Here is a 110,601-nt window from a genome sequence, read left to right as displayed (position 1 = left end):
GTCCTCGCTGTTCGGCCTTTCCGGCTCGCTGGTGCTCGGCTTCCTCGACCTGCAGGCCGGCCGCGCCCAGACCCGCTTCTACACCGAGCTTGAGAACTGGCTGTCTTCGGTCACCGATCTGTCGTCGGACATAGTTGTGTCCGAGACGTCGAAAGCAGCCGAATCCTCCGAGGACATCCGGCTCTTGTCGGAGCGGCTGCGCAGCCTGCAGGAGAATGGCGGCGGCTCCAATCCGCGCGTCGCCACCGCCATGGCCAATCTTGCCGACGGCATCTCGGGGCTGGTGAAGAACATGCGCTCCGAGCAGCAGATCATGCGCGACTGGGTCGAAGCCCAGTCCGACGAGCAGAAGGCCATGCGCAACACGCTGGAAAAGATCGCCGACGCGCTGAAGAAGCAAGGGGTCCACTGACGTGGCGCTGGCAAGACGGCGCGCCGACCGCCGCATCGACTATTGGCCGGGTTTCGTCGACGCTTTGTCGACGCTGCTGCTGGCGATCATGTTCCTGCTTACCGTCTTCGTGCTGGCGCAGTTCCTGCTCAGCCGCGAGATCTCCGGCAAGGACGCGGTGCTGAACCGCCTCAACTCGCAGATCAACGAGCTGACCCAGCTGCTCGCCCTGGAACGCACGAACAGCCAGGACAAGGAGGATTCGCTCGCCAACCTGCAGGCGTCGCTGTCAGCGGCGCAAGCCGAAAAGAGCCGCCTCGAACAACTGCTGGCGCAGGGCGCCGGCGCCGGCGACGCGGCCAACAAACGAGCGGACCAGCTTTCGGGCGAGCTCAGCAACCAGCGCCAGATCAGCCAGCAGGCGTTGAGCCAGGTCGAAATCCTCAACCAGCAGATCGCGGCGCTGCGCAAGCAGATCGGCGCGCTGGAAGACGCGCTCAACGTCTCCGAGCAGCGCGACCGCGACTCCAACACCAAGATCGCCGATCTCGGCCGCCGCCTGAACGTCGCGCTGGCGCAGCGCGTGCAGGAGCTCAACCGCTACCGTTCCGACTTCTTCGGCCGGCTGCGCGAGATCCTCGCCGACCGCGAGAACATCCGTATCGTCGGCGACCGCTTCGTCTTCCAGTCGGAGGTGCTGTTCCCGACCGGCTCCGACGTGATCAACGACGCCGGCAAGGTCGAGATGAAGAAGCTCGCCGACGCCATCATCGAATTGCAGAAGGAAATCCCGCCCGAGATCAGCTGGGTGCTGCGCGTCGACGGCCATACCGACAACAAGCCGCTGTCCGGCACCGGCCGTTATCGCGACAATTGGGAGCTGTCGACCGCCCGCGCTACCTCGGTGGTGAAGTTCCTGATCGAGAACGGCGTGCCGGCCAACCGGCTGGTGGCCGCCGGCTTCGGCGAGTTCCAGCCGCTTGATCCCGCCGACACTGATGAGGCGCGCAGCAAGAATCGCCGCATTGAACTGAAGCTCACCGAACGGTGAGCTATTATCACGCCAAGTCACGGGAAGTTGTTCGTCGGCTGAATACTTAGAGCACCAAGTCGCCGCGACAAGCGCCGAAAACATTATCTTTTTTTAATTACACATCGCAAATCGACGCACCTAACTTGCCGCGCAGGGCCGGGGTCCGCCGGCGATGCCCCGCATCGCGACGCGACGGAACCGGACGGCCCGTAAGGTCGGAAGACGAAGCGGCGCGGCCGCTCTCTTCCTGGTAGGAGGATGCGCCGCCATGCGCGTTTCAACATCTCTCAAGACTGCAACCCTCGCTGCGGTTCTGATCGCGGCTCCGCTCGCCGGCGCCTATGCGGCCGGACATCACAGGGGCGGCGCCCTGGACACGCCCGATCCGACCGTTATGACCGGACCACGCGTGACGAGCCTGATCGAGCAGATCCAGGGCGTGAACCAGGGCATCACCGACGCCCGCGAAGCGAACAGCATCTCGGCCTCGGAAGCGCAGCACCTGCATATGCGCGCCGCGCATATCAGCAAGGTCGCGGAACATGTCGCGGCTTCGGATCACGGCAGGATACCGTCCCCGCAATACCATGAGCTGCTGCGCAGGCTCGACAATGTCGACCAGAGACTGATGAACGACACCGGCAGCAGCTTCATGATGGGCGACGGTTCCGACGGCGGGAATTACCCGAACGGCTAGAGCATTTGCTCCGATCGCAGAGGAAGGGACGACCTGGCGCCCGCGGGACCTGGCCCCGAGGGCGCCCTTTTTCGATCGCGCCCTGCTTCGATTACAGACCGAGCCAAAGCGCGACGATGGCGAGCACCGCCGGCGCCGTCTGGATGAACAGGATCTTGCGGCTGACGGTCGCGGCGCCGTAGAGGCCGGCGATGGCGACGCAGAGCAGGAAGAACATCTTGATCTGGAACCCGCCAGCGCCGAGATAGAGGCCCCAGATCAGGCCCGCGGCGAGAAAGCCGTTATAGAGGCCTTGGTTGGCGGCAAGCACCTTCGAGGCGCTGGCGAATTCCGGCGTCAGGCTGAACGCCTTGCGGCCGCGCGGCGTATCCCACAGCACCATCTCCAGATAGACGATATAGCAGTGGATCAGCGCCACCAGCCCGACCAGGATATCGCCGACCATTGTCCCCTCCGCCCTTCGGACAAGCATTGACCACACGTCGACGCCGCCGCGCAAGATAGGCTGACCCTGCCTCGCCAACCAGGGTTGCCAAGCTTCGCGCCTTGGTATCTTTTCGCGCCAGCCCCTTTGCAGCCGGAACCAGCCATGTCCTTCCAGAAACTCGACCAACTCGGCCACAAGCTCGAAGCGCTGGAGCACGCCTTAGCCATTCTCGGCGCTGACGAAGCGACGCACATGGCGGTCGGCGGCGGCGAGAAGCGCGCCGAGGCGATGTCCTCGCTTGCCGGCATGCTGCACCGCCAAGCCACCGCGCCCGAGATCGGCGACTGGATTTCAGCGGCCGAAGCCGAGCCGCTCGGCGAAGAGCAGCAGGCGGCGGTGCGGGAACTGCGCCGCCAATACACCAATCTCACCTGTCTGCCGGTCGAATTCATCGAGCGCCAGACGGTGGCGCGCATGCGCTCCGAGCAGCTTTGGCGCGACCTGCGCGCCAAGAACGACTGGGCCGGCTTCCTGCCGGCGCTGGAAGGCGTCGTGACCTTGGTGCGCGAGGAAGCGGCGCTGCGCGCCGACGCGCTCGGCCTAGCCCCCTATGACGCGCTGATGGAGCAGTACGATCCCGGCAACCGCGCCGCCGACATCACGCCGGTGTTTGCGGAGCTGAAGGCCTTCCTGCGCGACTTCCTGCCGCATGCGTTGGCCGTGCAGGATGCCCGGCTGGCGAAGCACCCGCTGAAGCCGCTCTCCGGCAGCTACGCCATTGACCGGCAGCGCGAGCTTGGCCTTGCCATGATGGCGGCCGTCGGCTTCGACCTCACCCACGGCTCGCTCTCGGTATCGCATCATCCCTTCTGCGGCGGCGTGCCGACCGATGTGCGCATCACCACCCGATACAAGACCTCCGACTTCCTGTCGGCGCTGATGGGCGTGCTGCACGAGACCGGCCACGCCCTCTACGAGCAGAACCTGCCGAAGGCTTGGTCGCACTGGCCGCTCGGTAAGGCGCGCGGCATGGCAGTGCATGAGAGCCAAAGCCTGTTTGTCGAAAAGCAGATCGGCCGTAACCCGGCCTTCTGGCGCTGGGCGCTGCCGGTGGTCGAGAAACATCTCGGCGAAGCCTGGTCGATCGACGACATCCTGCCGCATGTCCACCATGTCGAGCGCGGCCTGATCCGCGTCGACGCCGACGAAGTCACCTATCCGCTGCATGTCATCCTGCGCTACGAACTCGAACAGGAGCTCGTGTCCGGCCAGCTGGAGGTCGCCGACCTGCCCCAGGCCTGGGATGCCAAGATGCGCGATTATCTCGGGCTCTCGACCATCGATAATCCGGCTGACGGCCCGATGCAGGACGTGCATTGGCCGGGTGCCGCCTTCGGCTATTTCCCCTCCTATACGCTGGGCGCCATGATGGCCGCGCAGCAATGGGCGGCTCTGACCAGAGAGCATCCGTCCGCCGATCAGGATCTCGCAAAGGGCGATTTCACCGCCATCAACGAGTGGCGTCGCGCAAAGATCTGGTCGCAGGGCTCGCGCTGGTCGACGCCGGACCTGCTCGAGCGCGCCACCGGCGAGAAGCTCAACGCTGCTTACTTCACCGAGCACTTGAGCAGGCGCTACGGCAACTGACCCGCGGGTCGAAACCGGCTGGGTGCGGCGTGCCTACTCCGCCGCGCCCTTGAAGGCGCTGGCTCCGGTCTCGAACTGCAGCTTGGCGAGCCGCGTGTAGATGCCGCCCTTGGCGACCAGGCTCTGATGCGTGCCTTCCTCAACGATGCGCCCGCCGTCCATGACGAGGATGCGGTCGGCCTTGAGCACTGTCGCCAGCCGGTGCGCGATGACGATGGTGGTGCGGCCGCGCATCAGCCGCTCCAGCGCTCTTTGCACCAGCGTCTCGCTCTCGGCGTCAAGCGCCGAGGTCGCTTCGTCGAGCAGAAGGATCGGCGCGTCGCGCAGGATGGCGCGGGCGATCGCGATGCGCTGGCGCTGCCCGCCGGACAGCGTCACGCCGCGCTCGCCGACCTGGCTGTCATAGCCCTTGTCGAGCCTGGCGATGAATTCGTCGGCAAGGGCTGCCTTGGCCGCGGCCTCGATCTCGGCACCGCTGGCGCCCTGCCTGCCGAAGCCGATATTGTCGCGGACGCTCGCCGCGAAGATGGTCACGTCCTGCGGCACGATCGCGATCCGTTGACGGACCGCGGCCGGATCAGCCTCGCGCACATTGACGCCGTCGATGACGACGCGGCCGCTCTCTGGATCGTAGAAGCGCAGGATCAGCGAGAAGACGGTGCTTTTTCCCGCGCCCGAGGGCCCGACGATCGCCACCGTCTCGCCTGGCTTCACCTGGAAGCTCAGGCCATGCACCGCGGCGCGGTCCGGCCGGGCCGGATAGGAGAAGGACACGTCGTCGAAGCTGATCGCACCCTTGGCCGTTGCCGGCAAGGGAAGCGGATCGACCGGCGGCCGGATCGCCGGCGTCTCTGCCAGGATCTCCGTCAGCCGCTCGGCGGCGCCCGCCGCCTGCGACAGCTCGCTCCAGACCTCCGACAGCGCGCCGAGCGCGCCGGCGGCAAACACCGAATAGAGCAGGAACTGGCCGAGCGTGCCCGGCGACAGCGTGCCGGCAAGCACGTCGCGCGAGCCGAACCACAGCACCGCGACCACCGAGGAGAAGATCATGAAGATGGCGAAGAAGGTCAGGAACGAGCGTGCGAACACCGAGGTCCGCGCCGCCTCGAAGGCGGCGTCGACAGCGTCCGCAAAACGGCCGGTGACGAGCTTTTCGTTGGTGAAGGCCTGCAGCGTGCGCACCGCGCCGATCTGCTCGCTGGCATAGGCGGTGGCTTCAGCGAGCGTGTCCTGCGCTTGCCGGGACTTGCGCCGCACCGAGCGGCCGAAGGCGACCAGCGGCAGCACGATCACCGGGATTGCTGCGATGACCAGACCGGAGAGTTTTGGGCTGGTGACGACCATCATCGCTACCGCGCCGAGGCCCAGGATCAAGTTGCGCAGCGCGACCGAGGCGGTAGCGCCGACGGCCGACTTCACCTGCGTGGTGTCGGCGGCAAGCCGCGACACGATTTCTCCCGAATGCGCGCGATCGAAGAAGGCGGGCGACAGTGTCGTGACATGGGAGAAAACGTCGCGGCGGATGTCGGCCACGACCCGCTCGCCGAGCGTGATGACGAAATAGTAGCGGCTGGCCGAAGCGGCCGCCAGCAAGGCCGCCATCAGAACCAGCGCCGCGAAATACTCCGCGATGAAGGTGGAGCCCGCGGCCTGGAAACCGTGGTCGATCATGCGCCGCACGGCCATCGGCAAAGCAAGCGTCGTCACCGCCGCCACGATCAGCGAGATGACGGCGCCTATTACCAGCGTCCGGTAGCGGGTAACGTAGGGAAAGAGGCTGCGGAGCGGCCGGACCGAGCGTCTGCGCTCGCTTGCGCTGCCACCGATTTCCGCCATGAGCGTTTCCTCTGGCCGCTTGGCGGGACCGCGCTTCAATATGCGCCCGCCGCGGCCTTGTGATTCAATTCCGGCTGATGTATAGGCTCGCCGACCGTTTTAGAAGCCGTGGCTTTTCATTAGCTGCGGCTTCGAGTTTTAAAAAGGGGCGCATCGACGCAGGCCTTCAGGCCCGTTGCCAGCGCCGGCAGCCAGGAAACACGACAATGAAGGCCGATATCCATCCCGATTACCACACCATCAAGGTCGTCATGACCGATGGCACCGAATACCAGACCCGTTCGACCTGGGGCAAGGAAGGCGACACGATGAACCTCGACATCGACCCTACCACCCACCCGGCCTGGACCGGCGGCCAGCAGACCCTGCTCGACCGCGGCGGCCGCCTGTCGAAGTTCAAGAAGCGTTTCGAGGGTTTCGGCCTCTAAGCCGGATACATCGGCAGATTTCGAGAAACCCGCCTTCGAGGCGGGTTTTTTGTTGCCAGTTTCGTTCTTCTCCCGGTTCTACGGGGAGAAGGTGCCCGAAGGGCGGATGAGGGGCAGCGCCGACCTCGACAAGTTGGTCATCGGGCAAGCAGGCTCATTGAGGCGCACTTTTCAGAATTCGGTGACAGAGCACTTTTTCGACAACGCCAATGTCATAGGCCGGAGCCGCCCCTCACCTGCCTGCCGGCATCCTCTCCCCGTAAAGTGACGGGGAGAGGAGCGCTCTCGCCGCTGGTTTCGCAAATCGCCATAGCCCTTACCCGCCTTCTCGAATTTCGTCATGGCAGCACTTGCCCGGCTGCCCGTCCCAAGCGGCATCGCGGCGATGAATTCGATCAACGTCACGGTGATCACGCCGACCTTCATGACGGCGCTGTTCGGCACCGGCCTCATCTGCCTCGTGCTGATTGCCGGCGTTTTCTTCGGCTGGAGCCAGTCCGGCTCGTACTGGTTGCTTGCCGGTGCCGTGATCTATTTCGTCGGCAATCCGATCGTGACGATGGTCTTCAACGTGCCGCTCAATGACGCCTTAGCCGCCGTCGATCCTGCCAGCGCCAAGGGCGCCGCCGTGTGGGCAAGCCATCTGAGCCAGTGGGTGATGTGGAATCACGTCCGCACCGTCACTGCGATAGTCGCGATGGCTTGCTTCATCATGGCATTGATCTGAAAACGGCAGCCCGCGAATGCAACCCCGAAGGTTGTGTCCAACTTTCGGGGGTCAGTTCAATCAGGCGGGGTCTTTCTTGCGATCCTTGCGATCGGCGTGGCCGAGGTCGCGGTCGGGATCGATGACATCGCGAACCAGTTGCTTGAGCCTTGCAGCGTCCGGAAAACCGCCGTCACGCTTGCGCTCCCAGACAAGCACGTCATTGCAGGAAATGGTGAAGATGCCGCCGGTGCCCGGCACAAGCGTCACTTCGCCGAGATCGGTGCCGAAGGTCGAGAGCAGCTCCTGCGCCATCCAGCCGGCCCGCAACAGCCACTGGCACTGCGTGCAATAGGTGATGCGGATGACGGGCAGCGGCTTCTCGCTCATATCGTATCGCGTGGCCGGTCAGGCCGCGCTGAGCTTGGCCATCGTCTCGTCGTCGACCTCGAAATTGGCGTAGACGCTCTGCACGTCGTCATCGTCCTCGAGGGTGGCGACCAGCTTCATCAGCGACTGCGCCCGCTCTTCGTCGACCGGGACGTTGTTCTGCGGCTGCCAGATCGGCTTGACCGATTCCGCCTCGCCGAGCGCGGCCTCGAGCGACTTCGAAACGTCGCCGAGATTCTCGAAGGCGCAATAGATGGTGTGGCCTTCCTCGTCCGATTCCACGTCATCGGCGCCGGCCTCGATCGCGGCTTCCATCACCTTGTCGGCGCTGCCGGCCGAGGCCGGGTAATAGATCTCGCCGACGCGGTTCCACATGAACGACACCGAGCCGGTTTCGCCGAGCGCTCCGCCGGCCTTGGTGAAGGCGGCGCGCACATTGGAGGCCGAGCGGTTGCGGTTGTCGGTCAGCACTTCCACGATCAGCGCCACGCCGCCGGGGCCGTAGCCTTCGTAGCGCACCGCCTCGTAGTTCTCGCCGTCGCCCGTGGACGCCTTGTTGATGGCGCGCTGGATGTTGTCCTTCGGCATCGACACCGCCTTGGCGTTCTGCACGGCCAGGCGAAGCCGCGGATTCATCGATACATCGGGCGTCCCGGCCTTGGCGGCGACGGTGATCTCGCGCGCCAGCTTGGAAAACATTTTCGACCGCACCGCGTCCTGGCGACCCTTGCGGTGCATGATGTTCTTGAACTGCGAATGGCCAGCCATGGCACCCCTGTCGTGTTCGGCTAGAGCACCGCGGCGCCAAGCGAGATCGCTCGCAATCCGCAAAATGCTCGAATTCAAATTTTCAGAACGCCCCGGGCATGCCTGCTAAGGCGCGCGGCGCTCTTTGTCGGAATGGCCGGCTTATAGATAAATCGGCTCAATTCGTCCAGACGCACCGTCATGCCAACGCCGAAGAGGGCCGTTCAGCCCTCCAGATCCGACTTCAGCCGATCGAGAATGCTGATGGCGTGGCCGGCATACTGGCTGATCCAGCGGTCGTGGATCTGTTTGATCGGCACCGCATTGAGGTGGTTCCAGCGCTCGCGTCCCTCGCGCCTCGCCACCACCAGATCGGCCTCCTCCAAGACTTTCAGGTGCATCATCACCGTGCAGCGGTCCATATCCGGGAAAGCCTCGCACAGCGCGCCGGTGGTCTGCGGCTGATCCTTCAGGCGATCCAGCAATTCGCGCCGGCGCGGATGCGCCAAGGCCTTGAAAACATGGTCGTCGGAGGTTTGACTTGACATGTTATGTTTCTATAACATATCGTTTCAGGCAGCAAGGAAGGAGCTGTGGATATGTCCCTTGGTTTCAGGATTTCCGGGCGCATCGGCAAACCGGTCGCCGAGGTCTTCGACGCGGTCGTCAATCCGACAAAGCTCAGCGGCTATTTCACCACCATCGGCGGCGCCTCGGCTCCGCTTGTCACCGGCACCACTGTCACCTGGTGGAAGTCTGTACCGGTCGAAGTCGACGAGGTGACCAAGGACACGCGCATCGTGCTGCGCTGGGACGCGACAGACGCCGACGGCAAGCCCGCCTACAAGACCCGCATCGAGATGAATTTCGAGCCGCTTGAGGACGGCGGCACCTTCGTCACCATCGCTGAAGAAGGTTGGCACGAAGGCGAGGCCGGCCTGAAGAAATCCTACCTCAACTGCGAGGGCTGGTCGCAGATGCTGGCCTGCATGAAAGCCTATCTCGAATATGGCATCAATCTGCGCGACGGCTATTACCGCAGCGAGCTGCGCGGCGAGCCGGCCAACGAGACCAACATCTGAGGCCGACATTCAGGTCCCGATATTCGGCAGGAGGAGGTCGCCCGATGACGAAAGCAACGCCATTCCTGATGTTCGAGGGAAAGGCCGAGGAGGCCATGACCCTCTATTGCGAGACCATTCCGGAGAGCCGTGTGCTCGACATCACGCGCTATGGCTCGGGCGAGGACGGGGCGGAAGGAACGCTCAAGCTGGCGCGCGCATTGATCGGCGGCGTCGAGGTCAGGATCTACAACAGCCCCGTCCACCACGCCTTCACCTTCACGCCGTCCTTTTCCTTCTTTGTCGACTGCTCGTCCGAAGAGGAGCTCGAGCGGATCGTCGGCGTTCTTTCCAAGGACGGCGGCTTCCTGATGCCGACCGGCAATTACGGCTTCAGCCAGCGTTTCGCCTGGCTCAACGACCGGTTCGGCGTCTCCTGGCAGATCAACCTGCCGTAACGACATCCAACGCAACCGAGAGGATCGGCAATGGACACCGAGATTACCGGCGGCATCAACATCGCCATGAAGGTGCCCTCGCACCAATACGAGGCAACGATCGCCTTCTATCGCGATGTTGTGGGGTTGAAGCCATTTACGGCCAAGGCGCCGGCGATCGGTTTCGAACTTGGTCCCAATCGCCTCTGGATCGACGAGGCGCCGATGATGAGTCAGGCTGAAGTCTGGCTGGAGCTTTTCACACCGGATTTCAAGAGCGCGGCCTCGCATCTTGCCAAGGCCGGTGTCGTGCGCTGCGACGCAATAGAGCGTTTGGGTGAAGGCTTCCGTGGCGGCTGGATCACCAGCCCGGCTAACATCATTCACCTGGTGCGTGAGCCGGACGCCTGGTGAATCCTGCCGGAAAGGAGAACCGTATGGAGCTCAGAGAATCTCCCATCGCCGAAACCGCCATGCTGATCCGTCGGCCGGTCGCCGAGGTGTTCGAAGCGATCGTCGATCCGGCGGTCACCACGAAATTCTGGTTTACGCATTCCAGCGGTCGCCTGAATGAGGGCAAGCCGGTCGAATGGGAATGGCGCATGTATGGCGTCTCGACCAAGGTCGAGGTGAGCGAGATCGTCCCCAACGAGAAGATCGTCATGCAGTGGAGCGATCCGCCGACCACCGTCGTCTGGACATTCACCGAGATGCCGGATGAAGCGACCTTTCTCGAAATCCGCAATTTCGGCTTCGCCGGTTCCGCCGACGAACAGGTCAAGCAGGCGGTCGAATCCACCGGCGGCTTCTCACTGGTGCTGGCCGGCGCCAAGACCTGGCTGGAACAGGGCCTGACGCTCGGCCTGATCGCCGACCGTCACCCGAAGGGCATTTCGCCCAAATAAAAGGCTAGGATCGACGCCTCTCCTGCTCCGTCACATAACGCCGGAGCACCCGGTTGATTTCCGTTTGATAACCACCGCCCTTTTCTACGTGCTGTCTGAACCAGGCGAGCACATCAGCATCAAGGCGAATGGTGACAGGTTGTTTGAGGGGCCGGTAGAGGTCTCCTCGGCGAGCATGAGCCCAGTTCTCCGCTGGCGCTTCCGGAATATCGAAAGTATCGATCTGATCGTCAGGCAGATCAGCCAGCTTGGCCAGTTGATCACGCTGATCCTTGCTAAGGTCCTTCCTGCTCATAGTGCCTCCTTTCATGTGGGGTGGCCTTGCGAGCGCCGACAATTCTAACACGTTCTTCGTCTGCTACGATCGGATACGTGTGAACAACGAGCAGGATCACCTGAGTTCCGACCATACCGATCGCATGCCAACGCTGTTCCCCATCTTCAAAACGATCGGGCACAATCAGATGGAGCGGATCGTCGAAAACCTTCTTCGCGAGATCAAAGGCGACGCCATGTTTGGCAAGGTTGCGCCGCGCCTTCTCGGGATCCCACTCGAACCGCATCGCGTTCCCTTGGCATACAAATATGTACGTACAAATCTGTAAGAGTCAAGTTCTCAGTGCCCCTCGCCCGACCCCTGCCTCTTACGCCGTCGCGCCAGCATGTTGAGGCCTTCGACCAGCGCGGAAAAGCCCATGGCGGCGTAGATGTATCCCTTGGGCACATGATAGCCCATGCCGTCGGCGATCAGCGTCATGCCGATCATCAAAAGGAAGCCGAGCGCCAGCATGACGATAGAGGGGTTCCTGGCGATGAAATTGGCAAGCGGCGTCGCCGCCAGCATCATCGCGCTCACCGCCACGATCACCGCGATATACATGATGGCGATCTCGTCGGTCATGCCGACGGCAGTGATGATGGAATCGATCGAGAACACGAGGTCGAGCAGGAGGATTTGGAAGATCGCTCCGGCAAGGCTCATCTGCAGTGTGCCGCCGACCATCGTGTCCTGATGATCCTGCGGGTCGACCGTGTGATGGATTTCCTTGGTCGCCTTCCAGACCAGGAACAGGCCGCCGGCGATCAGGATCAGGTCGCGCCAGGAAAAGCCGTGGCCGAGGGCAGTAAACACCGGCGTCGTCAATTGCACGATGATCGAGATCGTGGCGAGCAGGATCAGTCGCATGATCAGCGCCGCCGAAATGCCCAGCCGGCGTGCGCGGGCGCGCTGCGCCTCCGGCAGCTTGTTGGTCAGGATCGAGATGAAGATCAGATTGTCGATGCCGAGCACAATCTCGAGCACCACCAGCGTCAAAAGCGCGACCCACGCAGTCGGATCGGAAACAAAATGAAAGTGCGGCGCCAGAAATTCGACAAGCTGCATGAAGGTCGTCCCCTCTACGATCTAGAGCAGTTTCGCGGGTTTCGTCGCCAGTTAGGTATTGATCTCGCTTATATCAATGTCACGTCCAGAAGGACGGCGCCGTTTCTTCCAGCCGCGGTCCGCGACGAAACGGCGCGATTTTTTCGGCAAGCCCGGTGCGGTCCGAAATATCGACGCCGACGCCGCAGAGCGTCGCGGGCCCTGAGGAGGCCTCGAAACGGCCCTTCGGCACCTTGGAAAGGAACCGGTTCAGCGGCTCTTCCTTGTCCATGCCGAGCGAGGAATCATAATCGCCGCACATGCCGGCGTCCGAAATATAGGCGGTGCCGCCGTTGAGGATCTGATGGTCGGCGGTCGGCTGATGTGTATGCGTGCCGACCACCAGGCTGGCGCGACCATCAACGAAATGCGCGAAGCACATCTTCTCCGAGGTCGCCTCGGCGTGGAAATCGATGATGGCCGCATCGGCCTGCTCGCCGAGCGGGCAGGCGGCAAGCTCACGCTCGCCGGCCTGGAAAGGGTCGTCGAGCTCGGGATGCATGAAGACGCGGCCCATGATGTTGGCGACCAGCACGCGCGCGCCATTGCGGGCGATGTAGACGCCCGAGCCGCGGCCCGGCGTGCCCCTGGGAAAATTGGAGGGACGCAGGAAGCGCTCCTCGCGCGGCGCGAAGATCAGCGCATCGCGCTGATCCCAGACGTGGTTGCCGGTGGTGACGACATCCGCGCCGGCCGCGAGCGTCTCGCGAAAGATCTCTTCGGTGATGCCGAAGCCGCCGGCCGCGTTCTCGCCATTGACGATGACGAAATCGAGCTTGAAGTCGGAAATCAGCCCCGGCAGCTGCTCCCAGACTGCCGTGCGCCCCGTCTTGCCAACCATGTCGCCGAGAAAGAGAAGTCTCATGCGGCGCTGCGCGTACCGAGCGCCCGCGACACCGTATCCGGCTCCTTGGCGATGACCTGCAAATAGGCCTGTGCCGCCTGGTCCGGCTCTGTTCTGCCCTGCTCCCAGTCTCTAAGCGTGCCGAGCGGAATGCGATAGCGGACGGAAAATTCCTCCTGGGTAAGATGCAAGGCCCGGCGGATCACTTTGACACGGGCAACAGATGCCACTCCCGGCCGATCCGTGCTGAGCGGTGGATGGTCCTTATCCGCCAGGGCGCCAGCCTCCGCCTCCGCGTCGCTCATGCTGCGCAGACGCTCCCAATCGGATTCAGTCCCTGCGTGCTTGGTCATATGCTTTCTGCTCATGGCGCGTCGCCTTTCTGGCGGAGATCAGTCTTATTCGGTCGCCGCGTTCAGTGTAAACCACCGTCAGCACCAATCCATTGACGATTCCGATGCCAATGAAGCGCTCCTCTTCGTAATCCATGGAGCGATCCGAAGCAGAGCACGGATGTCGTCGAACAAGGCGTTTGGCATCCGCAAATGCCACACCGTGCTTGGCAAGATTGCTCGTCGCCTTCTGGTCGTCCCATTCGAATTCAAGCATGCCAGCCTACTGGATTTCAGTAGTATTTGCCAGGTGGGCGCCCGCGTCAAGTCGCGAACCGACGCAACCCGCTCTCGGTCAGTATTTCCGGAATGATGACGTCATGGTTCTCATCCGGTACCCGCTCGACTTCTTGGCAATCGAAGGCGATGCCAATCAGCCTCGGCGTGATGCCCTTGTTGGCCAACCTGGCAATGGCGCGGTCGTAATAGCCGGCGCCGTAGCCGATACGGTGGCCGCGGCCGTCGAAGGCGGCGAGCGGCACCAGCATGAGCGTCGGGTCGAGCACTTCCGCCTCTTCATGCGGCCCGACCGTGCCGAATCCCATCTCGACCATCGGCGCGCCGCGCACCAGCTCGCGAAAGACGATCGTGGTCTTGTCGATGATCGCCGGCAGGCAGAGCCTTGCGCCCTTCTCGCGCAGCGCGAACATCAGCGGCCGCACATCGACCTCGGAGCGCATCGGCCAGAAGCCGGAGACGACCCGGCCGGGTTCAAAGTCGATTTTTTCCTTCGCGGTCTCGGCCATCTCGAGCGCGATCTCGACGCGCCAGAACTCGTCGAGCGCATCGCGGCGCGCCAGCGCCTCCTTGCGAAGCTGTTTTTTCAGGTCTTTGGAAGGTGACATGCGCCGACGCTAGAAAGGGTCAGATTTGGATGGAGATTTAGGAGCGACGCTTTCTAGCGCAATTCCAGAAAAAATGCGCCGCGGTTTTTCCGTCCGGAATTGCGTCAAAACGGAGAGAAGGCGCTTGTCTCCCAAAACGGGAGAGCGACGATCCACACAACCGGTGGAGAGGTCGATCCCGGGTGCCTACAAAGTAGGTGGGCGCCGTGTGAGAAAACCCACGGGTCTTCCCAGGGACAGCTCCCTAAGGATCGATAAGGCCCCGGGGATAAGTTTCTCCTGCCGGGAAGCGCAGACCGCCGTCGACAAATATAGGCCGATGATTAGCCGTGCGCCAGAGAAACGGGTCACCATTTGCGCATAATTCGTCTTGCGGACCGTCCCGATGGGAAGCTGTCCGGCAACCGCCCTTGCGCGGCCCGTCCAGCCTCCTTACGGTCCGCCGCACGGACAGGAGAAAAGATGCGTTTCGAAGGCACTGCGGCTTACGTTGCCGACAAGGATCTGATGGTTGCGGTCAACGCCGCGATCGCGCTGGAGCGGCCCTTGCTGGTCAAGGGCGAGCCCGGCACCGGCAAGACCGAGCTTGCCCGCCAGGTGGCTTCGGCGCTCGGGCTCGAGTTCATCGAATGGAACGTCAAATCGACCACCAAGGCGCAGCAGGGCCTCTATGAATATGACGCCGTCTCGCGGTTGCGCGACAGCCAACTCGGCGACGAGCGCTTCAACGACATCGCCAATTACATCAAGCGCGGCAAGCTGTGGGATGCCTTCGCTGCGCAGAAAAAAGTCGTGCTTTTGATCGACGAAATCGACAAGGCCGACATCGAATTCCCCAACGACCTCCTGCAGGAGCTCGACCGGATGGAGTTCTTCGTCTACGAGACCGGCGAGACGATCCGCGCCGAGTTTCGGCCCATCGTCATCATCACCTCGAACAATGAGAAGGAACTGCCGGACGCCTTCCTGCGCCGCTGCTTCTTCCACTATATCCGCTTCCCCGACATCGACACGCTGCACCGGATCGTCGAGGTGCATTATCCCGGCATCAAGCAGAATTTGGTGCGGGCGGCACTGAGCCAGTTCTACGAGATCCGCGATGTGCCGGGTCTGAAAAAGAAGCCGTCGACCTCCGAAGCGCTCGACTGGATCCGCCTTTTGGTCGCCGACGACATCGCGCCCGAAGACCTGCGCGCCGATCCGAAGAACATGCTGCCGAAGCTGCATGGCGCGCTGCTCAAGAACGAGCAGGACGTGCACCTGTTCGAGCGCCTGGCCTTCATGGCCAGACGGCAGCAATAGCGCTTTCTCCGGCTGTGGACCGTTGCCGGCAATCGGTCGCTGCCGCAGCTTCGGACCGAAAGCACTGGAGGAGAAAAGATGTCCGAGATCGCCATTCGCCCGTTCGCGCAGTCCGACCACGCCGACTGGCGGCGCTTGTGGACTGCCTACCTCACCTTCTACGAGACCAAGCTGCCGGACGAGGTCTACGACGTCACCTGGAAGCGTTTGTTCACGGCAGGCGAATTCGAGCCGAAAGGTTTCATCGCCACGTTCGACGGCAAGGCGGTTGGGCTGACCCACTACCTCTACCATCGCTCCTGCTGGTCACTGGTCAACAACTGCTACCTGCAGGATCTGTTCGCCGATCCGGAGGTGCGCGGCAAAGGCGTGGGCGCGGCGCTGATCAAAGCGGTGCGGGACGAGGCCGGCAAGATCGGCGTCAAGAATGTCTACTGGATGACGCACGAGACCAACGCCACCGCGCGCCGGCTCTACGACCATGTGGCGCGGCGGACCGGATTCATCGAGTACGATTTGCTATAAGGGACTGATGTTCATCCCCTTCTTCCTAGAACTGAAAGCCGCGCGGATTCCTGTTTCGCTCAGGGAATATCTGTCGCTGCTGGAAGGGCTGGAGGCCGGGCTGGTCGACTATGACGTCGAGGCTTTCTACTACCTCGCGCGCTCGGCCCTGGTGAAGGACGAGCGTCATATCGATCGTTTCGACCAGGTCTTCGCGCATGTCTTCAAGGGTGTCGAGGCGCTCGGCGGCCCCGATGCCGTCGATGTCGTCAACATCCCCGAGGAATGGCTGCGCCGTTTGGCTGAAAAGCATCTGACCGAGGAGGAAAAGAAGCTGGTCGAAGCGCTTGGCGGTTTCGACAAGCTGATGGAGACCTTGAAGCAGCGCCTCGAGGAGCAAAAGGGGCGCCACCAGGGCGGCTCGAAATGGATCGGCACCGGCGGCACCTCGCCCTTCGGCGCCTATGGCTACAACCCCGAAGGGGTTCGCATCGGCCAGCATGAAAGCCGCCATCGCCGCGCGGTGAAGGTCTGGGACAAGCGCGAATTCCGGAACTTCGACGACACCGTCGAGCTCGGCACCCGCAACATCAAGGTGGCACTGAAGCGGCTGCGCCGCTGGGTGCGCGAGGGCGCCGAGGAAGAGTTCGACCTGCCCGGCACCATCCACGCCACCGCGGAGCACGGCTATCTCGACGTCAAGACCCGGCCCGAGCGGCGCAATGCCGTGAAGCTTCTGATGTTCTTCGACGTCGGCGGCTCGATGGATGACCATATACGCGGCGTCGAGGAACTGTTTTCCGCCGCGCGCGCCGAGTTCCGCCAGCTCGAATATTTCTACTTCCATAACTGCCTTTACGAGCGCGTCTGGAAGGACAATCGCCGGCGGCTGGCCGAGACGATCCCGACCTTCGACCTCCTCCACAAATACGGGCCGGACTACAAGGTGATCGTTGTCGGCGACGCCTCGATGAGCCCTTACGAGATTGCCCATCCGGGTGGCTCGGTCGAGCACTGGAATCCGGAGGCCGGAAGCGTGTGGCTGGCCCGCCTGCTGCAGCAATGGCCGAACGCGATATGGCTCAATCCCGAAGCTGAGAAGAACTGGCGCTACACGCACTCGATCCAGTTGATCGGCGATATCTTCGGCGGCCGCATGTTCCCGCTGACATTGGCCGGGCTCGAAGCTGCGACCAAGCAGTTGTCGCGCAAGCACTAGCTCGCTTTCGCTGGCGGCATTTGTAACAGATGCCTATGTTTGTGCGAATAACCGTTGCAAGCAACAACGAGCCGCCAAGGCCGAGGAGATTTCATGGACACCCACGCCTATCCCGTCACCCGCACCGATGCCGAGTGGCGCGCCCGGCTGACGCCGGAGCAGTATGCCGTGATGCGCAACCACGGCACCGAGCGCCCCGGCAGCTGCGCCCTGCTCTACGAAAAGCGCGCCGGCACCTTCTATTGCGTCGGCTGCGACCAGCCACTGTTCGAATCCAAGCTGAAGTTCGAGAGCGGCACCGGCTGGCCGAGCTTCAACGACCCGGTCCCGGGCTCGATCGAGACCACCGTCGACCGCAGCTACGGCATGGTCCGCACCGAATGCCATTGCGCCCGCTGCGGCAGCCATCTCGGCCATGTCTTCGAGGACGGCCCGCCGCCGACCGGCCTGCGCTACTGCATCAATGGCGTGGCGCTGCGCTTCGAGCCTGCGGTCTGATCTGGGCTTCCAGTCTTCGCAAAGGGCGGCCTCGGCCGCCCTTTTTCATGCTCCATCCGGCTCTACACAACGACCGTTGTGATCAGCCAGAGCGCGGAACCGAGCATCATCAGCTGCGCCTTGAAACCCCCGGCCTTCTCCGCGGTCCGCCAGACGGCGACCGTCAGAAAAATGGTATAGGGAACGGGGAGGAAATGCACCGCCAGCACCAGCCAGAGCGGCAGCTTCAACCCGAGCAGGACCAGCGCCAGCGCCGAAGAGGCGATGCTCAGAATGGTACCGACCAGCAGCATATCGCGCCAGAACAGCCGGTCGAGCGGAACCTGGCCTCTCCAGCGCGAACGGAAAAAATCCCTCATCGCCCGCGACCTATCGCTGCCCGAGAATTTCGGTCACGGCTTCTTCGAAGCGTGAGCATTCCCGCACCAGCCAGTCGCTCATGGCCGGCCAATTGTCCTCGGCGTAGCAGTTCACCCGCCACATCGAGTTGATGCCGAGACCTTCGCAGCTCTGCTCGGGCCTGAGCTTCAGTCTGGCCTCGATCGCCGGCTGGAACGGTTTCAGCCGCGACCAGGACTCCGTGGCGCCGAACTTCTCATTGCGCCCGAAGAACACGCCGACATGGTTCTGCGCCGGCGCGACATACATCGAGAGGACCAAAGCGAAATCCGGCAGCCCGCGCTGCCAGAACCATGGCCCGCGCCGAGCGAGCCTTTGCCTTTCTTGCGGGTGCCGTTCGGCGAACAGCGCCCAGAAGCCGCGATGGCGGAACTCCGAGGCGCGACGGCCGCCGAAGTCGAATTCGTTCATGGCCGGCCTCCGGCCACGAGGCTTACGCCATGCCGAGAGCGGCCTTGTAGAGATCGAGGATGGACTCCTCTTCCTGGCGCTCGGCCTGATCCTTCTTGCGCAGCCGCACGATGGTGCGGATCGCCTTGGTGTCGAAGCCGGTGCCCTTGGCTTCGGCATAGACATCCTTGATGTCGTCGGAGATCGTCTTCTTCTCTTCCTCGAGCCGCTCGATGCGCTCGATGATGGTGCGCAGCTGGCCGGCGGCTACAGTCTGGCTGGTCTCGGTGATTTCGTCGGCCATTTTTTCTCCGCGTCTTCTGGAGCAGTGGCGATTCCCGCCACGGCAAATTGGAGCGGGTTCACTGCCCGAGCGGGCGCGGCGGGTCAAGACACTTGTCGAGCGCCTGTGGACGGCTGGGCACATCCAAAGGTGTGCCGAGATTCAGGTCAGGCCGAGTCGAAAACGATGGATTCCGAGAACCGGCGCGGAGCGTACTTAAGTACGTGAGCGCCGGAAGCGCAGGAAGCCGGCGTTTGCAGGCCGGCCTCACCTGAATATCGGCACACCTTATTTGAATGCGATCAACAGATCCTTCGCGTCGATCTGATCGCCGGCCTTCACCAGCACCTCGGCGATCTCGCCGTCGCGTTCGGCATGCAGCGCGGTTTCCATCTTCATCGCCTCGATCGAAAGCAGCACGTCGCCCGCCTTGACCGCCTGTCCGGGCGCGACGGCAAGCGCCGATACGACGCCGGGCATCGGCGCGCCGACATGTCCCTCATTGCCGGGCTCGGCCTTGCGGCGTGCCTTGGCCGCGGAAGCGCCATGCGCCCTGTCCGGCACCTTGACGCGGCGTGGCTGGCCGTTGAGCTCGAAGAACACGGTGACCATGCCCTTGTCGTCGACATCGCCGAACGCCTGGCAGCGCACCACCAGCGTCTTGCCCTTCTCAATGTCGAGGAAGATCTCGTCTTCCGGCTTCATGCCGTAGAAATAGGTCGGCGTCGGCAGCACGCTCACCGGCCCGTAGGTCTCCTGCGCGGCGGCGAAGTCGGTGAACACCTTCGGATACATCAGCCAGGAGGCGAATTCGTATTCGGACAGCTTTCGGTCGAGCTTGCCCTCGATGTCCTTGCGGCTCGCCTTGAGGTCAGCGGGCTTTAGCAGGGAGCCCGGTCGAACCGTAATCGGCTTCTCGCCCTTCAGCGCCTTCTTCTGCAGCGCAGCCGGCCAGCCGCCAGGCGACTGGCCGAGATCGCCGCGCAGCATCGACACGACGGAGTCCGGGAAGGCGATGTCCTTGGCCGGGTTCTCGACATCGGCGACGGTGAGATCCTGGCTGACCATCATCAGCGCCATGTCGCCGACCACCTTGGACGAGGGCGTCACCTTGACGATGTCGCCGAACATCAGGTTGACGTCGTGATAGGCCTGCGCCACCTCATGCCAGCGCGTCTCGAGCCCGAGCGAGCGCGCCTGTTCCTTGAGGTTAGTGAACTGGCCGCCGGGCATCTCGTGCAGGTAGACTTCCGAGGCAGGTCCCTTGAGATCGCTCTCGAAGGCGGCGTACTGGTTGCGCACCGCTTCCCAGTAGAAGGAAATGCGGCGGATCCATTGCGGATCGAGACCGGGGTCGCGCTCGGTGCCCTTCAGCGCCTCGACGATCGAGCCGAGGCAGGGCTGTGAGGTGTTGCCGGAGAAGGAATCCATCGCTGCGTCGATAGCGTCGGCGCCGCTCTCCACCGCCGCCAGCACCGTTGCCGCCGACAGCCCTGACGTGTCGTGCGTGTGGAAATGGATCGGCAGGTCGGTCGCCTCGCGCAGCGCCTTGAACAGCACGCGCGCCGCGGCCGGCTTCAACAGGCCGGCCATGTCCTTGACGGCGATGATATGCGCGCCGGCCGCCTCCAGCTCCTTGGCCAGCCCGACGTAGTATTTGAGGTCGTATTTGGCGCGCGCCGGATCGAGGATGTCCCCGGTGTAGCACATCGCCGCCTCGACCAGCTTGCCCTCGGCGCCGACCGCGTCCATGGCGACACGCATGTTCTCGACCCAGTTAAGGCAGTCGAAGACGCGGAACAGATCGACACCGCCCGCCGCCGCTTGGGCGACGAAATGCTGGACGACATTGTCGGGATAATTGGTGTAGCCGACGCCGTTGGCGCCGCGCAAAAGCATCTGCAGCAGAAGGTTGGGCGCCGCCTCGCGCACTTTGCTCAGCCGCTCCCACGGATCCTCGGTGAGGAAGCGCATGGCGACGTCGAACGTCGCGCCGCCCCAGCATTCCAGCGACAAGAGCTGCGGCAATGCCCGCGCATAGGTGCCGGCGATGCCGGCGATGTCATAGGTGCGCATGCGCGTGGCGAGCAGCGACTGGTGGCCGTCGCGCATCGTCGTATCGGTGACCAGCACCTGGCGCTGCTCTCGCATCCAGGCCGCGAATTTCTCGGGGCCAAGCGCATCGAGCCTCTGCTTGCTGCCGTCCGGAACATGGCCGTTGAGATAGGGCACCACGGGTGCGGCCGCATTCGCCTTCGGCATCGGCCGGCCGCGCGTCTCCGGATGGCCGTTGACGCTTACGTCGGCGAGGTAGTTGAGCAGCTTGGTGGCGCGGTCCTGCCGCTTCACCTGCTCGAACAGTTCCGGCGTCGTGTCGATGAACCTGGTCGTGTAGGAATTGTCGGCGAAGCGCGAGTGGTTGATGATCGCTTCGAGGAAGGTGAGGTTGGTGGCGACGCCGCGGATGCGGAACTCGCGCAGCGCCCGGTTCATGCGCGAGATCGCCTCGCCGGGCGTCGGCGCCCAGGCCGTCACCTTTTCGAGCAGCGGATCGTAGAAGCGGGTGATGACCGCGCCCGAATAGGCGGTGCCGCCGTCGAGCCGGATGCCGAAGCCGGCCGCCTCGCGATAGGCGGTGATGCGGCCATAATCCGGGATGAAATTGTGCTCCGGATCCTCGGTGGTGATGCGGCATTGCAGCGCGTGGCCGTTCAGCCTGATGTCCTTCTGCGCCGGCACGCCCGATTGCTTCGTGCCGATGGCGAAGCCGTCGAGGATGTGGATCTGCGCCTTGACGATGTCGATGCCGGTCACCTGCTCGGTGACGGTGTGCTCGACCTGGATGCGCGGATTGACCTCGATGAAATAGAACTTGCCGGTGTCGGCGTCCTGCAGAAACTCGACCGTGCCGGCGCCGATATAGCTGGTCTCGCGCGCGATCTTCAGCGCATAGCCGCAAAGCTCCTGGCGCAGTTCCTCGCTGAGATAGGGGGCCGGCGCACGCTCCACGACCTTCTGGTTGCGGCGCTGGATCGAGCAGTCGCGCTCGAACAGATGCACGGCATTGCCATGCGTGTCGCCCAGCACCTGCACCTCGACATGACGGGCGCGCTCGATCAGCTTTTCGAGATAGACCTCGTCCTTGCCGAAGGCGGCTTTGGCCTCGCGCTTGCCTTCCATCACCTCGCGCGCGAGGTCGCCCTCGGCGCGGATGGCGCGCATGCCGCGGCCGCCGCCGCCCCACGAGGCCTTGAGCATCACCGGATAGCCGATTTGCGCGGCGAGCTTCTTGACCTCGTCCATGTCGTCCGGCAGCGGATCGGTTGCCGGAACGACCGGGACGCCGACTTCAATCGCCAGGTTGCGCGCGGCGACCTTGTTGCCGAGCCGGCGCATCGTTTCCGGTTTCGGGCCGATGAAGGTGACGCCGGCCTCGGCGCAGGCCTCGGCGAATTCCGGGCTTTCCGACAGCAGGCCGTAGCCGGGATGGATGGCATCGGCGCCCGACAGCCTGGCGACCCGGATCACCTCCTCGATCGACAGGTAGCTCTCGATCGGACCCATGTCCTTGGCCAGATGCGGTCCGCGGCCGACCTGATAGCTCTCGTCGGCCTTGAAGCGGTGCAGCGAATATTTGTCCTCCTCCGCCCAGATCGCCACGGTTTTGAGGCCGAGCTCGTTGGCCGCGCGGAACACGCGGATGGCGATTTCGGACCGGTTGGCGACGAGGATCTTCGTGATGGCCAAGGAGTAGGCTCCAGCAGCGGAAGGGAGATGAACCGGCGCAATGATTAACGTGAAAATGCTGCAGCGCAAACAAATTTGCGCGACAGCTAAAACGATTTAAGTCGCCTGTTTGCGCCAAATCGTCATTGCTGTTCTTCGAACACGGATCATGGGTGGTGGATGGGTATTGCCCGAGGCGCGGCGCGGAGCTTCCGGTTGGCCTCGCCCGCAAACGAAAATGCCCGGCGCGAGCGCCGGGCATCCCCGAAAAGTCGGCTTGAGTTTGCCGGCTTATTTCTCGAAGTAGCTGTACTTGCCGTCGTCGCCCTTCTTCCATTCATAGATGACATAGTCAGGACGGGTGATGTCGCCCTTGGCGTCGTAGCCGATGTCACCGATGGCGGTCTTCCAAGTGTTGGCCCTGATCGTCTCCGCAACCTTCTGCGCGTCGTCGGCCGAGCCGGTCTTGGCGATGGCCTGGGCGATGATCTGCACCGCGGCATAGGAGTAGAGCGTGTAAGCTTCCGGCTCGAAGCCGTTGGCGCGGAACTTCTCGACCACTTCCTTGGCGGCCGGATTCTTGCGCGGATCCGGAGCGAAGGTATTGAGCGTGCCGGCAACGGCGTCGCCCGCGATCGAGGCCAGTTCGTTGGAGACGATGCCGTCGCCCGAGAACAGCGGCGCCTTCAGGCCCTGATCGGCCGACTGACGGATGATCAGGCCGGCTTCGGTGTGCAGGCCGCCCCAGTAGATGAGCGTGACGCCGTTTTCCTTCATCTTGGCGATGAGGGCCGAGAAGTCCTTGTCGCCGACATTCACGCCTTCGTACAACACTTCCGTGATGCCGTTGGCGTTGAGGTTCTTCTTGGTCTCGTCGGCGAGGCCCTGACCATAAGGCGTCTTGTCGTGGATGATGGCGATCTTGGCATCCTTGAAGTTCTTGGCGATGTAGTCGCCGGCCACCTTGCCCTGCTGGTCGTCACGACCGCAGGTGCGGAAGGTGTTCCACATGCCGCGCTCGGTGAACTTCGGGTTGGTCGCAGCCGGCGTGATCTCGAGCATGCCGTTTTCCTGGTAGACTTCCGAGGCTGGGATCGACACACCGGAGTTGAAGTGGCCGTCGACGAACTTGACGCCGTCGGCGACGAACTTGTTGGCGACCGAGATGCCCTGCTTGGGATCGGAGACATCGTCACCGATCTCGAGCTTGAGCTGCTGGCCGAGGATGCCGCCCGCCGCGTTGATGTCGGCGACCGCCTGTTCCGCGCCCTTCTGCAACTGCGCGCCGAAGGCGGCGTTCGGGCCGGTGATCGGACCGGCGACGCCGATCAGGATGTCGGCCCACGCGCTGCCGCTGAACGCGACGAACGCGGTCAGCGCCACGGCGGACAAAAGTGATTTTTTCATTGAAACGCTCCCATTTACGGAGTGGGCGTGGATGATACTTTCATGCGATGCCCACCCTTATCGCAGAAAGCATAGAATGCCGATTTTCAGGCACTTGTCACGCCGATTCATCCCCGAAACGGCGTAATGGTGAACGTCAAGCTTTCGGTTTCCAGCTTAACAAGGAAGCTCTTTCATAGAGCCAGTTATACTGCGTGACCATCTGGTTGGTGCGCGTGTATTGATAGCCGAGGAAGCCCAGTATCATCAGGACGATGGTGTCGACGATATAGTAATGCAGCGAGAACATCGTGCCGCCGAACAAGGCGTGATGGATGAACCTGACGCCGATACCGAGACCGAGCAGGAAGAAAAACAGCCGCAGATACGTGCTCCAGGTCTGAGCCGCCGCTTTGCCTGTCATCCATGCCGCCCCGCCGCCAAGCAGGCCTGTGACGAACAGAAACTGCCAGATCGAGGCTTCTTCGTAGATAATGCCCTGCATGATTGATGTCCCCAGATCTTAGCATGATCCCGAAAAGTTGCAGACTTTTCGGAGAAGATCATGCTTCAAGAACAAAACTTTAGAGCGAGACGGCGATCCTGGGAAAGTCATCGCGCTCTAATGATGTCCGCCTTCGAGATAGGCGGCGCGCACTTCCGGATTGGCGAGCAATTCCTTGCCGGTGCCGCTCATCGTCACATTGCCGTTGACCATGACATAACCGCGCGTGGCGAGCTTGAGCGCGCCGAAGGCGTTCTGCTCGACCAGGAACACGGTCAGCCCCTGCGTCTTGTTGAGCTCGCGGATGGCGTCGAAGATCTGCTTGACGATCAGCGGCGCGAGGCCCAGCGAGGGCTCGTCCAGCAACAAAAGCTTCGGCCGCGCCATCAGCGCGCGCCCGATCGACAGCATCTGCTGCTCGCCGCCCGACAGCGTGCCGCCGCGCTGGGCGATGCGCTCTTTCAGCCGCGGGAACAGCGTGAACACCCTCTCGACGTCCTCGTCATAATGCTTGAGGTTGTCGAGGCTGGCGCCCATCTGCAGATTTTCCATCACCGTCATGCGCGGAAAGATGCGTCTGCCTTCCGGGGATTGCGCGATGCGCATGCGTGCGATCTCATGCGTCGGCATCTTGGTGATGTCGGTGCCGGCGAAGGTGATGGTGCCGGTGCGGGCGCGCGGCGCGCCGAAGATGGTCATCATCAGCGTCGACTTGCCGGCGCCATTGGCACCGATCAGCGCCACGATCTCACCCTGGTTGACGCTGACATCGACGCCGTTCAGCGCCCGGATGTTGCCGTAGTAAGTCTCGACACCCTTGATGTCGAGCAGCGTTGTGCCGGCCATTATTTACGCCCTCCACGCGTCGCGGGCTTGGCCGCTGCTTCCTTCGCCAGCGTCTTCGCCTGGCCGATCCAGTCTTCGCGGGCAATGCGCCCGTCAAAGGCGAGATAGGCTTCCGCCGCCTCGATGTCGGCCTTCTTCCAGGCCGCTATCTGGTCGAAATGGAAGATGCCATGCTCGTTGAGCTTGCGCTCGTTGACCGGGCCGATGCCTTTGATGCGGATCAGGCTATCGGCCTTGCCGCCGCGTGGCGCGTCGAGGCGATTGGAGATGCCGCCGGCTTTCGCCGGCGCCTTGCCGGGGGCCTTCTTTGCAGGGGCTTTCGCCGTCGGCTTGCCTTTCGCGGCGGCCGACTTTGTCGCTGGCGCTGGAACCGGTTTGCTGGCTATCGATGCGGCGCGCGCGTCGACTTGCGCCGCCTTCGAGGCGCCCTTCGACACCGTGACCCGCTCGCCCTCATTCCCATGTTCGACCGAATCGGAAACCGGCCCCGCCATCATTGAGGCAGAATTGCCGGGCCCATGCGCGGAATCGGGGCCGGTATCGAGCTGCTCGATCACGTCCTCGTCGCCGACCTCGGTCAGCACCGTCTCGACCTCCTCGTCGTCGACGCCGAGATAGGCAGCTATGACGCGCGGATCGGTGCGGACGGACGCCGGATTGCCGTCGGAGATCTTGCGGCCGTATTCGAGCACGACGACATGGTCGGATATCTGCATCACCACCGACATGTCGTGCTCGATGAGCAGGATCGACGTGCCGGTGCTCTTGATGCCCATCAACAGCTCGTTGAGCGCCGCAGATTCCTTCGGATTGAGGCCGGCGGCCGGTTCGTCGAGGCACAGAAGCTCGGGCCCCGTGCACATGGCGCGCGCGATTTCCAGGCGCCGCTGCGCGCCATAGGGCAGGTCGCCGGCCGGATCGTCGGCGCGATCGACAAGATCGGCCTTCTCCAGCCAGTGCCTGGCGAGCTCGATCGACTCGGCCGATGCCTGGCGATAGCTCGGAAAGCCGAACAGGCCGAGGAGAGTATAGCCCGAAGCCTTCATCAGCTTGTTGTGCTGCGCGACCAGGAGGTTCTCTAGCAGCGTCATGCCCGAGAACAGGCGGATGTTCTGGAAGGTGCGCGCCACCTTGGCTCGCGCCGGGATCTCGTGGTTGGGCAGGCGCTCGAGCAGATAGGTCGAGCCGTCCCCCCGGTTCAGCGTGATCATGCCTTCAGACGGCTTGTAGAAGCCGGTGATGCAGTTAAACACCGTGGTCTTGCCGGCGCCGTTCGGGCCGATCAGCGCGGTGATCTCGCCGCGCCTGGCCTGGAATGACAGGTCGCCGATGGCGACCAGGCCGCCGAACTTCATCGACAAATGCTCGACCTGCAGGATGAAGTCGTTCGAGGAAGGGGTCGCGTTCATCAGCCGTGCCCCTCCTTGGTGAAGGAGCTTGAAACCGCTCTTCGCTCCTTCAGGAAGGCCGTCGGCTCGCGGCTGCCGACGAAACCGCGCGGCTTCCACAGCATGACGATGACCATGGCCATGCCGAAAAGCAGCATGCGGTAGAGTTCAGGCGTGAAATCGGGACCGAAGACCCGCTTCAGGAAGTCGAGCTCCCGCAACGCTTCGGTGCCGCCGATCATCACCAGCGCCGCCACGGCGATGCCGACCAGCGAACCCATGCCGCCGAGCACGACGATGGCGAGGACAATCGCCGATTCCAGGAAGACGAAGGATTCGGGGCTGACGAAACCTTGCCTTGCGGCGAAGAATGAGCCGGCGAAGCCGCCGAACATGGCGCCGGTGGCGAACGCCGTCAGCTTGGTGGTGGTGGTGTTGATGCCGAGCGAGCGGCAGGCGATCTCGTCCTCGCGCAGCGCTTCCCACGCCCTGCCGACCGGCAACCGGCGCAGCCTGATGGTAACGAAGGCGGTCAAAAGACAGAGTCCGAGGATCAGATAGTAAAGGAAGATCTTGTAATAGGCGCTCGATGTGGCGATGTGCAGCACTTTGGCGATGTAGTTCGGATCCGAGACGTTGAACGACATCAGGCCGAAGAAGGAGACTTTTGGAATGCCGGAAATGCCGGCCGAACCGTTTGTCACCTCGCGCCAGTTGATCAGGACGAGGCGGATGATCTCGCCAAAGGCAAGGGTGACGATCGCCAGATAGTCGCCGCGCAGCCGCAGCACCGGGAAACCGAGCATGACGCCCCAGAAGGCGGCCATGCAGCCGGCGGCCGGCAGCAGGATCCAGAAGGACAGGCCGAAATGCGTGCCGAGCAGCGCGTAGGCATACGCGCCGACGGCATAGAAGGCGACGTAGCCGAGATCGAGCAGGCCGGCGAGGCCGATGACGATGTTCAGCCCCCAGGCCAGCATCACATAGATCAGGATCTGGATGCCGAAATTGTCGACCCACTTCAAAGAGCCCTGAAACCCTCCCGCTATCGATCCTGTTACCAGCGCAAGCACCAGCACGACAATGATCGGATAGAGCGCCAGCGCGCTGATGCCCAACGCCGAGAAGTGGGCGTGGATGAAGGCCCGGAAATAATACATTACCCAGGCGACGGCATAAATGATCGCCAGCGCCCGCACAAAGCGCGCGTAGCCGGCAAGGTCGGGTCCGAGCAGCCCGTCAAGCGAGCCGGCCAGCACGAACAGCAGGGCTGCGACAACGACCGCGGCTACGAAATAAGGCATCCTGAAGAAGCGTGCCGCCATGGTGTCGGGCAGCAGGCCTGTGTCGATGTCGGCGATCTTCAGGCTGGCCACGAAGGGCTGGCCATAGGCGACATACAGGAAGCGGCCCCCGGCGGTGGCGATGACCACCAGGGCGAGCAGGCCCCAGCGCTGCACCAGAATCAGTTCGTTGGAGATATTCTGGTCGGTCCTGAGACCGATAAACAGCACGAACAGGCCGAGCGCGATGGCGCCTGCATAGAGCGCTTCGCGAAAAGCGCGCTGAACTGGAGTAGCGACGGCGTCGCGCTCCGAAGACACAGTAACGGCCATCAGGATCAGACCTTTTCGACTTCAGGCCGGCCGAGGATGCCGGAGGGCAGGAAGATGAGCACGATCGCCAGGATCGAGAAAGCGGCGACGTCCTTGTAGTCGATCGAGAAATAGGCCGACCACATGCTCTCGATGAAGCCGATGAGCAATCCTCCGAGCACCGCGCCGGGCAGCGAGCCGATGCCGCCGAGCACGGCCGCCGTGAAGGCCTTCACGCCCGGCACGAAGCCGTCCGAGAACACCACGACGCCATAATACATCAGGAACAGGGTGCCGGCGACGGCGGCGAGAGCTGCGCCCATGATGAAGGTGATGGAGATGGTGCGGTCGACGTCGATGCCGAGCAGCGCAGCCATCTTGCGATCTTGCTCGCAGGCGCGCTGCGCCCGCCCGAGCGCTGTCCGGTTGACGAGATACCAGAAAATCGCCAGCAGAATGATGGTGACGATCACGATGAGGATCTGCTTCAGCGAAACGCTCACACCATCAACAGTGTAGACTTGGCTGACCAGCGGCGGGATCGGTTTGTTGCGCGGGCCCTGCGTGACCTGCACGAAATTGGACAGCGCGATCGACATGCCGATGGCGGTGATCAGCGGCGCCAAGCGGAACGAGCCGCGCAGCGGCCGGTAGGCTACCTTCTCGATCGTCCAGTTGTAGAGGCTGGTGAGAAGCATGGCGACGATCATCATGATCAGAAGCGCCACCACGACCGGCACCGAATAGAACAACGCGCCGAGGATCAGGAAGACGATGAGGGCGGTGAAGGCGCCGACCATGAAGATATCGCCATGGGCGAAATTGATCATGCCGATGATGCCGTAGACCATCGTGTAGCCGATTGCGATCAGGCCATAGATAGATCCCAGCGTCAGCCCATTGATAAGCTGCTGGACGAAATACTGCATATTTACGCGGCTCCCCTGGAATGTCGCCCGTTTCCGGGTCGCACTCCTTTTCGTATTTCCCCTAGTCGTAAAGTCTCGAGCCCGGATTGCAACGTGATTTTTCAATCGCCGGGCGTGTTTTGGAAGCACGCCGCCCGATTGTCCGTTTTTCGTACCCGGCCCCCTGGACTATCGCGGACCCTATCATTGGCACAACGCAATGTCTTTGACGATTCAGCCCCATAATGCCCACCCGCTCGAAGAAATCGCCGTCAAAATAAGTTGATGAGAAGATTTCTTGCGCGACCAGAGGCTGTCCATTTTGGGCGGCATGCCTTCCGTTGGGTGAGGCTGTGACGCTTATGTGACGACGAATCCATGCGCGAACGGATCGCGGTCGTCGATGAAGATGGTGTTCAACCCCGTCATGCGCGCCCAGCCGCCGATCGAGGGGATGATCGCCGGCTTGCCCGCCACGCTGACCTCCTTTTCGACCCTGCCTTTGAACAGCGAGCCGATGATCGATTCATGCACGAAACTGTCGCCGGCCCTGAGCTTGCCCTTGGCATGGAGCTGCGCCATGCGGGCCGAGGTGCCGGTGCCGCAAGGGCTGCGGTCGATCGCCTTGTCGCCGTAGAAGACGGCGTTGCGCGCATCGGCCTCGGCATGTTTCGGCTTGCCCGTCCACAGCAGATGCGACAGCCGGTTGATGCCGGGGTTCTCCGGATGCACGAAGGAGTATTTCTCATTGAGGCGCTGGCGCACAACCGGACTCCAGGCGATGAGGTCGCCCGCCGAGTAATCGGCCATGTCCCGATAATTCTTCTGTGGCTCGACGATGGCGTAGAAATTGCCGCCATAGGCGACGTCGACGCTGATCTCCCCGAGCACCGGGCAGTCGACGGTCAAACCTTCGGCATAGAGGAAGGACGGCACGTTGGTGATGCGCACCTCCTCGACATATTCGCCGACCTGTTTGTATTCGGCGATGACCAGGCCGGCCGGCGTGTCGAGCCTGAGCACGCCCGGCGTCTTTGGCTTCACCAGCCCGTGCTCGATGGCCATGGTGACGGTGCCGATCGTACCATGCCCGCACATCGGCAGGCAGCCCGAGGTCTCGATGAACAGGATGGCGATGTCGCAATCCTCGCGCGTCGGCGGATAGAGGATCGAGCCCGACATCACGTCATGGCCGCGCGGCTCGAACATCAGCCCGGTGCGGATCCAGTCATATTCGGCGAGGAAATGCGCCCGCCGCTCCATCATGGTCGCGCCCTCGAGCAACGGCCCGCCGCCGGCGACCAGGCGGACCGGGTTGCCGCAGGTGTGGCCGTCGATGCAGAAGAAGGATTTTTTCGCCATGATGGACTCTTTTTCAGAAACGCTGCGGACTGAAGGGCGTGAGATCGAGCGGCGGAGTCTGCCCGAGAACGAGATCGCGGATCAAGCGGCCGGTCGCCGCCGACTGGGTCAGGCCGAGATGGCCGTGGCCGAAGGCATAATAGACGTTCGGCGCGCGCGCCGCGCCGATCACCGGCAGGGAATCCGGCAGCGAGGGGCGAAAACCCATCCACTCGCGGCCTCCCGACGGATCAAGCCCGGGCAGGAAACGCTTCGCCTTCTCCAGCATCGCCTTGGAACGGGCGAAATTTGGTGGCCGCTCGATGCCGCCGAGCTCGACGGCGCCGCCGACGCGCAAGCCGGTCTCGAGCGGCGTGATAACGAAGCCATGGCCGGAAAAGATCAGCTGCCGCCTCACGTCGAAAGCCGACACCGGCAGCGTCGTGTTATAGCCGCGCTCGGTTTCGAGCGGGATGCGGTCCCCAATATTCCTTGCCAGGAGATGCGACCAGGCGCCGGCGGCGATCAGGAGCTTCTTGGCCGTGAGCCTGTTGCCGTCGGCCAGGACGATCGTCGCGCCGTCTGCGCTGGCTTCGATGCCCGCGACCCGCGCATGCTCGAAACGGGCGCCGAGCTTTTCCGCATAGGCCCAGATCGATTTGCCGAGCAGCTTCGGATCGGCGACCGTCTTCCAGCCCGGCACGAAGGTGGCCTTGACGAAGCGTGGCGAAAGACCCGGCTGGAGCCCGGCCATCTCTTCGCCCTCGACATGGCGAAAGCCGATGCCGAAACGCTCGCGCTCGACCCAGCCGGGCAGCGAAGCGCGGAACTCCGCCTCGCTCTCATAGAATTCCAGCGACCCATCCTCGCGCAGCATCGGCCGCGTGCCGGAGCGGTCGAGCAGCCCCATCCATTCGGCTTCGGCGAGCTTCATCATGCTCGCCTGCGTGGCGAGGCTCGTCTCGTAGTGCTTCGCCGCGCCCGCCCGCCAGAAGCGGATCAGCCAGGGCAGAAGTTTCGGCAGATAAGCCGGTGGGATGGTCAAAGGTCCGAGCGGATCGGCGAGCCATTTCGGCAATTGCCGGATCATGCCTTTATGCGCCAGCGGCAGCACGTCGGAGAAGGCGAAGGCGGCGGCATTGCCGGAGCTCGTCTCCTCGCAGATGCCGGTGCGGTCGAAGACGGTGACGCTGCGCCCCGCTTCCGAGAGCAGGGTCGCAGCGCAGATGCCGATGATGCCGCCGCCAATGATGGCGATGTCGTTCGCTTCTCCCCGTGCACCGGCAGAAAATGCCCCGGTGGCTGAGCGCCGCTCCTGTTCCCAGGATTTGGAATTTCGTTGCACGTCAGGGCTGTCCCTTATTCGGCCGCCGCCAACCTGTCCGTCGATCGAGGAGACGTCTGCAGCGGCGGCAGCTTCGGCCGCACCGCCAGCGCATCCCGGACGATCTTTTCGACCGCCTTGCGGCGTTCACCCGACAGCGGCTGGCGCGGCATGCGCACGCGGTCATTGGTACCGATCGCCAGCACTTCGGCAAGCTTGATGTTTTGGACCAGATAGGTCGAGACATCGAGATCGAGCAAGGGCCGGAACCAGCGATAGATCGCCAGCGCCTCGTCGCGGCGGCCCTGCCGCATCAGCTGGTAGATCGCGACCGTCTCGCGCGGGAAGGCGGTGACGAGGCCGGCGACCCAGCCGATGGCGCCAACCGACAGCGCCTCGAAGGCAAGGTTGTCGACGCCGGTGAAGAGGTCGTAGCGGTCGCCGAACCGGTTGATGATCTCGGTCGAGCGGCGGATGTCGTCGGAGGATTCCTTGATGGCGACGAAACGCTTGTCCGACGCCAGCTCCTCCATCAGGTCGACGGTGACGTCGACGCGATAGGCGAGCCGGTTGGAATAGATCATGACCGGCAGGTCGCCTGCTTCGGCGACGGCGCGAAGGGCGGCGACCGTCTCTTGCGGGTCGGTGTGATAGATCGGGCTCGGCACCACCATCAGGCCGTCGGCGCCTTCCTTGGCGGCGCGTTTGGCGATAGCAGCCGCCTCACGCGTGCCGGGCTCGTTGACGGTCAAGAGCACCGGCTTCTTGCCGGCAACCTTCTGCGCCGTCTTCAGCACCTCGATCTTCTCGTCAGGCGACAGCATGGGTCCCTCGCCGAGCGAGCCGCACACGATGATGCCGTCGCAGCCGGCCTCCATCTGCAGCCCGTAGCAGCGCTCCATCTCGGCATGGTCGAGACGGTCGTCGGCGGTGAATTTGGTCGTGACGGCGGGGAAAACTCCGGCCCACATGGCTACTTCTCCTCTGATATATCACTCGTATATCTATTAAGAATTAGCCTGTCAACGCTGAATCACTTATGATATATGAACAATATATCAGGAGCCCGCCATTGATCTCCCCGCTGATATCCGTCGAGGCGAACGCGACCTTCGAGCCGGCGGCGACCAAGGCCTATCGCGCGCTTGAGCATATGATCGTCACGCTCGAGCTGGCGCCGTCGGGCTTCGTCACCGAAGGCGCGCTGATCGAGCGGCTGGGTCTCGGACGCACCCCCGTGCGCGAGGCTATCCAGCGGCTCGCCTGGGAAGGGCTTCTCGACATCAGACCCCGCGCCGGCATCGCGGTCGCGCCGCTTCACGCCGGCGACTGGCTGCGGGTGCTGGATGCGCGGCGCGGCATCGAGGTGGTGCTCGCCCGCTCGGCCGCCCGCTTCGTCACCCGCGAGGCCGCCGACCTGTTCCATGAAGCGGCCCTGGCCATGCAGAAGGCGGTGATCTCGAGCAATGTGCTTGCCTTCATCCAGGCCGACAAGGCGCTCGACGAAGCGCTGGCCATCGCCGCCGACAACCCCTTCGCGGCGCGTGTGGCAGGCCCCTTGCAGACCCACAGCCGCCGCTTCTGGTATCGCTACAAGGCCGATACCGGTCTCGCCGAATCGGCCGAGCACCACGTGGCGCTGATCCGTTCCATCCTCGACGGCGACGAGGAAGCCGCCGCCAAGGACGCCAAGAAGCTGATAGCGCTGCTGCGCGGTCATGCCGAGGTGGCCGCCACGCGCTGAGCAGGACCAGCGCCTGCTCGAGGCGCTTCAGCCACCCGGCTGCCCGACCGCGGTGGCCAGTGTGTCTTCCCACCCCTCGCCGGCGGCCAGGATGCAGCTCTGGCCTTTGACGTCGGTCATCAGGATGGTCCAGGTTCCGCCGGCCGAGACAAACACCTCGAAGATGGCGACCTGTCCGGCCACGCCATAGCCCAGCCGCTTCTCCTCGAATGCCTCCGCCAGCCTCGCGACCAGATAGTCATGGCCGCCGCAGATGACTTGCGCCCGCGCCGGAACTGCCGGCAGCGCCATCATGGCGCCAACGGCCGCAAGCTTGACCCATTGAAACGAAAATTCGCGTGCCATGGGGCACCTCCTTTGCCGTCGCATTCCGGCAAAGGGAGGCACATTCGGCCGCCTCAGTGTGCCGGAAGGCTCCAGGCCGGATTGGACGTCTTCATCGCGTCACTCCTTCTGGCTTCCGGTCTGTCGTCGGGAGATCATGACTCCCTGGATTCGATATGGTGAAGCTCCGCTCCGTAGACAAGCGGCGCCGCGGAGAGCGCCTTGCTTGGCGCCACTTGACGCCCGACCGTGGGAGCCGTTGTGGCGCGCACCCCGGCTCCCTGCCGGTTTCAGGCGCCCGGCATCGCCGCGGTGATCGTCGGGCTGTCCCAGCCCTCGCCGACGGAAAGCACGCAGCTCTGGCCTTTGGTATCGGAGGCGAGCACCGTCCAGCTTCCCTGGTCGGAAACGAATATCTCGAGCACGACGTTCGGATTGATCAGGCCGCGCCCAGCCTCGGTTTCGTGGAACTTGTCGCCCAGCGCCTTGATGATGTCGGCGCGCGCCGCGCATTGCGCCGCCGCGCTCGCCGGCGCGGCTCCAACGGTCATCGCCGTCGCCGCCAATATTGCCGCCACAACAAATCGTGTCATCTGACACCTCCTCGCGCCAGACGAGAACCCCGGCTTGAACCGGCGCTGCTTGGTTGCCTGCACGCATGGCAGGAATAAAGCCTAAGGCAGATGGTGGTCTGTTGGTTCCATCACACGGCGATGGAATTATTAGAATATGCGGACGCACGCATGACGCGATGCGCCGGAATTCATGCGCCTGAAGTTGTGCTTCGCCTTCGTCCATAAAAAGAAAGCGCGGCTTGCGCCGCGCCTTCTCAATGTTGGTTGGACGACCGTTCGGGCTAGTTCATCGTCGGGATGACAAACTCGGCGCCGTCCTTGATGCCCGACGGCCAGCGCGAGGTGACCGTCTTGGTCTTGGTATAGAAGCGGAACGCGTCCGGACCGTGCTGGTTGAGGTCGCCGAAGGACGACGCCTTCCAGCCGCCGAACGTGTAATAGGCGATCGGAACCGGGATCGGCACGTTGATGCCCACCATGCCGACCTGGACTCTGGACGCGAAATCACGCGCGGCGTCGCCGTCGCGGGTGAAGATGGCGACGCCGTTGCCCATCTCGTGGTCATTGGCGAGCTTGATGGCGTCCTCGTAGCGCGGCGCGCGCACCACCGAGAGCACCGGCCCGAAGATCTCTTCCTTGTAGATGCGCATGTCGGCCGTCACGTCGTCGAACAGGCAGCCGCCCATATAGTAGCCGTTCTCATAGCCCTGCATCTTGAAGCCGCGGCCGTCGACGACGAGCTTGGCGCCTTCCTTGACGCCGATATCGACATAACCCTTCACGCGCTCCAGCGCCTGCGCCGTCACCAGCGGGCCGAAATCGGCGGAAGAGTCGGTCGAAGGGCCGACCTTGAGGCTCTCGACGCGCGGCACCAGCCTTTCCATCAGCCGGTTGGCGGTGTCGTTGCCGACCGGGACAGCCACCGAAATCGCCATGCAGCGCTCGCCGGCCGAGCCGTAGCCGGCGCCGATCAGCGCATCGACGGTCTGGTCCATGTCGGCATCGGGCATGATGATCATGTGGTTCTTGGCGCCGCCGAAGCACTGCACGCGCTTGCCCGATGCCGTGCCGCGCGAATAGATATAGTGCGCGATCGGCGTCGAGCCGACGAAGCCGATGGCCTTGATGTCCGGATCGTCGAGAATGGCGTCGACAACTTCCTTGTCGCCATTGACGACGTTGAGGATGCCGGCCGGCAGGCCGGCCTCGATGAACAGTTCGGCAATGCGGATCGGCACGCCCGGATCGCGCTCCGACGGCTTCAGGATGAAGGCATTGCCGCAGGCGATGGCCGGCGCGATCTTCCACAGCGGGATCATGGCCGGGAAGTTGAACGGCGTGATGCCGGCGACGACGCCGAGCGGCTGGCGCATCGAATAGACGTCGATGCCCGGGCCAGCGCCGTCGGTGAACTCGCCCTTCATCATGTGCGGCGCGCCGATGCAGACCTCGACCACTTCGAGGCCGCGCTGGATGTCCCCGCGCGCATCGGCAATAGTCTTGCCGTGCTCACGCGCCAGGATGTCGGCCAGCTCGTCATAGTCGCGGGCGACCAACTCGAGGAATTTCATCAGCACGCGCACGCGGCGCTGCGGGTTGGTGGCCGCCCATTTCGGCTGCGCCGCCTTGGCGTCCTCGACCGCGGCGCGCAGCTCCGCCTGCGAAGCCAAAGCCACCGTGCCGCGCACGGAGCCGTCCATCGGCTGCATCACATCCTGCTTGCGCCCGCTGGTGCCGGCGACACGCTTGCCGCCGATGAAATGACCGTATTCGATCATGCTTTTCTCTCCCTGTTCTGATGATGACGCATTGTCCGCCTTTGCGGCGGCGATGGCAACGCGAGCCAAAACGCAACCGTTGTGCGGAAAATAGACAACGATCCCGAGGTGTGCATTAATTGCCGCAAATGATGGATTGCCGAAAAGGCCGACGCTTGCGTTCCTTCACACCCCCCTCTGGCCTGCCGGCCATCTCCCCCGCAAGGGGGGAGATCAGACGTCACGAAGGCTTTCGCCAATCACCAACGATTGAAAAGAAGCGCCATCAGAGAAGCTGCCAATCTCCCCCCTTGCGGGGGAGATGTCCGGCAGGACAGAGGGGGGTGGGCGGGAACGCGGCGCTGCCGGTTAAAACGGACCACTCCCATGAACTGGGATGACGTCCGCATCTTCCTTGCAGTCGCCCGCGCCGGCCAGATCCTCGGTGCGGCCAAGCGCCTGGAGCTTAACCACGCCACTGTCTCACGCCGCATCGCCGCGCTCGAAGAGGCGCTTCGCACAAAACTCTTGCGCCGCCTGACCACAGGCAGCGAACTGACGCCGGCCGGCGAGCGCTTCCTCGACATAGCCGAGCGCATGGAGAGCGACATGATCGCCGCGCGTTCGACCATTGCCGGCGAGGGCGACGACGTTTCGGGCACGGTGCGCATCGGCGCGCCGGACGGATTTGGCGTCGCCTTCCTGGCAAAACGGCTGGGCGAGCTGACTGCGCTGCACCGCGAGCTCATCATCCAGCTGGTGCCCGTGCCGCGCTCCTTCTCCCTGTCCAGGCGCGAGGCCGATATTGCGATCACCGTCGAGCGGCCGAGCGAAGGGCGGCTGGTGGCGGGCAAGCTGGTCGACTACACGCTCGGCCTCTTCGCCTCCCGCGCCTATGCCGAAGCCAACGGCCTGCCGAAAGCGCCGGCCGAGCTCGGCCGGCACACGCTGATCGGCTATGTGCCGGACCTCATCGTCAGCCCCTCGCTCGACTATGCCGCCGAGTTCAGCCCCGAATGGCGCACCAGCTTCGCCATCTCCTCGGCCCTCGGCCAGGCCGAAGCGGTGCGCTCCGGCGCGGGCATCGGCATCCTGCACACGTTCGTCGCCCGTTCGATGCCGGAGCTGGTGCCGGTCGACATCGTCGCGCCCATCCGCCGCGCCTATTGGCTGGTCTATCATGAATCGGTCAGGCCGCTGCGCCGCGTGCAGCTGGTCGCCAACTTCATCACCAAGGCCGTGGAACGCGAGCGCGGCCTTTTTGTCTAATCCGCGTCGAGCACGAACGAGCTCACGATCTTATTGGCCTCGTCCGCAAGCGGCGCCCATTTCCGCTCCACCTCTTCGGAGTTGTCGCCCGCGACCCCGCAATCGACGAAGCCGTAATGCGAGCTGCGCAGCGTCAGCGCGATGCGGGAATGGCCGTAGAAGCTGACATTTTCGTCGGCATAGTGGAAATCCATCTCGGCCACGCGCACCGGATAGCCGTCCGGAAAATGCGCCAACCTGTCCTGGCGGAAGGCGGCCGACTGATAGGCGACGCCGACCATGGTCTGCCAGTTGCTCACCTTCCAGTCTTCCTCCATGAACGCCCTGACATCGGGCGGATTGTCGGGAGCGGTCGGATCATAGGCATTTTCCGACACGCGGCAGGTGAGCCCTCCTTCGCCGGATTTGATCTTGAGCCGAATGGTGTTGTCAAAGGCGGTTTCGCTCGCCCATTGCTCGGGATAGGTCAGCGAAAAGCCGTGCTCCTTGTCGTGAACGGTTTTGTCCGCTGCCAGCGCCGCCGGGGCGCAGGTCAGATAGGCGGCCGCCGCAAAAAGAAAAAGACGCATCCAAAGTCCCCTCGCTGCGGCCGATCCTATCACAGGCAGTTGGTCGCCGCCGCCTTGCCAGCGCCAAGCTCTACCGGCTGCTGTTCGGCGACAGCTGGGTCGGGGAAGCGTTCTGAGCCGCCGAAGCAGATGCAAAGCCCCTCAGATAGGTTTGAGATACCGCTCCGGGCTGAGGTCGCGCGCGTTGATCTCCGGCACCCGGTTGGACATGATGTCGGCGAGCACCTTGGCCGAGCCGCAGGCCATGGTCCAGCCGAGCGTGCCGTGGCCGGTGTTGAGATAGAGGTTGGCAACCTCGCTTTGCCCGATCAAGGGCGGTCCATCCGGCGTCATCGGCCGCAAGCCGCACCAGAAGCTCGCCGCCTTGAGATCGCCGCCCCCCGGGAAGAGATCGCCGACCGAGTGTTCGAGCGTGCGGCGGCGCGATTCCTGCAGGCGAAGGTCATAGCCCGAAATCTCCGCCGTGCCGCCGACCCGGATGCGGTCGCCGAGCCGGGTGATCGCCACCTTGTAGGTCTCGTCCATGACGGTCGACACAGGCGCGGCCTCGACATTGTCGATCGGCACGGTGATCGAATAGCCCTTGACCGGATAGACCGGTATGGGCCGCCCCAGCGAGCGCATGAACTGCGCCGAATAGCTGCCCATCGCCATCACGAAGGCGTCCGCGGATTTCCATCCGCCCTCCGTGAGGACGTTGGTGAGGCGATTGCGGTTCCTGACGATGCGCCGGATGGTCGAGCCGTATTCGAAGGTCACGCCGCGCGCCACGCAAAGTTCCGCGAGCTTGTCGGTGAACATCTTGCAGTCGCCGGTCTCGTCGCCCGGAAGCCTGAGGCCGCCGACGAATTTCTCGCGCACCGCCGCGAGGGCCGGCTCGGCGGCGATACAGCCGTCGCGGTCGAGGATCTCGTAAGGCACACCGTATTTCTTCAGCACCTCGACGTCGCCGCCGGTGCCGTCGAGCTGCTTTTGCTTGCGGAACAGCTGCAGCGTGCCTTTGGTCCGTTCGTCGTAAGTGATGCCGGTCGCCTCGCGCAGCGCCTTCAGCGTGTCGCGGCTGTATTCGGCAAGCGGCACCATGCGCGATTTGTTGAGCGCGTAGCGCTCGGCCGTGCAGTTGCGCAGCATCTTGAGGAGCCACGTCCACATGTTCGGGTCGAAGGCCGGCCGCACGACCAGCGGGCCGTACTTCATCAGCAGCCATTTGACGGCTTTGACCGGGACTCCGGGCCCGGCCCAGGGCGAGGCATAGCCCGGCGATACTTCGCCGGCATTGGCGAAGCTGGTTTCGAGCGCCGGCCCCGGCTGGCGATCGTAGACGGTCACTTCATGACCGGCCTCGGCGAGGAAGTAGGCGGTGGTGACCCCTATCACGCCGCCGCCCAGCACGATGACTTTCATTCAAGGCTCCCTCAAAGGCCGATCATGCCGCCCGAGGCATGGCCATTCCCTGTCTGCCGGATTTTGCGGCACCCGCCAAGGGCTGCGTTATCCGCCGATGTAACGGCGGTGAAAGCGCGCGCCCAGACTAGTCAATATCTCATAGCCGATGGTACCGGCATGGCCGGCCGCGTCGTCGACGCTTTGCGACGGACCGATGAGCTCGACGAGGTCGCCTTCGCCGAGCCTACCTGCCGAAAGCGCCGAAATGTCGAGGATGATCGAGTCCATCGACACGCGCCCGACGAAGGGCAGTCGCACGCCCTCGAACCAGGCGGCCGAAGCGGCGCGACGGTGCCAGCCGTCGCCATAGCCCAGCGAAATGGTCGCGAGATCGAGCGGTCCATCCGCCTGGTGGGTATGGCCATAGCCGATGCCGGCGCCGGCGTCGACCTGCCGCGTCTGCGCCACCTTGGCTTGCAGCCGTATGACCGGCAGCATCGGATTGGGTGTGTGTGGTGTCGGGTTGACGCCGTAAAGCGCGGCTCCCGGGCGGGCAAGGTCGTAGTGATAGGCCGGCCCGAGAAAGATGCCGGACGAGTTGGCCAAGGAGGCGGGCGCCGCGGGCAGCATCCTGCGCAGCCTTTCGAATTCGTGCCGCTGCCTCTCGTTCGCCGCCTGTTGCGGCTCGTCGGCGCGGGCGAGATGGCTCATGACAAAACGAATGTCGACGCCATCGAAGGCGCCGATCTCCCCCGCGACCGCCTCGACTTCCGCCGGCGCCATGCCGAGCCTTGCCATGCCGCTGTCGACCTGGATGGCGGCGGCAAGGCTCTGGCCCATCCCTCGCGCGGTCTCGCGCCAGGCCTTAAGCTGCATGGCGCTGTTGATGACCGGCCAAAGCCCGGCCGCCGCGGCTTCCGGTTCAGAATCCGGAGGCAGCCCGTTCAGCACGAAGATGTCCGGCCCCGGGCCGATCGCCTTGCGCAGCGCGATACCTTCGCCGAGCAGCGCGACGAAGAAGATGTCGCAGCCCTCTTTCGCCAGCGCCGATGCCACTTGCGCGGCGCCAAGTCCGTAGCCGTCAGCCTTGAGCACCCCGGCGCAGCGGACGCCGTCCAGCCGCGCCTTCAGCCGGCGGTAGTTTTCCCGGATGGCCCCGAGGTCGATCGTCAGGATCGCGCCGGCGGCGGCCTCGCTCACGGTCGAGCCACTGCTTGCATTATGTGACGGAAACCCGCGTCCGGTGTCGTCGCTCATGGCGACCCCCGCTCATTGCATCGGCAATCAATACGGCCATGGGGCGGCCGCGACAACCGGGACAGATGGCGGCCGCTCAGGGGACGAGATGCTGGAACGCCGCGACCACCTGCTCGTAGACCTTGCGCTTGAACGGCACGATCAGGTCGGGCAGCTCCCGCATCGGCCGCCAGGCCCATTCATCGAACTCGGCCTTATGGCCACCGGGCGGCGGATTGATCTCGATCTCGCCTTCGTCGCCCTCGAAGCGGTAGGCGAACCATTTCTGCGTCTGGCCGCGATAGCGGCCCTTGAAGGCGACGCCGACCAGATGCTCCGGCAGGTCGTAATTGATCCAGCGCGGCGCCTCGGCCAGCAGCGACACGCTGCGCATGCCGGTCTCCTCGTAGAGCTCGCGCCCGGCGGCCTCGATCGGCTCCTCGCCCTTGTCGATGCCGCCTTGCGGCATCTGCCAAAGCTGCGTCGTGCCGGCGAACTCGCTGTCCGGTTCGGCGATGCGGTGCCCAACCCAGACCAGACCTGCTTTGTTGAGTATCATCAGCCCGACGCACGGACGGTAAGGCAGCGTTTCGGGATCGATCGTCTTGGCCATATGTCAGCGTTCCAGCTGTCTTTGAGAATGGAGTTCGGCGAGGCGGGTAGGGTTAGCCTTTTTGCGGATCGATCGCCACAGCCGAGATCGGCACGATCTCAATGCCGCGCTTCTTCGCTTCGGCAATCCACGACGTCACCGTGTCGACGGTGATATCGAAGGCCGAACCGATGCCGACGGCGCTGCCCTTGGCCCGCGCCGTGGCTTCGAGGCTGTCCAGCTTCTTGAGGATTTCGCCGCGATCCTGCACGGCATCGATCGCCATGTCGCCAGCAACGAACGGCACACCGTCTTTCAACGCCAGGTCGGGCGCCACACTGCGCGAGGACGAGCCGTCATCGATATAGGCAAGCCCCCGCTTGCCGAGCTCGGCCATGAACGGCTCCATCGCCGCGGCGTCGGCCGAGAAGCGCGCGCCCATATAGTTCATGACCCCGGTATAGTTGGTCGTGCGCGACAGGGCCCAGTGAAGGCTCTTCAGGTTCTCGTCCGGGCTGGCCGCGACAGTCAGCGTGTTTCGGCCGGGATTGACGTTGGGATAATCGAACGGCTCGAGCGGCACCTGCATGACGATCTCATGCCCGCTTTGCCTTGCCGTCTGCATCCAGCGGCCGATACTGTTGCCTTGCGGCGCGAAGGCCAACGTCACTTCGGCCGGCAGCTTGGCGATCGCCGCTTGCGTGCCGGTCTGCGAGACGGCAAGTCCGCCGATGACGATCGCCACCCGCGCCCCGCGCGCGCCTGACCAAGGCCGCGCATAAACGTCGAACGGCCGCCGGCCGTCGGCGCTGCGGATCGGCAGCGGTCCGGTGTCGGTGGCCTCGATCAGCGCCCTGTCCGGGATATGGGCAACCTTCAGGTTCTGGCCGAGCGTCGACGGATCGCGAATCACGATAGCGGCCTTCGGCGGGCCGTCGCCTTCTTCGGTCTGGACGTGGATGATCTGCGGGCCGCCGCTCTTCATCGGCGTGCTGGCCTGTGGCGCCGCCGCCGCCATCGGAGCCGGCGCGGGCGCCGCTGTCGCGGCAGGAGCAGCCTCGGCGGTGACCTTCGGCGTCGAAACGGCGACTTCTTCCGGCTTGCGGAACGGCCTTTCACGCAGCGCAATAGCGCCGGAAACACCGATCACGCCAAGCACGGCCAGCACAGCGATGAGCGAGCCGGAGCCGATGCCGCGCGAGGCCTTGCGCTGAGGCCGGATCGTCTGTCCGAGCGGGCGTTCGATGTCCTTGCCGATCTCAGCCAAGTCGTGTTTCCCCGGAAGCACGCCAGGGTCACGTTTTTCGTGACATCTCGCGTGAACTTCGCAATCGCCGGCGCGATACCCAGAAGCGTGGCGCCCCGACCGCTGTCCCCGAATCAAACTGCCGGAACCTCGCGGCCCCGGCAGCATTGCATTGCTTCTCGCAGCCGGCCAGAGCCGGACCACCGCATTACTGGTTCAGCACGGCCTTGTCCGGGTTCGGCGGGAACGACGGATCGGTCTTTTCGCCGCGCAGAAGCTGCTCGGCATAGATCAGCTGCAGGTCGTTCTTCGGATCCGGCGGCACATAGGCGGCCGAGCCCGAGCCGGTGGAGCTCTCGTCGGCGCCCTTGATGTGGCCCTTGAGGTCGGATTCGCCGCGGGTCAGATCGCGGCCCTGCAGATCCGGGGGCAACGGCTGGTCGACCTTGATGTCGGGCGTGATGCCCTTGCCCTGGATCGACTTGCCCGACGGCGTGTAATAGAGCGCCGTAGTCAGCCTGAGCGCGCCGTTCTCGCCGAGCGGGATGATGGTCTGCACCGAGCCCTTGCCGAAGGACTGCGTGCCGACCACCGTGACGCGGCGCAGATCCTGCAGCGCGCCGGCGACGATTTCCGAGGCGCTCGCCGAGCCGCCATTGACCAGCACGATCATCGGCTTGCCGTTGATGTCATCGACCTGCTTCGGCTTGGCGTCGAAGCGGGTGACGTCCTTCGGATCGCGGCCGCGCGTCGAGACGATCTCGCCGCGCTTGAGGAAGGCGTCCGACACGCTGACCGCCTGGTCGAGCAGGCCGCCCGGATTGAGGCGCAGGTCGAGCACATAGCCCTTTAGCTTGTCGTTCGGCACCTGCTTCTTGATGTTCTCGATGGCGTTCTCGAGATCGTCATAGGTCTTCTCGGTGAAGGAGGTGATCTTCATGTAGCCGATGTCGTTCTCGACCCGGTACTTCACCGCCTTGACCTTGATGATGTCGCGCACCACCGTCAGCTCGATCGGCTTGTCGGCGCCCTGGCGCAGGATGGTGAGCTTGATCGGCGTGTTGACCGGCCCGCGCATCTTCTCGACCGCGTCGTTGAGGGTGAGGCCGCGAACCTCCTCGCCGTCGATCTTGGCGATGTAATCGCCGGAAAGCACTCCCGCCTTGGCGGCCGGCGTGTCGTCGATCGGCGTGATCACCTTGACGAGGTCGTTTTCCATGGTGACCTCGATGCCGAGGCCGCCGAACTCGCCCTTTGTCTGCACGCGCATGTCCTGCGCCTGCTCGGCATTCATATAGGAGGAGTGCGGGTCGAGCGAGGACAGCATGCCGTTGATGGCGTTCTCGACCAGCGATTTATCGTCCGGCGGCGTCACATAATTGGCGCGCACGCGTTCGAAGATGTCGCCGAAGATCGCCAGCTGCTTGTAGGTTTCCGAACCCGCAGCATTCGCCGCCGAACCCGGTGCGCCGTAGACCAGGCTCATTGCCGATGCGCCCATCAGCGCGCCGGCAAACAGAAGCGACAGTTTCCGCATCATTTCACGTCCTTCCAGAAAATCGGTCCGCCCACCATGGGGCCGGATCGACGGGTTTTCCATCCTTGCGGAACTCAACATAGAGTTCCAGCGCCGCATTTCCATTTCGCGAGGCCGAGGTGCTTGCCACCCGGGCCTCTCCCATCGCGCCGATCGGCTCTCCTGCGAGCACCGACTGTCCGGTCGCGACGCTGATTCTGCTCATCCCCGCCAGAACGACATGATACCCGTCGCCTGCGTTGAGGATCAAGAGTTGACCATAGGAGCGAAACGGCCCCGCATAAAGCACGTTTCCATCCGCCGGCGCGGTGACGATGGCTCCCGATTGTGTCGCAACCATGTCGCCTTGCATCGCCGCGCCATTGCCGTCGTCGGCGCCGAAACGCAGCTTGATCTTGCCGATGACCGGCAACGCGATCTGGCCTTGCAATGCCGAGAACGGCGCCGATCCCGTGAGACGGTTCGCTTCCGGCACCGGCAGCGCAGCGAGCTCGGTGGTCGAGGCCGTGGTGTCGTTGTCCGCCGATTTGCGCTCGCCCGCCTTGGCCTGGTCCTGCGCCTTGCGCGCCTTGTCGGCCTCCAGCGAGGCGATCAGGTCCTTGAGGCTGCTCGCCTTCGCCGCCAGCTGCTGCGAGTGCTGCTGCTCGGCCGCCATCGCGGCCTGGGTATCGGCCTGCAGTTTTTTCTTGGCTTCGAGCAGCATGGTGAGCCGCTTCTTCTCCGCCGTCTGGTCGGTGACGGCGGCGGTCAACCTGGCCCGCTCGGCCTCGATCGAGGCCGTCACACGCGTCTGCTCCTTGAGATCGGCCATCAGCCGGTCGGTCTGCTGGCGCAGTTCCGGCACCACCGTGCCGAGCAGGATGGCGCTGCGCACCGACGACAGCGCATCCTCGGGCTTGACCAGGATCGCCGGGGGCGGATTGAGCCCCATGCGCTGCAATGCGCCGAGCACTTCGGCCAGCACGTCGCGCCGCGCCATGAGCGAGGCGCGCAGCTTATTTTGCTCGGCCTTCAGCCCTTCGAGCTTGGCGCCGATGTCCTCGATGTCCTGACCGAGCTTCTGCTCCGTCATCGCCGACTGGATGAGCGCCGCGGTGATCGAAGCATAGTCCTTGCGCACCGAAGCGATGTCGGCGGCGAGCTTGCCCAGCCGCTCCGACGAGAGCGTGATCTCCTTGGAAACCTGCTCGTATTCGGCCCGGCTCTGATCCGGGTCGGGCGCAAGGTCGAGCGAATTTTCGGCCGCCTGGACCGGACCGAGCGCGACCAGGGCGGCGACAAGGGTCAAGCCGCAGCGGCCGCGCCAGGCGCGCGTAATCGGGTACCAGCCTTCAGACATCAGGCCCCTAACCTATCCGCCGCTTCGTTAACGAACCATCAACCATGTTGAAAGCGCCGCTCAGAGCAATTCCAGGAAAAGTGTGTAACGGTTTTCCGTCCGGAATTGCGTAAACCAGAATACCCCGTTGCCGCGCGATTGAGGCAGAAATCCTGGCGTGGGCCGGCAATCCCCAGCTTCTTGGCCGTCGAGCCATTCACGAACGATGATAGGGGTGACCCGCCAGGATCGTCGCTATCCGGTAAAGCTGCTCGCCCAGCATGACGCGCACCAGTTGGTGCGGCCAGGTCAGCGCGCCGAAGGACAGCACCAGGTCGGCCTGCTCGCGCAGGGATCTGTCATGGCCGTCGGCACCGCCGATCGCGACGACCAGCGCCTTGCGGCCGCCGTCGCGCAACTGGCCGATGCGGGCGGCCAGGTCTTCCGAGGAAAGCGACTTGCCGCGTTCGTCGAGCAGGATGAGAACAGCGCCCGACTGCAACTGCGCCTGCAGCTTCTGGCCTTCCTCGCGGCGGCGCTCGTCGGCGCTCTGTCCGCGGCTCTCGGGGACCTCGACAATGCCGGCAAATTCCAGCCCGACCGCGGGCCCGCTCTTGGCGAAGCGCTCGAAATAGCGGTCGGCGAGTTCTCTCTCGGGACCGGTTTTCATCCGGCCCACGGCATGAACGGTAATCTTCATCCTCGCCCCGGCGAGCTTGTCCTAATGCGTACCGTGACGGTTCACGGCAGGCGGATCAAGGCTCAGTGCAAGGTCTCTTCCTCCAGGTCCGGCGCCTGCCACATCTTTTCGAGATTGTAGAACTCGCGGACTTCGGGGCGGAAGACATGGACGATGATGTCGCCCGAATCGATCAGGACCCAGTCGGCGCTGGCCAGCCCCTCGACGCGCGCATTGCCGAGGCCGGCATCCTTCAGCGCCTTGAGGAGATGATCGGCGACAGCCGAGACATGACGGTGCGATCGGCCCGAGGCGATGACCATATAGTCGCCTAGGCTCGATTTTCCCTGGATGTCGATTGAGACGATGTTTTCGGCCTTGGAGTCTTCCAGACTGGCAAGGACTGTGTCGATGGCGAGGGACGCGGCGTCGTTTCCGCTGATCCCTGCCGGCGAAGGCATGATGTCAGCCTTCTTCCGCAGTGCTGTTCTCAGTGTGTTTCCTTTCCCAACAAGAACAACCAAATCACCAGGCAAATCAGGTGACACCACTTAGATAGGCAGAGTTCCGTTGCAGTTTCAAGACGGGCGCCTTCGAAGCGTGATTCCGCGCGATGTTGAGGAGGCGCTCCGCCAAGCCGCAAAAGGCGGGAACCGATGCCAGACGCACGGGTTATCGGCGCATTGACCAACGGGATACCCGCCATGCCCACCGACCCGCAAAGCGCCCTCATTACCATCCAGGCCGGGCTTGCGCAGCTGAGCACGCTGATCGTCTCCTATTCCTTCTCGGCCGTCGGCGCCGTCATCCTCCTGGTTGTCGGATATCTCGTGGCCGGGCTTGCCGAGCGCTCGATCTATGCCGGCCTCGGCCACATCCACGGCTTCGATGAGACCTTGCGGCATTTCTTCTCGCAGGTCGTGCGTTACGCCATCCTGATCCTTGTGGTCATCATGGTGCTCGGCCAATTCGGCGTGCAGACCGCCTCCATCATTGCGGCAATAGGCGCTGCCGGCCTGGCCATCGGGCTGGCGCTGCAAGGCACGCTGCAGAACATCGCCGCCGGCATCATGCTTCTGGCGCTCAGGCCCTTCCGCATCGGCGAATATGTTGAGGTCGGCGCGATTGCCGGCACCATCGAGGAGATCGGTCTCTTCGCCACCAAGCTGCGCTCCGTCGACGGTGTCTATGTGATGGCGCCCAACTCGACGCTGTGGAACCAGCCGGTGCGCAATTTCACCCGCAACGGCGTGCGGCGCACCGACGTCACCTTGAGCATCGGCTCGTGGAATGACATCGACCGCGCGCAAAAAACGCTGCTTGCCATCGCCGCCGCCGAAAAGCGCATCCGGCGCGAACCAGCGCCGATCGCCTTCGTGGCCAGCCTCGGCGACACCACCGTTTCGCTCACCTTGCGCTACTGGACGTCGGCCGCCGACTATTTCTCGACCCAGATCGACATGACCAAGCGCGCCAAGCAGGCCTTCGATACCGAGGGCATCTCGATCCCGCTGCCGCCTCCGGAAATGCCGGCGCCGGAGGCGCGCAAGCAATAGTCTCACCGGTTCTTCAGTGCCGGTTCTTCACTTGGAAGTGACCGCCTCATCCTGCGCGAAGGCTAGCTCCACCGGCAGGGGCGTCTGCGCCGACATTGGCGCGAAACTGCCGGTTGTGGCCGCGGGTGTCGGCCGGCCGGCCATCACGCGCCACAGCACGAACAGGCAGAAGGCCGATGCGATGACGATGCCGACATAGATGAAGGTCGCGGTGCCGAAGACGGCGGAAAGCGCCGTCACGATGCCGGGCACGATGAAGCCGGCCAGCGACCAGGCGAACAGCATCGAGCTCGACAGCGCCAGAAGCTCGTCCTTGCCGGCGCGGTCGGCGGCATGCGCGCTGGAGAGCGCGTAGATCGATTCCGACGCTCCGTCCCAGATGAGATAGATCACCACCAACGCCATCAGCGCGCCGCCGTCGAAGACGATGGCAAGCACGCTGGCGATCGCCGCGAGCGCCGCCGCGCCCGCCAGCACGTAGCGCCGGTCGGTGCGGTCGGATATCCAGCCGAGCGGAATCTGCAGGATCAGCGTGCCGACCGGCATCGCCGACAACAGCAGCGCGACGTCGGCCTGACTGTAGCCCTTGGCGGTGGCATGGATCGGCGCGAAGCCGGAGACGATCATCGACAGGCCGCCGACGGCGAGCATGCCGGCGACACCGACCGGCGAGATGCGCCAGGCGCGGCGCAACGCCACCGATGCGGCCTGCGGCGCCGGCGGCTGCGCCAGCCGCGTCATGCCGACCGGCAGGATGGAAAGCGCCGTGAAGGTGATGCCGATCAGCGCCGCCGCGGCCGTGTGGATGTCGATCGCGGCGAGCGTCGCATAACCCACGCCTAGCCCGCCTATATAGGCGACATAGAACACCGCCATCACCCGGCCGCGAATCGAATTCGGCAAGGCATCGTTCAGCCAGCTCTGCGCGACGATGAACAGCCCGCAGATGGCGAAGCCGTAAAGCGCCCGCGCGGCGATCCATAGGAGCGGTATCGGCCCGGCGCCGATCGCCGCATTGGAAAGAGCGATCAGCGCCGAAAGCACCATGAAGGCGCGGGCGTGACCCACTCGCTTGACGAGCGGCCCGGTCAGGATGCAGCCGGCCAGCCCGCCGGCCGAAAGCCCGGTGACGATCAGCCCGGCCCAGGTCGGGTCGAACCCGTCGGCGCCGAGGCGCACCGGGATATAAGCGAACATCAGTCCATTGCCGATCGCGATCAGCGCCATCGACACGATGACGCTGGCAATGGCGATCAGCGGCGCCGATTGCGCGGCGCGGGCGGGTTCGGTTGTGGTGGGGTTCTGCTTCAGCATGCTTGTGCAGCTTGGTCTACGGACAGGAAAAAAGCCGCCGTAAAAGCGACATGGCCGGACTTCCCTTCCCCTCTTGTGGGGGAAGGTGGATTGCCGCGAAGCGGCAAGACGGATGAGGGGTGTTCCAGCGGAGTGAGACGTCGGCGACCTCGTCGCTAGACAAAACGGTGTCGCCAAGCTGGAACACCCCTCATCCGTCTCGGCGCTATCGCGCCGATCCACCTTCTCCCCCTGGGGGAGAAGGTAAAAGCTCTATCCCTTCGCCGCCTTACGGAGCGCGGTGGAGGAGAGTGAGGAGCGCGGACCGTGGATGAAGGTCCAGGCAGGCGCCGGCATGCGGGCAAGCAGCGGCGCGTCGCCCTCATCGATACGGGCATAGTCGAAGGTTTTGGCGACGACCGACGATAGGAAGGAGAGCGTGGCGCCCGGACGGTCGATGACCGCGATCGGGAAGGTCAGCACGATCTCGCGCCACCGCTGCCAGCGGTGGAAGTCGCGCAATGAGTCCGCGCCCATGATCCAGACGAAATCCACACCCGGGTTGCGCGCCTTGACCAGGGCAAGCGTGTCGGCGGTGTAGCGCGCATGCTGCGCCGCCTCGAAGGCGGTGACCTTGATCTTCGGGTTCCTGGCGATCTTTTCGGACAGCTCGACACGTTCGGCGAGCGGCGCCAGTTCGCGCGCGCTTTTCAGCGGATTGCCGGGCGTCACCATCCACCAAAGCTGGTCGAGCGCGAGCCTTCTCAACGCGATCTCGGCGACCAGCGCATGACCGGCATGCGGCGGATTGAACGAACCGCCGAACAGACCCACCGTCAACCCCCTGGCGGCATGGGGCATGCGGATGTAGCGAGCGGGAACGATGGGCTGAGGGGACGAAAGCACCGTGCTAGCCCCCCCTCTCTGGCCTGCCGGCCATCTCCCCCTCAAGGGGGGAGATCAGATGTCGCCGCGACTTTCGCCAATCGCCGGCGTTGCAAGCCGAGCGCCGGCGCCGAAGCTGCCAATCTCCCCCCTTGAGGGGGAGATGGCCGGCAGGCCAGAGGGGGGGGCCTTGGCGCAAAGGCTCACACTCTAGCGGCAAGCGTCAAGGCCTCACCTGTCCAGACCCGCGCACGCGGTATTTGAACGAGGTGAGCTGCTCGACACCGACCGGTCCGCGTGCATGCATCTTGCCGGTGGCGATGCCGATCTCGGCGCCCATGCCGAACTCGCCGCCATCGGCGAACTGCGTCGAAGCATTGTGCAAGAGGATCGCCGAGTCGATCTCGTTGAAGAAGCGCTCAACCGCAGCCGTATCCTCGGCGACGATCGCCTCGGTGTGGTGCGAGGAAAACGTCTCGATATGCTCGATCGCGCCGGCGACGCCGTCGACCAGCTTCACCGCGATGATGGCGTCGAGATATTCCGTCACCCAGTCGGCATCGGTCGCCGGACTGGCGTCGGCGAAAGCTTTCATCACTTCGGCGTCGGCGTGGATCTCGCAGCCGGCGGCGCGCAGCGCTTCCAGGATCGGCACCAGATGCGTGGAGGCCGCCGCGCGGTCGACCAGCAAGGTCTCGGCCGCGCCGCAGACGCCTGTCCGCCGCATCTTGGCGTTGACGGCGATATTGAGCGCCATGTCGAGATCGGCCGAGCGGTCGACATAGAGATGGCAGATGCCTTCGAGATGCGCGAAGACCGGTATCCGCGCCTCGGTCTGCACGCGCCCGACCAGGCTTTTGCCGCCGCGCGGGATGATGACGTCGAGATTGCCGCCCAGACCTTTCAGCATCTCGCCGACGGCGGCGCGGTCGGTGGTCGGCACCAGCTGGATGGCGTCCCGCGGCAGGCCAGCGGCCTTCAGCCCCTCGATCATGCAGGCGTGGATCGCGGCCGAGGAATTGAGCGAGTCCGAGCCGCCGCGCAGGATCACCGGATTGCCCGCCTTGAGGCAGAGCGCGCCGGCGTCCGCCGTCACATTCGGGCGGCTCTCATAGATGACGCCGATGACGCCGAGCGGCGTGCGCACGCGTTCGATGCGGAGCCCATTCGGCCGGTCCCAGGCCGCAATGGTTTCGCCGACCGGATCCTTGAGCGCGGCGATCTCGCGAATGCCGTCGGCCATCGCCTGGATGCGCGAGGGATTGAGCTTCAGCCGGTCCATGAACGAACCGGACAGGCCGGCCTCCTCGCCATTCGACGTATCGATGGTGTTGGCGTCGAGAATGGCCTGCTCGTTGCGCAGGATCGCTTCGGCCATGGCAACCAGCGCATCGTTCTTGGCCCTGGTGGAAGCGACGGCCAACGGTCGGGCGGCGGCGCGAGCGCGACGGCCGATATCGGCCATCAGCGCCACAGTGTCTTCGCCGGACTTTTCATGCAGCTTCAGCATGGTTCATCCCTCCGCCCCACCTAGTCGTCGGCCAATACTTGGTCGCCGGCAACGCTTACCACAAGGTCGTCGCGATGGATCATCGCCGATCGCGCCTCGTAGCCGAGCACATTTTCGATCTCGGCCGTCTTCAGGCCTGCGATCCTTACGGCATCGGCGGCATCGTAGGCAACCAGCCCGCGCGCGATCTCGCGGCCCTCCGGCGACAGGATCGCCACCGTATCGCCGCGCGAGAAATTGCCGCTGACCAGCTTGACGCCGGCAGCCAGCAGCGACTTGCCCGACATGAGCGCACCGACGGCGCCGGCATCGACGGTGAGCCGGCCGGCCGGTTCGAGCTGCCCGGCGATCCAGGTCTTGTAACCCTTCACCGGATTGGGGCTCGGCCTGAAAAAGGTCGAGCGTTCGCCGCGTTCGATCGCCATCAGCGGCGACAGCCTGGTGCCAGAGGTGATGATCATGGCGGTGCCGGCGGCATTGGCGATCTTGCCGGCGTCGAGCTTGGTGCGCATGCCGCCGCGCGACAGTTCGGAGGCGGCCGCGCCCGCCATCGCCTCGATATCCGGCGTGATGCGGTCGACCACCGGGATGAACTTCGCTTGCGGATCCTTGGCCGGCGGCGCCGTGTAGAGCCCGTCAATGTCGGAAAGCAGCACCAGCAGGTCGGCGCCCATCATCGTCGCCACCCGCGCCGCCAGCCGATCGTTGTCGCCATAGCGGATTTCCGACGTCGCCACCGTGTCGTTCTCGTTGATGACCGGCACCGCCTTCATCTTGAGCAGGGTCGAGATCGTCGCGCGCGCATTGAGATAGCGGCGGCGTTCCTCCGTATCGCCGAGGGTCAAAAGGATCTGGCCCGACTTCAGCCCGTCCTTGCCGAGCGCGTCCGACCAGGCGCCGGCAAGCGCGATCTGACCGACGGCGGCCGCCGCCTGGCTCTCCTCGAGCTTCAGCGCGCGTCTGCCGAGGCCGAGAATGGTGCGCCCGAGCGCGATGGCGCCCGAGGAGACGACGAGCACCTCCGCGCCCGCATCGGCAAGCACCGCAATATCGCCGGCAAGCGAGGTCAGCCAGTCGCGCTTCAAACCTGTCGCGCGGTCGACGAGCAGCGCCGAACCGATCTTCACTGTGATGCGCCGGTATGATCTCAGCGATTTCATGGGTCTTATCGCCAGCGCGTGTCGACAGGAGCCGGAACGGCATCGCGCGCTTGCGCGACCACCGTCATCAGCGCGCGCAGCACGGCCTCGACGCCTTCGCCGGTGACGGCCGAAAGCAGCATCGGCGCGCGGCCGGCGGCGCGCTTCAGCGAGGCCGCCTTCTTCTTGCGGGCGTCCGCGTCGAGGATGTCGACCTGGCTGAGCGCGACGATCTCAACCTTGTCGGTCAGCCCATGGCCATAGGCTTCGAGCTCGGCGCGCACCGTCTTATACGCCTTGCCGGGATTTTCCTCCTGTGCGGAGACGAGGTGCAGCAGCACGCGGGTGCGCTCGACATGGCCGAGGAAGCGGTCGCCGATGCCCACCCCCTCATGCGCCCCCTCGATCAGGCCGGGAATGTCGGCGAGCACGAACTCGCGGCCGTCGATGCGAGCGACGCCGAGGCCGGGATAGAGCGTGGTGAACGGATAGTCGGCGATCTTCGGCTTGGCCGCGGTGACGGCCGCAAGGAAGGTCGACTTGCCGGCGTTGGGCAGGCCGACCAGGCCGGCATCTGCGATCAGCTTGAGCCGGAGCCAGATGCTCAGCTCCTCGCCCGGCAGGCCGGGATTGGCGCGCCGCGGCGCCTGGTTGGTCGAGGTCTTGAAATGCTGGTTGCCGAAGCCGCCATTGCCGCCCTTGGCAAGCAGGAAGCGCTGGCCGACGACGGTCAGGTCGCAGATCAGCGTCTCATTGTCCTCGGCAAAGATCTGCGTGCCGGCCGGCACTTTCAGCGTGATGTCGGCGCCCTTGGCCCCGGTCATGTTGCGGCCCATGCCGTGCATGCCGGTCTTGGCCTTGAAATGCTGCTGGTAGCGATAGTCGATCAGCGTGTTCAGCCCGTCGACCGCTTCCGCCCACACATCGCCGCCGCGGCCGCCATCGCCGCCATCCGGCCCGCCGAACTCGATGAACTTTTCGCGCCGGAACGACACCGATCCGGCACCGCCATCGCCGGAACGGATGTAAACCTTGGCTTGGTCGAGGAATTTCATCGTTTCAAGTTTCTGCTATTGCACTTGCGGGATTGCTCTAAACCAAGGCAGAGCCGAGGGCGAGGCCGAATTGCGACTAAAGCGCCGGATGCCCTTTCGGCGCGCACGCGGTAGCACTGGCGGGGACTAAAGGGGCGCGGGAATGAAGATCGTTTCCTACAACATCCAATACGGCATCGGCCTCGACCGCAAATACGATGTCGGGCGCATCGCCGACGCCGTGCGCGGCGCCGACGTAATCGCGCTGCAGGAAGTGACCCGCAACAACCCGCGCAACGGCGACCGCGACATGGTGGCCGAGATCAGCGAGGCGCTGCCCGATTATTTTGCCGCTTATGGCAGCAATTTCGAGGTCAATATCGGCTCGCGCCTCGAGAACGGCCGCGCCATCTCGACCTCCTTCCAGCTCGGCAACATGGTGCTGTCGAAGACACCCATTCATCTGTCGCGCAATCTCCTTCTGCCGCGCAGCCGCAGCCTCGAGGCCATGAACTTCCAGCGCGGCGCGCTCGAAGCGCTGATCGAGACGCCGCTCGGCTTCATCCGCTTCTACTCCACCCATCTCGACCACCGCAGCCCGGTCGAGCGCCAGAGCCAGATCCGCTTCCTGCGCCAGCGCCTCCTGAACTATGCGCTCGAAGGCGGCGGCCTGTCGGGCATTCCCGAGATCGGCCTGCCGGACCTGCCCTATCCGGAAGCCTTCATCGTCATGGGCGACTTCAACATGCTGCCGGGCTCGCCCGAATACGTCGAGCTCGCCGGCCGCCCGGACCATGAGTTTGGCATGCCGCTGACCGCCGATCTTGCCGTCGACGTCGCCCAGCGCCTTGCCGTCGCCGACCTCGTCACCTGGGTCGACCCCGACCGCCCAGACGACAAAAGCCGCCACAAATGCATCGACTACATCTTCACCAGCGCTTCGCTGGCCAGATCGCTGAAGCGTCTATGGTCCGACCGGGACGCCGTCGGCTCCGATCACCTGCCGCTCTGGGCCGAGCTGGGCTGAATTCTGAACTCCCCCTCATCTGGCCGCTACGCGCCACCTTCTCCCCGAGGGGAGAAGAGGTTGGCGTCGGCGCCTACCAGCTCCTCTCCCCTTGGGGAGAGGTCGGATTGCTCCGAATTGCCCTTTGCAATTCGGCTGGCAATCCGGGTGAGGGGGCGCTTGCCCAGCCCTGTGAAGCAATCGTCAAAAATGAATCCAATTCCTCAGGCTCGTCCAGGTCTTCCTGTCGAGCCTGTAGCGCTCGACCGGCACCTGGCCCGCGACGATCGAGTTCAGCATGCCCTGGCCGGCATACTGGAAGCCGCATTTGTGGATGACCCGGCGTGAGGCCGGATTGATCACCCTTGTCGAGGCATGCAGCACCTGGATCGAGGTCCGCTGGAAGGCGAGGTCGACCAGGGCGTGCGCGGCCTCGGTGGCATAGCCGCGCTTCCAGTAAGGCTCGCCGATCCAGTAGCCCAGTTCCAAGCCGCGATCGGTGGTGTTGAGCCCGGCGCAGCCGACGAAGGTGCCGGTATCCTTGAGCGTCAGGGCATAGACGATGCCGGCGCGGCGCGACGCCGCCATGGCGAGGAAGGTGCGGCCCTCGGCTTCGCCATAGGGATGCGGCATGCGGGCCAGCATTTCGGCGACATGCCGGTTGTCGGCCAGCGTGACGAGTTGCTCGAGATCGCTCTCGCGCGGGGCGCGCATGCCCAGTCGCTCGGTGGTCAGCTCCGGGCAATCGATCGCGTAACTTTCGTCTTCGGAGTCTTCCGCTTCGGCAACCATTTTAGTCCTCCAGGGCAAGAAAAAATGAAAAAGGAGAGAGGGCAAACCCATCTCTCCTGATCCTTTTCCTGGCCTGGCCAGACACCGGTTCCCGAGATGGGCGCCGGTGTTATGGTGCGGAACCGGCTACTCCGCTGCTTTGGTAATCGGGTTCACCGATACGTAGGTTCGGCCGTTGGCTTTCTTGTTGAAGGTGACTGCGCCGGCTTCGAGCGCAAAAAGGGTGTGGTCCGTGCCCATGCCAACATTGGTGCCCGGATGCCATTGCGTGCCGCGCTGACGAATAATGATGTTGCCGGCGATGACGGCTTCGCCGCCGAACTTCTTCACGCCGAGACGCTTGGAGTGCGAATCGCGACCGTTGCGCGACGAACCGCCAGCTTTCTTGTGTGCCATTTGACTAACTCCGATGCGCCCTGAGGCGCTTGAATGGTCTTATGAACGCGTTCGCGTTCCGTTTCAAGTGCGCACCGGCGACGATTGTCGCCGGGCCATCTTATTTCAACCTGCCTTACTTCTTCGCCAGTTCCTTGGCCTGCTCGCGCCAGTCCTTGATCTGGTCGGTGCTGAACGGCATGTGCTCGTCGATCTTGGCGACATCCTTGTCGGTGAGCTTGGCGAGCTGCGCGAAGGTGACGATGCCCTGTTCGGCGAGGTCCTTCGCCGCGACCGGGCCGATGCCCTTGATCACGGTCAGGTCATCCGGCTCGCCCTTCGGCGCCTTGAACAGCGGCGCGGCCTTTGCCTCTTCGCCGGAAGCGGCCTCAGACTTGGGCTCCTTCTTGGCCTTGGCCTCCTTCGGAGCGGCTTCGGCCTTTGCCTCGGCGGCGACTTCCGCCTTGGCTTCGGGGGCCTTGGCCTCTGCCTTGGCGGCGGCCTTCTTCGACGGCTTGGCGCCGCCCAGCAGGATCTCGGCGATCCTGACGGTGGTCAAAAGCTGGCGGTGGCCGATCTTGCGGCGCGAATTCTGGCGGCGGCGCTTCTTGAAAGCGATGACGGTGCGGTTCTTACCCTGCTCGACGACTTCCGCCGTGACCAGAGCGCCATCGACGAACGGCGCGCCGAAGGTGACATTCTCGCCCTCGCCATGCGCGAGCACATTGCCGATCTCGACGATGTCGCCGACCTTGGCTTCGAGTTTCTCGATCTTCAGGAGATCGTTGGCGGCGACGCGATACTGCTTGCCGCCCGTTTTGATGACTGCGAACATTTTTTGCCTTTCGCTGTTCGGTCGGCCTCGATGAACCGCCTCGGGCGGTTCGGCCGTCTTTTTGTCAGTCTGCGGGTTCAAAAAACAAGCGGCGCGGAAAAGCCTCCACGCCGAATGCGGGCTGTCCCTAACCGAAGGTTGCGCCGGAGTCAAGGCAAGCGGCTTGTCCTTGGAGAGGCCGCGAGCGACGTTGCCGGCAAATATCGTTCCGTCCCGTCGCAATCGCTTTTTGCGGAAGCTGGAAATCGGGCGAATAGGGCCTTGTAACCGGAGCAGTCAGCCGTTATCTAGTGCGCCGCGCCGGCAACGGCCGACCATGACCTCGCGGAGAGGTGGCAGAGTGGTCGAATGCACCGCACTCGAAATGCGGCATACTCGCAAGGGTATCGGGGGTTCGAATCCCTCCCTCTCCGCCATCCTGCTTCGCTCTCCGAGCTTGGCAGGACCAGCGCAGTCTTCCGCGCGAAGCAGGATGCCCTCCGAAGCTTTAGCGAAGGAGGGCGGCTCGGAGCTTTCCCTACATCCCCCTCACCTGGCCCATCGGCCTGCGGATGAAATCCCGTGGCCCTCGGGTGACAAAAATCCGACCGTGATCGATAACAATATGATCTCACGGGTTGTTGCGTAGAGGACCACATGTGCTCGGGGGCGAAATCTAACAATGCCCGGTCGCGGCTTCACAACGGGGGACAAGATGATCGCGCGAACAATTGCGGTTGCCCTTGCAATTGCGTTTTCCCTTTCACCGTCGCATGCGCAACCACGGCATCGTTTGCCGAGCGGCTACAAATGGGGCCGCTGCCTGCTGGTCGTTCATGGTGAGACCCGCATCTCCGGAAGATGCTCCTACCAAATCGAGAAGGGCGGCGATTTCAATATCCAAGGCCCTCGTCAGGTTTTCGCAGGCATCGACTATCCCGACACGCATAGCGGGGCCGGTGAAATGTCGAAAGATTACTGGGCCGTTGTCTACAAGGACGGCGATCTTTGGGCAGGCTACGGCAACGCGGACATTCGCGACACGCACGGCGAGGCAGGAGATTGGGGAGAGCTTCGCCGCGAAGGCGCCTGCTATGTCGGGAAGGACGTCAAGGTTTGCCTTTGGCGTTAGCCGGCTCAAGGCGATTGCAGGGTCGAGCTCAAGGTGGTCGCCGCCTGATCCATCGGGCGGCTCCATCCCGCTTCGCTCTTCGAGTTTGGTAGGACCGGGGCGATCCTTCGCGAAGATGGCCTCCGAAGCCTTGGCGAAGGAGGCCGCTCATTCATTTCAGGTTACGCATTCGCGCGGCGCCCTTCGCAGGACTGACATCCTGAGCCCGAAGCAGGATGCGGCATAGGAAGCCGGCGTTCGGGCAGGTGCGCCCCTGACGGCCGCAAACGCCGGTGATCCGGCAGTCCGTCTTTGTGCCCTCTACGGGCGCGCTCATGCTGCCAGCCTCTGCATGGCTTCGGCCATCTGAGCCGAGACACGGCGGTCGTAGTCCTCGGCAAGCGCCCGCAGGGCCGCAGCCCCGTCGCCGGAAAATGACGGGCCGTGCATGAGCGCCAGAGTGCGTGGCGCGAGCTTGGCAAGCTCGCGGATGGTCGTGCCCATGCCGGGATTGAGTGCCGAATATTTGAACAGATCCTCGGCGGCGATCGCCGGGCCGACAACATCGCCGTCGGTCAGCGCGCGGTCGTTGCCGAGTTGGGTGAACAGATCGCCGCAGAGCAGGGTGCCGGTCGATTCCTCGTACATGACGCCGGCGTCCCAACCATGCGGCGTGTGCGGTGTATCGATGAAGCGCACGCGCTTGCCGCCGCCGATGTCGATCACCTCGCCATCCTTCAGCACCCGCGGCGCACGATCCGCGAAATCGTTGAGCGACACGTAGACGCCTGTCTGTCCGTGCGCGGCCGTTGCTTGCGGCGCAACGGTGAGCCATTCGTTCATGGCGCCGCATTCGTCGGATTCGAAATGGCCAAATCCAATCCAGCGAAGACGCTCCGGCGGGATGATGCGGGCAAGCGCGTCGCGGTTGAGCGCGAACATCTTCCGCAGACCGGTGTGGAACATGAGCGGCTCATCGCCCATGACCAGGAACTGGTTGAAGGTGAAGCCGACGGGCGGAGCAATATCCGGTACATAGGTCGATAGGCGGTAGATGCCCTCGGCGATTTCATCGATTTTCGTTTCCATGGAATCTCCTCCAAAACAATGGTTGCGTTCCCTCTCCCGGTTACCCAGGGCTGGACTTCGACCAAAATCGAAGTACATATGTGTGTAGCGAAATATTAGAACCCTGTCAACAATGGGTGCACATGCGTGTGCATTTAAATACATGACCCGCAAATACACCCTTAAACGCCGTGCCGAGCAGCAGGCGGAAACCCGGCGGCGCATCGTCGAAGCTGCGATCGACCTGCACGGTAGCGTTGGTCCCGCAGCAACGACCTTCAGCTTGGTCGCCGAGCGTGCCGGCGTTCAGCGACACACGCTCTACGCCCACTTCCCCGACGAGCGCAGCCTGCTGCAGGCCTGCTCGAGCACGCACATCGAGACGCATCCGCTGCCGAGCCCTGAGCCGTGGCGAGTTGTGGCCGACCCAGGCGAACGGATGCGGATCGCGCTGCTGGCGCTCTACGAGTGGTACGGGCGCAATGAAAGCGTGGTGGCCAGCGTGTTGCGAGACGCCGAACATCACCCGCCAACCCGGGAGGCTGTCGAGACGAGCATCGGCCCGTATTTCGCGACCTGCCAGGGGGTGCTCGGCGAAGGCCTTGGCGGCAGCCAGCGAGCGTTGCTACGGGTGGCGCTGAGCTTCTTCACCTGGCGCACGCTGGTGCGCGAAGCTGGCCTGCAGCCCGTTGAAGCCGTAAACGCCATGGTTCAGGCCGTCCAAGGCGTGGGTTGAGGCTGAGATATACGGCTTGTCAGCTTTCTGACGGGTGCGCCGCGATCGCACTCAAGAACGCCTCGCCGAACTCCTTGAGCTTTGCTGCACCCACGCCGTTCACCTCGGCGAAGTCGTCGAGGTCGCGCGGACGGCGCTCGGCCATGTCGATCAGCGTGCGGTCGGAGAACACCACATAGGCCGGCACCTGCCGTTCCTTGGCGAGCCGCAGCCGCAGCGTCTTGAGCGCGGCCAGCAAGGAAGTGTCCACGCCCTCGCCCGTGGCAGAGCCTTGCGCGGCACGCTTCCTGCCGCGCGCCAGACGGTCCCGGCCTTCGACACGATACTCGAACGCAACCTCGCCGCGGCCGAGCGCGCGGCCGCTTTCCGAGATGGCGAGGCCGCCATGGCCGTCGGGATCCGGCACCAGAAAGCCGCCGGCGACAAGTTGCCGGATGAGCGACAGCCAGACCGGCTTCCGATGCATGATGCCGGTCCTGAAGCTGGCGAGCTGCTGATGGCCTCTGGCCAGCACCTTTTCGGTCTCATGGCCGAGCAGGATGTCGATGACATGGGCGGCGCCGAAGCGCTCGCCGCTCTGCGCGACTGCCGCGAGGATGATCCGCGCCTCCGTCCCGCCGTCGGCGCGCGGCGCCTGGTCGAGACAGTTGTCGCAATTGCCGCAGGCTTGCGCCTCCTCGCCGAAATAGCCGAGCAGCACCTGGCGCCGGCACTGCGCCGTCTCGCAATAGCCGATCAGCGTGTCGAGCCGGCGATGCGCCCGCCTTTTGTGCTCGGGCGAGGTATCCTCGTCGTCGATGAACATCCGGCGCGTGCGGATGTCGCCGGCGCCGTAGAGCATGTGCGCTTCCGCCGCTCGGCCGTCGCGGCCGGCGCGGCCGATCTCCTGGTAATACGCCTCGAGGCTGCCGGGCAGGTCGGTGTGGAAGACATAGGCGACGTCGGGCTTGTCGATGCCCATGCCGAAGGCGATGGTCGCCACCATGACGACGCCCGACAGGCTCATGAAGGTGTTCTGGTTCGCCTCTCGCGCGTCCTTGCTCATGCCGGCGTGGTAGGCGAGCGCGCGCACGCCGTTCTTCTCCAGGAAAGCCGCCATTTCTTCCGTCTTGCGGCGCGACAGGCAATAGATGATGCCGCTCTTGCCCTGGTGACGCTCGATGAAGCGCAGCAGCTGGCGCTTGCTGTCCTGCTTGGGCTCTATCGCCAGCTTGATATTGGGCCGGTCGAAGCCCAGCACCAGGGTTTCGGCGCGCCCGGCAAACAGCCGCGCTTCGATGTCGGCGCGCGTGGCCTCGTCCGCCGTCGCCGTCAGCGCGATGATGGGCACCTGCGGAAACACGCCGCGCAATTGCGACAGGTCTTCATATTCGCGCCGGAAGGCTGGTCCCCATTGCGAGATGCAATGCGCCTCGTCGATGGCGATCAGGCCGACATCGAGCCGGGACAGGGCTTCGAGCATCCGCTCCGTCATCAGCCGCTCCGGCGCCATATAGAGCAGCCGCGTCTGCCCGGACGCCACGCGGCGCCAGGCAGCGACATTGGCGTCGCGGTCGAGCGAGGAATTGATGGTGTCGGCGGCCACGCCGGCAAGGCGCAAGGCGGCGACCTGGTCCTGCATCAGCGCCACCAGCGGCGACACCACGATGGTAAGCCCGCCTTTGACCAGCGCCGGAACCTGATAACAGAGCGATTTGCCGGCGCCTGTCGGCATCACCGCCAGCACATGCCGCCCGGACAGCAACGCCTCGATCACGGTCGCTTGCCCGGGGCGAAAATCGTCGAAGCCGAACACATCCTTCAGGACGCGCCGCTTGTGATCCTCGGCCCGGATGCTCACTGCCTGCGCCGTCATCACCGCGCCGTTCCCGCGTTCAAGGTGTAGGCCGGCATTTCGTAGCCGAATTCGTGGCAGAAGCTCTCCACGCGGGCGAGGAACGCCGCTGGCAGGCCATGCAGGTAGGTCTGGAATTCTTCATTGCGCTCCCATTTTCTCAGCGACGTCGGCCGTATCGGATTGTCCGCATCGCGGCTGTAAAGCGTGACCGGTGACAGACCGAACGACCGGGCGATCCTGCCCTGGACGATATCGGGTTCGGCGATCAATTCCTCATAGCGCAGATAGAAAACGGCTCTTTCGGGTTGAGCCTTTCTAAGGCGCGTCAACCCGTCATACTCCGCCTCCCAGCGCTCGGTCGTTACGTGAAAACGCCGTTCGTTCACCGTCTCTGGATGGGAGCTTGTGAGCACGTCGAAAGGATGCCGCACGCAATAGATCAATCCGACCGAGCCAGGCAGATGCTCGATGTCCTTATGGCTCTCATAGGTGCGTTTGACGACCAGATTGACTTCGGGGCGATCCAGTTCGAGCAGCGCCTGATACGGCGCTTCGTCCCTATGAACATAGATATCGTCGAAACACGCCATCAAACGACGGCTTAGCGTGGTTCCGCTGCGAGCACAGCCGGCAATGAAGATTCTTTTGCGAAACGTCATTGCCGAGGGCAGCCGGGGCGCAGCCTTGCGCAATCGCCAGAACAGTCGTCTTGCGCCACGGCGTAGAGTGGTCGCCGGCATCCGGGCTGCTTTGCCAGGAACGTCCCTCGACGTGATCTCGGCCAAGGCGATGCCGCTCTCTCCGGCAACGGCGTAGAGCAGCCAGGTGCGGCCTCTCTCCTCGAAAATCGCAGGATCGCGCAACGCGTTCTCCGCGCCTTCGGCCGGCCCGTCCCGGCTGGGGCAAACCGGCAGGCCCGCGCCTTCGAAGTCCGTCTGCGGCCGCAGCAGTTCGGTCTCGCCTTTGACCGTCCAGCCTCTCCAGTCCTCGGCGAGATCGATCGTGCCGTGAAGTATCCGTTCCGGCGCGTCGCCCCTGCGCGTGTAAAAGACCCGCAGCCAGCGACCGGATTTCTGCAGTGCAAGATGCCGCGGGGTGGGAAGATGCTTCATGCCGGACAGAACGACCGCACCCCGTTCGAAATCGGAGATGCCGGTCCTGGAGCGGAAGACGGTGATGGCTCCTGTCCCGAGAAGACCGTACCACCACTGATCGTGGCGGAAGAACCGGGCATAGGAAGGCCCGAGCGGCTCGGAAAGCGGATTGAAATGAAGGCCGTCACCAGATGTCGCGGCAAAGGTCGTCTGGCCTTCTCCGCCTTTTGCCGGTCCGTGAAAATACATAACGAAGCGGCGATTCCGCTGATCGACATGAACGTCGGGAGACGCGATGTGGCCTTTGATGAACGGACATTGAGCGAGGGATAGTACCCCGCCGGGATGGATGCGCCACGGGCCTTCGATCGAATCGGCGTAGGCGAGGCGGATATAGGGACCCCCGTGGTCGGCGAAATAGAGATAGTAGGCGCCCAGCCGCCCCGGCGCCCAGTCCGGCATGCCGATCAGCGACGGCCCGTTGATGTTGATCCCATCGCCGCCGGGCAACATGTCCGGCGTCACGATAAGCCCAAGCCGGCTCGCGGTGAGAATGGGTGGCGCGATCATGCGGCAGGCTGCTTCCGGTCGCCGATCCCATCCTGGCGACAAGCGCGCCTGTCGTGGAGCCTGCACGTTCCAGCCCGGCTTCGCCGGGTCTCACATGTCGCTTGCTCTTCCAAGCCAGCCCCCTTGATCTTGCCGCCGCCTGGGGCAGGCGCATTGGCTCGATTGCCGATCCGGCATCGTTCGGCCTTGTCGTCTCGATACAACGACGTGCATTGAAACGAAAGGTCAAAGCAATGCCGCGGTCCATTCCCGGCGGCTTCGAACGACAGGGCTGTGGGGACAGCGTGCGCTTGCGACGAAATCACCGAAGCCTGGAGGGCCGTCACGACATTCCGCTCGAATCGCGGCGATCGCCGACTTCGCCGCCCGAGAGTTCCCCCGGCCCGTTCTGCGGTGCTATAACGCCGAGCCGCTCCGAATGAAGAGCGGCGCTCGACGCAAAAGGAGCCCTGGCATGGTCGATCCCGCGACGCTCGTCACCTACATCGCGGTCGTGTGCGGCTTCGTCTTCATCCCGGGGCCGGCGACGCTGCTCACGGTCGCGCGGGCGACAAGCTCGGGCACGAAGGTCGGCATCGCCACCGGCGCTGGTGTCGCGGCTGGCGACGTGATCCACACCATCATGGCCATCGTCGGCATCTCGGCCGTCATCGCCGCTTCGGCGATGCTGTTCAGCATCGTCAAATATATCGGCGCGGCCTATCTCGTTTATCTCGGCATCCGCGCCACTTTCGAAAAGGCGCCGGCAGACCTGGCGGCCACGACGCTCCCCATTTCCGCGGGCCGGGCCTTCCGGCAGGCGATCCTGACCGAAGTGCTCAATCCGAAGACCGCGCTGTTCTTCCTGGCCTTCCTGCCGCAATTCGTGCACCCGCAAGGTGGTTTCGTGGTGCTGCAGCTGATGCAGCTTGGCATCATCTTTGTCTTGCTCGGGCTCTTCAGCACGGTCATCTTCGCCGTCAGTGCGGGCGGCCTGGGTTCCTTGCTGCGCCGCAATCCGGCGGTGTTGAAATGGCAGGGCAAGGTGGTCGGCGGCATATATTGCGGGCTCGGCATACGCCTGGCGCTGCAGCAGCGCTGAAACGCTTCACCCGGCGGCGCCGGTTCAGGCAGTCATGTCATAGCCGAATTCGCGACAGAAGGCCCGCATGGCCGGCGTCGGCGGGGTGACGAGATCGCGCTTTCTTTATAAAAGAAACCAAGCATATTCTTGCAGAACTCAGCCGGGGGCTTGCTGATATTATTCTTCCGCAGTCCTGCTTCTCCGACACCACAGCAATGGAATCCGTCTCCGCCATGGATTCGTCCGCGCCCGTGCTGATCTTCTATGCCCGCAACGACGCGCTTGGCGACGGCCTGCTGCGGATTCCGGCCCTGCGGGCGGCGAGGACGGCCTTCCCGCAAAGCCGTGTCGTCTACGGCGCCATGCGCGGCTCATCGCTCTCGCATGCGTTGCACAAGCATGTCGCGCATCTCGTCGACGATTTCAGGACGAAGACGCCGCTTTCAGCCATCCTCGCCGAATTCGCGCCGCGCGGCCGCAAAGCCATCGTCGTCGATCTGCGCACCGGCGTGCCGGGCCTCATCCTCACGGCTCTTCGACATGCAGGCCGGGGCATCCGCTACGAAGCGAACTTTGCCGGCCATCTTCTGTCGCTGCGCTGGGGCACGCAGTTGACGCTGCGGCCCGAACACAATGCCTGGCGCTACCATCGGCTGGTCGAGCGCCTGGCGGGGCGGCACCTGCCTTTCGACCACAGGCTCGATGTGCCGGACGCCGCGCGGGCTCTGGCGCGCCAGCTGCGCGGCGGTTGCGGCCGTCCGCTTGTCCTGCTTGGCGGCAATGCCCATGGCAGGAAGTGCATGAGTGAAGATCAGGTGGTGGCCGTTGCCCGCAATCTCATCGATGCCGGCTACCGGGTGCTGTATCTGGCGACCCCCGGCAGCGGACCGGCGCCACCGGCGCTCCTCGCAAGGGAAGGCCGCCTCCAGGTGGCCGGTCCGGAACTGGCGCCGGACATTGCAAGCTTCGACGATCTCCTGCTTGCGCTGGGCGAGACGGCGGTCGCCTATATCGGCATGGAGGGCGGACTGGCGCATCTGATGGCCGCCGTCATGACGCCGGCGGTGATCGTCAACAACGGCGCCAATATGGAGCGCTGGCGCCCCCTTTCAAACGCGGTCGAAGTCGTCACGGCGCCAAGGCGAGGTCGTTCGGCCTATGTCGCCGACGCGCCGGTCGAGGCCATACTCGAAGCCGCGCATCGCCTGCTCGCGGCAGGCCGCCGCGATCACATGGCGGTCGCAGCGGTTCCGGAAAGGTGTGAAACCGCTCCGGTGCAGTTCGGCGCTCGGTAGAACCGCCGACCTGTCCTAGCCGAGGAAATCGGCCCGGCAAGGCGCAAAGCTGTCGACCAGCCGCCCGGCCTCCAGCGCCTTGACGCCATGCACGAGATTGGACGGCACGATGAAGCTGCTGCCTGTTTCGAGGATCTCCGATCGGTCGTCGACAGTGACCTCGAAGCGACCCTCGGCGACATAGCTGGCCTGGACGTGCGGATGCGAATGCAGCGCGCCGACGCCACCCTTGTCGAAGGCGAACTCGACCATCATCAATTCATCGGTATGCACCAGCACGCGCCGCCTGTTGCCGTCCGGCGTCGGCTCCCAGGCTTTTTCGCCCGCATGCGAAAAGATATCGGTCATCGCTCAGCTTCCGTTCGGCTTGTAAAGCAAATCCAGGCAAGGTCCGGCGCGGTTTTCCGGCGGGAGACGGTCACCGCGCCAACCAGCCGCCATCGACCGGCACCACCGCGCCATGCATATAGTCCGACGCCCGCGCCAGCAGGAACACGGCTGCGTCGCCGATATCGTCGGGCCGTCCCCAGCGCGCCGCGGGGATGCGCCCGAGGATGGCCGCGCTGCGGTCCGGGTCGGCGCGTAAAGCTTCCGTGTTGTTGGTCTCGACATAGCCCGGCGCGATGCCGTTGACGTTGATGCCTTTCGCCGCCCATTCGCAGGCGAGCAGCCTTGTGAGGCCGAGCACGCCGTGCTTCGAGGCCGTATAGGAAGCGACGCGAATGCCGCCCTGGAAACTCAGCACCGACGCGATGTTGACGACCTTGCCGCGCCGTCCGGGCTCCGCCAGCACGCGCCTGGCAAAGCTCTGGCAGAGCCGGAAAACCGTCTTCAAATTGACGTCCATCACCTCGTTCCAGTCGGCTTCGCTCAGCTCGACCGCATCGGCGCGCCGGATGATGCCGGCATTGTTGACGAGGCCGTCGAGCCGGCCGCTCTCGTCCCAGACCCGGTCTAACATCGCGGCCGCCTCGGCCGGGTCGCCGAGATCGGCCTTCACCGCTTCGAAGCTGCCGCCCGCGGCCGTAACTTTCGCGGCGGTGTCATCCATCGCCGATCGACCGACGCCGACCACTAGGCCGCCGGCGCGCGCAATCGATACGGCGATGCCTTGCCCGATGCCGGTGTTGGCGCCGGTGACCAGGATGCGCTTGCCCGTGAGGCTGAAGGCGGAAAGATCGCTCACCGCAATTGATCCATCGCCACCTGATCGACGTCGGTATAGTCGACATTGTCTCCGGCCATCGCCCAGATGAAGGCGTAGTTGGATGTGCCGGCGCCCGAATGGATCGACCAGCCCGGCGACAACACCGCCTCCTCGCTGCGCATGACGATGTGGCGCGTCTCGTCCGGTTCGCCCATGAAGTGGAAGACGCGCTGCCCTTCCGGAAGATCGAAGTAGAGATACGCTTCCATGCGCCGGTCATGCACATGGCAAGGCATGGTGTTCCACACCGAGCCTGGCGCGAGCTGCGTGATGCCGACGACGAGCTGGCAGGTCTTGACGCCGTCGGCGTGGATGAACTGGAAGATCGAGCGTTCGTTGCTGGTCGCCTGGCTGCCGAGGTCGAGCCGCCTGGCGTCGCCGATGCGGATCAACTGGCTGGGATAGGTCCGATGCGCCGGTGCGCTAAGCAGGTAGAATTTTGCCGGCCTGTCGGGCTCCGCCGAGGCGAACGACACCTGCTCGGCGCCCATGCCGAGATAGACCATGTCGCGCGCCGCCAATTCGTAAGCCACGCCGTCGGCCGTGACGGTGCCGGCACTGCCGATGTTGACGGCGATCAGTTCGCGGCGGTCGAGGAAAGCCTTGGTTCCGGTCGGTTTGATCGCCTCGAGCGGCAGGGTCTTGTCGATAGGCATGGCGCCGCCGACGATCATGCGGTCGTAATGCGTGTAGGTCAGGCTTACGAGGCCCGGCTGGAAAAGCCCCTCGACGTGGAAATGGTGGCGCAACTCGTCTGTTCCCATGGCCGCGGCGGTGATGGGATCGATGGCGAAGCGCGAGGAAAATTCGGTGTGTGTATGGTCCATTTCTAGGCCTTGTCTGATGGTCACTCGGTCGATGCGGCTTTCAGCGAATTGGCATAATAGGCCTGTCTGGCCTGCAGCCGCTCGCGGTAGCGCTGCTGGCTGCGGGTCAGATGCGTGCGCATCGCCTCGCGCGCGGCCTCGGCATCGCCTGCCGAGATCGCGTTGAGAATGACGAGATGCTCGCGCTGCAGGCCGCGCTGGTACTCGTCCGACTGGACGAGCTCTGTCGACCAGGGCGACGTCACGTCGCAAGGAATGGCGCGGCGTCCCAGCACATCGAGCATCTCGACATAGAACGGGTTGTTGGTGGCGCTGGCGATCGCGCGGTGGAAGGCGAGGTCGGCCGGGCCGGTCGGCTGGCTGGCGAGCAGCAGCCGCTCGAACTCGAAGAAGGCCTCCTGGATCGCGGCCTCCTGGGCGGCGTTGCGGCGGATGGCGGCCAGGCCCGCCGATTCGATCTCGATCGCGAGGCGGACCTCGAGCACGTTGAGCGCGACCGAATCCTTGGCTCCCATGTCGGCGGCCAAAACGCCGAAGGTGGTCGAGATGTGCTCGCTGACGAAGACGCCGGCGCCTTGCCGCGCTTCGACCAGGCCGTCGGCGGCAAGCTTGGCCAGCGCCTCGCGGATGACCGTGCGGCTGACGCCGAAAGTCTCCGTCAGCTGACCTTCGGTTGGCAGCTTCTGTCCGGGCGGAACCTCGCCTGCCAAGAGCTGCTTGCGGATCGCCGCGACCACGGTCTCCGACAGTTTCGGTTTGCGTTCGACCCTGAGGTCGGCAACTGTTTGGGACACGTGGTGCCCTCCTAGTGAAACAGGCTCGGCAGCCACAATGAGATTTCCGGTATGTAGGTGACAAGCATCAGCACCACGAAGGCCGCTCCATAGAACGGCCAGATCGAGCGCATTGCCGTCCAGATGGGAATGCGGCCGATGGCGCAACTGACGAACAGCACCGCGCCGACCGGCGGTGTGCAAAGGCCGATGCCGAGATTGAGGATCAGGATGACGCCGAAATGCACGGGATCGACGCCATAGGCCATGACCACCGGCAGGAAGATCGGCGTGGTGATGATGATGAGCGGCGACATATCCATGAATGTGCCGAGGATGAGCAGGACGACATTGATCAGAAGCAGTATGACCAGCTTGTTGTCGGACACGGACTGCAAAAACGCGACAAGCGCTGCCGGAACCCGAAGATAGGCCAGCAGCCAGCCGAAGGCCGCGGCGCAGCCGATGATCATCAGCACCATCGCTGTCGTGCGCACCGCCGCTGTCGTCGCGGTGACGAAATCGTTCCAGCTCATCGACCGGTAGATGATCAACGTCACCAGGAAAGCATAGACGATGGCAATGCAGGAGCTTTCGGTGGCGGTGAAGATGCCCGAGCGGACGCCGCCAAAGATGATGCCGATCAGGATCAGCCCGGGAATGGCAGCGACAAGCAGCTGCAAGGCCCGGCCGAAACCGGCAAAAGGTTCCGTCGGATAGCCGCGCCGGCTTGCCACCAGATAGGCGGTGACCATCAGCGACAGGGCCAGCAGCAGCCCCGGCAGAACGCCGGCGGTGAACAGATCCGCGATCGAGATGCGGCCGCCGGCCGAGATCGAATAGATGATCATGTTGTGCGACGGCGGGATCAGCAGCGCGATGATGGCGCCGACGGAGGTGATGTTGACGGCATAGTCGATGCCGTAGCCGCGCGCCTTCATCTGCGGGATCATCAGCCCGCCGACCGCTGAGGCATCGGCCACCGCCGAACCGGAAATTCCGCCGAACATGGTCGATGCGGCGATGTTGACTTGGCCCAGACCGCCGCGCAGATGGCCGACCAGGGACCCGGCCAATGCCACCAGGCGGGCGGCGATGCCGCCGCGAACCATAAGGTCGCCGGCGAAGATGAAGAAAGGGATGGCCATCAGCGAAAAGACGCTGACGCCGGAATTGAGCCGCTGGAACACCACGACGGGTGGCAGGCCGATCGTGAGGATCGTCGCGAAGCTGGCGACGCCGAGGCAGAACGCGATCGGCGTGCCGATAACCAGCAGGAAGACGAAAGTGCCGAAAAGCACGATCAGTGCCATGGTTCAGAGCTCCTCGCCGGTCGCGTAGATGTCGGCATCGACCGGCAGCCCGGCAAAACGCCCCGCCAGCCGCTCGAGTGAAAACAGGCAGACCAGCGCGCCTCCTAGGATGACCGGCAGGAAGCTGACGCCGCCGGGCAAGGCGAGCGACGGCATCACCGTGTTCCAGGTCAGCCTGGCCAGCTGCACGCCATAGACGATCATGCCGGCGCCGAAGGCCAGCACGACGAGATCGGAAATGCTGCGCAGCACCGCCTTGGCCGAGGCAGGCAAGACATAGAGCAGCACGTCGAAGCCGAGATGCGTGCGCTCGCGCACGCCGACGGCCGCGCCGAGAAAGATGAACCAGCCCATCAGCAGCACGGATGAGGACTCGGTCCAGCTCGGCGAACGGTTCAGCATGTAGCGCGAGAAGACCTGCCAGAAGATGATGACGGTCATCAGCGTCAACCCGGTGCCGCTGACCCATAAGGCCAACCGCGCAAGCCCGGAAAGGGCGCGTTCCACCCGCAGCCAGAACCCTTTCGGACCCGACCGGCTGGATGGCAACACGGAAGCCTCCGTGCCACCGGGCCCGTTGCTCATCCCGGTCATTTCGTCGCCTGGATACGGGCGGCGAGGTCCTTGAGCTCGGGCGTCGACAGATATTTGTCGTAGACCGGCTTCATGGCGTCGATCAGCGGCTGCTTGTCGATCTCGCTGATCTTGACGCCGGCTTTCTCGACGATGTCGCGCGACTTCTTCTCCTGCGCGTCCCACAGCTCGCGCATCTTGACGACGCTGTCCTTGGCCGCCTGGCGCACGATCGCCTGGTCTTCCGGCGCCAGCTTGTCCCAGCTTGCCTTCGACATCACCAGCACCTCCGGCACGATCTGGTGTTGATCCAGCGTGTAGTGCTTGGCGACCTCGTAATGCTTGGCGGATTCGAAGCTCGGCCAGTTGTTCTCGGCGCCGTCGATGACGCCGGTCTGCAGCGCCGAATAGACCTCGCCATAGGCCATCGGCGTGGCGTTGGCGCCGAGCGCATTGACCATGTCGACAAAGACGTCCGACTGGATGACGCGGAACTTCATGCCCTTCATATCTGCCATCGAGGCGATGTCCTTCTTGGTGTTGTAGAAGGAGCGCGCGCCGGAATCGTAGAAGGCGAGTCCGACAAGGTCATGCGCCTCGAACGCCTTCAGGATCTGGTCGCCGATCGGCCCGTCCATGACATGGCGCATGTGCTCGACCGAGCGGAAGATGTAGGGCAACGACGGCACGGCGGTTTCCGGCACGATGCCGTTGAATGGCCCCATGGAGACGCGATCGAGGTCGATGACGCCGGCCTGGGTCTGCTCGATCGTATCCTTTTCCTCGCCGAGCTGCGCCGAATGATAGACCTCGATCGAATAGCGTCCGTTGGTGCGCTGCTTGATCAGCTCGCCCATGTATTTGACCGCCTCGACTGTCGGATAGCCGTCCGGATGGGTGTCCGAAGAGCGCAGGACGGTTTCGGCCTGCGCGGCTCCGATCACCAAGGACCCGATGGCGAATGTCGCCGCCAGCAATCTCGAAATACGCAACATGTCTTTCCTCCCTTCAAAAATCTCGGATGTCCCGGCTCAGAGCCGGTACGCCTTCTTGGCAAGCGAGTAGGCAAGCTCCCGCGCCAGCTCGTGCGCCTCCTCCTCCCGGAGGCGATGCTCGGCGACCAGCCGCGCCAGAAAGGCGCAGTCGACACGCCGCGCGACGTCGTGGCGCGCCGGGATCGACGGGAAGGCGCGCGTGTCGTCGTTGAAGCCGACGGTGTTGTAGAAGCCCGCCGTCTCAGTGGTCATCTCGCGGAAGCGGCGCATTCCTTCCGGGCTGTCGTGGAACCACCAGGCCGGCCCGAGCTTGAGCGCCGGATAGACGCCGGCGAGCGGCGCCAACTCGCGCGCATAGCTCGTCTCGTCGAGCGTGAACAGGATGATCGTGAGGTCGCGCTCCAGCCCGACGCAGTCGAGCAGCGGCTTCAGCGCCGACACATAATCGGTCCGGGTCGGGATATCGAAGCCCTTGTCGCGGCCGAATTTCTGGAAAATGGAAGGCGAATGATTACGCCATGATCCAGGATGGATCTGCATCGCCAGGCCGTCGTCACGGCTCATCTTGGCCATCTCGGTCAGCATCTGGGCTCGGAACAGTTTTCGCTCGCGCTCATCCTCGGAGCCGCGCCGGATGCGGTTGAACAGCTCCTGCGCCGCCGCGTCGGAGAGATTGGCGGTCTCGGCCGTCGGATGGCCGTGATCGGACGAGGTCGCGCCGAACTCCTTGAAATAGGCGCGGCGCTTTCGATGCGCCTCGAGATAGCCGGACCAGCTGCCGGTGTTGCATCCGGTGATCTCGCCGAGCGTATCCAGATTGGCCGCGAAGCCCTCGAAATCGGGATCGACCACGGCGTCCGGCCGATACGCGGTGACGACGCGACCCTTCCAGCCGCTGTCGCGGATCGTCCGGTGCCATTTGAGGTCGTCGAGCGCGCCTTCGGTCGTCGCGATCACCTCGATGTTGAAGCGTTCGAACAGCGCGCGCGGCCGATAGTCGTCGCGTTGCAGCAGCGCGGCGATCGTATCGTAGATGCGGTCGGCGCTGGCTGCGGTAAGCGGCTCCCCGATGCCGAACAGATGCTCGAGCACATGATCGAGCCACAGCCGTGTGGGCGTGCCGCGGAAGAGATAATAATGCTCGGCGAAGCGCCGCCAGATCGCCCGGCCGTCGGTTTCGACGGGTGCGCCGTCGAGCGTCGGGACGCCGAGTTCCTCCAGCCGCACGCCCTGGCTGAACAGCATGCGGAAAATGTAATGGTCCGGCACGATCAAGAGCTGCGCCGGGTCGGAAAACGGTTCGTTGAGCGCGTACCAGCGCGGGTCGGTGTGGCCGTGCGGACTGACGATTGGCAGGTCCTTCACCCCCGCGTAGAGGGCCTGCGCCAATGATCGCGTTTCCGGCGAAAACAGCAGGTCCGGATCGGTCAATACGGCCACGCAGCTCCTCCCAGGCTTCGCTATTGGTAGATCGGCCAGAGATAATGTCAACATACAAATATTATGCAGTTGTATGATGACTTTCGAAAGGAACGTGGCCATTGTGCACGGCGACAGCGGGTGTTAGGTCGCTGCCGTCGTTTTCCGATCGGAGACAAGCTTCCATGAACGGCCGTCTGTCCAACGCCACCCTTGCGGAGCTGCAGGCCGAAGTTCTGGTGCCTCGCTATGACCGCAAGTCCGTCGCGCCCGGCATCGTCCATCTTGGCGTCGGCGCCTTTCACCGTGCCCATCAGGCCGCCTATGTCGATGCCTGTCTGGCGGATGGCGAGAGCGATTGGGGCATCATCGGCGTCTCGCTGCGCAGCCCCGACACGCGCGATGCGCTGGCGCCGCAGGACGGGCTCTACACGCTGGCAATCCGCGACAGCGCCGGCGAACAGCTGCAGGTCATCGGCTCGATCCAGTCCTTGCTCGTCGCCCCGGAGGACCCGGGCGCGGTGCTCACCGCGCTCACCGATCCGCGCATCCGCATCGTCACGCTCACCATCACCGAAAAGGCCTATCTGAGAGCAGCCGACGGCACGCTCGACAGCGCGCACCCCGAAATTGTCCACGACCTCGCCAACCCGGTATCGCCGAAGACGGCGCATGGATTTCTCGCCGAGTCGCTCGCGCGCCGCCGCGCCGCCGGCACGCCGCCCTTCACGGTGCTCTGCTGCGACAACCTGCCGGCCAACGGCGCGACGCTGCATCGGTTGTTGGTCGAGTTCGCGAAATTGCGCGACGTCCAGACAGGCTCCGGCGACCGGCCGTTGGCAGGCCATATCGCCGATGAAGTGGCCTTCCCGTCCTCAATGGTCGATCGCATCGTGCCGGCGACCACGGACGCCGATCGCGCCCGCATCGCTGGCGAGCTCAGCATCGATGACGCGTGGCCGGTGATGACCGAGCCGTTCCGGCAATGGGTGATCGAGGACCGCTTTCCCGCCGGGCGGCCTGCCTGGGAGAAATTCGGCGTCACCATGGTCGAGGATGTCGGCCCCTTCGAGGACATGAAGCTGCGGCTGCTCAACGGCGCGCATTCCGGCATCGCCTATCTCGGCCTGCTCAGCGGCCACGCCACCGTCGACCGCGCCTTTGCCGATCCGTCGATCCGGCAGTTCGTCGATTGGCTCTGGGCCGAGGCTATTCCAACCCTGCCGCAGCAGGCCGGGCTCGACACAAGCGCCTACACGGCCGAGCTCGCCGAACGCTTTTCCAACACCGCGCTCGCCCACCGCACTGCGCAGATCGCCAATGACGGCAGCCAGAAGCTGCCGCAACGCATCGTCGCCTCCGCCCTCGCCCGGCTGGAGGCTGGCTTGCTGCCGGAACATCTGTCGCTGGTTGTCGCCGCCTGGATCGCCGCATGCGCCGCCCGCGGCAGCAGCTTGCCTGATGGCCATTTCACCGATCCGCTCGATGCCGCCCTCGGCGACCTGTTCGGCCGCAATCTGCCGACCGCAACATTGGCCGAGGCTGTGTTCGACCTCGCCGGCTTTGCCAAAGGCCACGCGGAACGACAAAGGTTGATCGAGTTTGTCGCCACCCACCTCGTCCATTTCAAGCAGGGCGGTCCGACGCTGGCTTTTGCCGCGCTCGGCATCGGCAGCGAGCCGCCAAGGCTGGCCGAATAGCTATTCGCCCGCCTACCCGCCAGGGATTGCGCCCCATGCAGCGCGAAACTGTCTCGCAAACAGCAAAAACAAAAAAGCGGGACTAGCCCCGCTTTGTAAAACGCTTCCCGGCAGCCGAAATCAGGCCGGCAGCAGCGCGCCTTCCAGCGTGGTGAGCTGGCTGAGGAACTGCTCAGCCTTGCTGCGGCTCTCGTCGTCCTTGGCGTCGGCCGCGTCTTCCTTGGCCTCCTGGATGCGACGAGCAAGATCGGCGCGATCGATGTCGTTCACATGCGTTGCCGATTCGGCAAGAAGCGTGCAGCCGGAAGGCAGGATGTCGGCGAAACCGCCGAACACGACGAAGCGCTCTTCCTTGCCGCCCGCGGTCTTTATCGTAACGACGCCGGGCTTGATGGTCGTCATGACCGGCGCGTGCTGCGCCATCACCGTCATCTCGCCTTCGGCGCCCGGGATGACGACCGACTCGACCTGCTCGGAAACGAGCAGCCGCTCCGGCGAGACCAGTTCGAACTTGAAAGCTTCAGCCATGTTCAATTTAGCGAGTAGGGAATAGCGAGTAGCGAGTAGTGAAGAAACTCGCCAAACTCGTTGCTCCCTATTTGCTACTCCCTATTCGCTATTCGCTTTCTTATGCCGCTTCAGCCGCCAGGCGCTGCGCCTTCTCGACCGCCTCGTCGATGCCGCCGACCATGTAGAAGGCGGCTTCCGGCAGGTGGTCGTAGTCGCCGGCGCAAAGGCCCTTGAAGCCCTTGATGGTATCGGCAAGGTCGACCAGCTTGCCCGGCGATCCGGTGAACACTTCGGCGACGAAGAACGGCTGCGACAGGAAGCGCTCGATTTTGCGGGCGCGGGCAACCGTCTGCTTGTCCTCTTCCGAAAGCTCGTCCATGCCAAGGATGGCGATGATGTCCTGCAGCGACTTGTAGCGCTGAAGGATCGACTGCACCTGGCGGGCGACCTGGTAGTGCTCCTCGCCGACGACCATCGGGTCGAGCATGCGCGAGGTGGAATCCAGCGGATCGACGGCCGGATAGATGCCCTTTTCCGAGATCGCGCGGTTCAGCACGGTCGTGGCGTCGAGGTGGGCGAAGGAGGTCGCCGGCGCCGGGTCGGTCAAGTCGTCGGCCGGCACGTAAATGGCCTGCACCGAGGTGATCGAGCCCTTGGTCGTGGTCGTGATGCGTTCCTGCAGCGCGCCCATGTCGGTCGCCAGCGTCGGCTGGTAGCCCACGGCGGAAGGAATGCGGCCGAGCAGCGCCGACACTTCCGAGCCCGCTTGCGTGAAGCGGAAGATGTTGTCGACGAAGAACAGCACGTCCTGGCCCTGGTCGCGGAAATATTCGGCGACCGTCAGGCCGGTCAGGCCGACGCGGGCGCGTGCGCCCGGCGGTTCGTTCATCTGGCCGTAGACGAGCGCGGCCTTGGAGCCGGCACCGCCGCCCTTCTTGTTGACGCCCGATTCGATGAACTCATGATAGAGGTCGTTGCCTTCGCGGGTGCGCTCGCCGACGCCGGCGAACACCGAGAAACCGCCATGCGCCTTGGCGACGTTGTTGATCAGTTCCTGGATCAGCACGGTCTTGCCGACGCCGGCGCCGCCGAACAGGCCGATCTTGCCGCCGCGGGCATAAGGCGCCAGGAGGTCGAGAACCTTGATGCCGGTGACCAGGATCTGCGCTTCCGTCGACTGATCGACATAGGCCGGAGCCGGCTGGTGGATGGCGCGCATTTCGACGCCGTCGACCGGGCCTTCCTCGTCGACCGGCTCGCCGATGACGTTGATGATGCGGCCGAGCATGCCAGGACCGACCGGAACCGAGATCGGCGCGCCGGTGTCATAGACGTCCTGGCCGCGGACGAGACCTTCGGTCGAGTCCATGGCGATGCAGCGCACGGTGTTTTCGCCGAGATGCTGGGCGACCTCGAGCACCAGGCGGTTGCCGACATTGTCGGTTTCCAGCGCGTTCAGAATGGCCGGCAGGTGATCTTCGAACTGCACGTCGACGACGGCGCCGATGACCTGGCGGACCTTGCCGGCGGCGCCGACGCGCTTGGCCGCAACGCTGGCTGCGGAAGCCGCGGCCTTGGCCGGAGCGGCCGCCTTCTTCGCCGGAGCGGCGGCCTTCGCGGCTGCTGCCGGGGCCTTTGCCGCCTTCGGGGCCGGTGCCTCCTTGGCCGCGGTCTTCGGGGTAGCTGCTTTCGCCATCGTCTTTGCCCTTTTCGTCTATCCGTTGTTCACGCCGCTGCGAGGTCTCGGACCCCGCCCGCGCGTGCCTAGAGCGCCTCGGCGCCCGATATGATCTCGATCAGTTCCTTGGTGATCTGCGCCTGCCGCTGGCGGTTGTAGGTGATCGACAGCTTGTTGATCATGTCGCCGGCATTGCGCGTCGCATTGTCCATCGCGCTCATCTTGGCGCCCATCTCGCCGGCCGCGTTTTCAAGCAGCGCGCGGAAGATCTGCACGGCGATGTTGCGCGGGATGAGGTCGGAGAGGATCTCGCCCGGCTCCGGCTCGTATTCGTAGACGGCATTGCCGCCACTGGTCGCCTCGGGAGCGGTCGACCCGACGGCCGCCGCCGGGATGATCTGCTGCGCCGTCGGGACCTGGCTGATCACCGACTTGAACTGCGAATAGAACAGCGTGCAGATGTCGAAGCCGCCCTCGTTGAAGAGGTGGATGACCTTGCGCGCGATCGCATCGGCATTGGCGAAGCCGAGCGTCTTCACTTCGCGCAGGTCGACGCGCTCGAGGATCATCGAAGCGTATTCGCGGCGCAGGATGTCATAGCCCTTCTTGCCGACGCAGATGATCTTCACCTGCTTGCCGTCGGCCAGCAGCCTGCGGATGTGGTCGCGGGCGAGACGCGCGATCTGCGAGTTGAAGCCGCCGCACAGGCCGCGCTCGGCCGTGCAGACGATAAGCAGATGCACATCGTCCCGGCCGGTGCCCGTCATCAGCGCCGGGGCATCGCCGCCGCCGCCGATCGCCTGGGTGATGTTGGCCAGGACCGCGCCCATGCGCTCGGAATAGGGTCTGGCTGCTTCCGCCGCTTCCTGCGCGCGACGCAGCTTCGCCGCGGCGACCATCTGCATCGCCTTGGTGATCTTCTGCGTCGCCTTGACCGAGGCGATACGGTTACGAAGGTCTTTTAACGAAGCCATGCTTCAAACCTGATCCCGTCCAGCTTCGTTCAAGCGAAGGTCTTGGCGAAGGCGTCGATCTCTGCCTTGAGCTTGGCGCGCAAATCGTCCGACAGCGCCTTCTCCTTGCGGATGCCGTCAAGCACGTCCTTGCCGGTCGAGCGCATGTGGCTGAGCAGCCCATGCTCGAATTTGCCGACCTGGTTCAACGCCAGCTTGTCGAGATAGCCGTTGACGCCGGCGAAGATCACCGCGACCTGCTCCTCGACCTTGAGCGGCGAGAATTGCGGCTGCTTGAGCAGCTCCGTCAGGCGCGAACCGCGATTGAGCAGACGCTGCGTTGCCGCGTCGAGGTCGGAGCCGAACTGCGCGAAGGCAGCCATTTCGCGATACTGCGCGAGCTCGCCCTTGATCGAGCCGGCGACCTGCTTCATCGCCTTGATCTGCGCCGAAGAGCCGACACGCGACACAGACAGGCCGACGTTCACTGCAGGGCGGATGCCCTGGAAGAACAGGTTGGTTTCGAGGAAGATCTGGCCGTCGGTGATCGAGATCACGTTGGTCGGAATGTAGGCGGACACGTCGTTGGCCTGCGTCTCGATGATCGGCAGCGCGGTCAGTGACCCGTTGCCGTTGTCGTCATTGAGCTTTGCGGCACGCTCGAGCAGGCGCGAGTGCAGGTAGAAGACGTCGCCCGGATAAGCTTCGCGGCCCGGCGGGCGGCGCAGCAGGAGCGACATCTGGCGGTAGGCGACGGCCTGCTTCGACAGATCGTCATAGCTGATCAGCGCATGCATGCCGTTGTCGCGGAAATATTCGCCCATGGTGCAGGCGGTGAACGGCGCCAGGAACTGCATCGGCGCCGGATCGGACGCGGTGGCGGCGACGATGATCGAATATTCGAGCGCGCCGCGCTCTTCCAGCACCTTGACGAACTGCGCGACGGTCGAGCGCTTCTGGCCGACGGCGACGTAGACGCAGTAGAGCTTTTCCTTCTCGGGGCCGTTGTCGTGCACCGACTTCTGGTTCAGCATCGTGTCGAGGATGATGGCGGTCTTGCCGGTCTGGCGATCGCCGATGACCAGCTCGCGCTGGCCGCGGCCGACCGGGATCAGCGCATCGATGGCCTTGAGGCCGGTCGACATCGGCTCATGCACCGACTTGCGCGGGATGATGCCGGGCGCCTTGACGTCGACACGCTTGCGTTCGGTCGCCTTGATCGGGCCCTTGCCGTCGATCGGATTGCCCAGCGCGTCGACGACGCGGCCGAGCAGGCCCATGCCGACAGGCGCGTCGACGATGGCGCCCGTGCGCTTGACGGTGTCGCCTTCCTTGATGTCGCGGTCGGCACCGAAGATGACGACGCCGACATTGTCGGCTTCGAGGTTCAGCGCCATGCCGCGGATGCCGCCCGGGAATTCGACCATCTCGCCGGCCTGGACGTTATCGAGGCCGTAGACGCGGGCGATGCCGTCACCGACGGACAGAACCTGGCCGACTTCGGAGACCTCGGCCTCCCTGCCGAAATTCTTGATCTGGTCTTTCAGAATTGCGGAAATTTCCGCGGCGCGGATGTCCATCAGCCGACCTCTTTCAGTGCAAGCTTGAGCGAATTGAGTTTGGTTTTGAGCGACGTATCGATCTGGCGCGAGCCCATCTTGACGATCAGGCCGCCGAGCAGTGACGGATCGACGGTCATGGCAATGGCTACGTCCTTGCCGGCGATGCCCTTCAGCGTCGCCTGGAGTTCAGCCTGCTGCGCCGCCGTCAGCGCATGCGCCGAGGTGACCTCGGCCGATGCCTCGCCGCGATGGTCGGCTGCGATCTGGCGAAATGCCTTGATCATGCCGGGTACCGCGAACAGGCGGCGGTTCTTGGCGACGACGCGCAGGAAATTGCCCACCAGGCCGGTGATCTGGGCCTTGTCGGCGATGGCGGCGATGGCCCTTGCCTGGTCCTCGCCGGAAAACACCGGGCTGTTGATCAGCCGCGCGAGATCGTCGCTGCTGTTGAGCATTGCCTCGAAGCTGGCCAGGTCGGCCTCGACCTTGGCGACTGAATTGTCCTGCAGCGCAAGCTCGAACAGCGAGCCTGCATAGCGTTCGGCGACAGCTGAGATTGGCGATGACGATTGGGCCACGGACCGTCTTTTCTCTTGTCTGACAGGCCGCAGATTGTTGGCGCGAGCGAGAACTCTGGCTAAATCTTTGACCTTACTGCATTTTTCCAAGCACGGAGGCGCGGCTTCCGCTATCCCCGGTCGAAAGTCGATTGCCGTCTAGCACAGGCTTTTTAAGACCGCAATGCATCGTCCGGCATGGTTTTCAGGCACTTTTGTCGCATCAGGCGGCTGGCGCCGATCCCAAGCGCCGGATTCACGGTACAAAGCCGAAGGCAAAGGCCAGCGGCAGCGCCGCCAGCGCCAATTCAACCACGATCGACACCCAGTTGAAAGGGGTGTTGGCGCCGTCCGACATCATCGACAGAAGCCGGCCGAAGGCGGTGAACAGCCAAGAGAAGCCCAGCGCCATGTAAAGCAGCGGCTGCGCCAGAAGAATGCAGCACAGGCTGACGCCGAGATAAAAGCCCGACATGCGGCCGCGTCCCTCGGCGATCGCCGCCGCTTTCTCGGGCCTCGGCTGCAGGCGCAGCGCGCGAAACGCAAGCCCGGGCGCCACGAACAGGAATAGGCCGAGCGCCAAGGTCACGACGGCGCTCGACCAAGCCAGCCACTCACCCTGGCTGGCGGGCCACGGAAACGCGAAGTCCATAAAATCCCCTCTTATTTCTTGTTCTGAAACAGGGGCATTCTAGCCGGGGAATGAAGGCGCGCCAGAGGACGGCGGGCACATTTAGGTACTGCGCATCAGGCGAGCGCGAAATCGACCGCGGCCGCCGCATGGATGCGCGTGGTGTCGAAGACCGGAACGTCGAAATCGCCCTGGCCGATCAGCATGGTGATCTCGGTGCATCCCATGATGACGCCGTCCACCCGGTCGGTGCGCCGCATCCGGCCGATCTCGTCGAGATAGGCGGATTTCGATTCGGTCCTGACGATGCCCTGGCAGAGCTCGTCATAGATCACCCGATGCACCATGTCGCGGCCGCCCTGGTCGGGCACGATCGGCTGCAGCCCGTATTTCTCCGCGAGCCGTCCCTTGTAGAAATCCTGTTCCATGGTGAAGCGTGTCGCCAGCAGCGCCGGCCGCTTCACTCTGGCATCGAGGACAGCCTGCGCCGTGGCGTCGGCGATATGGATGAGCGGGATCGATATGGCCGCCTGCACCGTGTCGGCGAGCTTGTGCATGGTGTTGGTACAGATCACCAAGCCCTCGGCCCCGCCCGCCTCCAGCTTGCGCGCGGCTTCCACCAGAAGAGCGCCGGCGCCTTCCCAGTCGCCGGCATGCTGGCGTTCGGCGATCTCGGCGAAATCGAACGACCACAGCAACAGCTTGGCCGAATGCAGCCCGCCCAGCTGCTCGCGCACGATCTCGTTGAGCAGGCGGTAATAGATCGCCGTCGATTCCCAACTCATGCCGCCGATCAGGCCGAGGGTTTTCACAAACGAACACTCCGTTGGGACTGTCTCTCCCGGTTATAAGAAGCTCTGCGGGTCGATGTCGACCTGCACCCTGACCGAGCCGCGCAGCTTCGGTCCTTCCGCCAGCATGGCCCGAATAAAACCCTGCATGTCCGCGCGCCGTTCGCCTTGCACCAGCAGCCGGAAGCGGTGCCGCCCGCCGATCAGCGACAATGGCGCCTCTGCCGGACCGAGCACGAAGAGATCGGTAGCCTGCGGCGCCGCGCGCCTTAACCCTCGCGCATGGCTTTCCGCCTCGCCGCGTGTCGCGGCGCTGACGATGATGCCGGCGAGCCGGCCGAAGGGCGGCAGCGCCGCCCGCTCGCGCTCGGCGATCTCGCGCTCGTAAAACGCTTCCGAATCGCCCGAGACGATCGCGCGCATCACCGGATGATCCGGCTGGTAGGTCTGCAAGAGGCCGAGGCTCTTCTTGCCGGTGCGGCCGGCGCGGCCCGTCACCTGGCTGAGCAACTGGAAGGTGCGCTCGGCGGCGCGCGGATCGCCATTGGCCAATCCCAGATCCGCATCGACCACGCCGACCAGCGTCATGCCGGGAAAATTATGACCCTTGGCGACCAGCTGCGTGCCGATGACGATATCGGCCTCGCCATTGGCGACGGCCTCGAGCTCGAGCCTGAGCCGGCGCACGCCGCCCAGAAGATCGGACGACAGCACGATGGTGCGGGCATCGGGGAAATGCCCGACCACTTCCTCCGCGATGCGCTCGACGCCTGGGCCGCATGCCACCAGATGGTCGAGCGTGCCGCATTCCGGGCAGGCTTCCGGCCGCCGCTCGTTATGGCCGCAATGATGGCAGACGAGCTGGCCGCGAAACCGGTGCTCGACCAGCCAGGCCGAGCAGACCGGGCAGCCGAATCGATGGCCGCAGACGCGGCAGAGCGTCAGCGGCGCATAGCCGCGCCGGTTGAGGAAAAGCAGCGACTGCTCTTGTCTCTCCAGAGTGCGCTGCATCTGCTCCAGGAGGACAGGCGACAGGAAGCCGCCTCGCGCCGGCGGGGAACGCCGCATGTCGATCGACTTCAGGTCGGGGAGCGCCGCCTCGGCAAAACGGGCCGACAGCACGGCCCGGTCGTAGCGGCCCTGGCTGGCATTGACCCGGCTTTCCACCGAGGGCGTCGCCGAGGCGAGCACGACCGGGAAGCCGCCGATATGGCCGCGCACCACCGCCATGTCGCGCGCATTGTAGAAGACGCGATCTTCCTGCTTGTAGGCGGGGTCGTGCTCCTCGTCGACGACGATCAGGCCGAGTTCCTTGAACGGCAGGAACAGCGCCGAACGCGCGCCGGCGACGACGCGCACGCCGCCCTCCGCGATCTGGCGCCAGACGCGTTCGCGCATCCGCGGCGGCAGGTCGGAATGCCACTCCGCCGGCTTGGCGCCGAACCGGTCCTGGAAACGTTCCAGGAAGGCATGCGTCAGCGCGATTTCCGGCAACAGGATCAGCACCTGTCTGCCCTTGTCGAGCGCAGCTGCCACCGCTTCGAAATAGACTTCCGTCTTACCGGAGCCGGTGACGCCGTCGAGCAGCGTGACGTTGAAAGCGTCGGCGGCGACCGCGGCGCGCAGCTTGTCCGCCGCCGCTTTCTGGTCAGGCATCAATTCCGGCATGGCATGGCCGGGATCGGGCGCCGCCACCACCGGACGCGGCGGGATCATCACCGTCTCGAATACGCCCTGTGCCCGCAACCCGTCGATGACCGTCGAGGACACGCCCGCGGCATGCGCCAGCCCAGAGCGCGTCCAGGCAAGGCCGCCTTCGGCCGCCTCCAACACGCGCCGCCGCGCGTCGGTCAACCGGTCCGGTTCGGCCAGCGTGCGCTGCAGCCCTTCGATCCACGGCTCCGGGTCGAAAGCCTCGGGAGCTCTGAGCAGCATGCGCGCCACCATGCCGGGGGCAGAGAGCGTGTATTGCGCGATCCAGTCGACGAAGCGGCGCATCGCCCTGTCGATCGGCGGGCAGTCGAACACCTCCTCGATCGGCCGCAATTTCTTCGTATCGACGGTTTCGACGGCGCCGTCCCAGACGATGCCCGCGACCTGGCGCGGCCCGAGCGGCACGCGCACGATCGAGCCCGGCATCACGCGCATGCCGGGCGGCACGGCATAGGTATAGGGCCGTTCGGCGGGCATTGGCACCAGCACGGGCGCGGCTGCGACAAAGGGCGAATCTTCGATCATCGGGCGTGACCTTGCCCCGACTTTGCTCTAGATCAAAGGGGACCCTCGCATGTGCCTGGCGGGCGCCAGGCGATCCCCAAGGAGACAGCCATGAAGTTTTTTGTCGACACCGCTGACATCAAGGAAATTAAGGAGCTGCACGATCTGGGGCTGCTGGACGGCGTCACCACCAACCCGTCGCTGATCCTGAAATCGGGCGGCAAGATTTCCGAAGTCACCAAGCAGATCTGCGACATCGTCGAAGGGCCGGTCTCGGCCGAGGTGGTGGCCACCGAATACAAGGACATGATGGCCGAGGCCGAGGTGTTGGCCAAGATCGCGCCGAACGTGGCCATCAAGGTGCCGCTGACGCTGGACGGCCTGAAGGCCTGCAAGACCATCCGCACCGAGATGAACCGCATGGTCAACGTGACGCTCTGCTTCTCGGCCAACCAGGCGTTGCTGGCCGCCAAGGCCGGCGCCTCCTTCATCTCGCCCTTCGTCGGCCGCATCGACGATACCGGCTCGGACGGCATGGAGCTGATCTCGGAAATCCGCACCATCTACGACAATTACGATTTCAAGACCGAGATCCTGACTGCTTCGGTGCGCACGGTGAACCACGTCAAGCAGGCCGCGCTCATCGGCGCCGATATCGTCACCGCGCCGCCGGCGACGCTGAAGGCGCTGGTCAATCATCCGCTGACCGATAAGGGCCTCGCCGCCTTCCTCGCCGACTGGGCCAAAACCGGCCAGAAGATCGGCTGAGGCCGGAGCAATTCCAGGAAAAGTGTGTAACGATTTTCCGTCCGGGAATTGCGCAAGGCAAAAGCAACTGAGTAGCAAAGAAGGCCGGGCAACCGGCCTTTTTTCTGGCAAAGTGCCTATGCCTTGCCAGGTCACCTGCCTTGGCGATTGGCCGGAACGCCCATCGCGATCGTCATCCACGGGCGGAGCAAGGAGCGAAGCGACGCGCGCAGACCCGAGGATCCATTCCGTGACATACGAGCGTCGCAACGGTGCAGAATTCTGCTCCGCCGCACCTTCAGGCCGAGGTAACGGAATGGATCCTAGGATCTACGCGACGCCGCTTCGCGGCTGCTCCGCCCTAGGATGACGAAGTTCGGAAGGCTTCAGCCAATCTCCGGCGAGGAACTAGGCCTTTTTGCCGTGCCTGGCCAAATCCTGAGCAATGGAAAGCCGCAGCAGATCGGCAAGCTCGCGCGCGGCGCGGTTCTCGGCGTCGATCTGTGCCCGGTAGGCCGCGAATTCCTGGCGCGGCCGGTCGAAGGACGAGGGGATCGAGCGCTTGCCGACGGCAATCACCGTGTTGGTCGCGGTGTCCCTGAGCACGTAGTTGGCGGTCAGCGTGACCGTGCCCGCCGTCGGCTCGTCTTCCTGGGTCTGCACCTGCACGATGGCCGCCGATTCGACGAGCTCGGTGACGCCGAGATCGAGCGTGTAGGCCGGCGCGGCCGGCTCGCCCGAGCCCTGCCCGAAGGCGAAGATCAGATTGTTGCGCACCTGCTGCGCGTAGCGGGTGTTGACCGGCTTGATCGAGATCGATGCGAGCTCGGCGGATGCGCTGAGCTGCGATCCGGGCGACAGCGGCTGGCTGGAATAGAGCGGCCGCACGGTGCAGGCCGAAACCAGCGCAAGCGCGGCGACCATGCCGCAGACCGCCAGGCGGCCGCGCAGGCGGACCGGTTGTGACTTCACCGGATCAGGCAACGACATTGACGATCCTCTGCGGGACGATGATCACCTTGCGCGGAGCCTTACCTTCCAGTGCTTTTTGCACGAAGTCGAGAGCCAGCACCGCTTTTTCGACGGCACCTTGATCCGCGTCGCGGGCAATTGTCAAATCCCCGCGCTTCTTGCCGTTGACCTGCACCGGCAGCACGATCTCGTTGTCGACGACAAGGGCCGGGTCGTAGACCGGCCAGGGCCGCTCGGCGACCATTTCGGCGCCGCCCAGCTCCTGCCAGCATTCCTCCGCCAGATGCGGCATGACCGGCGCGATGATGTGCACCAGGATTTCCACCGCCTCGCGGCAAGCGCCCTTCAGCGCGTCGTCGGCCTTGCCTTCGGCAACGTCGGCCAGCGGCGCGGCCAGCACATTGGCGAGCTCATAGATGCGGGCGATCGCACGGTTGAAGCCGAGCTTCTCTATGTCCTCGCCGACCGCCTTCAGGATCTTGTGGGCGGCCTTGGAAACGGCTCCCGCATCGCCTTCCTTCGCCGCCGTCGGCTTCACGCCGGGCAGCTGCTCGGCCGCGATCTGCACCAGGCGCCAGATGCGCTGCACGAAGCGGTGCGCGCCGGCCGCGCCCTCGTCGGTCCATTCGACGTCGCGCTCCGGCGGCGAGTCCGACAGCATGAACCAGCGTGCCGTGTCGGCGCCGTAGCCGTCGGTGATCTCTTCCGGGCTCACCGTGTTCTTCTTCGACTTCGACATTTTCTCCAGCGCGCCGATCGTCGCCTCCTCGCCGGTGGCGATCTCGATGGCGCGGCGCTTGCCGTCGACGTCCTCGAGCCTGACCTCGCTCGGCGACAGCCAGCGCCCATTGTTGGACGGGCCGCCGACGCGGTAGGTCTCGTGCACCACCATGCCCTGCGTGAACAGCCCCTTGAACGGCTCGGCCAGATTGAGATGACCGGTCTCGCGCATGGCGCGGGTGAAGAAGCGCGAATAGAGCAGGTGCAGGATCGCGTGCTCGATACCGCCGATATACTGGTCGACCGCCAGCCATTCGTCGGCCGCTTTCGGCTCGGTCGGCTCGTTTGCCCACGGCGCGGTGAAGCGCGCGAAATACCAGGACGAATCGACGAAGGTGTCCATCGTGTCGGTCTCGCGCCGCGCATCGCGGCCGCATTGCGGGCATTTCACATGCCGCCAGGTCGGATGACGGTCGAGCGGGTTGCCCGGGCGGTCGAACTCGATGTCGTCGGGCAGCTTGACCGGCAGGTCGGCCTTCGGCACCGGCACGACGCCGCAGGCCTCGCAATGGATCATCGGGATCGGGCAGCCCCAATAGCGCTGGCGCGAAATGCCCCAGTCGCGCAGGCGGAAATTCACCTTGCGCTCCGCCATCGGCCGGCCGCCAATGCTTTTCTGCTCCAGGAGCTTCGCCACTTCATCGAACGCCCTCTCGGGCTTCATGCCGTCAAGGAAGCGCGAATTGATCATCACGCCTTCGCCGTCATAGGCCTCCTCGATGATCTGGAAGCTCCCCTGGTTTTCGCCTTCCGGCATCACCACCGGAATCACCGGCAGGCCGTATTTGTTCGCGAAGTCGAGGTCGCGCTGGTCGCCCGACGGGCAGCCGAAAATAGCGCCGGTGCCGTATTCCATCAGCACGAAATTGGCGACATAGACCGGCAGCGTCCAATTCTCGTCGAACGGGTGGACGACGCGGATGCCGGTGTCGAAGCCCTTCTTTTCGGCCGTCTCCAGCGCCGCCACCGAGGTGCCCATGTGGCGGACCTCGTCGATGAACTTCGCCAGCTCGACATTGCTCTCGGCGGCTTTTCTCGCCAGCGGATGGTCGGCGGCGACCGCCATGAAGGAGGCGCCGAAGATGGTGTCCGGCCTTGTCGTGTAGACTTCCAGCTCATGCATATCGCCGACGGGCTTTGCCAGCGGCCAGCGGATCAGCAGCCCTTCCGAGCGGCCGATCCAGTTGTGCTGCATCAGCTTGACCTTTTCCGGCCACTCTTCGAGTCCGTTGAGCGAGTCCAGCAGGTCCTGCGCGAAGTCGGTGATCTTGAAGAACCACTGCGTCAGTTCGCGCTGCTCGACCAGCGCGCCCGAGCGCCAGCCGCGGCCGTCGATGACCTGCTCGTTGGCGAGCACCGTCATGTCCTCCGGGTCCCAGTTGACCTTGGAGGATTTGCGCGTCACCAAGCCCTTCTCGACGAAGTCGAGGAACAGCATCTGCTGGCGGTGGTAATAGTCGACGTCGCAGGTCGCGAACTCGCGCGCCCAGTCGAGCGACAGGCCCATCATCTTGAGCTGCTCGCGCATGACCGCGATGTTTTCGTAGGTCCAGTCCTTGGGGTGGACCTTATTCTGCATGGCGGCGTTTTCGGCCGGCATGCCGAACGCGTCCCAGCCCATCGGATGCAGCACGTTGAAACCCTTGGCGCGTTTGTAGCGCGCCACCACGTCGCCCATCGTGTAGTTGCGGGTGTGGCCGATATGGATCTTGCCCGACGGATAGGGGAACATCTCGAGCACGTAGTATTTCGGCTTCGGGTCGTCGTTGCGGGCCTCGAACAGCTTCTTTTCGGCCCAGGCCTTCTGCCATTTGGGCTCTGACGTGCGCGGATTGTATCGTTCGGTTGCCATCGGATGTTTTTCACTTAAAAGCAGGTGCGCGGTGCTGGATTAAGGCGTGTCGATATTCAGGTCAGGCCGAGCCGAAAATGGCGGGTTCCGAGAACCGGAGCGAAGCGTACTTAAGTACGTGAGCACCGGAAGCGCAGGAAACCGGCATTTGCAGGCCGGCATCACCTGAATATCGACACGCCTGGGCCGGCAGCCGAGACAATGTCGTCGCGGTGTTCACCATGGATTGCCGGACCCGTCAACTGCGGCGAGCCGGCCGACCATGAAAACTATAGGCAGGATAGTGGCATGACGAACGCCGTAGAGCAGCTTCACGCGGTCAGGGCGAAGATCGCGAACGCCGAGCGCGAGGCGAAGCGCGCGCCAGGCGCCGTCACGCTTGTGGCGGTGTCGAAGACCTTCGCGGCCGAGGACATCCGCCCCGTCATCGAGGCAGGCCAGCGCGTGTTCGGCGAGAACCGCGTGCAGGAAGCGCAAGGCAAATGGCCGGCGCTGAAGGCGGCATTCGCTGATATCGAGCTGCACCTGATTGGCCCGCTGCAATCCAACAAGGCCAAGGAAGCGGTGGCGCTTTTCGATATCATCGAGACGGTCGACCGTGAGAAGATCGCCGCCGAGCTTTCAAAAGAAATGGCCCGGCAGGGCCGGGCGCCGAAACTCTATGTCCAGGTCAACACCGGCTCCGAGCCGCAAAAGGCCGGCATCGAGCCGCGCGAGGCGGTCGCTTTCGTCAAACGCTGCCGCGACATGCACGGTCTCGCCATCCAAGGCCTGATGTGCATCCCGCCGGCCGATGAAAACCCCGGCCCGCATTTCGCGCTGCTGGAAAAGCTCGCCCGCGAGGCCGGTGTCGCGAAGCTCTCGATGGGCATGTCCGGCGATTACGAGACCGCCATCGCCTTCGGCGCGACCAGCGTCAGGGTCGGGTCGGCAATCTTCGGCAACCGGTGACGCCGTCACCCGCTATCTTTCCGTGGGGTTGATTGATGATCCGCTGCCGCCACGCTATATCTAGCCAAGCTAGCTAGGAGCTGCGGATGAACTGGCATCTTCAGGACGCGAAGTACAATTTTTCAAAAGTGGTCCAGCGCGCGCGAACCGAGGGGCCGCAGACAGTGACGCTTCGCGGCGAACGGGCTGCGGTCGTGCTGTCCGCCGAGGACTACGACCGCTTGGCCGGGAAGAAGAAATCGCTCGCTGAATATCTTCTGACCGGCCCCGGCTGGGACGATGAGTTTCATAAGGAAATCACCCGCCGCTCGGATACGATGATCCGGGACGTCGACCTCTGATGTATCTGCTCGATACGAACGTTGTTTCAGACGTGCAAAGGCGGCTGCCGAAACCAACCGCCTGGCTGGCTTCGGTTGATCCGACCTCGATCAGTCTCAGTGTGATCACCATTGGTGAGATCGAACGTGGGATCGTCAAGCAGCGCAAGACCGACCCCGACAGGGCAGCGCGGCTTGAAGTCTGGCTGCGGGAACTGCGCCGAGACAATGCGGACCGCATCCTGGCGATCACGGAAGAGGTCGCCCTCGCGTGGGGCCGCATCACGGCCGGACGTACGCGAGGGAACGCCGACACCCTCATTGCGGCAACCGCCCTCGTGCACGACCTGATCCTGGTCACTCGAAACGTGGCCGACTTCGAAGGCATGGGCGTGACGGTCGTCAATCCTTGGGAAGTCTGACGTTTCAAGATCCGCTGATTGGCAACTTCACATCAAGTTGACCACCGCGCTTGCGCCAGAACTTGAAACGAAACGGACCGTTCCTATTTTGCTTGGTGCACATTCACTCCTTTCTCGGGGAATCTCACCATGCGTTATAATCAGCTCGGCAACACCGGCCTGTTCGTTTCCGAACTCTGCCTCGGCACCATGACATTCGGCGCCGCCGGCGAGAATGCCCAATGGGGCCTGATCGCCAGTCTCGACCAGAAGGGCGTCAACGAGATCGTCGGCCGCTCGATCGCCGCCGGCGTCAATTTCTTCGACACGGCGGATGTCTATTCCTTCGGCCAGTCCGAGCAGTTGCTGGGACAGTCGCTCAAGGACCTCGGCGTGAAACGTTCGGATGTTATCATCGCCACCAAAGTGCATGGCGCCATGGGCAACGGGCCGAACGAGCGCGGCTCCTCGCGCGGCCACATCATGGATTCGGTCGACGGCAGCCTTAAGCGGCTGCAGCTCGACCATATCGATCTATACCAGCTGCACGGCACCGACACGGTCACGCCGATCGACGAGACGCTGCGCGCGCTCGACGATCTCGTCGCCAGCGGCAAGGTCCGTTACGTCGGCGTCTCCAACTGGCAGGCCTGGCGCATCGCCAAGGCGCTGGGCATCGCGGAGCGCAAAGGTTATGCCCGCTTCGAGACTATCCAATCCTACTACTCGATCGCCGGCCGCGATCTCGAGCGTGAGATCGTGCCGCTGATCAACGAGGAAAAGCTCGGCCTGATGGTCTGGTCGCCGATGGCCGGCGGCCTGCTTTCCGGCAAATACGGCCCCGGAGCACCCGGCAATGGCGAGGGCCGGCGCGCTTCCTTCAATTTCCCGCCGGTCAATGAGGACCGCGCCTGGGCGGCGGTTGCGGTCATGCGCGAGGTCGCCAGAAAGCACGATGTCAGCGTCGCCACGGTGGCGTTGGGCTATGTGCTGGCCAAGCCTTTTGTGATGAGCGTCCTCATCGGCGCCAGTCGCATGGACCAGCTCGAGCAGAACCTCGCCGCGACCGGCTTGAAGCTCGACGCCGACGACCTCGCCAGGCTCGACGAGGTGAGCGCGTTGCCTGCCGAGTATCCCGGCTGGATGCTGGAGCGGCAAGGCGCCGGCCGGCGTCCCGCGCCGTTCGTGCCGAAGGCGTAATTCCGCTCGGGCAGACAGGTCGGAGCCGCGTGCCATTGGCGCGCGGCTCTTTCCTCATTCAGAGACGAACGTTTTCCGCGAGAAAATCGAGGAACGCTCGGACGCGGGCCGGCAGATGCTTGCCCTGGCCGACATAGACGGCATGCGTCGGCTCCTCGTCGCCTGGATTGAACTCCTCAAGCAACGGCACGAGCAGCCCGGCGGCGATGTCGGGTTCGACATGCCAGCGCGCCAGCCGCGCTATGCCGGCTCCTGCCAGCGTCGTTCGCCGCATCGCTTCGCCGTCGGTCAGCGACATGTTTCCGACAATCGGCATGATGATCGATTTGCCTGTCGCATCGACAAACGGCCAGCCCTCTATGTGCCTGGCGAAGCCGAAGGCCAGCATGTTGTGGCGAGCGAGGTCGGACAATGCGCGTGGCCTGCCGCGCGCTGCAAGATACGCAGGCGACGCGACCAGGACCATCCGGCTCTGGCCGAGCTTGCGCGCAACCAGGCGTGACTCGCGCAGCGGCCCGGCGCGGATGGCGACATCGGCGCGCTCCTCCAGAAGATCGATGACACTGTCGGTCAGCACGGCTTCGACGAAAATCTCGGGATATTTTTCCAGGAAGCGCGGCAAGAGCGGCATCAGCCGGTGCTGGCCGAACGGCACATAGGAGTTGACCCTCAGCCTGCCGCGCGGCGCCGCGCCCGCCGCCGCTTCGCGCTCGGCCGCGTCGAGATCGGCGAGGATGCGCAGGCCGCTGCCATGGAAGGCAGCCCCTTCCGGCGTCAACTGCAGCTTGCGCGTCGAGCGGCTGATCAGCCGCGCGCCAAGCCGCGCCTCCAGCCGCGCGATCAGCTTGCTCACTGCCGACGGCGTCATACGCAGCGCCCGCGCCGCGGCCGAGAAGCTGCCCGCCTCGACGACGCGGACGAACACTTCGATCTCGCCGGAGCGGTTGATGTCCGGTCTCGCCATTCGTGAATCTATTTCACAGAAAATATGCCCGATGCAAGGCTGGTTCACAACCTGGCGCATCACGATCTTCCGGTCCGGTCGCGGGACTTACGCGTCCTTCAGCACAAACGGACGATCGCCATGCCTCTTGCTCTTTATGCCCTCACCGCTGGCGCCTTCGGCATCGGCGTCACCGAATTCGTCATCATGGGCCTGCTGCTCGATGTCAGCGCCGATCTCGGCGTCTCGATCTCGGCCGCGGGCCTGCTCATCTCCGGCTATGCGCTGGGCGTCGTCGTCGGCGCGCCGCTGCTTGGCGCCTTAACCGGACGCCTGCCGCGCAAGACCTTGTTGCTTGCCCTGATGGTGGTCTTCACCGTCGGCAACCTCGCCTGTGCGCTGGCGCCCGACTACTGGACGCTGATGGCAGCGCGTGTGCTGACCGCCTTCGCCCATGCCTCCTTCTTCGGTGTCGGCTCCGTCGTGGCCACCAGCCTTGTCGCGCCCGACCGGAAGGCCTCGGCCATCGCGCTGATGTTCACCGGCCTTACCGTCGCCAATATCCTCGGCGTGCCCTTCGGCACCTGGCTCGGCCAAGCCTATGGCTGGCGTTCGAGCTTCCTGGCCGTCACGCTTGTCGGCGTCATTGCCTTTGCCGTGATCGCGCTGCTGGTGCCGCGCGACCAGCCCGCAACCATGGAAGAAGAGGAGACCTCCGAAGGCACGCTCGCCGTGCTCGGCCGCCGGCCGGTGCTGCTCGGCCTGTTGACCACGGTGCTGAGCTGGGTCGGCGTCTTTGCGGCCTTCACCTATCTGGCGCCCATCCTCACCCGCGTCACCGGCTTTTCCGAGGCAGCCGTGTCGCCGATCCTGCTGGTTTTCGGCGGTGGCCTGGTGGCGGGCAATCTGCTTGGCGGTCGCCTTGCCGACCGCCATCTGGTGCCGACGGTTATCGGCACGCTGGTCGCACTTTCGGCGATGCTGTTCGTCATGGCCGCGGCGATCCACCAGCCGGTGGCAGCGATTGTCGCCGTCGGTCTGCTCGGTGCCGCCGCCTTCGCCACCGTCGCGCCGCTGCAGATGTGGGTGCTGGAGAAGGCCGAGGGCGCCGGCCAGGGCCTGGCCTCCTCCTTCAACATCGCCGCCTTCAATCTCGGCAACGCCATCGGCGCCTGGCTTGGCGGCTTCGTCATCGACCACGGCCCCGGCCTCGGCGCCGTCCCCCTTGTCGCCGGCCTGGTGCCGCTCGCCGCGCTCGGCGTCGTGTTCATGGCGCTGCGTCTCGAACGCGGCCGGGCGATCGGCAGGCCGGTCACCGCGCAGTGCTGAGCGCTGACTCCCTTCGACATCCAATCAGGAGAAAAAACATGGACTATCGACCTCTCGGCGCCTCCGGCCTGAAAGTGCCCGCCCTTTCCTTCGGCGCCGGAACTTTTGGTGGCTCCGGCCCGCTGTTCGGCCATTGGGGCAACAGCGACGCGAAGGAAGCGCGCCGCCTGGTCGACATCTGCCTGGAAGCGGGCGTCAACCTCTTCGACACGGCCGATGTCTATTCGAACGGAGCTTCGGAGGAGGTGCTGGGCGAGGCGATCAAGGGCCGCCGCGACGCGGTCCTGACCTCGACCAAGACCGCGCTGCCGATGGGCGATGGCCCGGCCGACTGGGGCTCGTCCCGCTCGCGCCTGATTCGCTCCGTCGACGCGGCGCTGAAGCGCCTCGGCACCGATTATATCGACTTGCTTCAGCTCCACGCCTTCGACGCCTCGACGCCGATCGAGGAGGTGCTGTCGACGCTGGATCACCTCGTGCGCTCCGGCAAGCTGCGCTATGTCGGCGTCTCCAATTTCTCCGGCTGGCAGGTGATGAAATCGCTCGGCCTGGCGGAAAAGCACGGCTATCCGCGCTATGTCGCGCATCAGGTTTATTATTCGCTGGTCGGGCGCGACTATGAATGGGAGCTGATGCCGCTCGGCCTCGACCAGGGCGTCGGCGCCTTGGTATGGAGCCCGCTCGGTTGGGGCCGGCTCACCGGCAAGATCCGCCGCAGCCAGCCTTTGCCGGAAAGGAGCCGGCTGCACGGCACCGCCGATTTCGGCCCGCCAGTCGACAACGAGCATCTTTTCAAGGTGATCGATGCGCTGGAAGCGGTCGCCGCCGAGACCGGCAAGACCGTGCCGCAAATCGCCCTCAACTGGCTCCTGCAGCGGCCGACCGTGTCATCGGTGATCATCGGCGCGCGCAACGAGGAGCAGCTGCGCCAGAATCTCGGCGCCGTCGGCTGGGCGTTGACGGCGGAGCAGATCGCGGCGCTCGATGAAGCAAGCGCGGTGACGGCGCCTTACCCGTACTTCCCCTATCGCCGCCAGGAAGGCTTCGCCCGGTTGAACCCGCCGGCGGTGTGAAGCTAGCGCTGAAACTGCCAATCTCCCCCTTGCGGGGGAGATCAGCTGTACCGCCGCCTCAGTGCACCCGAAACTCCCCATCCACCTTCCGCCACTCGTTCGGCGCGATCAGCTTCTGATGCGTGTAGGTGACCGAATGCAGCGGGCCGTCGAGCTTGGTCTTCCAGAACTCGATGAAGCGGATCAGCACCGGGAATTCCGGAGCTAGGTCATAGTCCTGCCAGACATAGCTTTGCAGCAGGTGCGGGTGATCGGGGTAATGATAAAGGATCTTAGCCGTAGTCAGCCCGTATCCCCTGAGCATCAGATCCATTTCGGAATTGTCGCGCATTGCGTTTCCTTGGTTGATTCTCCTTCCTCCCAACGCTGAATTGAGCCCACGGTTGCTTAACTGTCTATGGATTTCTTCGAGACTCTGCAAAATTTTTGTCGTTAAAACAGGCGGTTAGCAGCCGCGAAGCGAGAGTGCTAATGGCTGGCCCAATTGCCCCTGCGTCATCCCGCCACGCGAATCCAACGTCTAATGTTGCCGTCACCGCGGAACTGTTAATAATGCCCGCGAATTCGCGGCCGCTTCGCTGCGATGGCGCCGGCGGCGCAAGCCGGTGGATGGTTTGGGAGGAAAGCAAAGAAATGTCCGATGTGCATGTCCACCGCGTTCAGCCGGCGTGGAAGAAGAACGCGTTGATCGACAACGACACCTATCTCAAATGGTATGCCGACAGCGTGAAAAATCCGGATAAGTTCTGGGGCAAGCACGGCAAGCGCATCGATTGGTTCAAGCCTTTTACCAAGGTCAAGAACACCTCCTTCGACGGCAAGGTCTCGATCAAGTGGTTCGAGGACGGCCAGACCAACGTTTCCTACAATTGCATCGACCGGCATTTGAAGAAGCGCGGTGACCAGACCGCCATCATCTGGGAAGGCGACAACCCCTATGACGACCGCAAGGTCACCTATAACGAGCTCTACGCGCATGTCTGCCGCTTCGCCAACGTGCTGAAGAAGCATGGCGTCAAGAAGGGCGACCGCGTCACCATCTACATGCCGATGATTCCGGAAGCGGCCTATGCCATGCTCGCCTGCACGCGTATCGGCGCGATCCATTCGGTCGTGTTCGGCGGCTTCTCGCCCGATGCGCTGGCCGGCCGTATCGACGACTGTAAATCGACCATCGTGATCACCGCTGACGAGGGCCTGCGCGGCGGCAAGCCGATCCCGCTCAAGGACAACACCGACAAGGCGATCGACATCGCCGCCAAGGCCGGCACCAAGGTCGAAAAGGTCGTGGTGGTGCGCCGCACTGGCGGCAAGACCGGCTGGGTGCCGGGACGCGACGTCTGGTACCATGAAGAGGCGCAGACCGTTAAGGCCGACTGCAAGCCGGAAAAGATGAAGGCGGAAGACCCGCTTTTCATCCTCTACACCTCCGGCTCGACTGGCAAGCCGAAGGGCGTGCTGCACACCACCGCCGGCTATCTCGTCTATGTCTCGATGACGCACCAATATGTCTTCGACTACCATGACGGAGACATCTACTGGTGCACGGCCGATGTCGGCTGGGTCACCGGCCACAGCTACATCGTCTACGGGCCTTTGGCCAATGGCGCCACGACGCTGATGTTCGAGGGCGTGCCGAACTATCCCTCGCAGTCGCGCTTTTGGGAGGTGATCGACAAGCACCAGGTCAGCATCTTTTACACCGCGCCGACGGCGCTGCGCGCGCTGATGGGCGCCGGCGACAGCCATGTGAAGAAGACCTCGCGCAAGTCGCTGCGCGTGCTGGGTTCGGTCGGCGAGCCGATCAATCCGGAAGCCTGGGAGTGGTATTACAACGTCGTCGGCAACGCCAAGGTACCGATCGTCGACACCTGGTGGCAGACCGAGACCGGCGGCATCATGATCACGCCGCTGCCCGGCGCCACCGACCTCAAGGCCGGCTCCGCCACGCGGCCCTTCTTCGGCGTCCAGCCGCAGCTGGTCGACGGCGAAGGCAAGGTGCTGGACGGCGCTACCGACGGCAATCTCTGCATCGCCGATTCATGGCCGGGCCAGATGCGCACCGTCTATGGCGACCACGACCGTTTCGTGCAGACCTATTTCTCGACCTACAAGGGCAAATACTTCACTGGCGACGGCTGCCGGCGCGACGCCGACGGCTATTACTGGATCACCGGCCGGGTCGACGACGTCATCAACGTTTCCGGCCACCGCATGGGCACGGCCGAGGTGGAATCGGCGCTGGTCAGCCATGACAAGGTGTCGGAAGCCGCCGTCGTCGGCTACCCGCACGACATCAAGGGCCAGGGCATCTACTGCTATGTCACGCTGATGGCCGGCACCCAATCGAGCGAGGAATTGCGCAAGGAGCTGGCCGCGCATGTCCGCAAGGAGATCGGCGCCATCGCCACACCCGACAAGATCCAGTTCGCGCCGGGCCTGCCGAAGACCCGTTCGGGCAAGATCATGCGGCGCATCCTGCGCAAGATCGCCGAGGACGATTTCGGCGCGCTCGGCGACACCTCGACGCTGGCCGATCCGGCCGTGGTCGACGATCTCGTCGCCAACCGGCAGAACAAGAAGGGCTGATGGCAGGCGAGTCAATCCTCGGCACCGTCAGCCAGCTCTGGCGCTATCCGGCGAGTTCGCTCGCCGGCGAGCGGCGCGATGCCATCTCCGTCGGGCTGAAGACTGTCGATGGCGACCGGCTGTTCGGACTGGTCGACGCCTCCGGCGAGATCGCCAGGCCCGACCGCGAAGCCAGATGGCACAAGGTGCCGCTGATCCGCACCCGGCTGAGCGAGGACCCGATGAACAAGGAATGGCGGCTCGAAGTGGCGTTGCCCGGCGGCGAATGGCTGCCGGCGCCGGATCCTGAAAGCGACCGCACGGTATCGGCCTTTCTCGGCTTCGAGGCCTCGATCCGGCCGTTCGGCGCGCAGAACGCGACGCCCGGCTACGCTGGCCCGCTGACGGAGGCCCGCTATGCCAAGGCACCGATCCATCTGCTCACCACCGCCTCCCTGGCCAGGCTGAAGACGCTGCATCCCGAGGGAACGCCCGATCCGCGCCGCTTCCGCCCCAACATCGTTGTCGAGATGGACCCGGTCGAAGGCGCCTTTCCGGAGACGCAATGGATCGGCAGGAAGCTCGCGGTCGGCGATCTGCTGCTCACCGTCTCCGAACCCTGCCGCCGCTGCGGCTTCACCATCATCGCCCAGGACGGTTTCGACACCGATCCCGGCATCCTGCGCAATTTGGTACGCCACAATGCCCATAATCTCGGCGTCTACTGCACGGTCGACCGGCACGGATCGAGCTCGGCGCGCCGATGCGCTTGATGGACTGAGGCGGGTCGGGTCTACCGGTACAAATCCGCCCGTGTCGGCGGCAGGCCGCTCGGGCCGCGGGCGCGCCTGGTGGCGACGGTCTGGAAAATCTGCGCCGAGGCGCGCTCGAAGGTGATCGAGCAACCCGTCAGATAGAGCAGCCACAGCCGCGCCTTGGGCTCGCCGACCTCGGCGACCGCCTCGTCGAAGCGTGCACTGAGGCGCTCCGCCCACAGGCGGCAGGTTTGCGCATAATGCTCGCGCAGGTTTTCCACGTCATAGACCAGGAAGCCGTGCGCCTCGAGATTGCCGAGCGTCATGCCGATCGTGTCGAGCTCGCCGCCGGGAAAGATGTATTTGATCAGGGCCTTGTATTCCGGCCCCTTGCGCAGGGTCTTCTTCAGGTCGCCCTTGCTGCGCCGGGTGATGGCGTGGTGCAGATAGATGCCGCCGGGTTTCAGCAGGCGATGGACAGTCGAGAAATAGGCAGCGTGGTTGGCGATCCCTAAATGCTCGAACATGCCGATCGACGAGATCTTGTCGAAGCTGCCGGAGAGCTCGGCATAGGACTTTATCTCGATGGTGATGCGGTCCTGCAGCCCCTCGGCGCGAATGCGCTCGCGGGCAAGCTCGGTCTGGGCCTGCGACAGCGAGACGCCGTGGCCGACGACGCCGTAATGCTTCGCTGCATGGATCAGCATCGCGCCCCAGCCGCAGCCGATGTCGAGCAACGTTTCGCCCGGCTTCAGCCTGAGCTTGCGGCAGATATGGTCGAGCTTGTCGATCTGCGCCTGGTCGATGCCGTTGGCGAAATCCCTGAAATAGCCGCAGCTATAGACCATGCGCTCGTCGAGGAAGAGCCGATAGAAGGCGTTCGAAATGTCGTAATGGTGCTGGATCGCCTCCTTGTTCGACCCGCTGACATAAGGGTTGCGGCCGGAAAGATCGCTGCGCGCCGTCATTTGTTTGCGCGAGAAAAGCACCGCCGGCAGGTCGCGCAAAATCGCCAGCTTCGGCAGCGATCTGAGCTTCGTCTTGAGCTTGCCTTGCGAAGGCAGCGCGTAGAAATCGAACAGCGTGCCGTCTTCGATGTCGATGGTCTTGGAAATCCACATCTCGACCAGCGTCGAGAAGCGCGGCCGGCGCAGCAATTGCCAGACGATATCCTGGTCGTTGATGGTGAGCACGGGACCGCCGGCGGGACCGATGCGCTCGCCGGTCCAGAGCTTGACCGCGAAACCCGGTTTCAGCGTCTCGACGACCGTTCGTGCGATCCGCGCGGCTTTGTCGGCGGCGTCCATTCTCACCTCCCGATGCGTCGAATGCGGGCCCTCCCGGGCGCCACTGTCATCCAACTGGCCTGCGTAGCGCAATCCCGATCTGTTGCCCAAAAACACCGCGGGCAGGGATTTCCCGCCTGCCATTCCGTTGCGGCACCTTGCCATTTGCCGCGACGCACCCCATCATCTGTGTGTGTTCAACGAACTGAAAGGAGGTGATCCGATGTCGAGTGATTTCGTTTTCCATAACGTGAGCTCAGCGGATTGCACTTTCGGGAAGCAGTCTTCCCGTTAAGGCGCGAGACGCGCGGCAGGTAGCCCGATGGGGTTGCCGCCGGAAGCCGCGTCATGGACGGAAACACGGAAGGCCGCCGGCTTCGTCAAGAAGCGGCGGCCTTTTCCTTTTGAGGTCGGCGCTGCAGGTCAGCGGCTGATTGTAAGCTTTTCGATATTGCGGCTGATTTCGCCGAAGGCCTGTTTCAGTTCGGCGCCGTTGGCGGCCTCGTAATAATGCTTGAGCGGCGAGGTGTCGTCAGTCGCGCAGTCCTTCAACAGCGACTTGGCCTGATCGCGTTCGGTCGCGGACATAGCCGGGTCGTTGAGATCGAAGCCGATGGTGAATATCTCGATGCCGTCGCGTTTCATGTTATCGCAAATGTTTTCGGCATTGGCGCGCGACTTTTGACCTTGATCCTGCGACCGCGACGCGCCGCGTCCGCCGACAAAGGCGGTGTTGAACTGGCCGTCCGTCATCAGAATGGCGATCTTGGCCACCCTGTTCCGATCGAAGTTGGCGGGGCCGGCACCCAGGCGGGCGCTCGAGATTGCCGTGCGCCAGGATGGCGAGAGCATGTAGTAGCCCCATTGCGCGGCAATGCCGCCTGCGGTCACGCCCCCAGCCTGAAAATGATCGATCGCCGTCAGCAGCTTGTCCTCATCGGCAGTCAGCGGAACCAGCGCAGCCGTAGGGCATAGCGTCATGCGGTAGTCGCGGTTGACTTTGGCCAGATAGATCTTGCCCTGGTTGTCCCGGCGTTGCGTGTAGGGCCCGTCCGATGAATAATCGGCGTAGCCGTCCTTGTCCTTGCGCTCGGTTGCGCAATGATCGGAGACCGTAGCGGAAACCGCAACCGGAGCATCGATCGGCGGCGGCACTTTCGGCCCCGTCTCGGTCTCGACGAAGACGGTATCGGCCAGGCCGGCGGTGTTGACGGCTTCGGCGTAGGGTATGATCGATACCCGAATCCGGGGATCGTTGGGATCCCGGTTTTGATCCAGGAGATCCTTTACCGTCTGTGATGCGGCTGCCTGCAGGTCGCCGATCTTGTTGGTCTTGGTGCGCCAGTCGGGCCTCATCGAACCGGTGACGTCGAGCATCATCGCCACCTCGACGGTCTTGTCGGAATAGAGCGCCGAGGTCGAGGCGGTCACGCGGCGCATGGTGCTGGTGCTGAACAGCGGAAAATAGAGGCCGACATCGACATGCGCATCCGCCTGTACGGTGTTGGCCGTCCTGTTGACCGTAAGCCTGTCGAGCACGATCTGGTTGGCCTGCAGGATGCCGGCCGTGCTGTTGGCGTCGAGAAACGCCTGCACCGTTTTGTTGGCATCGGTTTCCGTGATGACGCCGAGGGTGAGATCGCGGGCCGTCGAGGTCACGGCGGCGTCGACGACGCCCTGCAGGCTCGACCTCGCATTGTAGAGTTGCGAGATATTGACGGCGAATCCCACACCCAGCGCGAGGACCGATGCGGCAGCTCCGAACAGTACCGCGAAATTGCCTTCGCGGTTGCGGGCAAAGCCGTCCACCCCACGAACGACACCTCTGAACTGCCGCATCCCTTCCGCCTCCACTGTCCGCGGCACCGTGCCGCTCGGCAGAGGCGTTGCAGGATTTCGGCCAGAAGCCGCCGTAAGGCGATTAACAAGAGGTTAATCCGTTGTTTTTGCTGACTTTCGGCAAATCTGAAGGTGAACCGGAAGTAAACGAAAATGCCTTGGAAACGCGACCTTCATGAAGCGCTTACCATAGTCTTGAAGACTGTCGCGGTCGTTCTCTCTTCGGCACAATCGAACTGTGCCGAAGCGGGTCAGCGGCTCCGGTGAAACATGGCGCAGCGCAGGGTCTGTTGAGATTCGGGTCAGCCGAGTCGAGAAGGGCGGCTTCCGAGAACCGGAGCGGAGCGTGCTTAAAGTACGTGAGCACCGGAAGCGCAGGAGGCCGTCCTTCGCAGGCCGGCCTCACCTGAATATCGACAGAACCTACCCCAGCATCTGCGCGCTGGCCGTCCGATCGACGCCGTGATGCGGGGGATTGAAGCGGTTGCCTTCCTGCTCGTAGGTCCAGACCTTGAACAGGGTGAGCCGGTGCGGGCCGAAACTGTGCAGCAGCGGCACGTCGGTGGCGTCGCGGCCGCGCGCGATGACGACGCGGCCGATGCGGGGCCGGTTGTGGCGCGGATCGAACGTGTACCATTTGCCGTCGAGGTAGACTTCCATCCAGGCCGAGAAATCCATCGGCGCCGGGTCGGCCGGCACGCCGATATCGCCGAGATAGCCGTTCACGTAGCGCGCCGGAATGTTCATGCATCGGCAAAGCGCGATCGCCAGATGCGCGAAATCGCGGCACACCCCGACACGCTCCTCATGCGCCTGGGCCGCCGTGCGTGTGGCGCGCGCATAGCCGTAGCCGAAGGAAAGCCGGCTGTTGACGTAATCGACGATCGCCTGGACGCGTGCCCAGCCGGGCGGCAGCTGGCCGAAAAGCTGCCAGGCGGCGTCGCTGAGATGGTCGGTCTCGCAATAGCGGCTGCCGAGCAGATAGACCAGCACATCGTCCGGCAGTTCCGCGACCGGCGTTTCGTGCGCCAGCGTGTTCACCTCGTCGGTCTCGCCGCTGTCCTCGACCGCCGCGTCATAGAGGATGCGGAAGTTGCCTGCCGGCGCCGTGAAACGACGGCAGATATTGCCGTGGCGGTCGCGATAGGTCCGGGTCGGCACCGAGGGCGAGGTCAGAACCCGCGTCTGCCGCTTGATGTCGGCATGGCGGTCCGGATGGATGTCGAGAAGCGAGATGATCGGCGTCACGGCCGCGCATTCGATGGCGATTTCATAGCCGAGCCGGATCAGCATCGCATGCCCCCCTTGATGATTTTGGAAAGACTGCCCGTTCAACGCCGCGAGCCGGAGCTTGTTCCCGTGCCGGGATGAAATGGTGGGCCTCTCGCCTTCTCAGGCGGTGCCGGCCGGTCTAAACTGGGCTTTGCGTTTCGCCCCTCCCGAAAACGATTCTCCAGGACATTCGATGTTTGCAGGCTCAAAATTCGCTGCCTTCCTGTTCGACATGGACGGCACGGTGCTCAACTCGATCGCCGCGGCGGAACGGGTGTGGGCAAAATGGGCGGAGCGTCACGGCCTCGACGTGGCGAGCTTCCTGCCCACGATCCATGGCAAGCGCGCGATCGAGACGATCGCGGGACTGAAGCTGCCGGGCGTCGACGCCGTCGCCGAAGCCGATGCGCTGCTCAAGGCCGAGGCGGAGGACCTCGAAGGCATCGTCCCGATTCCTGGTGCCATCGCGTTTCTGCAATCGCTGCCGCCGGAGCGCTGGGCGATCGTCACCTCGGCGCCGCGCGAACTGGCGCTGCTGCGCATCGAGGCGGCCGGTATTCCGGTTCCCGCCATGATGGTCACGGCGGAAGATGTCACTCATGGCAAGCCGGCGCCGGACTGCTTCCTGCTGGCGGCAAGCCGTCTCGGCGTCGAGGCGCGCGACTGCCTGGTCTTCGAGGATGCGCCGGCGGGCATCGCGGCAGGCGAGGCCTCCGGCGCGTCGGTGGTGGTGATCAGCACCACGCATGTCCACCCGCTGGTCACGCCGCACCCGACAATCCGTTCCTATGACGAAATCGGCATTGTGGTCGACGATACCGGTTTTATCGCGTTGTCGCCGACACGGGCTGCGGCCTAGTAGCTCGTACAGGGACTTTGACGGATTGCAGGCTGTCAGCAGGCGAGATTTTCACCGTTCGTTTCGATTGGCCGAACGCCCATCGCGATCGTCATTCTATGGCGGAGCAAGGAGCGAAGCGACGCGCGCAGACCATAGAATCCATTCCGTGACGTCGAGGCGTTGCCACGGCGCGGAATTCTGCTTCGCTGCGTTCCTCGGCCAAGGTCACGGAATGGATCCTCGGGTCTGCGCTCCGCTTCGCGTCGCTCCGCCCGTGGATGACGACGTCACGGAGGCTTCGGCCAATCGCCAAGGTGTGGCTGATTCCGCGCCTACGCATGCAATCTGCGTGACCACTATCCGCCCGGTCAAGATTTCCGCGCTCGGGAACCGGTTCTCGTCAGAAGTCGCTGGCGAGGCCTTTCACCTCCCAGTCGCCGTAGCGGCCAGGCTCCTTGCCGCCGCGGCCGCCGATTTCCTTCGGGATCGCCGCTTCCGCTTCTCGGTAGAGCTTGCGCCTGGCCTCGGCTTCAGCCAGCGCCCGCTGTGCTTCCGGCGTCAGCGTCTTTTGCGGCCTTTCGCTGGCGTCCGCAGCTTCGGTTTTGCCTGGCTCTTCGATCATGCGATAAGTCCTTGCCGATTGAAACGGGAGCGACCGTTTCCCATCATATAGCCATGACGACAGAAGGATCGACCCCTATTCGCCACCTCCTCCGCCATCAGACCAGACGGATGAAACGATGAACACGCTTCGCACCGCCATACTTCTCGCCGCGATGACGGCGCTGTTCATGGGCGTCGGTTATCTGATCGGCGGCTCGGGCGGCATGGTCATCGCGCTTCTGATCGCCGCCGGCACCAATTTGTTCAGCTATTGGAACGCCGACAAGATGGTGCTGTCGATGAACCGCGCCGTCGAGGTCGACGCGAAGAACGCGCCCGAATATTACGCGATCGTGCAGGCGCTGGCCAAGCAGGCCGGCCTGCCGATGCCGAAGACATATCTGATCGACAACCCGCAGCCCAACGCCTTCGCCACCGGCCGCAATCCGGAAAATGCTGCCGTTGCGGCGTCCACCGGCCTGCTCGAGCGGCTCTCCCATGAAGAGGTCGCGGCGGTGATGGCGCATGAGCTTGCCCATGTGCAGCATCGCGATACGCTGACCATGACGATCGTGGCGACGCTCGCCGGCGCCATCTCGATGCTCGGCAATTTCGCCTTTTTCTTCGGCGGCAGCCGCGAGAACAACAATCCGTTCGGCTTTATCGGCGTGCTTGTAGCGATGATCGTTGCGCCACTCGCCGCGATGATCGTGCAGATGGCGGTGAGCCGCACCCGCGAATACGAAGCCGACCGGCGCGGCGCCGAGATCTGCGGCAACCCGTTGTGGCTGGCTTCGGCGCTCAACAAGATCGCTCGCGGCGCCGAACGGATCCCCAATGAGGATGCCGAGCGCAATCCGGCGATGGCGCATCTTTTCATCATCAATCCTCTGCATGGCGAGCGCATGGACAATCTGTTCTCGACCCACCCGAGCACCGAGAACCGCATAGCCGCGCTGCAGGAGATGGCGCGCGCGATGGGTGGCGCATCGCCGGTCGCCCGGCGCCGGGCTTCTCCGCCACCCATTCAGCCCGAGGAGCCGTCGGCGGGGCCATGGGGCAAGCCGGCGGACCCGCCGCCAGCGGAGGCTGAGCCGGCGCCGCCAAAGCCCAATCCCTGGGGCCGCAACCCGACCGGACCGCGCAATGTCCGGTCGAAGGGTCCCTGGTCGTGACGCCGCCGAGGCGCGGACAGTTAGGCAATCCGCAACACAGGGCTGGTGACGAGAACGTCGCCGGCCTTGCCGCACGCAAGGCGGCGGCGCGGCTGCTTGCCGCCGTCATCGATGCCCGCACGCCGCTCGACGGGTTGACCGATAACGAGCACGGCCATCCGCAATACAAGGCGCTGGACGGCCGCGACCGGGCGCTGGTGCGCGCCATCCTGGTCACGGCGCTGCGCCACCGCATGACCATTGCCGGGCTGCTGTCCAAGCGCCTGGAAAAGCCGCTGCCGGCCAATGCCACGGCGCTCTCGCATATCCTCAATGTCGCCGCCGCGCAGATCCTGTTTCTCGATGTTCCCGACAGCGCCGCGGTCGACCTTGCCGTCACCCACGCCAAGTCCGATCCGCGAACGCTGCGTTTCTCCGGCCTCGTCAACGGCGTGCTGCGTTCGCTGGCGCGCGCCAAGGAGGCTGAGCTTGCCCCGGCGCTTGCCGCCACCAGCGAGGCGCCCCAATGGTTCTCCGAGCGGCTGACCGCTGCTTACGGAGCCGACAAGGCGCGAGCCATCCTTGCCGCCCATCGCCACGAGGCGCCTGTCGATTTCACCGTCAAGGCCGATCCGGCGCTCTGGGCCGAGCGTCTCGGCGGCATCGTGCTGCCGACCGGCACCGTGCGCGTCGAGAAGCTTGCTGCCAATGTCATCGACCTCCCCGGTTTCGCCGATGGCGCCTGGTGGGTGCAGGATGCGGCGGCAAGCCTGCCGGCACGCCTGTTCGGCGACATCAGAGGCCAGCGCGTCGCCGACCTGTGCGCCGCGCCCGGCGGCAAGACGGCGCAGCTTATCCTGGCCGGCGCCGAGGTGACCGCGATCGACACCTCGAAGAACCGGCTGGCGCGGCTCAGTCAGAATCTCGAGCGCCTTGGCCTGACCGCCGAGCTCGTACAGACCGACCTCCTAGATTACCGGCCGGCACAATTGTTCGACGCCGTGCTGCTCGATGCGCCCTGCTCCTCGACCGGCACGGTGCGCCGCCACCCCGACGTGCCATGGACGAAGACCATGGCCGACGTCGAAAAGCTCGCCGACCTCCAGGGCCGGCTGCTTGCCCATGCCGCTACCCTCGTCAGGCCCGGCGGCCGGATCGTCTTTTCCAACTGCTCGCTCGACCCGATCGAAGGCGAGGAGCTTTATCGCGATTTCCTCGCCGAGACCTTCAGTGTGGTCGCCGACCCGATCCGGCCCGGCGAATTTGCTGGCGTCGATCCGTTTCTGACCCTGGAGGGTATGTTGCGCACCACGCCGGCCGACCTCGCGCTGGAAACGCCCGGGATTTCAGGCCTGGACGGCTTCTTTGCCGCGCGGATGAGACGGGCCGATTGAGACGTTATCTCATAAAATTTGCTGACTTTTTTAGCGACGGCACGGGCAAGGCGGCGTGAAGCGGTTCACTTCGGCGAAATCCGCCTTCGCATAAGTTCTTGAATCGCATAAGCTTGTGCTTGGGTTATGGGGACATCAGGAGGGCTATTGGCACTTGTTGCCGGCAGCACGACGCGTCTTTGGACGCTTGTCGCGAGGGAGTTCTGGCGCAAAACGCGTCGGCGCCTCCGCGCCGGGCCGATCTATCGCTGGCGCTATTCCGGCCGCACGCCCGAACGCGTCCTGATCGCCCCGCCGGATCTGCGGCTTGCCGATCCGCAGATCGCGCTGGAGATCTATTACGGCCGCTACCCGCTGTCCGGCCATTTGGTCGAGACCGGCGGCAAGTCGCCTTTTCAGCTCGACGTGCCCAATCGCGGCTGGCAGAAATCGTTGCATGGCTTCCGCTGGCTGCGCCACATGCGCGCCACCGGCACCGAGCTCGCCGCCGCCAACGCGAGAGCCCTGGTGACCGACTGGATCGCCATGCATGGCAACCAGATCTCCGGCATCGCCTGGGAGCCGGGAACGACGGCCAAGCGGGTGATCGCCTGGCTGCAGCACTCCTCGGTGGTGCTGCAGGGCGCCGAATTCCCTTTCTATCGCGCGTTCCTGAAATCGCTCGCCGTGCAGATCCGCTATCTCCGCTCGATGGTGCGCGAGATGCCCGATGGCGAGGCCAGGCTGCGCGCCCGCATCGCGCTCGCCTTCGCCGCGCTGTCCCTGCCGGCGCCGGCCTCGGCGCTGCGTGCCGCGACACGCAACCTGGCCGAGGAGCTCGAGCATCAGATCCTGCCCGATGGCGGCCATATCTCGCGCAAGCCGATGGCGGTGCTCGAGCTGCTGGCCGATCTTCTGCCGTTGCGCCAGACCTATGCCAACCAGGCCGAGGCGCCGCCGTCGGCCTTGATCGGCGCCATCGACCGGATGTTGCCGGCGCTGCGTTTCTTTCGCCATCAGGACGGCAGCCTTGCCCGCTTCAACGGCATGGGCGCCACCATCCACGACCGCATCGCCACCATCATGCGCCATGACGACACGGTGGGCGCGCCGCTGCTGCACGCGCCGCATTCCGGCTACGAGCGCCTGTCGATGGGCGGCGTGACGGTGATCGCCGACACCGGCCTGCCGCCGCCGGTCGACGTCTCCAACGCAGCACATGCCGGCTGCCTCGCCTTCGAGCTCTCCTCCGGGCGCCAGCACTTCATTGTCAATGCCGGCATCGACACTTATGGCGCCCCGGAATTCCGGCCGCTGGCGCGCGCCACCGCCGCGCATTCGACCGCGACGCTCAACGACACCTCGTCGGCGCGCTTCAGCCACTCGCTGCGCGTCAGCGACCTGTTGGGATCGCCGCTGATCGGCGGCCCGCAGCATGTGCCCTGCAAGCGCCTCGACCAGAAGGGCATGCAAGGCTTCGTCGCCCGCCATGACGGCTATGTCCAGCAGTTCGGCTTCCTGCATGAGCGCGAGTTGAAGCTGACCAGCAACGGCAACGTGCTTGCCGGTCGCGATCGTTTCCTGCGCCCGGGCAATGCCGCGATCCGCAACAACGGCCGCGACTTCGTCACGGTGCGCTTCCACATCCACCCCGACATCAGCCTGCTGCAGGACGACCACGGCCGCCTGACGCTCGCCGGCGCGCAGGGCGACAGCTGGGTCTTCACCTGCGCCGAAGTGGTGCCGGAGGTCGAGGAATCGATCTACTTCGCCGGATTGGGCGGCCCGCGCCGCAGCCGGCAGATCGTGCTCGCCTTCAAGGCCTCGGAAATTGCCGAGGTCCACTGGCAGCTGACCCGCACCGTTATTTCCGGCTATTCCGAAAACAACTGAGGCTGGCTGGCAAACGGCTGCGCGCCTGATCCCGGACTCACTTGATTTCCGGGGCTCATATGCTAGGGCCGGCCAACGTACCTGCCAACAGCTCTGAAAGGCCGCCCGCCATGGCCGTGCCCACAAAAAACATTCCGCCGCCTGACCTCGTTCCGGTGCGCCGCGCGCTGCTTTCCCTCTTCGACAAGACAGGCCTGGTCGATTTCGCCAAGGCGCTCGCCGCCGCCGGCGTCGAGCTGGTCTCGACCGGCGGCACGGCAAAGGCCCTCGCCGGGGCGGGCCTGGCAGTCCGCGACGTCTCCGAGCTCACCGGCTTTCCCGAGATCATGGATGGGCGGGTGAAGACCTTGCATCCGTCGGTGCATGGCGCTCTGCTCGGCATCCGCGACGACGCCGAGCATGCCAAGGCGATGCACGACCACAACATCGAGCCGATCGATCTCGTCGTCTGCAATCTCTATCCGTTCGAGGACGTCCGCCGCTCCGGCGCCGGCTATGCCTCGATCGTCGAGAACATCGACATCGGCGGGCCGGCGATGATCCGCGCCTCGGCCAAGAACCACGCCTACGTCGCCATCGTCACCGACCCGGCCGACTATGCTTCCGTCGTCAACGCGCTGGAGATGAATCTGGGCTCGCTGTCGCTCGATTTCCGCAAGATGCTGGCGGCCAAGGCCTTTGCCCGCACCGCCACCTATGACGCTGCGATCTCCGGATGGTTCGCCGAGGCGCTGGAGATCGAGCACCCGACATGGCGCGCGTTCGGCGGCCGGCTCGACCAGGTGATGCGCTATGGCGAGAACCCGCATCAGGGCGCAGGCTTCTACCTGTCGGGAGACAAGCGGCCGGGCGTGGCAACGGCAAAGCAGTTGCAAGGCAAGCAGCTCTCCTACAACAACATCAACGACACCGACGCCGCTTTCGAGTTGGTCGGCGAGTTCGATCCGGCGCGCTCGGCGGCGGTCGCCATCATCAAGCATGCCAACCCCTGCGGTGTTGCCGAAGGCTCATCGCTCAAGGCGGCCTACGCCAAGGCGTTGGCCTGCGATCCGGTCTCGGCCTTCGGCGGCATCGTCGCCATCAACCGCATCCTTGACGCCGAGGCGGCGGAAGAGATCGTCAAGACCTTCACCGAGGTCATCATCGCGCCCGACGCCACCGACGAGGCCGCCGCCATCGTCGCGGCGAAGAAGAATTTGCGCCTGCTGGTCACCGGCGGCCTGCCCGATCCCCGCGCCGCCGGCACGACGGTGAAATCCGTCGCCGGCGGACTGCTGGTGCAAGGCCGCGACAATGCGGTCGTCGACGATCTCGAGCTCAAGGTGGTGACGAAGCGCGCGCCGACGCCGGCTGAGATGGCCGACCTCAAATTCGCCTTCCGCGTCGCCAAGCATGTCAAGTCCAACGCCATCGTCTATGCCAGGGACGGCGCGACCGTCGGCATCGGCGCCGGCCAGATGAGCCGCGTCGATTCCTCGCGCATCGCCGCCCGTAAGGCGCTCGACGCTGCCGAAGCGGCCGGCCTCGCCGAGCCGCTGACCAAAGGCTCGGTCGTCGCCTCGGACGCCTTCTTCCCCTTCGCCGACGGCCTCTTGTCGGCAATCGAAGCCGGCGCCACGGCAGTCATCCAGCCCGGTGGCTCGATGCGCGACGAGGACGTCATCGCCGCCGCCGACGCGCACGGCATCGCCATGGTGTTCACCGGCGTAAGGCATTTTAGGCATTAGCGCCTCTTCCTTCTCCCCTTGTGGGAGAAGGTGTCGCCGAAGGCGACGGATGAGGGGTGCTCCAGGGGATGAGGCGTGGGCGATTGCAGCTTTCGACGGGCATGTTCGCCAAGCTGGAGCACCCCTCATCCGTCTCGGCGCTCCGCGCCGATCCACCTTCTCCCACAAGGGGAGAAGGAAAAGTCGCGCTACCTCTTCGGCTTATCCGCCGGATAGGGTGTCCCCGCCAGGATCGCCATGCCGATGCCGAGGAACAGGATGATCGCCGCCATGCCGAGCCGGGGCGAATCGCTGATGGTGGTGATGCTCGCCACCATGAACGGCGCCAGGAAGCTCGTCGCCCGACCAGCCAACGCATAGATGCCGAAATAGCGGCCGGACTCGGCGGCGGTCACGCTGCGCGCCATGTAGGACCGCGACGAGGCTTGCACCGGCCCGAAGGCGAGCCCGATCAGCAGGCCGTAGAGGATATAGGCTTTCTCGGCCGCTGTGCCGAACAGGCCGCCGGAATCGGCGGTCGGCAGCGGGATCAGGCCGAGCAGCGTGAAGCCCGGTCCGGTGGAGACGACGCCGATGGTGGCGACCGACAGCATCACCAGCGCGATCATCACCACATGCTTCGAGCCCAGCGCTGTATCGAGCCGCGCCGCGATCCAGCAGCCGAAGATGGCGACGATGTTGAGAATGATGCCGAACAGGCCGATCTCGGTGATCGACCATTGAAACATCCCGGCCGCGAACGTGCCGCCGAGCGCCAGCAGCGCATTGACGCCGTCCTGATAGATCATGCGGGCCAAGAGAAAGCGCAGGATGCCGCTGCGCTGGCGCACTTCCACCAGGGTGGACTTCAGCTCGGACAGGCCCTCGCGCACCGCCGGGCCGATCGGGATCCCCTTGGTGGCGTCCGGCGTGAATAAAAACATCGGCAGGATGAACAGGAAATACCAGCCGGCCGACATCGGCCCGGTGAAGCGCGCGTCCTCGCCGAGTTTCGGATCGAGTCCGAACAACGGATCAAGGCCGATGAGCGTCTTGCCGGTCTCGAGATTGCCGGCCAGGAACAGCACCACGAAGATCAGCGCGATCATGCCGCCGAGATAGCCAAGGCCCCAAGCCATGTTGGAGATCCGGCCGATCTCTTCCTTCGGCACCAGCCGCGGCATCATGGAATCGTTGAACACGGTGGAGAATTCGGCCGCCACCGAAGCCAGCGAGAACAAGAGCACGACCAGGAAAAGGTTGGAGCCCGGCGCCGCGAACCACAAAAGCGTGAGGCTGGCGATCTTGATGGCCGCGAAAAAAGCGATCCACGGCTTGCGCGGTCCGGTCTGGTCGGCGATCGAGCCGAGCACCGGCGACAGCACCGCGATGACCAGGCCCGCGGCGGCAATGCCGTAACCCCACGCGGCCTGCCCGGCAGTCGGATCGCTCGCCATGCGCGAGACAAAATAGGGTCCGAAGATGAAGGTCGTGACGACGGTGAAGAAAGGCTGCGCCGCCCAGTCGAAGAACATCCAGCCCCAAATGCCGCGCCCCGATGCCCGCTGCACTGTCTCTACCGCCACCATGCTGATTCCCCTGGCACCGCTCGCGTCGGGCGCCATGTCTGCATGTTTTCAGGCACCGATGCAAACGGACAAGCGCCGGGTTCCTCGCCCCACGCAGTGGGTTACGCTATGCACACATCTTCTGTGACTGGCGCGACTGATCAGGCCGAGGCTTGATTGCCACGTGGTTCCCCCAATCCGTCGCTGCTTCGCAGCGCCACCTTTCCCCCCTCCGG

At 64.3% G+C, this 110,601-nt stretch carries 109 protein-coding genes, 1 tRNA gene, 1 other RNA gene and 1 pseudogene (1 of these 112 only partly in view); 38 read left to right on the top strand and 74 right to left on the bottom strand.

All coding sequences use genetic code 11. From position 1 onward, the window contains the following. The 3 genes from LB552_RS17780 to LB552_RS17770 all read left to right on the top strand — a co-directional run. A protein-coding gene (locus LB552_RS17780) for a MotA/TolQ/ExbB proton channel family protein (RefSeq protein ID WP_095767261.1) crosses the window boundary here: on the top strand, positions 1-412 show its 3' portion. 611 nt of this gene lie to the left of the window's left edge; the window shows 412 of its 1,023 coding nt (coding positions 612-1,023); its start codon lies beyond the left edge, outside the window; the stop codon is at positions 410-412. 1 nt (position 413) lies between these two features. Continuing rightward, on the top strand, positions 414-1,442 hold the full coding sequence (locus LB552_RS17775; RefSeq protein WP_140841706.1) for a peptidoglycan -binding protein: 1,029 nt from the start codon (positions 414-416) through the stop codon (positions 1,440-1,442). Positions 1,443-1,692: 250 nt separating this feature from the next. After that, a complete protein-coding gene (locus tag LB552_RS17770) occupies positions 1,693-2,121 on the top strand; it encodes a hypothetical protein (protein WP_224608812.1) in 429 nt (142 codons plus the stop codon). Positions 2,122-2,212: 91 nt separating this feature from the next. On the opposite strand, the gene LB552_RS17765 is transcribed toward LB552_RS17770, so the two are convergent. After that, positions 2,213-2,566: a DUF1304 domain-containing protein gene (locus LB552_RS17765; RefSeq protein WP_224608810.1), complete on the bottom strand. Its 354-nt coding sequence runs from the start codon at positions 2,564-2,566 to the stop codon at positions 2,213-2,215. Between the two features lie 144 nt (positions 2,567-2,710). Here LB552_RS17765 and LB552_RS17760 point away from each other — a divergent pair, with 144 nt between their 5' ends. Then, positions 2,711-4,195, top strand: coding sequence for a carboxypeptidase M32 (locus tag LB552_RS17760; protein WP_224608807.1), 1,485 nt, complete (start codon positions 2,711-2,713; stop codon positions 4,193-4,195). A 33-nt stretch (positions 4,196-4,228) separates the two neighbouring features. On the opposite strand, the gene LB552_RS17755 is transcribed toward LB552_RS17760, so the two are convergent. After that, entirely contained in the window at positions 4,229-6,031 is a 1,803-nt protein-coding gene (locus LB552_RS17755) for an ABC transporter transmembrane domain-containing protein (protein WP_224608804.1), read from the bottom strand. Positions 6,032-6,237: 206 nt separating this feature from the next. Here LB552_RS17755 and rpmE point away from each other — a divergent pair, with 206 nt between their 5' ends. Beyond that, positions 6,238-6,459: a 50S ribosomal protein L31 gene (gene rpmE / locus LB552_RS17750; protein ID WP_027166741.1), complete on the top strand. Its 222-nt coding sequence runs from the start codon at positions 6,238-6,240 to the stop codon at positions 6,457-6,459. A 322-nt stretch (positions 6,460-6,781) separates the two neighbouring features. After that, positions 6,782-7,186: pseudogene (locus LB552_RS17745) on the top strand (DUF1772 domain-containing protein); the annotation flags it as partial. Positions 7,187-7,246: 60 nt separating this feature from the next. On the opposite strand, the gene LB552_RS17740 reads toward LB552_RS17745, so the two are convergent. From LB552_RS17740 to LB552_RS17730, 3 genes are all read right to left on the bottom strand, one after another. Continuing rightward, positions 7,247-7,555 (bottom strand): SelT/SelW/SelH family protein, encoded by a 309-nt coding sequence (locus LB552_RS17740; RefSeq protein WP_224608801.1) that lies wholly within the window; start codon positions 7,553-7,555, stop codon positions 7,247-7,249. A gap of 18 nt (positions 7,556-7,573) precedes the next feature. Then, a complete protein-coding gene (locus LB552_RS17735; RefSeq protein ID WP_224608798.1) occupies positions 7,574-8,323 on the bottom strand; it encodes a YebC/PmpR family DNA-binding transcriptional regulator in 750 nt (249 codons plus the stop codon). 203 nt (positions 8,324-8,526) lie between these two features. Next, on the bottom strand, positions 8,527-8,850 hold the full coding sequence (locus LB552_RS17730) for an ArsR/SmtB family transcription factor (RefSeq protein ID WP_224608795.1): 324 nt from the start codon (positions 8,848-8,850) through the stop codon (positions 8,527-8,529). Positions 8,851-8,901: 51 nt separating this feature from the next. Here LB552_RS17730 and LB552_RS17725 point away from each other — a divergent pair, with 51 nt between their 5' ends. From LB552_RS17725 to LB552_RS17710, 4 genes are read left to right on the top strand one after another with little or no spacing between them, the layout of a single operon-like run. After that, positions 8,902-9,384 (top strand): SRPBCC domain-containing protein, encoded by a 483-nt coding sequence (locus LB552_RS17725; RefSeq protein WP_224608791.1) that lies wholly within the window; start codon positions 8,902-8,904, stop codon positions 9,382-9,384. A 44-nt stretch (positions 9,385-9,428) separates the two neighbouring features. Further along, entirely contained in the window at positions 9,429-9,821 is a 393-nt protein-coding gene (locus LB552_RS17720) for a VOC family protein (RefSeq protein WP_224608788.1), read from the top strand. Between the two features lie 30 nt (positions 9,822-9,851). Then, positions 9,852-10,214 (top strand): VOC family protein, encoded by a 363-nt coding sequence (locus tag LB552_RS17715; protein WP_224608785.1) that lies wholly within the window; start codon positions 9,852-9,854, stop codon positions 10,212-10,214. A 23-nt stretch (positions 10,215-10,237) separates the two neighbouring features. Next, on the top strand, positions 10,238-10,705 hold the full coding sequence (locus LB552_RS17710; protein ID WP_224608783.1) for an SRPBCC family protein: 468 nt from the start codon (positions 10,238-10,240) through the stop codon (positions 10,703-10,705). 4 nt (positions 10,706-10,709) lie between these two features. Here the strand turns inward: LB552_RS17710 and LB552_RS17705 are convergent, their stop codons facing one another. The 8 genes from LB552_RS17705 to ssrS all read right to left on the bottom strand — a co-directional run bounded on the left by LB552_RS17705 (position 10,710) and on the right by ssrS (position 14,510). After that, positions 10,710-11,000, bottom strand: coding sequence for a BrnA antitoxin family protein (locus LB552_RS17705; protein WP_224608780.1), 291 nt, complete (start codon positions 10,998-11,000; stop codon positions 10,710-10,712). Beyond that, on the bottom strand, positions 10,981-11,268 hold the full coding sequence (locus LB552_RS17700; RefSeq protein ID WP_224608777.1) for a BrnT family toxin: 288 nt from the start codon (positions 11,266-11,268) through the stop codon (positions 10,981-10,983). Before LB552_RS17700 ends, LB552_RS17705 begins: the two co-directional genes overlap by 20 nt. A gap of 53 nt (positions 11,269-11,321) precedes the next feature. Next, on the bottom strand, positions 11,322-12,089 hold the full coding sequence (locus LB552_RS17695) for a TerC family protein (RefSeq protein WP_095767249.1): 768 nt from the start codon (positions 12,087-12,089) through the stop codon (positions 11,322-11,324). Between the two features lie 79 nt (positions 12,090-12,168). Continuing rightward, positions 12,169-12,993 carry a YmdB family metallophosphoesterase gene (locus LB552_RS17690; RefSeq protein WP_224608774.1) on the bottom strand — a complete coding sequence of 275 codons (825 nt, stop codon included), beginning with the start codon at positions 12,991-12,993 and terminating at the stop codon, positions 12,169-12,171. Further along, on the bottom strand, positions 12,990-13,325 hold the full coding sequence (locus tag LB552_RS17685; RefSeq protein ID WP_224608771.1) for a helix-turn-helix domain-containing protein: 336 nt from the start codon (positions 13,323-13,325) through the stop codon (positions 12,990-12,992). The genes LB552_RS17690 and LB552_RS17685 overlap by 4 nt, the downstream gene beginning before the upstream one ends. Continuing rightward, positions 13,303-13,581 carry a BrnT family toxin gene (locus LB552_RS17680; RefSeq protein ID WP_224608768.1) on the bottom strand — a complete coding sequence of 93 codons (279 nt, stop codon included), beginning with the start codon at positions 13,579-13,581 and terminating at the stop codon, positions 13,303-13,305. Before LB552_RS17680 ends, LB552_RS17685 begins: the two co-directional genes overlap by 23 nt. A gap of 46 nt (positions 13,582-13,627) precedes the next feature. Continuing rightward, on the bottom strand, positions 13,628-14,209 hold the full coding sequence (locus LB552_RS17675; protein ID WP_224608766.1) for a 5-formyltetrahydrofolate cyclo-ligase: 582 nt from the start codon (positions 14,207-14,209) through the stop codon (positions 13,628-13,630). Positions 14,210-14,354: 145 nt separating this feature from the next. After that, positions 14,355-14,510, bottom strand: a non-coding RNA gene (ssrS, locus tag LB552_RS17670) — 6S RNA. Positions 14,511-14,671: 161 nt separating this feature from the next. Between ssrS and LB552_RS17665 the strand changes: the two genes are divergently transcribed. The 4 genes from LB552_RS17665 (at position 14,672) to msrB (ending at position 17,732) form a co-directional block, all read left to right on the top strand. Next, positions 14,672-15,511 (top strand): AAA family ATPase, encoded by an 840-nt coding sequence (locus LB552_RS17665; protein ID WP_095767244.1) that lies wholly within the window; start codon positions 14,672-14,674, stop codon positions 15,509-15,511. 78 nt (positions 15,512-15,589) lie between these two features. Continuing rightward, on the top strand, positions 15,590-16,036 hold the full coding sequence (locus LB552_RS17660) for a GNAT family N-acetyltransferase (RefSeq protein WP_224602180.1): 447 nt from the start codon (positions 15,590-15,592) through the stop codon (positions 16,034-16,036). A gap of 7 nt (positions 16,037-16,043) precedes the next feature. After that, positions 16,044-17,234: a vWA domain-containing protein gene (locus tag LB552_RS17655; RefSeq protein ID WP_224608763.1), complete on the top strand. Its 1,191-nt coding sequence runs from the start codon at positions 16,044-16,046 to the stop codon at positions 17,232-17,234. Positions 17,235-17,327: 93 nt separating this feature from the next. Then, positions 17,328-17,732 carry a peptide-methionine (R)-S-oxide reductase MsrB gene (msrB, locus tag LB552_RS17650; RefSeq protein WP_224528136.1) on the top strand — a complete coding sequence of 135 codons (405 nt, stop codon included), beginning with the start codon at positions 17,328-17,330 and terminating at the stop codon, positions 17,730-17,732. A gap of 62 nt (positions 17,733-17,794) precedes the next feature. On the opposite strand, the gene LB552_RS17645 is transcribed toward msrB, so the two are convergent. The 13 genes from LB552_RS17645 to LB552_RS17585 form a co-directional block, all read right to left on the bottom strand. Beyond that, the gene (locus tag LB552_RS17645) at positions 17,795-18,091 is read right to left on the bottom strand and encodes a hypothetical protein (RefSeq protein WP_095767241.1); all 297 of its coding nucleotides are present in this window, start codon (positions 18,089-18,091) and stop codon (positions 17,795-17,797) included. 10 nt (positions 18,092-18,101) lie between these two features. Continuing rightward, positions 18,102-18,542, bottom strand: coding sequence for a hypothetical protein (locus LB552_RS17640; protein ID WP_140841746.1), 441 nt, complete (start codon positions 18,540-18,542; stop codon positions 18,102-18,104). Positions 18,543-18,564: 22 nt separating this feature from the next. Beyond that, positions 18,565-18,825: a DUF2312 domain-containing protein gene (locus LB552_RS17635; protein WP_095767239.1), complete on the bottom strand. Its 261-nt coding sequence runs from the start codon at positions 18,823-18,825 to the stop codon at positions 18,565-18,567. 267 nt (positions 18,826-19,092) lie between these two features. After that, entirely contained in the window at positions 19,093-22,551 is a 3,459-nt protein-coding gene (gene pyc, locus LB552_RS17630) for a pyruvate carboxylase (RefSeq protein ID WP_224608761.1), read from the bottom strand. A 270-nt stretch (positions 22,552-22,821) separates the two neighbouring features. Continuing rightward, positions 22,822-23,937 carry a branched-chain amino acid ABC transporter substrate-binding protein gene (locus LB552_RS17625; RefSeq protein WP_224608758.1) on the bottom strand — a complete coding sequence of 372 codons (1,116 nt, stop codon included), beginning with the start codon at positions 23,935-23,937 and terminating at the stop codon, positions 22,822-22,824. 136 nt (positions 23,938-24,073) lie between these two features. Beyond that, positions 24,074-24,421: a DUF6867 family protein gene (locus LB552_RS17620; RefSeq protein WP_224608755.1), complete on the bottom strand. Its 348-nt coding sequence runs from the start codon at positions 24,419-24,421 to the stop codon at positions 24,074-24,076. A gap of 117 nt (positions 24,422-24,538) precedes the next feature. After that, the gene (locus LB552_RS17615; protein WP_224608752.1) at positions 24,539-25,267 is read right to left on the bottom strand and encodes an ABC transporter ATP-binding protein; all 729 of its coding nucleotides are present in this window, start codon (positions 25,265-25,267) and stop codon (positions 24,539-24,541) included. After that, positions 25,267-26,676: an ATP-binding cassette domain-containing protein gene (locus tag LB552_RS17610; protein WP_095767234.1), complete on the bottom strand. Its 1,410-nt coding sequence runs from the start codon at positions 26,674-26,676 to the stop codon at positions 25,267-25,269. The genes LB552_RS17615 and LB552_RS17610 overlap by 1 nt, the downstream gene beginning before the upstream one ends. Beyond that, complete coding sequence (gene livM, locus LB552_RS17605; RefSeq protein WP_095767233.1) at positions 26,676-28,271, bottom strand: high-affinity branched-chain amino acid ABC transporter permease LivM; 1,596 nt, start codon at positions 28,269-28,271, stop codon at positions 26,676-26,678. Before livM ends, LB552_RS17610 begins: the two co-directional genes overlap by 1 nt. A 5-nt stretch (positions 28,272-28,276) precedes the next feature. Then, on the bottom strand, positions 28,277-29,179 hold the full coding sequence (locus LB552_RS17600; protein ID WP_224608749.1) for a branched-chain amino acid ABC transporter permease: 903 nt from the start codon (positions 29,177-29,179) through the stop codon (positions 28,277-28,279). 339 nt (positions 29,180-29,518) lie between these two features. Next, positions 29,519-30,520: a 4-hydroxyproline epimerase gene (locus LB552_RS17595; RefSeq protein WP_224608746.1), complete on the bottom strand. Its 1,002-nt coding sequence runs from the start codon at positions 30,518-30,520 to the stop codon at positions 29,519-29,521. 13 nt (positions 30,521-30,533) lie between these two features. Next, positions 30,534-31,844, bottom strand: coding sequence for an NAD(P)/FAD-dependent oxidoreductase (locus tag LB552_RS17590; protein WP_224608743.1), 1,311 nt, complete (start codon positions 31,842-31,844; stop codon positions 30,534-30,536). Between the two features lie 14 nt (positions 31,845-31,858). Then, complete coding sequence (locus LB552_RS17585) at positions 31,859-32,794, bottom strand: dihydrodipicolinate synthase family protein (RefSeq protein ID WP_224608740.1); 936 nt, start codon at positions 32,792-32,794, stop codon at positions 31,859-31,861. A 68-nt stretch (positions 32,795-32,862) separates the two neighbouring features. Between LB552_RS17585 and LB552_RS17580 the strand changes: the two genes are divergently transcribed. Beyond that, complete coding sequence (locus tag LB552_RS17580; RefSeq protein ID WP_224608737.1) at positions 32,863-33,567, top strand: GntR family transcriptional regulator; 705 nt, start codon at positions 32,863-32,865, stop codon at positions 33,565-33,567. Positions 33,568-33,594: 27 nt separating this feature from the next. On the opposite strand, the gene LB552_RS17575 is transcribed toward LB552_RS17580, so the two are convergent. The 3 genes from LB552_RS17575 to LB552_RS17565 all read right to left on the bottom strand — a co-directional run bounded on the left by LB552_RS17575 (position 33,595) and on the right by LB552_RS17565 (position 36,244). Further along, the gene (locus tag LB552_RS17575; RefSeq protein WP_140841766.1) at positions 33,595-33,912 is read right to left on the bottom strand and encodes a hypothetical protein; all 318 of its coding nucleotides are present in this window, start codon (positions 33,910-33,912) and stop codon (positions 33,595-33,597) included. A gap of 269 nt (positions 33,913-34,181) precedes the next feature. Continuing rightward, positions 34,182-34,484 carry a hypothetical protein gene (locus LB552_RS17570; RefSeq protein WP_140841768.1) on the bottom strand — a complete coding sequence of 101 codons (303 nt, stop codon included), beginning with the start codon at positions 34,482-34,484 and terminating at the stop codon, positions 34,182-34,184. Positions 34,485-34,747: 263 nt separating this feature from the next. Next, positions 34,748-36,244, bottom strand: coding sequence for a CoA-acylating methylmalonate-semialdehyde dehydrogenase (locus LB552_RS17565; RefSeq protein ID WP_224608734.1), 1,497 nt, complete (start codon positions 36,242-36,244; stop codon positions 34,748-34,750). Between the two features lie 366 nt (positions 36,245-36,610). On the opposite strand from LB552_RS17565, the gene LB552_RS17560 reads away from it, so the two are divergent. Continuing rightward, positions 36,611-37,492 (top strand): LysR family transcriptional regulator, encoded by an 882-nt coding sequence (locus LB552_RS17560; protein WP_224608732.1) that lies wholly within the window; start codon positions 36,611-36,613, stop codon positions 37,490-37,492. Here the strand turns inward: LB552_RS17560 and LB552_RS17555 are convergent. From LB552_RS17555 to rsfS, 9 genes are all read right to left on the bottom strand, one after another. Further along, positions 37,489-38,061: a hypothetical protein gene (locus LB552_RS17555; RefSeq protein WP_224608729.1), complete on the bottom strand. Its 573-nt coding sequence runs from the start codon at positions 38,059-38,061 to the stop codon at positions 37,489-37,491. The genes LB552_RS17560 and LB552_RS17555 overlap by 4 nt on opposite strands. Positions 38,062-38,202: 141 nt before the next feature. Next, positions 38,203-39,465 (bottom strand): D-amino acid dehydrogenase, encoded by a 1,263-nt coding sequence (locus LB552_RS17550; RefSeq protein ID WP_224608726.1) that lies wholly within the window; start codon positions 39,463-39,465, stop codon positions 38,203-38,205. An 87-nt stretch (positions 39,466-39,552) separates the two neighbouring features. Beyond that, complete coding sequence (gene alr, locus LB552_RS17545) at positions 39,553-40,704, bottom strand: alanine racemase (RefSeq protein WP_224608723.1); 1,152 nt, start codon at positions 40,702-40,704, stop codon at positions 39,553-39,555. Between the two features lie 76 nt (positions 40,705-40,780). Then, positions 40,781-41,296 (bottom strand): RNA pyrophosphohydrolase, encoded by a 516-nt coding sequence (locus LB552_RS17540; protein WP_140723373.1) that lies wholly within the window; start codon positions 41,294-41,296, stop codon positions 40,781-40,783. A 52-nt stretch (positions 41,297-41,348) separates the two neighbouring features. Then, complete coding sequence (locus tag LB552_RS17535; protein ID WP_095767218.1) at positions 41,349-42,542, bottom strand: divergent polysaccharide deacetylase family protein; 1,194 nt, start codon at positions 42,540-42,542, stop codon at positions 41,349-41,351. Between the two features lie 187 nt (positions 42,543-42,729). Beyond that, the gene (locus LB552_RS17530) at positions 42,730-44,061 is read right to left on the bottom strand and encodes a S41 family peptidase (protein WP_176477009.1); all 1,332 of its coding nucleotides are present in this window, start codon (positions 44,059-44,061) and stop codon (positions 42,730-42,732) included. A 1-nt stretch (position 44,062) separates the two neighbouring features. Continuing rightward, positions 44,063-45,397 (bottom strand): murein hydrolase activator EnvC family protein, encoded by a 1,335-nt coding sequence (locus tag LB552_RS17525; RefSeq protein ID WP_224608720.1) that lies wholly within the window; start codon positions 45,395-45,397, stop codon positions 44,063-44,065. A 196-nt stretch (positions 45,398-45,593) separates the two neighbouring features. Then, positions 45,594-46,076, bottom strand: a complete 483-nt coding sequence (gene rlmH, locus LB552_RS17520; protein ID WP_224608717.1) for a 23S rRNA (pseudouridine(1915)-N(3))-methyltransferase RlmH — start codon at positions 46,074-46,076, stop codon at positions 45,594-45,596. A 62-nt stretch (positions 46,077-46,138) separates the two neighbouring features. Beyond that, positions 46,139-46,516, bottom strand: a complete 378-nt coding sequence (gene rsfS / locus LB552_RS17515; RefSeq protein WP_095767215.1) for a ribosome silencing factor — start codon at positions 46,514-46,516, stop codon at positions 46,139-46,141. A 243-nt stretch (positions 46,517-46,759) separates the two neighbouring features. Between rsfS and LB552_RS17510 the strand changes: the two genes are divergently transcribed. Beyond that, entirely contained in the window at positions 46,760-47,611 is an 852-nt protein-coding gene (locus tag LB552_RS17510; protein ID WP_095767214.1) for a mechanosensitive ion channel family protein, read from the top strand. A 27-nt stretch (positions 47,612-47,638) separates the two neighbouring features. Here the strand turns inward: LB552_RS17510 and LB552_RS17505 are convergent, their stop codons facing one another. The 5 genes from LB552_RS17505 to obgE all read right to left on the bottom strand — a co-directional run bounded on the left by LB552_RS17505 (position 47,639) and on the right by obgE (position 53,493). Next, positions 47,639-48,925, bottom strand: coding sequence for an MFS transporter (locus LB552_RS17505; protein ID WP_140841784.1), 1,287 nt, complete (start codon positions 48,923-48,925; stop codon positions 47,639-47,641). Between the two features lie 252 nt (positions 48,926-49,177). Further along, positions 49,178-49,765, bottom strand: coding sequence for a nicotinate-nucleotide adenylyltransferase (locus tag LB552_RS17500; RefSeq protein WP_224608714.1), 588 nt, complete (start codon positions 49,763-49,765; stop codon positions 49,178-49,180). Positions 49,766-50,012: 247 nt separating this feature from the next. After that, a complete protein-coding gene (locus LB552_RS17495; RefSeq protein ID WP_224608711.1) occupies positions 50,013-51,299 on the bottom strand; it encodes a glutamate-5-semialdehyde dehydrogenase in 1,287 nt (428 codons plus the stop codon). A gap of 20 nt (positions 51,300-51,319) precedes the next feature. After that, positions 51,320-52,459, bottom strand: a complete 1,140-nt coding sequence (proB, locus tag LB552_RS17490) for a glutamate 5-kinase (RefSeq protein WP_224608708.1) — start codon at positions 52,457-52,459, stop codon at positions 51,320-51,322. A 5-nt stretch (positions 52,460-52,464) separates the two neighbouring features. Further along, complete coding sequence (gene obgE / locus LB552_RS17485; protein WP_224608706.1) at positions 52,465-53,493, bottom strand: GTPase ObgE; 1,029 nt, start codon at positions 53,491-53,493, stop codon at positions 52,465-52,467. 142 nt (positions 53,494-53,635) lie between these two features. On the opposite strand from obgE, the gene LB552_RS17480 reads away from it, so the two are divergent. Further along, positions 53,636-54,499, top strand: coding sequence for an endonuclease/exonuclease/phosphatase family protein (locus LB552_RS17480; RefSeq protein ID WP_140841794.1), 864 nt, complete (start codon positions 53,636-53,638; stop codon positions 54,497-54,499). Between the two features lie 183 nt (positions 54,500-54,682). Here the strand turns inward: LB552_RS17480 and LB552_RS17475 are convergent, their stop codons facing one another. From LB552_RS17475 to LB552_RS17465, 3 genes are all read right to left on the bottom strand, one after another. Beyond that, entirely contained in the window at positions 54,683-55,270 is a 588-nt protein-coding gene (locus LB552_RS17475) for a GNAT family N-acetyltransferase (RefSeq protein ID WP_224608702.1), read from the bottom strand. A 126-nt stretch (positions 55,271-55,396) separates the two neighbouring features. Then, positions 55,397-55,666: a 50S ribosomal protein L27 gene (rpmA, locus tag LB552_RS17470; protein ID WP_095767205.1), complete on the bottom strand. Its 270-nt coding sequence runs from the start codon at positions 55,664-55,666 to the stop codon at positions 55,397-55,399. Positions 55,667-55,781: 115 nt separating this feature from the next. Next, positions 55,782-56,480, bottom strand: coding sequence for a 50S ribosomal protein L21 (locus tag LB552_RS17465; RefSeq protein WP_224549419.1), 699 nt, complete (start codon positions 56,478-56,480; stop codon positions 55,782-55,784). Between the two features lie 326 nt (positions 56,481-56,806). Here LB552_RS17465 and LB552_RS17460 point away from each other — a divergent pair. Further along, a tRNA-Ser gene (locus tag LB552_RS17460) sits at positions 56,807-56,896 on the top strand. A 278-nt stretch (positions 56,897-57,174) separates the two neighbouring features. Then, on the top strand, positions 57,175-57,591 hold the full coding sequence (locus LB552_RS17455) for a hypothetical protein (RefSeq protein WP_224608699.1): 417 nt from the start codon (positions 57,175-57,177) through the stop codon (positions 57,589-57,591). Between the two features lie 312 nt (positions 57,592-57,903). Here the strand turns inward: LB552_RS17455 and LB552_RS17450 are convergent, their stop codons facing one another. After that, positions 57,904-58,659 (bottom strand): MBL fold metallo-hydrolase, encoded by a 756-nt coding sequence (locus tag LB552_RS17450; RefSeq protein WP_095769713.1) that lies wholly within the window; start codon positions 58,657-58,659, stop codon positions 57,904-57,906. Positions 58,660-58,801: 142 nt separating this feature from the next. On the opposite strand from LB552_RS17450, the gene LB552_RS17445 reads away from it, so the two are divergent. Next, the gene (locus LB552_RS17445; protein ID WP_224608696.1) at positions 58,802-59,374 is read left to right on the top strand and encodes a TetR/AcrR family transcriptional regulator; all 573 of its coding nucleotides are present in this window, start codon (positions 58,802-58,804) and stop codon (positions 59,372-59,374) included. Positions 59,375-59,393: 19 nt separating this feature from the next. Here the strand turns inward: LB552_RS17445 and recQ are convergent, their stop codons facing one another. Together recQ and LB552_RS17435 are read right to left on the bottom strand one after the other, a co-directional pair. Next, positions 59,394-61,229 carry a DNA helicase RecQ gene (gene recQ, locus LB552_RS17440; RefSeq protein ID WP_224608693.1) on the bottom strand — a complete coding sequence of 612 codons (1,836 nt, stop codon included), beginning with the start codon at positions 61,227-61,229 and terminating at the stop codon, positions 59,394-59,396. Then, positions 61,229-62,767 carry a hypothetical protein gene (locus LB552_RS17435; protein ID WP_224608690.1) on the bottom strand — a complete coding sequence of 513 codons (1,539 nt, stop codon included), beginning with the start codon at positions 62,765-62,767 and terminating at the stop codon, positions 61,229-61,231. The genes recQ and LB552_RS17435 overlap by 1 nt, the downstream gene beginning before the upstream one ends. 562 nt (positions 62,768-63,329) lie before the next feature. Here LB552_RS17435 and LB552_RS17430 point away from each other — a divergent pair. Both LB552_RS17430 and LB552_RS17425 read left to right on the top strand, forming a co-directional pair. Further along, on the top strand, positions 63,330-63,956 hold the full coding sequence (locus tag LB552_RS17430) for a LysE family translocator (RefSeq protein WP_224608687.1): 627 nt from the start codon (positions 63,330-63,332) through the stop codon (positions 63,954-63,956). Between the two features lie 197 nt (positions 63,957-64,153). Then, complete coding sequence (locus tag LB552_RS17425; protein WP_224608684.1) at positions 64,154-65,233, top strand: glycosyltransferase family 9 protein; 1,080 nt, start codon at positions 64,154-64,156, stop codon at positions 65,231-65,233. Between the two features lie 15 nt (positions 65,234-65,248). Here LB552_RS17425 and LB552_RS17420 read toward each other — a convergent pair whose 3' ends face one another. The 8 genes from LB552_RS17420 to uxaC all read right to left on the bottom strand — a co-directional run bounded on the left by LB552_RS17420 (position 65,249) and on the right by uxaC (position 72,361). Continuing rightward, on the bottom strand, positions 65,249-65,581 hold the full coding sequence (locus LB552_RS17420; protein ID WP_224608681.1) for a cupin domain-containing protein: 333 nt from the start codon (positions 65,579-65,581) through the stop codon (positions 65,249-65,251). A gap of 70 nt (positions 65,582-65,651) precedes the next feature. Continuing rightward, a complete protein-coding gene (gene kduD / locus LB552_RS17415) occupies positions 65,652-66,419 on the bottom strand; it encodes a 2-dehydro-3-deoxy-D-gluconate 5-dehydrogenase KduD (RefSeq protein WP_224608678.1) in 768 nt (255 codons plus the stop codon). After that, positions 66,416-67,267 carry a 5-dehydro-4-deoxy-D-glucuronate isomerase gene (kduI, locus tag LB552_RS17410; protein ID WP_224608675.1) on the bottom strand — a complete coding sequence of 284 codons (852 nt, stop codon included), beginning with the start codon at positions 67,265-67,267 and terminating at the stop codon, positions 66,416-66,418. The genes kduD and kduI overlap by 4 nt, the downstream gene beginning before the upstream one ends. A 20-nt stretch (positions 67,268-67,287) precedes the next feature. Then, positions 67,288-68,061, bottom strand: a complete 774-nt coding sequence (locus tag LB552_RS17405) for a FadR/GntR family transcriptional regulator (RefSeq protein ID WP_095769722.1) — start codon at positions 68,059-68,061, stop codon at positions 67,288-67,290. 11 nt (positions 68,062-68,072) lie between these two features. Next, positions 68,073-69,353 (bottom strand): TRAP transporter large permease, encoded by a 1,281-nt coding sequence (locus tag LB552_RS17400; protein ID WP_224608672.1) that lies wholly within the window; start codon positions 69,351-69,353, stop codon positions 68,073-68,075. 3 nt (positions 69,354-69,356) lie between these two features. Further along, positions 69,357-69,938 (bottom strand): TRAP transporter small permease, encoded by a 582-nt coding sequence (locus LB552_RS17395; RefSeq protein WP_411966246.1) that lies wholly within the window; start codon positions 69,936-69,938, stop codon positions 69,357-69,359. Between the two features lie 5 nt (positions 69,939-69,943). Continuing rightward, positions 69,944-70,921, bottom strand: coding sequence for a TRAP transporter substrate-binding protein (locus LB552_RS17390; protein WP_224608666.1), 978 nt, complete (start codon positions 70,919-70,921; stop codon positions 69,944-69,946). Between the two features lie 36 nt (positions 70,922-70,957). After that, positions 70,958-72,361, bottom strand: coding sequence for a glucuronate isomerase (uxaC, locus tag LB552_RS17385; protein WP_224608663.1), 1,404 nt, complete (start codon positions 72,359-72,361; stop codon positions 70,958-70,960). A 164-nt stretch (positions 72,362-72,525) separates the two neighbouring features. On the opposite strand from uxaC, the gene LB552_RS17380 reads away from it, so the two are divergent. Next, positions 72,526-74,040 (top strand): mannitol dehydrogenase family protein, encoded by a 1,515-nt coding sequence (locus tag LB552_RS17380; RefSeq protein WP_224608660.1) that lies wholly within the window; start codon positions 72,526-72,528, stop codon positions 74,038-74,040. A 120-nt stretch (positions 74,041-74,160) separates the two neighbouring features. Here the strand turns inward: LB552_RS17380 and LB552_RS17375 are convergent, their stop codons facing one another. From LB552_RS17375 to LB552_RS17340, 8 genes are all read right to left on the bottom strand, one after another. Next, complete coding sequence (locus LB552_RS17375) at positions 74,161-74,568, bottom strand: F0F1 ATP synthase subunit epsilon (RefSeq protein WP_095769727.1); 408 nt, start codon at positions 74,566-74,568, stop codon at positions 74,161-74,163. A gap of 100 nt (positions 74,569-74,668) precedes the next feature. Next, positions 74,669-76,246: a F0F1 ATP synthase subunit beta gene (atpD, locus tag LB552_RS17370; RefSeq protein WP_224608657.1), complete on the bottom strand. Its 1,578-nt coding sequence runs from the start codon at positions 76,244-76,246 to the stop codon at positions 74,669-74,671. Positions 76,247-76,314: 68 nt separating this feature from the next. Continuing rightward, positions 76,315-77,202 carry a F0F1 ATP synthase subunit gamma gene (locus LB552_RS17365; protein ID WP_140841833.1) on the bottom strand — a complete coding sequence of 296 codons (888 nt, stop codon included), beginning with the start codon at positions 77,200-77,202 and terminating at the stop codon, positions 76,315-76,317. A 29-nt stretch (positions 77,203-77,231) separates the two neighbouring features. Next, on the bottom strand, positions 77,232-78,761 hold the full coding sequence (gene atpA / locus LB552_RS17360) for a F0F1 ATP synthase subunit alpha (protein WP_224608654.1): 1,530 nt from the start codon (positions 78,759-78,761) through the stop codon (positions 77,232-77,234). After that, positions 78,761-79,321 (bottom strand): F0F1 ATP synthase subunit delta, encoded by a 561-nt coding sequence (locus LB552_RS17355; protein WP_095769731.1) that lies wholly within the window; start codon positions 79,319-79,321, stop codon positions 78,761-78,763. The genes atpA and LB552_RS17355 overlap by 1 nt, the downstream gene beginning before the upstream one ends. 235 nt (positions 79,322-79,556) lie before the next feature. Continuing rightward, positions 79,557-79,952, bottom strand: coding sequence for a DUF4345 family protein (locus LB552_RS17350; RefSeq protein ID WP_224608650.1), 396 nt, complete (start codon positions 79,950-79,952; stop codon positions 79,557-79,559). 95 nt (positions 79,953-80,047) lie between these two features. Continuing rightward, positions 80,048-80,743: an aspartate/glutamate racemase family protein gene (locus tag LB552_RS17345; protein WP_224608647.1), complete on the bottom strand. Its 696-nt coding sequence runs from the start codon at positions 80,741-80,743 to the stop codon at positions 80,048-80,050. Positions 80,744-80,776: 33 nt separating this feature from the next. Continuing rightward, on the bottom strand, positions 80,777-82,960 hold the full coding sequence (locus LB552_RS17340; protein WP_224608644.1) for a primosomal protein N': 2,184 nt from the start codon (positions 82,958-82,960) through the stop codon (positions 80,777-80,779). A 90-nt stretch (positions 82,961-83,050) separates the two neighbouring features. On the opposite strand from LB552_RS17340, the gene fsa reads away from it, so the two are divergent. Further along, positions 83,051-83,707 carry a fructose-6-phosphate aldolase gene (fsa, locus tag LB552_RS17335; protein ID WP_095769735.1) on the top strand — a complete coding sequence of 219 codons (657 nt, stop codon included), beginning with the start codon at positions 83,051-83,053 and terminating at the stop codon, positions 83,705-83,707. Positions 83,708-84,094: 387 nt separating this feature from the next. On the opposite strand, the gene lptE is transcribed toward fsa, so the two are convergent. Next, positions 84,095-84,676 (bottom strand): LPS assembly lipoprotein LptE, encoded by a 582-nt coding sequence (lptE, locus tag LB552_RS17330; protein ID WP_224608641.1) that lies wholly within the window; start codon positions 84,674-84,676, stop codon positions 84,095-84,097. After that, positions 84,663-87,290: a leucine--tRNA ligase gene (leuS, locus tag LB552_RS17325; protein WP_224608638.1), complete on the bottom strand. Its 2,628-nt coding sequence runs from the start codon at positions 87,288-87,290 to the stop codon at positions 84,663-84,665. The genes lptE and leuS overlap by 14 nt, the downstream gene beginning before the upstream one ends. Before the next feature lie 288 nt (positions 87,291-87,578). On the opposite strand from leuS, the gene LB552_RS17320 reads away from it, so the two are divergent. The 4 genes from LB552_RS17320 (at position 87,579) to LB552_RS17305 (ending at position 90,162) form a co-directional block, all read left to right on the top strand. After that, positions 87,579-88,241, top strand: a complete 663-nt coding sequence (locus LB552_RS17320) for a YggS family pyridoxal phosphate-dependent enzyme (RefSeq protein WP_224608635.1) — start codon at positions 87,579-87,581, stop codon at positions 88,239-88,241. 86 nt (positions 88,242-88,327) lie between these two features. Further along, complete coding sequence (locus LB552_RS17315; protein ID WP_224608633.1) at positions 88,328-88,582, top strand: type II toxin-antitoxin system Phd/YefM family antitoxin; 255 nt, start codon at positions 88,328-88,330, stop codon at positions 88,580-88,582. Further along, the gene (locus tag LB552_RS17310; protein WP_224608630.1) at positions 88,582-88,983 is read left to right on the top strand and encodes a type II toxin-antitoxin system VapC family toxin; all 402 of its coding nucleotides are present in this window, start codon (positions 88,582-88,584) and stop codon (positions 88,981-88,983) included. The genes LB552_RS17315 and LB552_RS17310 overlap by 1 nt, the downstream gene beginning before the upstream one ends. 129 nt (positions 88,984-89,112) lie before the next feature. Then, complete coding sequence (locus tag LB552_RS17305; protein WP_224547336.1) at positions 89,113-90,162, top strand: aldo/keto reductase; 1,050 nt, start codon at positions 89,113-89,115, stop codon at positions 90,160-90,162. Between the two features lie 58 nt (positions 90,163-90,220). Here the strand turns inward: LB552_RS17305 and LB552_RS17300 are convergent, their stop codons facing one another. After that, positions 90,221-91,126 carry a LysR family transcriptional regulator gene (locus LB552_RS17300; protein WP_224608627.1) on the bottom strand — a complete coding sequence of 302 codons (906 nt, stop codon included), beginning with the start codon at positions 91,124-91,126 and terminating at the stop codon, positions 90,221-90,223. Between the two features lie 120 nt (positions 91,127-91,246). Here LB552_RS17300 and LB552_RS17295 point away from each other — a divergent pair, with 120 nt between their 5' ends. Beyond that, the gene (locus LB552_RS17295; protein ID WP_224608624.1) at positions 91,247-92,434 is read left to right on the top strand and encodes an MFS transporter; all 1,188 of its coding nucleotides are present in this window, start codon (positions 91,247-91,249) and stop codon (positions 92,432-92,434) included. Positions 92,435-92,472: 38 nt separating this feature from the next. After that, the gene (locus LB552_RS17290) at positions 92,473-93,507 is read left to right on the top strand and encodes an aldo/keto reductase (RefSeq protein WP_224608621.1); all 1,035 of its coding nucleotides are present in this window, start codon (positions 92,473-92,475) and stop codon (positions 93,505-93,507) included. Between the two features lie 58 nt (positions 93,508-93,565). On the opposite strand, the gene LB552_RS17285 is transcribed toward LB552_RS17290, so the two are convergent. Next, on the bottom strand, positions 93,566-93,838 hold the full coding sequence (locus LB552_RS17285) for an usg protein (protein ID WP_095769745.1): 273 nt from the start codon (positions 93,836-93,838) through the stop codon (positions 93,566-93,568). A gap of 302 nt (positions 93,839-94,140) precedes the next feature. Here LB552_RS17285 and acs point away from each other — a divergent pair, with 302 nt between their 5' ends. Together acs and LB552_RS17275 are read left to right on the top strand one after the other, a co-directional pair. Further along, positions 94,141-96,096 (top strand): acetate--CoA ligase, encoded by a 1,956-nt coding sequence (acs, locus tag LB552_RS17280; protein WP_224608618.1) that lies wholly within the window; start codon positions 94,141-94,143, stop codon positions 96,094-96,096. Further along, on the top strand, positions 96,096-96,848 hold the full coding sequence (locus LB552_RS17275) for an MOSC domain-containing protein (RefSeq protein WP_411966202.1): 753 nt from the start codon (positions 96,096-96,098) through the stop codon (positions 96,846-96,848). Before acs ends, LB552_RS17275 begins: the two co-directional genes overlap by 1 nt. A gap of 20 nt (positions 96,849-96,868) precedes the next feature. Here LB552_RS17275 and LB552_RS17270 read toward each other — a convergent pair whose 3' ends face one another. The 3 genes from LB552_RS17270 to LB552_RS17260 form a co-directional block, all read right to left on the bottom strand. Then, positions 96,869-98,137 carry an SAM-dependent methyltransferase gene (locus LB552_RS17270; RefSeq protein WP_224547325.1) on the bottom strand — a complete coding sequence of 423 codons (1,269 nt, stop codon included), beginning with the start codon at positions 98,135-98,137 and terminating at the stop codon, positions 96,869-96,871. A gap of 402 nt (positions 98,138-98,539) precedes the next feature. After that, a complete protein-coding gene (locus LB552_RS17265; RefSeq protein WP_224608616.1) occupies positions 98,540-99,955 on the bottom strand; it encodes a pilus assembly protein in 1,416 nt (471 codons plus the stop codon). A gap of 423 nt (positions 99,956-100,378) precedes the next feature. Then, the gene (locus LB552_RS17260) at positions 100,379-101,248 is read right to left on the bottom strand and encodes a transglutaminase-like domain-containing protein (RefSeq protein ID WP_224608614.1); all 870 of its coding nucleotides are present in this window, start codon (positions 101,246-101,248) and stop codon (positions 100,379-100,381) included. Positions 101,249-101,420: 172 nt separating this feature from the next. On the opposite strand from LB552_RS17260, the gene LB552_RS17255 reads away from it, so the two are divergent. Continuing rightward, positions 101,421-102,086 (top strand): HAD-IA family hydrolase, encoded by a 666-nt coding sequence (locus tag LB552_RS17255; RefSeq protein WP_224608611.1) that lies wholly within the window; start codon positions 101,421-101,423, stop codon positions 102,084-102,086. Positions 102,087-102,468: 382 nt separating this feature from the next. On the opposite strand, the gene LB552_RS17250 is transcribed toward LB552_RS17255, so the two are convergent. Beyond that, complete coding sequence (locus LB552_RS17250; RefSeq protein ID WP_224602057.1) at positions 102,469-102,690, bottom strand: DUF1674 domain-containing protein; 222 nt, start codon at positions 102,688-102,690, stop codon at positions 102,469-102,471. 118 nt (positions 102,691-102,808) lie between these two features. Here LB552_RS17250 and htpX point away from each other — a divergent pair, with 118 nt between their 5' ends. The 4 genes from htpX (at position 102,809) to purH (ending at position 108,818) form a co-directional block, all read left to right on the top strand. Continuing rightward, positions 102,809-103,846 carry a zinc metalloprotease HtpX gene (htpX, locus tag LB552_RS17245; protein ID WP_224608608.1) on the top strand — a complete coding sequence of 346 codons (1,038 nt, stop codon included), beginning with the start codon at positions 102,809-102,811 and terminating at the stop codon, positions 103,844-103,846. After that, positions 103,843-105,219: an RsmB/NOP family class I SAM-dependent RNA methyltransferase gene (locus LB552_RS17240; protein ID WP_411966198.1), complete on the top strand. Its 1,377-nt coding sequence runs from the start codon at positions 103,843-103,845 to the stop codon at positions 105,217-105,219. The genes htpX and LB552_RS17240 overlap by 4 nt, the downstream gene beginning before the upstream one ends. A 126-nt stretch (positions 105,220-105,345) precedes the next feature. Further along, positions 105,346-107,091, top strand: coding sequence for a heparinase II/III family protein (locus LB552_RS17235; protein ID WP_411966195.1), 1,746 nt, complete (start codon positions 105,346-105,348; stop codon positions 107,089-107,091). A gap of 110 nt (positions 107,092-107,201) precedes the next feature. Further along, a complete protein-coding gene (gene purH / locus LB552_RS17230) occupies positions 107,202-108,818 on the top strand; it encodes a bifunctional phosphoribosylaminoimidazolecarboxamide formyltransferase/IMP cyclohydrolase (RefSeq protein WP_224608603.1) in 1,617 nt (538 codons plus the stop codon). A 188-nt stretch (positions 108,819-109,006) separates the two neighbouring features. Here the strand turns inward: purH and LB552_RS17225 are convergent, their stop codons facing one another. Then, positions 109,007-110,386, bottom strand: coding sequence for an MFS transporter (locus LB552_RS17225; RefSeq protein WP_224608600.1), 1,380 nt, complete (start codon positions 110,384-110,386; stop codon positions 109,007-109,009). Positions 110,387-110,601 lie beyond the last annotated feature (215 nt).

This window comes from Mesorhizobium sp. CA7 (assembly GCF_020165015.1).
Classification (GTDB): Bacteria; Pseudomonadota; Alphaproteobacteria; order Rhizobiales; family Rhizobiaceae; genus Mesorhizobium.
This window is presented reverse-complemented; position numbering and strand designations above follow the sequence as displayed.

What these genes read in the sequence shown, in the direction of transcription:
- LB552_RS17495 (WP_224608711.1), bottom strand. Translation starts at nt 51,299, where the DNA reads ATGCTGAAGCTGCATGAAAAGTCCGGCGAAGACACTGTGGCGCTGATG.
- LB552_RS17570 (WP_140841768.1), bottom strand. Translation starts at nt 34,484, where the DNA reads ATGACACGATTTGTTGTGGCGGCAATATTGGCGGCGACGGCGATGACC.
- LB552_RS17615 (WP_224608752.1), bottom strand. Translation starts at nt 25,267, where the DNA reads ATGGCCGGCACAACGCTGCTCGACATCAAGGGTGTCGAGACTTACTAC.
- leuS (WP_224608638.1), bottom strand. Translation starts at nt 87,290, where the DNA reads ATGGCAACCGAACGATACAATCCGCGCACGTCAGAGCCCAAATGGCAG.
- kduI (WP_224608675.1), bottom strand. Translation starts at nt 67,267, where the DNA reads ATGGACCATACACACACCGAATTTTCCTCGCGCTTCGCCATCGATCCC.
- purH (WP_224608603.1), top strand. Translation starts at nt 107,202, where the DNA reads ATGGCCGTGCCCACAAAAAACATTCCGCCGCCTGACCTCGTTCCGGTG.
- rpmE (WP_027166741.1), top strand. Translation starts at nt 6,238, where the DNA reads ATGAAGGCCGATATCCATCCCGATTACCACACCATCAAGGTCGTCATG.
- LB552_RS17565 (WP_224608734.1), bottom strand. Translation starts at nt 36,244, where the DNA reads ATGATCGAATACGGTCATTTCATCGGCGGCAAGCGTGTCGCCGGCACC.
- LB552_RS17300 (WP_224608627.1), bottom strand. Translation starts at nt 91,126, where the DNA reads ATGGCGAGACCGGACATCAACCGCTCCGGCGAGATCGAAGTGTTCGTC.
- LB552_RS17555 (WP_224608729.1), bottom strand. Translation starts at nt 38,061, where the DNA reads ATGCGTCTTTTTCTTTTTGCGGCGGCCGCCTATCTGACCTGCGCCCCG.
- LB552_RS17235 (WP_411966195.1), top strand. Translation starts at nt 105,346, where the DNA reads ATGGGGACATCAGGAGGGCTATTGGCACTTGTTGCCGGCAGCACGACG.
- rlmH (WP_224608717.1), bottom strand. Translation starts at nt 46,076, where the DNA reads ATGAAGATTACCGTTCATGCCGTGGGCCGGATGAAAACCGGTCCCGAG.
- LB552_RS17685 (WP_224608771.1), bottom strand. Translation starts at nt 13,325, where the DNA reads ATGACCAAGCACGCAGGGACTGAATCCGATTGGGAGCGTCTGCGCAGC.
- LB552_RS17675 (WP_224608766.1), bottom strand. Translation starts at nt 14,209, where the DNA reads ATGTCACCTTCCAAAGACCTGAAAAAACAGCTTCGCAAGGAGGCGCTG.
- LB552_RS17225 (WP_224608600.1), bottom strand. Translation starts at nt 110,386, where the DNA reads ATGGTGGCGGTAGAGACAGTGCAGCGGGCATCGGGGCGCGGCATTTGG.
- LB552_RS17375 (WP_095769727.1), bottom strand. Translation starts at nt 74,568, where the DNA reads ATGGCTGAAGCTTTCAAGTTCGAACTGGTCTCGCCGGAGCGGCTGCTC.
- LB552_RS17525 (WP_224608720.1), bottom strand. Translation starts at nt 45,397, where the DNA reads ATGTCTGAAGGCTGGTACCCGATTACGCGCGCCTGGCGCGGCCGCTGC.
- fsa (WP_095769735.1), top strand. Translation starts at nt 83,051, where the DNA reads ATGAAGTTTTTTGTCGACACCGCTGACATCAAGGAAATTAAGGAGCTG.
- LB552_RS17665 (WP_095767244.1), top strand. Translation starts at nt 14,672, where the DNA reads ATGCGTTTCGAAGGCACTGCGGCTTACGTTGCCGACAAGGATCTGATG.
- LB552_RS17560 (WP_224608732.1), top strand. Translation starts at nt 36,611, where the DNA reads ATGAACTGGGATGACGTCCGCATCTTCCTTGCAGTCGCCCGCGCCGGC.
- LB552_RS17270 (WP_224547325.1), bottom strand. Translation starts at nt 98,137, where the DNA reads ATGGACGCCGCCGACAAAGCCGCGCGGATCGCACGAACGGTCGTCGAG.
- obgE (WP_224608706.1), bottom strand. Translation starts at nt 53,493, where the DNA reads ATGAAATTCCTCGACCAAGCCAAGGTTTACATCCGTTCCGGCGATGGC.
- proB (WP_224608708.1), bottom strand. Translation starts at nt 52,459, where the DNA reads ATGAAATCGCTGAGATCATACCGGCGCATCACAGTGAAGATCGGTTCG.
- LB552_RS17530 (WP_176477009.1), bottom strand. Translation starts at nt 44,061, where the DNA reads ATGATGCGGAAACTGTCGCTTCTGTTTGCCGGCGCGCTGATGGGCGCA.
- LB552_RS17430 (WP_224608687.1), top strand. Translation starts at nt 63,330, where the DNA reads ATGGTCGATCCCGCGACGCTCGTCACCTACATCGCGGTCGTGTGCGGC.
- LB552_RS17445 (WP_224608696.1), top strand. Translation starts at nt 58,802, where the DNA reads ATGACCCGCAAATACACCCTTAAACGCCGTGCCGAGCAGCAGGCGGAA.
- LB552_RS17505 (WP_140841784.1), bottom strand. Translation starts at nt 48,925, where the DNA reads ATGCTGAAGCAGAACCCCACCACAACCGAACCCGCCCGCGCCGCGCAA.
- alr (WP_224608723.1), bottom strand. Translation starts at nt 40,704, where the DNA reads ATGAGCGACGACACCGGACGCGGGTTTCCGTCACATAATGCAAGCAGT.
- LB552_RS17315 (WP_224608633.1), top strand. Translation starts at nt 88,328, where the DNA reads ATGAACTGGCATCTTCAGGACGCGAAGTACAATTTTTCAAAAGTGGTC.
- LB552_RS17720 (WP_224608788.1), top strand. Translation starts at nt 9,429, where the DNA reads ATGACGAAAGCAACGCCATTCCTGATGTTCGAGGGAAAGGCCGAGGAG.
- LB552_RS17290 (WP_224608621.1), top strand. Translation starts at nt 92,473, where the DNA reads ATGGACTATCGACCTCTCGGCGCCTCCGGCCTGAAAGTGCCCGCCCTT.
- LB552_RS17645 (WP_095767241.1), bottom strand. Translation starts at nt 18,091, where the DNA reads ATGAGGGATTTTTTCCGTTCGCGCTGGAGAGGCCAGGTTCCGCTCGAC.
- livM (WP_095767233.1), bottom strand. Translation starts at nt 28,271, where the DNA reads ATGGCCGTTACTGTGTCTTCGGAGCGCGACGCCGTCGCTACTCCAGTT.
- msrB (WP_224528136.1), top strand. Translation starts at nt 17,328, where the DNA reads ATGGACACCCACGCCTATCCCGTCACCCGCACCGATGCCGAGTGGCGC.
- LB552_RS17250 (WP_224602057.1), bottom strand. Translation starts at nt 102,690, where the DNA reads ATGATCGAAGAGCCAGGCAAAACCGAAGCTGCGGACGCCAGCGAAAGG.
- LB552_RS17695 (WP_095767249.1), bottom strand. Translation starts at nt 12,089, where the DNA reads ATGCAGCTTGTCGAATTTCTGGCGCCGCACTTTCATTTTGTTTCCGAT.
- LB552_RS17620 (WP_224608755.1), bottom strand. Translation starts at nt 24,421, where the DNA reads ATGCAGGGCATTATCTACGAAGAAGCCTCGATCTGGCAGTTTCTGTTC.
- LB552_RS17475 (WP_224608702.1), bottom strand. Translation starts at nt 55,270, where the DNA reads ATGGTTGCCGAAGCGGAAGACTCCGAAGACGAAAGTTACGCGATCGAT.
- LB552_RS17730 (WP_224608795.1), bottom strand. Translation starts at nt 8,850, where the DNA reads ATGTCAAGTCAAACCTCCGACGACCATGTTTTCAAGGCCTTGGCGCAT.
- recQ (WP_224608693.1), bottom strand. Translation starts at nt 61,229, where the DNA reads ATGACGGCGCAGGCAGTGAGCATCCGGGCCGAGGATCACAAGCGGCGC.
- LB552_RS17510 (WP_095767214.1), top strand. Translation starts at nt 46,760, where the DNA reads ATGCCCACCGACCCGCAAAGCGCCCTCATTACCATCCAGGCCGGGCTT.
- LB552_RS17425 (WP_224608684.1), top strand. Translation starts at nt 64,154, where the DNA reads ATGGAATCCGTCTCCGCCATGGATTCGTCCGCGCCCGTGCTGATCTTC.
- LB552_RS17465 (WP_224549419.1), bottom strand. Translation starts at nt 56,480, where the DNA reads ATGTTCGCAGTCATCAAAACGGGCGGCAAGCAGTATCGCGTCGCCGCC.
- LB552_RS17760 (WP_224608807.1), top strand. Translation starts at nt 2,711, where the DNA reads ATGTCCTTCCAGAAACTCGACCAACTCGGCCACAAGCTCGAAGCGCTG.
- atpA (WP_224608654.1), bottom strand. Translation starts at nt 78,761, where the DNA reads ATGGACATCCGCGCCGCGGAAATTTCCGCAATTCTGAAAGACCAGATC.
- LB552_RS17690 (WP_224608774.1), bottom strand. Translation starts at nt 12,993, where the DNA reads ATGAGACTTCTCTTTCTCGGCGACATGGTTGGCAAGACGGGGCGCACG.
- LB552_RS17635 (WP_095767239.1), bottom strand. Translation starts at nt 18,825, where the DNA reads ATGGCCGACGAAATCACCGAGACCAGCCAGACTGTAGCCGCCGGCCAG.
- LB552_RS17305 (WP_224547336.1), top strand. Translation starts at nt 89,113, where the DNA reads ATGCGTTATAATCAGCTCGGCAACACCGGCCTGTTCGTTTCCGAACTC.
- LB552_RS17700 (WP_224608777.1), bottom strand. Translation starts at nt 11,268, where the DNA reads ATGCGGTTCGAGTGGGATCCCGAGAAGGCGCGGCGCAACCTTGCCAAA.
- lptE (WP_224608641.1), bottom strand. Translation starts at nt 84,676, where the DNA reads ATGTCGTTGCCTGATCCGGTGAAGTCACAACCGGTCCGCCTGCGCGGC.
- LB552_RS17500 (WP_224608714.1), bottom strand. Translation starts at nt 49,765, where the DNA reads ATGCCCCATGCCGCCAGGGGGTTGACGGTGGGTCTGTTCGGCGGTTCG.
- atpD (WP_224608657.1), bottom strand. Translation starts at nt 76,246, where the DNA reads ATGGCGAAAGCAGCTACCCCGAAGACCGCGGCCAAGGAGGCACCGGCC.
- LB552_RS17710 (WP_224608783.1), top strand. Translation starts at nt 10,238, where the DNA reads ATGGAGCTCAGAGAATCTCCCATCGCCGAAACCGCCATGCTGATCCGT.
- LB552_RS17660 (WP_224602180.1), top strand. Translation starts at nt 15,590, where the DNA reads ATGTCCGAGATCGCCATTCGCCCGTTCGCGCAGTCCGACCACGCCGAC.
- htpX (WP_224608608.1), top strand. Translation starts at nt 102,809, where the DNA reads ATGAACACGCTTCGCACCGCCATACTTCTCGCCGCGATGACGGCGCTG.
- LB552_RS17320 (WP_224608635.1), top strand. Translation starts at nt 87,579, where the DNA reads ATGACGAACGCCGTAGAGCAGCTTCACGCGGTCAGGGCGAAGATCGCG.
- LB552_RS17265 (WP_224608616.1), bottom strand. Translation starts at nt 99,955, where the DNA reads ATGCGGCAGTTCAGAGGTGTCGTTCGTGGGGTGGACGGCTTTGCCCGC.
- LB552_RS17715 (WP_224608785.1), top strand. Translation starts at nt 9,852, where the DNA reads ATGGACACCGAGATTACCGGCGGCATCAACATCGCCATGAAGGTGCCC.
- LB552_RS17680 (WP_224608768.1), bottom strand. Translation starts at nt 13,581, where the DNA reads ATGCTTGAATTCGAATGGGACGACCAGAAGGCGACGAGCAATCTTGCC.
- LB552_RS17770 (WP_224608812.1), top strand. Translation starts at nt 1,693, where the DNA reads ATGCGCGTTTCAACATCTCTCAAGACTGCAACCCTCGCTGCGGTTCTG.
- LB552_RS17625 (WP_224608758.1), bottom strand. Translation starts at nt 23,937, where the DNA reads ATGAAAAAATCACTTTTGTCCGCCGTGGCGCTGACCGCGTTCGTCGCG.
- LB552_RS17450 (WP_095769713.1), bottom strand. Translation starts at nt 58,659, where the DNA reads ATGGAAACGAAAATCGATGAAATCGCCGAGGGCATCTACCGCCTATCG.
- LB552_RS17740 (WP_224608801.1), bottom strand. Translation starts at nt 7,555, where the DNA reads ATGAGCGAGAAGCCGCTGCCCGTCATCCGCATCACCTATTGCACGCAG.
- LB552_RS17655 (WP_224608763.1), top strand. Translation starts at nt 16,044, where the DNA reads ATGTTCATCCCCTTCTTCCTAGAACTGAAAGCCGCGCGGATTCCTGTT.
- LB552_RS17610 (WP_095767234.1), bottom strand. Translation starts at nt 26,676, where the DNA reads ATGAACGCGACCCCTTCCTCGAACGACTTCATCCTGCAGGTCGAGCAT.
- LB552_RS17275 (WP_411966202.1), top strand. Translation starts at nt 96,096, where the DNA reads ATGGCAGGCGAGTCAATCCTCGGCACCGTCAGCCAGCTCTGGCGCTAT.
- LB552_RS17480 (WP_140841794.1), top strand. Translation starts at nt 53,636, where the DNA reads ATGAAGATCGTTTCCTACAACATCCAATACGGCATCGGCCTCGACCGC.
- LB552_RS17260 (WP_224608614.1), bottom strand. Translation starts at nt 101,248, where the DNA reads ATGCTGATCCGGCTCGGCTATGAAATCGCCATCGAATGCGCGGCCGTG.
- LB552_RS17340 (WP_224608644.1), bottom strand. Translation starts at nt 82,960, where the DNA reads ATGATCGAAGATTCGCCCTTTGTCGCAGCCGCGCCCGTGCTGGTGCCA.
- rpmA (WP_095767205.1), bottom strand. Translation starts at nt 55,666, where the DNA reads ATGGCACACAAGAAAGCTGGCGGTTCGTCGCGCAACGGTCGCGATTCG.
- LB552_RS17725 (WP_224608791.1), top strand. Translation starts at nt 8,902, where the DNA reads ATGTCCCTTGGTTTCAGGATTTCCGGGCGCATCGGCAAACCGGTCGCC.
- LB552_RS17580 (WP_224608737.1), top strand. Translation starts at nt 32,863, where the DNA reads ATGATATATGAACAATATATCAGGAGCCCGCCATTGATCTCCCCGCTG.
- LB552_RS17705 (WP_224608780.1), bottom strand. Translation starts at nt 11,000, where the DNA reads ATGAGCAGGAAGGACCTTAGCAAGGATCAGCGTGATCAACTGGCCAAG.
- LB552_RS17595 (WP_224608746.1), bottom strand. Translation starts at nt 30,520, where the DNA reads ATGGCGAAAAAATCCTTCTTCTGCATCGACGGCCACACCTGCGGCAAC.
- LB552_RS17380 (WP_224608660.1), top strand. Translation starts at nt 72,526, where the DNA reads ATGAACGGCCGTCTGTCCAACGCCACCCTTGCGGAGCTGCAGGCCGAA.
- LB552_RS17550 (WP_224608726.1), bottom strand. Translation starts at nt 39,465, where the DNA reads ATGAAAGTCATCGTGCTGGGCGGCGGCGTGATAGGGGTCACCACCGCC.
- LB552_RS17455 (WP_224608699.1), top strand. Translation starts at nt 57,175, where the DNA reads ATGATCGCGCGAACAATTGCGGTTGCCCTTGCAATTGCGTTTTCCCTT.
- LB552_RS17540 (WP_140723373.1), bottom strand. Translation starts at nt 41,296, where the DNA reads ATGGCCAAGACGATCGATCCCGAAACGCTGCCTTACCGTCCGTGCGTC.
- LB552_RS17600 (WP_224608749.1), bottom strand. Translation starts at nt 29,179, where the DNA reads ATGCAGTATTTCGTCCAGCAGCTTATCAATGGGCTGACGCTGGGATCT.
- rsfS (WP_095767215.1), bottom strand. Translation starts at nt 46,516, where the DNA reads ATGCCTTCGCCGGCAGGGATCAGCGGAAACGACGCCGCGTCCCTCGCC.
- LB552_RS17255 (WP_224608611.1), top strand. Translation starts at nt 101,421, where the DNA reads ATGTTTGCAGGCTCAAAATTCGCTGCCTTCCTGTTCGACATGGACGGC.
- LB552_RS17390 (WP_224608666.1), bottom strand. Translation starts at nt 70,921, where the DNA reads ATGTTGCGTATTTCGAGATTGCTGGCGGCGACATTCGCCATCGGGTCC.
- LB552_RS17420 (WP_224608681.1), bottom strand. Translation starts at nt 65,581, where the DNA reads ATGACCGATATCTTTTCGCATGCGGGCGAAAAAGCCTGGGAGCCGACG.
- LB552_RS17735 (WP_224608798.1), bottom strand. Translation starts at nt 8,323, where the DNA reads ATGGCTGGCCATTCGCAGTTCAAGAACATCATGCACCGCAAGGGTCGC.
- LB552_RS17400 (WP_224608672.1), bottom strand. Translation starts at nt 69,353, where the DNA reads ATGGCACTGATCGTGCTTTTCGGCACTTTCGTCTTCCTGCTGGTTATC.
- LB552_RS17295 (WP_224608624.1), top strand. Translation starts at nt 91,247, where the DNA reads ATGCCTCTTGCTCTTTATGCCCTCACCGCTGGCGCCTTCGGCATCGGC.
- acs (WP_224608618.1), top strand. Translation starts at nt 94,141, where the DNA reads ATGTCCGATGTGCATGTCCACCGCGTTCAGCCGGCGTGGAAGAAGAAC.
- LB552_RS17755 (WP_224608804.1), bottom strand. Translation starts at nt 6,031, where the DNA reads ATGGCGGAAATCGGTGGCAGCGCAAGCGAGCGCAGACGCTCGGTCCGG.
- LB552_RS17310 (WP_224608630.1), top strand. Translation starts at nt 88,582, where the DNA reads ATGTATCTGCTCGATACGAACGTTGTTTCAGACGTGCAAAGGCGGCTG.
- LB552_RS17585 (WP_224608740.1), bottom strand. Translation starts at nt 32,794, where the DNA reads ATGTGGGCCGGAGTTTTCCCCGCCGTCACGACCAAATTCACCGCCGAC.
- LB552_RS17575 (WP_140841766.1), bottom strand. Translation starts at nt 33,912, where the DNA reads ATGGCACGCGAATTTTCGTTTCAATGGGTCAAGCTTGCGGCCGTTGGC.
- LB552_RS17395 (WP_411966246.1), bottom strand. Translation starts at nt 69,938, where the DNA reads ATGAGCAACGGGCCCGGTGGCACGGAGGCTTCCGTGTTGCCATCCAGC.
- LB552_RS17350 (WP_224608650.1), bottom strand. Translation starts at nt 79,952, where the DNA reads ATGGACTTCGCGTTTCCGTGGCCCGCCAGCCAGGGTGAGTGGCTGGCT.
- LB552_RS17285 (WP_095769745.1), bottom strand. Translation starts at nt 93,838, where the DNA reads ATGCGCGACAATTCCGAAATGGATCTGATGCTCAGGGGATACGGGCTG.
- LB552_RS17765 (WP_224608810.1), bottom strand. Translation starts at nt 2,566, where the DNA reads ATGGTCGGCGATATCCTGGTCGGGCTGGTGGCGCTGATCCACTGCTAT.
- LB552_RS17640 (WP_140841746.1), bottom strand. Translation starts at nt 18,542, where the DNA reads ATGAACGAATTCGACTTCGGCGGCCGTCGCGCCTCGGAGTTCCGCCAT.
- LB552_RS17435 (WP_224608690.1), bottom strand. Translation starts at nt 62,767, where the DNA reads ATGCCGGACTGGGCGCCGGGGCGGCTGGGCGCCTACTATCTCTATTTC.
- LB552_RS17365 (WP_140841833.1), bottom strand. Translation starts at nt 77,202, where the DNA reads ATGGCTTCGTTAAAAGACCTTCGTAACCGTATCGCCTCGGTCAAGGCG.